This is a genomic window from Thalassotalea ganghwensis (genome assembly GCF_053485795.1).
In genome coordinates this window covers 57,672-159,340 of the sequence record NZ_JBQRUM010000010.1, presented here as the reverse complement: position 1 = coordinate 159,340, position 101,669 = coordinate 57,672, and the positions used below count along the sequence as shown (strand labels likewise).

Annotated in this window: 97 protein-coding genes (1 of these 97 only partly in view); 53 read left to right on the top strand and 44 right to left on the bottom strand. The window is 40.6% G+C overall.

The window, feature by feature from the left end:
* Window positions 1-107: 107 nt before the first annotated feature.
* The gene (locus tag ACSLUH_RS12050; RefSeq protein ID WP_448567291.1) at window positions 108-617 is read right to left on the bottom strand and encodes an HNH endonuclease; all 510 of its coding nucleotides are present in this window, start codon (window positions 615-617) and stop codon (window positions 108-110) included.
* A gap of 123 nt (window positions 618-740) precedes the next feature.
* Complete coding sequence (locus tag ACSLUH_RS12045) at window positions 741-1,193, bottom strand: DUF6985 domain-containing protein (RefSeq protein WP_448567289.1); 453 nt, start codon at window positions 1,191-1,193, stop codon at window positions 741-743.
* 243 nt (window positions 1,194-1,436) lie between these two features.
* On the opposite strand from ACSLUH_RS12045, the gene ACSLUH_RS12040 reads away from it, so the two are divergent.
* A complete protein-coding gene (locus ACSLUH_RS12040) occupies window positions 1,437-2,408 on the top strand; it encodes an integron integrase (RefSeq protein ID WP_448567287.1) in 972 nt (323 codons plus the stop codon).
* A gap of 210 nt (window positions 2,409-2,618) precedes the next feature.
* Here the strand turns inward: ACSLUH_RS12040 and ACSLUH_RS12035 are convergent, their stop codons facing one another.
* From ACSLUH_RS12035 to hutC, 8 genes are all read right to left on the bottom strand, one after another.
* The gene (locus ACSLUH_RS12035; RefSeq protein WP_448567285.1) at window positions 2,619-3,554 is read right to left on the bottom strand and encodes an SPFH domain-containing protein; all 936 of its coding nucleotides are present in this window, start codon (window positions 3,552-3,554) and stop codon (window positions 2,619-2,621) included.
* Window positions 3,551-4,471 (bottom strand): SPFH domain-containing protein, encoded by a 921-nt coding sequence (locus ACSLUH_RS12030; protein ID WP_448567283.1) that lies wholly within the window; start codon window positions 4,469-4,471, stop codon window positions 3,551-3,553. Before ACSLUH_RS12030 ends, ACSLUH_RS12035 begins: the two co-directional genes overlap by 4 nt.
* Before the next feature lie 23 nt (window positions 4,472-4,494).
* The gene (locus tag ACSLUH_RS12025) at window positions 4,495-4,956 is read right to left on the bottom strand and encodes an NfeD family protein (protein WP_448567281.1); all 462 of its coding nucleotides are present in this window, start codon (window positions 4,954-4,956) and stop codon (window positions 4,495-4,497) included.
* Between the two features lie 40 nt (window positions 4,957-4,996).
* On the bottom strand, window positions 4,997-5,200 hold the full coding sequence (locus ACSLUH_RS12020) for a hypothetical protein (RefSeq protein ID WP_448567279.1): 204 nt from the start codon (window positions 5,198-5,200) through the stop codon (window positions 4,997-4,999).
* A 65-nt stretch (window positions 5,201-5,265) separates the two neighbouring features.
* The gene (locus ACSLUH_RS12015; RefSeq protein WP_448567277.1) at window positions 5,266-5,979 is read right to left on the bottom strand and encodes a helix-turn-helix domain-containing protein; all 714 of its coding nucleotides are present in this window, start codon (window positions 5,977-5,979) and stop codon (window positions 5,266-5,268) included.
* Window positions 5,980-6,226: 247 nt separating this feature from the next.
* On the bottom strand, window positions 6,227-8,227 hold the full coding sequence (hutU, locus tag ACSLUH_RS12010; protein WP_448567275.1) for a urocanate hydratase: 2,001 nt from the start codon (window positions 8,225-8,227) through the stop codon (window positions 6,227-6,229).
* 12 nt (window positions 8,228-8,239) lie between these two features.
* Window positions 8,240-9,742, bottom strand: coding sequence for a histidine ammonia-lyase (gene hutH / locus ACSLUH_RS12005; RefSeq protein WP_448567273.1), 1,503 nt, complete (start codon window positions 9,740-9,742; stop codon window positions 8,240-8,242).
* Between the two features lie 15 nt (window positions 9,743-9,757).
* Window positions 9,758-10,468: a histidine utilization transcriptional repressor HutC gene (gene hutC, locus ACSLUH_RS12000; protein WP_448567271.1), complete on the bottom strand. Its 711-nt coding sequence runs from the start codon at window positions 10,466-10,468 to the stop codon at window positions 9,758-9,760.
* A 140-nt stretch (window positions 10,469-10,608) separates the two neighbouring features.
* On the opposite strand from hutC, the gene hutI reads away from it, so the two are divergent.
* Together hutI and ACSLUH_RS11990 are read left to right on the top strand one after the other, a co-directional pair.
* Window positions 10,609-11,841 (top strand): imidazolonepropionase, encoded by a 1,233-nt coding sequence (gene hutI / locus ACSLUH_RS11995; RefSeq protein WP_448567269.1) that lies wholly within the window; start codon window positions 10,609-10,611, stop codon window positions 11,839-11,841.
* A 178-nt stretch (window positions 11,842-12,019) separates the two neighbouring features.
* Window positions 12,020-14,143, top strand: coding sequence for an EAL domain-containing protein (locus tag ACSLUH_RS11990; RefSeq protein WP_448567267.1), 2,124 nt, complete (start codon window positions 12,020-12,022; stop codon window positions 14,141-14,143).
* 80 nt (window positions 14,144-14,223) lie between these two features.
* On the opposite strand, the gene rraA is transcribed toward ACSLUH_RS11990, so the two are convergent.
* Window positions 14,224-14,709, bottom strand: a complete 486-nt coding sequence (gene rraA, locus ACSLUH_RS11985; RefSeq protein ID WP_448567265.1) for a ribonuclease E activity regulator RraA — start codon at window positions 14,707-14,709, stop codon at window positions 14,224-14,226.
* 295 nt (window positions 14,710-15,004) lie between these two features.
* Here rraA and ACSLUH_RS11980 point away from each other — a divergent pair, with 295 nt between their 5' ends.
* Window positions 15,005-16,864, top strand: coding sequence for a methyl-accepting chemotaxis protein (locus tag ACSLUH_RS11980; protein ID WP_448567263.1), 1,860 nt, complete (start codon window positions 15,005-15,007; stop codon window positions 16,862-16,864).
* Window positions 16,865-16,930: 66 nt separating this feature from the next.
* Here ACSLUH_RS11980 and hslU read toward each other — a convergent pair whose 3' ends face one another.
* From hslU to priA, 4 genes are all read right to left on the bottom strand, one after another.
* Window positions 16,931-18,259: an ATP-dependent protease ATPase subunit HslU gene (gene hslU / locus ACSLUH_RS11975; RefSeq protein ID WP_448567261.1), complete on the bottom strand. Its 1,329-nt coding sequence runs from the start codon at window positions 18,257-18,259 to the stop codon at window positions 16,931-16,933.
* Between the two features lie 23 nt (window positions 18,260-18,282).
* The gene (gene hslV, locus ACSLUH_RS11970) at window positions 18,283-18,801 is read right to left on the bottom strand and encodes an ATP-dependent protease subunit HslV (RefSeq protein WP_448567259.1); all 519 of its coding nucleotides are present in this window, start codon (window positions 18,799-18,801) and stop codon (window positions 18,283-18,285) included.
* Window positions 18,802-18,889: 88 nt separating this feature from the next.
* Window positions 18,890-19,450, bottom strand: a complete 561-nt coding sequence (locus tag ACSLUH_RS11965) for an SPOR domain-containing protein (protein ID WP_448567257.1) — start codon at window positions 19,448-19,450, stop codon at window positions 18,890-18,892.
* Between the two features lie 486 nt (window positions 19,451-19,936).
* Window positions 19,937-22,147 (bottom strand): primosomal protein N', encoded by a 2,211-nt coding sequence (gene priA, locus ACSLUH_RS11960; protein WP_448567255.1) that lies wholly within the window; start codon window positions 22,145-22,147, stop codon window positions 19,937-19,939.
* A gap of 250 nt (window positions 22,148-22,397) precedes the next feature.
* Here priA and rpmE point away from each other — a divergent pair, with 250 nt between their 5' ends.
* The 6 genes from rpmE to alr all read left to right on the top strand — a co-directional run bounded on the left by rpmE (window position 22,398) and on the right by alr (window position 27,607).
* Window positions 22,398-22,610, top strand: coding sequence for a 50S ribosomal protein L31 (gene rpmE, locus ACSLUH_RS11955; RefSeq protein WP_448567253.1), 213 nt, complete (start codon window positions 22,398-22,400; stop codon window positions 22,608-22,610).
* 202 nt (window positions 22,611-22,812) lie between these two features.
* Window positions 22,813-23,370, top strand: a complete 558-nt coding sequence (locus ACSLUH_RS11950) for an RNA polymerase sigma factor (protein ID WP_448567251.1) — start codon at window positions 22,813-22,815, stop codon at window positions 23,368-23,370.
* A gap of 2 nt (window positions 23,371-23,372) precedes the next feature.
* Window positions 23,373-23,879 (top strand): hypothetical protein, encoded by a 507-nt coding sequence (locus ACSLUH_RS11945; RefSeq protein WP_448567249.1) that lies wholly within the window; start codon window positions 23,373-23,375, stop codon window positions 23,877-23,879.
* Between the two features lie 15 nt (window positions 23,880-23,894).
* A complete protein-coding gene (locus tag ACSLUH_RS11940; RefSeq protein WP_448567247.1) occupies window positions 23,895-24,851 on the top strand; it encodes a DUF4097 family beta strand repeat-containing protein in 957 nt (318 codons plus the stop codon).
* A 249-nt stretch (window positions 24,852-25,100) separates the two neighbouring features.
* Window positions 25,101-26,519, top strand: coding sequence for a replicative DNA helicase (gene dnaB / locus ACSLUH_RS11935; protein ID WP_448567245.1), 1,419 nt, complete (start codon window positions 25,101-25,103; stop codon window positions 26,517-26,519).
* 14 nt (window positions 26,520-26,533) lie between these two features.
* Window positions 26,534-27,607, top strand: coding sequence for an alanine racemase (gene alr, locus ACSLUH_RS11930; protein WP_448567303.1), 1,074 nt, complete (start codon window positions 26,534-26,536; stop codon window positions 27,605-27,607).
* 68 nt (window positions 27,608-27,675) lie between these two features.
* Here the strand turns inward: alr and ACSLUH_RS11925 are convergent, their stop codons facing one another.
* From ACSLUH_RS11925 to ACSLUH_RS11910, 4 genes are read right to left on the bottom strand one after another with little or no spacing between them, the layout of a single operon-like run.
* Complete coding sequence (locus ACSLUH_RS11925) at window positions 27,676-28,824, bottom strand: hypothetical protein (RefSeq protein WP_448567243.1); 1,149 nt, start codon at window positions 28,822-28,824, stop codon at window positions 27,676-27,678.
* A gap of 23 nt (window positions 28,825-28,847) precedes the next feature.
* Window positions 28,848-29,717, bottom strand: coding sequence for a DsbA family protein (locus tag ACSLUH_RS11920; protein ID WP_448567241.1), 870 nt, complete (start codon window positions 29,715-29,717; stop codon window positions 28,848-28,850).
* On the bottom strand, window positions 29,704-30,906 hold the full coding sequence (locus ACSLUH_RS11915; RefSeq protein WP_448567239.1) for a pyridoxal phosphate-dependent aminotransferase: 1,203 nt from the start codon (window positions 30,904-30,906) through the stop codon (window positions 29,704-29,706). The genes ACSLUH_RS11920 and ACSLUH_RS11915 overlap by 14 nt, the downstream gene beginning before the upstream one ends.
* Before the next feature lie 29 nt (window positions 30,907-30,935).
* A complete protein-coding gene (locus tag ACSLUH_RS11910) occupies window positions 30,936-32,024 on the bottom strand; it encodes an FAD-dependent oxidoreductase (RefSeq protein WP_448567237.1) in 1,089 nt (362 codons plus the stop codon).
* A 132-nt stretch (window positions 32,025-32,156) separates the two neighbouring features.
* On the opposite strand from ACSLUH_RS11910, the gene ACSLUH_RS11905 reads away from it, so the two are divergent.
* Window positions 32,157-33,062 (top strand): LysR family transcriptional regulator, encoded by a 906-nt coding sequence (locus ACSLUH_RS11905; protein WP_448567235.1) that lies wholly within the window; start codon window positions 32,157-32,159, stop codon window positions 33,060-33,062.
* A gap of 18 nt (window positions 33,063-33,080) precedes the next feature.
* On the opposite strand, the gene ACSLUH_RS11900 is transcribed toward ACSLUH_RS11905, so the two are convergent.
* From ACSLUH_RS11900 to fusA, 4 genes are all read right to left on the bottom strand, one after another.
* Window positions 33,081-33,506 carry a secondary thiamine-phosphate synthase enzyme YjbQ gene (locus ACSLUH_RS11900; RefSeq protein WP_448567301.1) on the bottom strand — a complete coding sequence of 142 codons (426 nt, stop codon included), beginning with the start codon at window positions 33,504-33,506 and terminating at the stop codon, window positions 33,081-33,083.
* A gap of 29 nt (window positions 33,507-33,535) precedes the next feature.
* Window positions 33,536-34,000 (bottom strand): chemotaxis protein CheX, encoded by a 465-nt coding sequence (locus ACSLUH_RS11895; RefSeq protein WP_448567233.1) that lies wholly within the window; start codon window positions 33,998-34,000, stop codon window positions 33,536-33,538.
* Between the two features lie 442 nt (window positions 34,001-34,442).
* Window positions 34,443-34,883 carry a zinc uptake transcriptional repressor Zur gene (gene zur, locus ACSLUH_RS11890; protein WP_448567231.1) on the bottom strand — a complete coding sequence of 147 codons (441 nt, stop codon included), beginning with the start codon at window positions 34,881-34,883 and terminating at the stop codon, window positions 34,443-34,445.
* Between the two features lie 136 nt (window positions 34,884-35,019).
* Window positions 35,020-37,107: an elongation factor G gene (gene fusA, locus ACSLUH_RS11885; protein WP_448567229.1), complete on the bottom strand. Its 2,088-nt coding sequence runs from the start codon at window positions 37,105-37,107 to the stop codon at window positions 35,020-35,022.
* A 521-nt stretch (window positions 37,108-37,628) separates the two neighbouring features.
* Here fusA and rpsJ point away from each other — a divergent pair.
* Genes rpsJ through rpsQ form a run of 11 tightly spaced genes read left to right on the top strand, consistent with a single transcriptional unit; the run spans window position 37,629 to window position 42,580 of the window.
* The gene (rpsJ, locus tag ACSLUH_RS11880) at window positions 37,629-37,940 is read left to right on the top strand and encodes a 30S ribosomal protein S10 (RefSeq protein ID WP_115998799.1); all 312 of its coding nucleotides are present in this window, start codon (window positions 37,629-37,631) and stop codon (window positions 37,938-37,940) included.
* 15 nt (window positions 37,941-37,955) lie between these two features.
* Window positions 37,956-38,594, top strand: coding sequence for a 50S ribosomal protein L3 (gene rplC / locus ACSLUH_RS11875; protein WP_448567227.1), 639 nt, complete (start codon window positions 37,956-37,958; stop codon window positions 38,592-38,594).
* A gap of 18 nt (window positions 38,595-38,612) precedes the next feature.
* Window positions 38,613-39,218 carry a 50S ribosomal protein L4 gene (rplD, locus tag ACSLUH_RS11870; RefSeq protein ID WP_448567225.1) on the top strand — a complete coding sequence of 202 codons (606 nt, stop codon included), beginning with the start codon at window positions 38,613-38,615 and terminating at the stop codon, window positions 39,216-39,218.
* Complete coding sequence (gene rplW, locus ACSLUH_RS11865) at window positions 39,215-39,517, top strand: 50S ribosomal protein L23 (protein WP_184425251.1); 303 nt, start codon at window positions 39,215-39,217, stop codon at window positions 39,515-39,517. The genes rplD and rplW overlap by 4 nt, the downstream gene beginning before the upstream one ends.
* Before the next feature lie 11 nt (window positions 39,518-39,528).
* Window positions 39,529-40,353 carry a 50S ribosomal protein L2 gene (rplB, locus tag ACSLUH_RS11860; RefSeq protein ID WP_448567223.1) on the top strand — a complete coding sequence of 275 codons (825 nt, stop codon included), beginning with the start codon at window positions 39,529-39,531 and terminating at the stop codon, window positions 40,351-40,353.
* Between the two features lie 28 nt (window positions 40,354-40,381).
* A complete protein-coding gene (gene rpsS / locus ACSLUH_RS11855; protein ID WP_448567221.1) occupies window positions 40,382-40,657 on the top strand; it encodes a 30S ribosomal protein S19 in 276 nt (91 codons plus the stop codon).
* Between the two features lie 11 nt (window positions 40,658-40,668).
* Complete coding sequence (gene rplV, locus ACSLUH_RS11850; protein ID WP_206483182.1) at window positions 40,669-41,001, top strand: 50S ribosomal protein L22; 333 nt, start codon at window positions 40,669-40,671, stop codon at window positions 40,999-41,001.
* A gap of 11 nt (window positions 41,002-41,012) precedes the next feature.
* Window positions 41,013-41,708, top strand: coding sequence for a 30S ribosomal protein S3 (rpsC, locus tag ACSLUH_RS11845; protein ID WP_448567219.1), 696 nt, complete (start codon window positions 41,013-41,015; stop codon window positions 41,706-41,708).
* A gap of 10 nt (window positions 41,709-41,718) precedes the next feature.
* The gene (gene rplP, locus ACSLUH_RS11840; protein ID WP_448567217.1) at window positions 41,719-42,132 is read left to right on the top strand and encodes a 50S ribosomal protein L16; all 414 of its coding nucleotides are present in this window, start codon (window positions 41,719-41,721) and stop codon (window positions 42,130-42,132) included.
* Window positions 42,132-42,323, top strand: a complete 192-nt coding sequence (gene rpmC / locus ACSLUH_RS11835) for a 50S ribosomal protein L29 (RefSeq protein ID WP_448567215.1) — start codon at window positions 42,132-42,134, stop codon at window positions 42,321-42,323. Before rplP ends, rpmC begins: the two co-directional genes overlap by 1 nt.
* Complete coding sequence (gene rpsQ / locus ACSLUH_RS11830; protein WP_448567213.1) at window positions 42,323-42,580, top strand: 30S ribosomal protein S17; 258 nt, start codon at window positions 42,323-42,325, stop codon at window positions 42,578-42,580. Before rpmC ends, rpsQ begins: the two co-directional genes overlap by 1 nt.
* A gap of 308 nt (window positions 42,581-42,888) precedes the next feature.
* Here the strand turns inward: rpsQ and ACSLUH_RS11825 are convergent, their stop codons facing one another.
* Together ACSLUH_RS11825 and ACSLUH_RS11820 are read right to left on the bottom strand one after the other, a co-directional pair.
* The gene (locus ACSLUH_RS11825; protein WP_448567211.1) at window positions 42,889-47,052 is read right to left on the bottom strand and encodes a hybrid sensor histidine kinase/response regulator transcription factor; all 4,164 of its coding nucleotides are present in this window, start codon (window positions 47,050-47,052) and stop codon (window positions 42,889-42,891) included.
* A gap of 64 nt (window positions 47,053-47,116) precedes the next feature.
* Window positions 47,117-48,448, bottom strand: coding sequence for a S8 family peptidase (locus ACSLUH_RS11820; protein ID WP_448567209.1), 1,332 nt, complete (start codon window positions 48,446-48,448; stop codon window positions 47,117-47,119).
* Between the two features lie 496 nt (window positions 48,449-48,944).
* Between ACSLUH_RS11820 and rplN the strand changes: the two genes are divergently transcribed.
* The 18 genes from rplN (at window position 48,945) to ACSLUH_RS11730 (ending at window position 58,487) form a co-directional block, all read left to right on the top strand.
* The gene (gene rplN, locus ACSLUH_RS11815) at window positions 48,945-49,313 is read left to right on the top strand and encodes a 50S ribosomal protein L14 (protein ID WP_448567207.1); all 369 of its coding nucleotides are present in this window, start codon (window positions 48,945-48,947) and stop codon (window positions 49,311-49,313) included.
* A gap of 12 nt (window positions 49,314-49,325) precedes the next feature.
* Window positions 49,326-49,640 carry a 50S ribosomal protein L24 gene (rplX, locus tag ACSLUH_RS11810; RefSeq protein WP_448567205.1) on the top strand — a complete coding sequence of 105 codons (315 nt, stop codon included), beginning with the start codon at window positions 49,326-49,328 and terminating at the stop codon, window positions 49,638-49,640.
* 15 nt (window positions 49,641-49,655) lie between these two features.
* Window positions 49,656-50,195, top strand: a complete 540-nt coding sequence (gene rplE, locus ACSLUH_RS11805; protein WP_448567203.1) for a 50S ribosomal protein L5 — start codon at window positions 49,656-49,658, stop codon at window positions 50,193-50,195.
* A gap of 11 nt (window positions 50,196-50,206) precedes the next feature.
* A complete protein-coding gene (rpsN, locus tag ACSLUH_RS11800; RefSeq protein WP_448567202.1) occupies window positions 50,207-50,512 on the top strand; it encodes a 30S ribosomal protein S14 in 306 nt (101 codons plus the stop codon).
* A 19-nt stretch (window positions 50,513-50,531) separates the two neighbouring features.
* Window positions 50,532-50,921: a 30S ribosomal protein S8 gene (gene rpsH, locus ACSLUH_RS11795; RefSeq protein ID WP_448567200.1), complete on the top strand. Its 390-nt coding sequence runs from the start codon at window positions 50,532-50,534 to the stop codon at window positions 50,919-50,921.
* Between the two features lie 10 nt (window positions 50,922-50,931).
* Window positions 50,932-51,465 carry a 50S ribosomal protein L6 gene (gene rplF / locus ACSLUH_RS11790; RefSeq protein ID WP_448567198.1) on the top strand — a complete coding sequence of 178 codons (534 nt, stop codon included), beginning with the start codon at window positions 50,932-50,934 and terminating at the stop codon, window positions 51,463-51,465.
* A 9-nt stretch (window positions 51,466-51,474) separates the two neighbouring features.
* Entirely contained in the window at window positions 51,475-51,828 is a 354-nt protein-coding gene (gene rplR / locus ACSLUH_RS11785; protein ID WP_448567196.1) for a 50S ribosomal protein L18, read from the top strand.
* Between the two features lie 9 nt (window positions 51,829-51,837).
* Window positions 51,838-52,344, top strand: coding sequence for a 30S ribosomal protein S5 (rpsE, locus tag ACSLUH_RS11780; protein WP_184425359.1), 507 nt, complete (start codon window positions 51,838-51,840; stop codon window positions 52,342-52,344).
* Window positions 52,345-52,350: 6 nt separating this feature from the next.
* Window positions 52,351-52,530, top strand: a complete 180-nt coding sequence (rpmD, locus tag ACSLUH_RS11775; RefSeq protein WP_448567194.1) for a 50S ribosomal protein L30 — start codon at window positions 52,351-52,353, stop codon at window positions 52,528-52,530.
* A gap of 2 nt (window positions 52,531-52,532) precedes the next feature.
* Window positions 52,533-52,967, top strand: a complete 435-nt coding sequence (rplO, locus tag ACSLUH_RS11770) for a 50S ribosomal protein L15 (protein ID WP_448567192.1) — start codon at window positions 52,533-52,535, stop codon at window positions 52,965-52,967.
* An 8-nt stretch (window positions 52,968-52,975) separates the two neighbouring features.
* Window positions 52,976-54,301, top strand: a complete 1,326-nt coding sequence (gene secY, locus ACSLUH_RS11765) for a preprotein translocase subunit SecY (protein ID WP_448567190.1) — start codon at window positions 52,976-52,978, stop codon at window positions 54,299-54,301.
* 17 nt (window positions 54,302-54,318) lie between these two features.
* Window positions 54,319-54,432, top strand: coding sequence for a 50S ribosomal protein L36 (gene rpmJ / locus ACSLUH_RS11760; protein WP_009839384.1), 114 nt, complete (start codon window positions 54,319-54,321; stop codon window positions 54,430-54,432).
* A 150-nt stretch (window positions 54,433-54,582) separates the two neighbouring features.
* Entirely contained in the window at window positions 54,583-54,939 is a 357-nt protein-coding gene (rpsM, locus tag ACSLUH_RS11755) for a 30S ribosomal protein S13 (RefSeq protein WP_284244777.1), read from the top strand.
* Window positions 54,940-54,953: 14 nt separating this feature from the next.
* Window positions 54,954-55,343, top strand: a complete 390-nt coding sequence (rpsK, locus tag ACSLUH_RS11750) for a 30S ribosomal protein S11 (protein ID WP_076420861.1) — start codon at window positions 54,954-54,956, stop codon at window positions 55,341-55,343.
* Between the two features lie 32 nt (window positions 55,344-55,375).
* Window positions 55,376-55,996, top strand: a complete 621-nt coding sequence (rpsD, locus tag ACSLUH_RS11745; protein ID WP_448567187.1) for a 30S ribosomal protein S4 — start codon at window positions 55,376-55,378, stop codon at window positions 55,994-55,996.
* A 25-nt stretch (window positions 55,997-56,021) separates the two neighbouring features.
* Window positions 56,022-57,011 (top strand): DNA-directed RNA polymerase subunit alpha, encoded by a 990-nt coding sequence (locus ACSLUH_RS11740; protein WP_448567185.1) that lies wholly within the window; start codon window positions 56,022-56,024, stop codon window positions 57,009-57,011.
* A 41-nt stretch (window positions 57,012-57,052) separates the two neighbouring features.
* Entirely contained in the window at window positions 57,053-57,460 is a 408-nt protein-coding gene (rplQ, locus tag ACSLUH_RS11735) for a 50S ribosomal protein L17 (protein ID WP_448567183.1), read from the top strand.
* Window positions 57,461-57,587: 127 nt separating this feature from the next.
* Window positions 57,588-58,487: a phosphoribulokinase gene (locus ACSLUH_RS11730; RefSeq protein ID WP_448567182.1), complete on the top strand. Its 900-nt coding sequence runs from the start codon at window positions 57,588-57,590 to the stop codon at window positions 58,485-58,487.
* Window positions 58,488-58,494: 7 nt separating this feature from the next.
* Here the strand turns inward: ACSLUH_RS11730 and ACSLUH_RS11725 are convergent, their stop codons facing one another.
* Together ACSLUH_RS11725 and ACSLUH_RS11720 are read right to left on the bottom strand one after the other, a co-directional pair.
* On the bottom strand, window positions 58,495-58,899 hold the full coding sequence (locus ACSLUH_RS11725; protein ID WP_448567180.1) for an OsmC family protein: 405 nt from the start codon (window positions 58,897-58,899) through the stop codon (window positions 58,495-58,497).
* 40 nt (window positions 58,900-58,939) lie between these two features.
* Window positions 58,940-59,293, bottom strand: a complete 354-nt coding sequence (locus tag ACSLUH_RS11720) for a DUF3802 family protein (RefSeq protein WP_448567178.1) — start codon at window positions 59,291-59,293, stop codon at window positions 58,940-58,942.
* 512 nt (window positions 59,294-59,805) lie between these two features.
* Between ACSLUH_RS11720 and ACSLUH_RS11715 the strand changes: the two genes are divergently transcribed.
* Complete coding sequence (locus ACSLUH_RS11715; RefSeq protein WP_448567176.1) at window positions 59,806-62,814, top strand: TonB-dependent receptor; 3,009 nt, start codon at window positions 59,806-59,808, stop codon at window positions 62,812-62,814.
* Between the two features lie 1,123 nt (window positions 62,815-63,937).
* Complete coding sequence (locus ACSLUH_RS11710; protein WP_448567174.1) at window positions 63,938-66,937, top strand: TonB-dependent receptor; 3,000 nt, start codon at window positions 63,938-63,940, stop codon at window positions 66,935-66,937.
* Window positions 66,938-67,183: 246 nt separating this feature from the next.
* Here the strand turns inward: ACSLUH_RS11710 and ACSLUH_RS11705 are convergent, their stop codons facing one another.
* The 8 genes from ACSLUH_RS11705 to ACSLUH_RS11670 all read right to left on the bottom strand — a co-directional run bounded on the left by ACSLUH_RS11705 (window position 67,184) and on the right by ACSLUH_RS11670 (window position 76,922).
* A complete protein-coding gene (locus ACSLUH_RS11705) occupies window positions 67,184-68,623 on the bottom strand; it encodes a tetratricopeptide repeat-containing sulfotransferase family protein (protein ID WP_448567172.1) in 1,440 nt (479 codons plus the stop codon).
* 135 nt (window positions 68,624-68,758) lie between these two features.
* The gene (locus ACSLUH_RS11700) at window positions 68,759-69,559 is read right to left on the bottom strand and encodes a DUF1338 domain-containing protein (RefSeq protein ID WP_448567170.1); all 801 of its coding nucleotides are present in this window, start codon (window positions 69,557-69,559) and stop codon (window positions 68,759-68,761) included.
* 192 nt (window positions 69,560-69,751) lie between these two features.
* Window positions 69,752-71,224, bottom strand: a complete 1,473-nt coding sequence (gene astD / locus ACSLUH_RS11695) for a succinylglutamate-semialdehyde dehydrogenase (protein WP_448567168.1) — start codon at window positions 71,222-71,224, stop codon at window positions 69,752-69,754.
* Window positions 71,225-71,254: 30 nt separating this feature from the next.
* On the bottom strand, window positions 71,255-72,271 hold the full coding sequence (gene astA / locus ACSLUH_RS11690) for an arginine N-succinyltransferase (RefSeq protein WP_448567166.1): 1,017 nt from the start codon (window positions 72,269-72,271) through the stop codon (window positions 71,255-71,257).
* A 62-nt stretch (window positions 72,272-72,333) separates the two neighbouring features.
* The gene (locus ACSLUH_RS11685) at window positions 72,334-73,551 is read right to left on the bottom strand and encodes an aspartate aminotransferase family protein (RefSeq protein WP_448567165.1); all 1,218 of its coding nucleotides are present in this window, start codon (window positions 73,549-73,551) and stop codon (window positions 72,334-72,336) included.
* A gap of 333 nt (window positions 73,552-73,884) precedes the next feature.
* Complete coding sequence (locus ACSLUH_RS11680) at window positions 73,885-75,030, bottom strand: HDOD domain-containing protein (protein WP_448567163.1); 1,146 nt, start codon at window positions 75,028-75,030, stop codon at window positions 73,885-73,887.
* 74 nt (window positions 75,031-75,104) lie between these two features.
* A complete protein-coding gene (locus ACSLUH_RS11675) occupies window positions 75,105-75,695 on the bottom strand; it encodes an anthranilate synthase component II (RefSeq protein ID WP_448567161.1) in 591 nt (196 codons plus the stop codon).
* Window positions 75,696-75,770: 75 nt separating this feature from the next.
* Entirely contained in the window at window positions 75,771-76,922 is a 1,152-nt protein-coding gene (locus tag ACSLUH_RS11670) for a YcbX family protein (protein WP_448567159.1), read from the bottom strand.
* A 208-nt stretch (window positions 76,923-77,130) separates the two neighbouring features.
* Here ACSLUH_RS11670 and mpl point away from each other — a divergent pair, with 208 nt between their 5' ends.
* The 4 genes from mpl to rluF all read left to right on the top strand — a co-directional run bounded on the left by mpl (window position 77,131) and on the right by rluF (window position 83,545).
* Window positions 77,131-78,516, top strand: coding sequence for a UDP-N-acetylmuramate:L-alanyl-gamma-D-glutamyl-meso-diaminopimelate ligase (gene mpl, locus ACSLUH_RS11665; protein ID WP_448567157.1), 1,386 nt, complete (start codon window positions 77,131-77,133; stop codon window positions 78,514-78,516).
* 4 nt (window positions 78,517-78,520) lie between these two features.
* Window positions 78,521-79,141 (top strand): flavin prenyltransferase UbiX, encoded by a 621-nt coding sequence (locus ACSLUH_RS11660; RefSeq protein WP_448567155.1) that lies wholly within the window; start codon window positions 78,521-78,523, stop codon window positions 79,139-79,141.
* Between the two features lie 174 nt (window positions 79,142-79,315).
* Window positions 79,316-82,549, top strand: coding sequence for an amidohydrolase family protein (locus ACSLUH_RS11655; RefSeq protein WP_448567153.1), 3,234 nt, complete (start codon window positions 79,316-79,318; stop codon window positions 82,547-82,549).
* A 150-nt stretch (window positions 82,550-82,699) separates the two neighbouring features.
* Entirely contained in the window at window positions 82,700-83,545 is an 846-nt protein-coding gene (rluF, locus tag ACSLUH_RS11650) for a 23S rRNA pseudouridine(2604) synthase RluF (RefSeq protein ID WP_448567299.1), read from the top strand.
* Window positions 83,546-83,647: 102 nt separating this feature from the next.
* On the opposite strand, the gene ACSLUH_RS11645 is transcribed toward rluF, so the two are convergent.
* The 3 genes from ACSLUH_RS11645 to ACSLUH_RS11635 all read right to left on the bottom strand — a co-directional run bounded on the left by ACSLUH_RS11645 (window position 83,648) and on the right by ACSLUH_RS11635 (window position 87,277).
* On the bottom strand, window positions 83,648-85,525 hold the full coding sequence (locus ACSLUH_RS11645; RefSeq protein WP_448567151.1) for an SUMF1/EgtB/PvdO family nonheme iron enzyme: 1,878 nt from the start codon (window positions 85,523-85,525) through the stop codon (window positions 83,648-83,650).
* Between the two features lie 196 nt (window positions 85,526-85,721).
* Window positions 85,722-86,609: a spermidine synthase gene (locus tag ACSLUH_RS11640; protein ID WP_448567297.1), complete on the bottom strand. Its 888-nt coding sequence runs from the start codon at window positions 86,607-86,609 to the stop codon at window positions 85,722-85,724.
* An 8-nt stretch (window positions 86,610-86,617) separates the two neighbouring features.
* The gene (locus ACSLUH_RS11635) at window positions 86,618-87,277 is read right to left on the bottom strand and encodes a fused MFS/spermidine synthase (protein WP_448567149.1); all 660 of its coding nucleotides are present in this window, start codon (window positions 87,275-87,277) and stop codon (window positions 86,618-86,620) included.
* Between the two features lie 193 nt (window positions 87,278-87,470).
* Here ACSLUH_RS11635 and ACSLUH_RS11630 point away from each other — a divergent pair, with 193 nt between their 5' ends.
* A complete protein-coding gene (locus tag ACSLUH_RS11630) occupies window positions 87,471-87,992 on the top strand; it encodes a peroxiredoxin family protein (RefSeq protein ID WP_448567147.1) in 522 nt (173 codons plus the stop codon).
* Window positions 87,993-88,044: 52 nt separating this feature from the next.
* Here the strand turns inward: ACSLUH_RS11630 and uvrA are convergent, their stop codons facing one another.
* Window positions 88,045-90,867: an excinuclease ABC subunit UvrA gene (gene uvrA / locus ACSLUH_RS11625; protein ID WP_448567145.1), complete on the bottom strand. Its 2,823-nt coding sequence runs from the start codon at window positions 90,865-90,867 to the stop codon at window positions 88,045-88,047.
* A gap of 136 nt (window positions 90,868-91,003) precedes the next feature.
* Here uvrA and ACSLUH_RS11620 point away from each other — a divergent pair, with 136 nt between their 5' ends.
* On the top strand, window positions 91,004-92,377 hold the full coding sequence (locus ACSLUH_RS11620; protein WP_448567143.1) for an MFS transporter: 1,374 nt from the start codon (window positions 91,004-91,006) through the stop codon (window positions 92,375-92,377).
* A gap of 16 nt (window positions 92,378-92,393) precedes the next feature.
* On the opposite strand, the gene ACSLUH_RS11615 is transcribed toward ACSLUH_RS11620, so the two are convergent.
* On the bottom strand, window positions 92,394-92,876 hold the full coding sequence (locus tag ACSLUH_RS11615; RefSeq protein WP_448567141.1) for a hypothetical protein: 483 nt from the start codon (window positions 92,874-92,876) through the stop codon (window positions 92,394-92,396).
* Window positions 92,877-93,068: 192 nt separating this feature from the next.
* Here ACSLUH_RS11615 and ACSLUH_RS11610 point away from each other — a divergent pair, with 192 nt between their 5' ends.
* Window positions 93,069-95,090: an oxidoreductase gene (locus tag ACSLUH_RS11610; protein ID WP_448567139.1), complete on the top strand. Its 2,022-nt coding sequence runs from the start codon at window positions 93,069-93,071 to the stop codon at window positions 95,088-95,090.
* A 33-nt stretch (window positions 95,091-95,123) separates the two neighbouring features.
* Here ACSLUH_RS11610 and ACSLUH_RS11605 read toward each other — a convergent pair whose 3' ends face one another.
* On the bottom strand, window positions 95,124-95,474 hold the full coding sequence (locus ACSLUH_RS11605; protein ID WP_448567137.1) for a hypothetical protein: 351 nt from the start codon (window positions 95,472-95,474) through the stop codon (window positions 95,124-95,126).
* 168 nt (window positions 95,475-95,642) lie between these two features.
* Here ACSLUH_RS11605 and ACSLUH_RS11600 point away from each other — a divergent pair, with 168 nt between their 5' ends.
* Window positions 95,643-95,834, top strand: a complete 192-nt coding sequence (locus tag ACSLUH_RS11600) for a hypothetical protein (RefSeq protein ID WP_448567136.1) — start codon at window positions 95,643-95,645, stop codon at window positions 95,832-95,834.
* Between the two features lie 90 nt (window positions 95,835-95,924).
* Here ACSLUH_RS11600 and ACSLUH_RS11595 read toward each other — a convergent pair whose 3' ends face one another.
* From ACSLUH_RS11595 to ACSLUH_RS11585, 3 genes are read right to left on the bottom strand one after another with little or no spacing between them, the layout of a single operon-like run.
* The gene (locus tag ACSLUH_RS11595) at window positions 95,925-97,103 is read right to left on the bottom strand and encodes a DUF418 domain-containing protein (RefSeq protein WP_448567134.1); all 1,179 of its coding nucleotides are present in this window, start codon (window positions 97,101-97,103) and stop codon (window positions 95,925-95,927) included.
* 8 nt (window positions 97,104-97,111) lie between these two features.
* Window positions 97,112-98,155 (bottom strand): pyridoxal-phosphate dependent enzyme, encoded by a 1,044-nt coding sequence (locus ACSLUH_RS11590; protein ID WP_448567132.1) that lies wholly within the window; start codon window positions 98,153-98,155, stop codon window positions 97,112-97,114.
* A complete protein-coding gene (locus ACSLUH_RS11585; RefSeq protein WP_448567130.1) occupies window positions 98,152-99,063 on the bottom strand; it encodes a PduX family protein in 912 nt (303 codons plus the stop codon). Before ACSLUH_RS11585 ends, ACSLUH_RS11590 begins: the two co-directional genes overlap by 4 nt.
* 275 nt (window positions 99,064-99,338) lie before the next feature.
* Between ACSLUH_RS11585 and ACSLUH_RS11580 the strand changes: the two genes are divergently transcribed.
* The 3 genes in view from ACSLUH_RS11580 to ACSLUH_RS11570 are tightly spaced (at most 15 nt apart) and all read left to right on the top strand, a layout consistent with a single transcriptional unit that may run on beyond the window.
* Complete coding sequence (locus tag ACSLUH_RS11580) at window positions 99,339-100,607, top strand: ATP-grasp domain-containing protein (protein ID WP_448567128.1); 1,269 nt, start codon at window positions 99,339-99,341, stop codon at window positions 100,605-100,607.
* A gap of 3 nt (window positions 100,608-100,610) precedes the next feature.
* Window positions 100,611-101,438 (top strand): Rossmann-like domain-containing protein, encoded by an 828-nt coding sequence (locus ACSLUH_RS11575; RefSeq protein WP_448567126.1) that lies wholly within the window; start codon window positions 100,611-100,613, stop codon window positions 101,436-101,438.
* 15 nt (window positions 101,439-101,453) lie between these two features.
* Window positions 101,454-101,669 carry the start of an MFS transporter gene (locus tag ACSLUH_RS11570; RefSeq protein ID WP_448567124.1) on the top strand. The gene runs 1,014 nt beyond the window's last position, so only the first 216 of its 1,230 coding nucleotides appear in the window; the start codon lies at window positions 101,454-101,456; its stop codon lies beyond the right edge, outside the window.

Sequence of the window (101,669 nt, the reverse complement as noted above, 5' to 3'; positions counted from 1 at the left end):
AGAAAGATGGTGGTCATACTAAATTCGATGCTCAGAGATGGTGTGATGTGGGAAGCGCCAAAAGTGTAAAATTAGCTATTGACGCCATAGTCTCTTGTTATGTGCCTTTACCCAATTAGTTTCTTAATTCCTTCTTGGGCTTGTTTATAGCGTAAATTTATTAACGTCATTGCTACTTGCCCCACATCTTCATAAAGGTTGTCAGCAAATTCGTGTAAGTTGAGACTTGGATCATAATTTTTTGAAGCGACAAAATCATTGATTTTCTTCTCTCTCGCAGGTGCGTCAGCACCTGCTTTTGAAATAATAAACTGCTGCCATGGTTTTTGTTGTTTTTCATTATTACAAGATTGACAGCATGGAACTACATTACCCCAGGCATGAAGACCTAAAGCTGTTTTGTTCATTGGGATTAAGTGATCTTGAGACAGTGATTTACGAGTGATTTCTACACCACAAAAGCAACATGCATGATTAAAGAATTCTAATAACTCTTCTTTCTGCTTCACCTTTGGGCCAAAAGGCTCAAATCCTCTAGCTTCATCGTAGTATTTTCCAACATCTTGCAAAAAGATTCTGATTGCACTGTTAGAAATATCAGATTTACTCCGGGCCATGATTCTCCTTGGCACATAACGCCGCCATATGGGGCGCACAAATGCTTGGCTAAACTTAGCGAAGAATGAGCGCAAGCCAAGCATTTTGCGTCCAATTGCCATTATGGCCTTGTTATAAATCGATTACTCTAAGCCAACTCTTAATATTTTTCCGTTTTTAATTACCACTCTCAAACCATGTTCTACATCGAAGGTACACTCATATTCTAAATGAATTTCTCCACCTTCATCTTCGGGAAAAATGAACACTCCCGGTTCAGTGACATGGTTCCACACTTCATTAGGTAGGGATAATTTTGGCATTAGCTTGTTAGCATACTCCCCTAAACCAAGATGATAATCGGGTAAGACTCTCTGGTAATATTGGAAAATTGCTTCCTCAATTTTAGGGAACTTAAGTTCGATATTATTGTAAAGCCAGTTGATAGAATCTCTATGCGACTGCTCTATTTCACCTGAACCAGATAATCCTATAGTAAACAAAACACTTTCACCGAAAACAGGGAAAGATATTTTACCCTCTAAGTCGTGTCCCGTTAATTCTAATTGATTAATTATTTTGTCGGCTACTTCCATATTTACCTAGATTTATAACAATTTAATAGTGCGCAAATCGCGCATATTTCTGATTTGTAATCGCGCACTTTTCTGAATGGGTTATTTTTAACAAAGTTGATAACTAGTTGCCAGCATTATTAAAAATAATATGCTGTTAATTTCTTGAAAAAGATAAAAATGCGCAATTTGCGCATTTTCTTGAATATGGGGGAAACTTCACTATAACTGTATTTATATACAGCAATCTTGAAAGGGTTTTTTATGAAAACACGTTCGCCGTTTTTGAACTCTATTGCGGATTACATGTTAAGTCGGCATTATTCTCTTAGAACCGTTGAAACCTATTTAAAATGGATGAGTTCTTATATTCATTTTCACGATAAACGTCATCCTGCGTCAATGGGAAATAATGAGGTGACATCTTATCTGGATCATATAGTCCTCAAAGGTAATGTATCACCTCGGACTCAAGCAACTGCATTGAATGCATTAGTCTTTCTATACAAACACATCATTAAAAATGAACTTTCTTTAAATTTGGATTTTGTTCGGTCTAAAAAACAGCCCAAATTACCCGTGGTGATGACACCAGATGAAGTAAAACAACTGATGAGTCATTTATCCAAACGATATTACCTAATTGCAGGGTTAATGTACGGTAGTGGTTTGAGGGTTATGGAAGCTGTGCAACTTAGGGCAAAGGACATTGATTTTGACTATAAATGTATTCAAGTCTGGAATGGAAAAGGCAATAAGCATAGAATTGTTACACTAGCTACTGAGTTGATCCCATTACTTAGGAATCAAATTATGCAGGTGGAAGAGTATCTAGAATTGGATTTACAGAATGAGAAATATGCAGGTGTTTGGATGCCAAACGCATTAGCTCGTAAATATCCATCGGCGAACAAGTCACTGGCTTGGCAATATTTATTCCCATCTTATAAATTAAGCGGCGATCCAGAGACAGGCGAGATACGACGTCATCATTTTCATCATACTTGTGTTAGAAAGGCGGTAAAAAAGGCACTTAAGCAGACTAATATTACGAAGCTTATAACGCCTCATACCTTTCGCCATTCTTTTGCTACACACTTGTTACAAAGTGGGGCGGATATAAGAACTGTGCAAGCTCAGTTAGGTCATTCAGACGTTAAAACTACTCAGATTTATACTCATGTTTTACAGCAAGGCGCAAACGGTGTTGTTAGCCCTTTGAGCAAAATTTTCTAGTTTGTTTTGGGGCAGAAGTGAGTTTGCTGAATGTCTGCTGTGAAGAAATATAAATAAAAGTCAGAAGTATCGTGACCGTCCGTTGTTCCTAGCTGTCTGTCAGATGAAGTCTAAGCCTATCCGCCTGAGCTGTAAGATCAGATATGAGCTACTACACATTAAAGCAGGTTTTATTAGAGCTGTGGCGCTATACCACAGCTCTAGAAATTGTTATTTGCTTTCTAAACCAACGCTGGCTAACCACTGCTGATAATCTAACAAATTATTGGGAAGGATAACTTTCCGTGTTTGCTTATTTAAGCCTTTCAATTTGTCTAGGTATTGCTCGGTGAGTTGCATATTAAGCGCTTGTTCACCACCCGGTTGCTCTATGGCTTGAGCAACTATTTTTATCGATTCGCCAGTAGCTTTGGCTATGGCCAGAATTTCCTCTGCTTTACCTTCTGCGGAATTTATTCTTCGCTGCTTCTCACCTTCAGAAATATTGATCATTTCGCGCATTAGACCTTCAGAGCGATTGATACGGCTTGCCTTATCACCTAAGCTCTTCGCCAAAATAGCGCGTCTTTCGCGCTCGGCGTTGACTTGCATTTCCATCGCATTCTTAACGGTTTCTGGTGGTGAAATATTTTTTATTTCATAGCGATGAACACGAACCCCCCAAGCTGCACCAACCTTATCAAGCACTTCAACAACCTTTGCACTGATAATATCGCGCTCTTCGAAGGTGCGGTCCAACTCGAGCGTCCCGATGACTGAACGCGTTGTTGTTTGTGCAAGTTGCATTGCTGCAAATCGATAGTCGGTGATACCGTAGCTTGCTTTTATCGGATCAATGACTTGTAAATAGATCACGCCATCAACTTCAACATTAACTTCATCCATAGAGAAACAAAGCTGTGGTGGCACATCAATGGTTTCTTCTTTGAGATCTTGAATAAATGCAACGCGGTCTATAAAAGGTAACAACAAATGAAACCCTGCTTCTAATGTACAGCGATACTTGCCAAGACGTTCAACAACATATGCTGATTGCGTTGGGACTAAACAAATTGCTTGAATAAACTTAAACGCAAGATAGAGAAATATAATCCCCCAAATTACTAACACGGCGATATCCATTGGTTGTGCAGATATTAAGTTCATGCTTGGCCTCCTTTTATTTGTTCAGTGACGTTTTCCATGCCTTTAAAGAAACCTTCAAGCTTGGCAACTTCTGTCGGCATTACCGAGATATCTGCAGAATCTAAAATATCACCCGTTTGCTTAATAAATTGCTCCATAAGTCTCATTTTAATCGCTTTGTCACCACCAGGAGCGGATGCAGCCTCAGCAATAATATTCATCCCTTGGGCGGTAGCTTGCGTGATAATTTCAATTTCTCGCGCTTTGCCATGTGCTTCATTAATTTGGCGCTGTTTGTCACCTTCAGACAAATTAATGGCCTCTTGGCGTTCACCTTCAGATAAATTAATCGTTGATTCTTTTTCGGCTTGCGCGAGGGTTATTTCAGCTCTTTTTTCTCGCTCAGCTTCCATTTGTTTTTCTAAGGTGTGAATCACATTGGCTGATGGGGTAATATTTCTTACTTCATAGCGAAGTACCTTTATTCCCCAAGGATCGGACGCTTTATCTATTTCTCTAACGATAATTTCATTTAGCGTATCTCGTTCGGAAAACGTTTGGCTTAAATCAAGTTTGCCAATTTCAGAGCGCATTGTCGTTTGTGCTAAATTAATACTCGCGCGACGATAGTCTTCAATACCATAACTGGCCTTAGCGCCGTCCATTACTTTTATATAGACAAGCCCATCAACGTCAATTTGGATATTATCTTTTGAAATACAACTTTGTGATGGAATATCCAATACTTGTTCTCGTATCTCATGTCGATAAGCAACACGATCAATGAAAGGTATCAGAAAATGAAGCCCTGGTTGCATAACTTGGCGGAATTTCCCCAAGCGCTCTATTACACAAACTTCGCGCATTGGGACGATAAGTACGAGCTTCAAAATAATAAAAAGAAGCCCGAGAAAAATAAACGTAAAAGTTGCTAGCACAAAATCACTCCTTGTAATGCTGATTATTGTTTAGGGATTGGTTCTACGATTAACGATATATTATCTTTGCACACCACTGTGACGAAAGCGCCTTTGGGGATTTGAGAACCGTCACCTAAGGCTGACCAACTTGCTCCTTGGAAGTGTACCCGACCAGCATGTGTTCCTGGCCCTATATCTTCGGTCACCTCAACTTGCTGACCAAAAATATCTAGGTCTTCATCGGTATTATCAATGGTTTTATCACCTGGGAATAGCTGCTCGGTGACAAAATACAGCAAAAATAATAGAACGCTGGCGCAGATAAACCAAGTGGTTAATGCGATTACCCAAGTGTCTAACCATTGTTGATGAACCCCTAATGCGACAATGATAGAAGCAATAGCAAGGTTCAACAGGATTCCACCAGGGATAACAATTTCTAAAATTCCTAAGATAGCAGCGGCTATCAACCAGGTTTGGTAGGCTAAGAGTAAGTCCATCATTGCTCCTTAAGGTTAAGCGTCGTTTTAAGGCAAATTGAGCTTAGCGTTGATTCTTTTGGCTGCGCTGACTCAGCGCCACACCGAGTGCGATGCCGACAGCAATGCCAGCAGCTGCGCTTCCTGAACCACTGCCGATTGCCAGCCCACAACCGATAGCAATTAACATGGCAGCGTTCCATTTCTTATTGTCTTTATTTTTATTCGTCAACATCACTATCCATGATAAAAGTGTGGTTAATGACAAATGAAATTAGCAAGCTTGACATAATATGTCAAGCTTGCTTTTGCTAAGAATAATAAGTTTATTAACTAAGAAAATCGTTCAATCAAATCTGTGCTGGCAAGTTTGGTTGCTAATGGACGGAAGATAACTTCAGCAAGAATTGCTGCATATAGTAAGACAATAAGGCAAACGGCATAAGCTGCACTTAGGCCATATTTATCATCTATTTGTGGCAAGTTACTGTTAATAGCAATGACACCAATGAGCACGCCAATGAAGGCTCCACCATATAAAAAGGTGATTTGTTTTTGATAAATCGTAGATAAATACTCTGTTGCTGGCGAGTGTGCAATATCATTGGCAAATAAATAAGAAAGCCCTGATAACGACTTAACTAGACCATGAGTGCCAAACGCGATAGCGGTACCCGAATACATCATTAATAGTAAAAACAGTGCGCTTGCCCAATCAGCAAACATACGAAATTCACCACCTAACATAAATAGCATCGCGATGGCGGCGCTCATGATCACTAATGCGATAAAACTTTGCATAATATTCTTCCTTTTCCAATTAACATCTGGGTTAGATGAAGCAATGAATAGAGCTTTGGGAGAGATGTCGAATGCCGCTGCTAACGCCAATTGTGTTTCTGCAGAGCTATTGCCATTTTTTTCAGCTCTTTGAACTGTTCTAAGGCTTAGCCCAGAAGCTTTTGCTAACACTTCCTGTGACCAACCTTTATCGGTTCTAAACTTTTTAATGCGCTCTGGTGATAAATTATTAGGCGAAAACTGCACAAGGACTCCAATGATTCATTCATACTTCGGTTGGAAATATGCTTAGGTTACCACAAATATGCGATAAATTTGTTACGTCATTCTTATGACAGACACATGCCAAGCCTTATCCTATCTGGGAAGTAGCGTGTTTGGTCATCTAGTCGAATAGCATGGCTAACGGCTAGTGAAGTTTAGCAAATACTGTTGTTGGTCACCTCTATTTCAAAAAAAAGCCGACTTTCGTCAGCTTTTTTCAATTTACTATTTACAGAGGTAAATTATCTAAAAGGTTGTCATCGACTAAATTAGCAAGCGTCACCTTCAGTTTTGGTGTGCGCTCCATCTCACGCTTTATCGCAAAAATGGCTTCTTCATTTCGCGCCCAGCTGCGTCTAGCAATACCATTATTTACATCAAATAATAGCATCGACTTTAATCGGCGTTCTGCGGATGCTGAACCATCGAGTAGCATTCCAAAACCACCATTGATAACTTCTCCCCAGCCAACGCCACCGCCATTGTGAATAGATACCCAAGTAGCGCCTCTAAAGCTATCGCCGATGACATTGTGAATGGCCATATCAGCAGTAAAGCGACTGCCATCATAAATGTTTGAAGTCTCTCTAAATGGAGAGTCCGTGCCACTGACATCGTGATGATCTCGCCCTAAAACTACCTGTCCTATTTCGCCTGCGTTGATTGCATCATTAAATGCTTTAGCGATCTCCATTCGTCCTTGGGCATCAGCATAAAGAATGCGAGCTTGCGATCCGACGACCAATTTGTTTTGCTTAGCATCATTAATCCAAGTGATGTTATCTTGCATCTGTTGTTGGATTTCTTCGGGAGATTCTGACATGATTTTATTTAAAACTCGCGCAGCAATCGCGTCGGTTTTATCTAAATCCTCAGGGTTTCCGGAAGTACAAACCCAACGGAATGGACCAAAACCATAATCAAAACACATCGGCCCTAATATATCTTGGACATATGAAGGGTACTTAAAGTCAATACCATTTTCGGCCATGACATCACCACCGGCGCGTGAGGCTTCAAGAAGAAAAGCATTCCCATAATCAAAGAAATAGGTGCCACGGGCAGCGTGCTTGTTAACCGACTCTGCATGGCGTCGAAGGGTCGATTGAACTTTTTCTTTAAAAACTTCGGGCTCTTCTCTGATCAAACGATTTGATTCTTCGTAGCTAATATCTACGGGATAATAACCGCCAGACCATGGGTTATGCAGAGATGTTTGGTCTGAGCCTAAGTGAACAAAAATATCGTGCTGATAAAACGTTTCCCAGACATCAACAACGTTGCCGATAAAGGCTATTGAAACCACTTCTTCATTTGCTTGTGCAGTTTTAACACGAGTAATGAGTTCATCCATGTTATCAATTAGCTCATCAACCCAACCTTGTTGATGACGTTTGGTCGCTGCCTTGGGATTGACTTCGGCACAAACGGTAATGCAGTTGGCGATATTACCAGCTTTAGGTTGAGCGCCACTCATACCACCAAGTCCTGCAGTTAGGAATATCTTACCTTTCGGTGATTCTCCTTTGTTAAGTACCTTTCTAAAGGCATTCATTACCGTAATGGTGGTACCATGAACAATCCCCTGAGGACCTATATACATAAAAGAGCCCGCCGTCATTTGACCGTATTGAGTTACGCCAAGTGCATTGAACTTTTCCCAGTCATCTGGCTGAGAGTAGTTAGGGATCATCATGCCGTTAGTGACAACGACACGAGGTGCATCCTCGCTCGATGGAAACAATCCCATAGGATGTCCTGAGTAAATATGTAAGGTTTGATCGCTCTCCATTTCACTGAGGTACTTCATTGCCAGTAAATATTGTGCCCAATTTTGAAAAACAGCACCGTTACCACCGTAGGTGATTAATTCTTCCGGATGTTGCGCAACCGCAGGATCTAGGTTGTTATCAATCATTAACATGATGGCAGCTGCTTGCTGGCATCTTGCTGGATAATCGTTAATAGATCTCGCTTTCAAGTCATAGTTTGGCTTAAAGCGGTACATGTAAATACGGCCAAAATCTTTTAGCTCTTGGGCAAATTCATTGGCGAGCTCTTGATGCCATTCTTTAGGAAAATATCTTAACGCATTTCTTACGGCTAATTGTTTTTCTTCAATTGAGAGAATATCTTTGCGTTTCGGGGCACGGTTTGCATCCGCAGGGTAAGGCTTCGCTGCTGGCAATTCGTTTGGGATCCCTTGTTTTATCATTGCTTGAAACGTCATTGGTCGCTCCCCTTAATTGTCAAAGTCAACGGTAAATGCCTGTGATTTAACCATGTTAATCATGGCATCAATATCAGGTTTTAACAGGCGATCTTCTTCAAGTTTTGCTACTTTGGCGCGAATTACTTGAAAGTTATGTTCAATAACATCTGAACATTTATTAGGTCGTCTAAAATCAATGGCTTGCGCTGCATACATCAACTCAATGGCGAGAATTTTTTCTAAGTTACCCAATATTTGATTAAACTTGCGACTGGATATGCTGCCCATTGAGACATGATCTTCTTGCCCCATTGAAGTTGGCACACTGTCAGCAGACGGAGGGAAACATAACGATTTATTTTCTGTCACTAACGCTGCGGTTGCATATTGAGGGATCATCATCCCTGAGTTCAAGCCACCTGAGGTCGTTAGTAAACGCGGTAAACCATGTAAGCCTTCTAACAAGAGGTAACAACGGCGATCGGAAATATTACCCAACTCTGCCACTGCAATAGAAGCATAGTCGAGCACCATTGCTAATGGTTGACCATGAAAGCTGCCTCCTGAGATGGCTTCCTCATCACTGATAATAATGGGGTTATCGGTAACTGAGTTCATTTCAATTTCAGCAAGCTCTTTTAAATGATTGTAGGCGTTGCGAGAGGCGCCGTGAACTTGCGGTATACACCTTAATGAGTAAGGGTCTTGTACGCGGTCGCAGTTAATATGAGATGACATATTTTCTGAACCTTCAAAAAACTTTCTCATGCGTGAAGCCACTTCAATGCAGCCTGCGAATGGGCGTGTGGCATGCAGTGCTTCTTTAAATGGCGAGCTGCTGCCTTGCATACCTTCAATACTCATTGCACCAGCAAGATCGGCTAAGTCGAGTAAGTAACGCATTTTGCTTAAGCCGGTGATTGCGTGAGATAGTATAAACTGTGTGCCATTGATAAGCGCGAGGCCTTCTTTAGCTTGAAGCTCCATGGGCGCTAAGCCATGTTGCTTTAGTGCCTGTGAGGCCGCCACGGTTTCTTTACCCTGCCAGAATTCACCTTCGCCTAGCAGGGGTAAGAATAGATGTGATAATGGTGCTAAATCGCCTGATGCACCTACAGAGCCTTGTTCGGGAACAACAGGAATTAGGTCTAACTCAATAAAGGTTAACATTCTTTCGACGGTTTCTAAGCGAATGCCTGAGAAGCCTTGGCTTAATGCATGCACTTTGGTGATCAGCATTAACTTTGAAATGTCTTTTGCGATAGGCTCGCCAACCCCTACTGCATGAGTGATCAGTAAGTTTTTCTGTAAGAGGTTGGTTTCTTTGGGGGTGATTTGCGTATCACATAAAGGACCAAAACCCGTATTTATGCCGTAAACTGCTTTGTCTGAAGCCGCCATTTTTTCTACTCTTTGGCGACTTGTGTTTATCTTATCAATGGCTTCTTGGCACAGTTCAGCTTTCATCGCTCCACTAGCGATAGCGTTCACCTTATCTAAATCAAGGTGGTCAATACCATATTTAAACGTCATCTTAACGCTCCTACTTTAAAAAACTAAATGGCTACCGAGGCGGTATTTATTACCTGGCGCCGTCAATATTGCTAAGCTAACTATTCCTTGGCTTGACCAAGTGCGTCGTTTAACTTGTAAGCATGGTTGTTTGGTTTCTATTTCTAATAATTGGCAGATTTCATTACTGGCAAGTATAGCTTCAACTTCGTGAGTTGCTTCGGTAAGCGGTGCCTCTTGAGACAGGTACTCATGTGGGGTAATTTGAGCGAAGTTTTGCTTTAAGTAGTCAGGAACGAGCTTACTATTAACGTACCGTTGTTCTAACTGAATCGGTTCGTTATTTTCAAAGTGAAGTAATTCAGAATAATAGACGTCTTGATTAGGCTTTATCCCCAACAATATCGCAAGTTTTTCATCTACTGCTGTTTTTTCGAGTTGTATCTGAATAGCATGATGCAGATGCCCTCGCTCTTTAATTTCGTCAGCGATATTACGAATTTCAAGGAGAGATGATTGTGATTTTAAAGAGGCAACAAAGGTTCCTGCACCTTGGGCTCGCACCAAAATCCCTTGTTCTGTGAGCTCTTGCAGCGCTCGTCGAGCAGTCATACGACTTACCGAAAAAAGCTCTGCAAGTTCGTTTTCAGAAGGAACTTTAGTATTTTCTAACCATTGACCTGATTCAATATTATCAACGATATATTGTTTAATGATGGTAAATTTACTGGCTTTCTTTGTGCTCATCTAAGAAGGTTCAATCATTGTCGTCTTAAGTTGTATATACAATCTCATGAACATTGCTAAAGGTCAACAGTTGTATATACAACTGTTGAAAAATTTGTTATTTTGACTACAGTTATTTTATTTACTCGGGCAAAGTTAAAATGCATTCATCGGAACAATGGCAAACTCTTTTCGTTAACGTTAACTTGGCGACGATGTCATCAAGCGATAATTCATATGGCGTGATAGAAAACGGCGCTTTGGCAATAGCACAAGGAAAAATAGCCTGGTTAGGTGCAGCTAGTGACTTACCTGAGTATGACCCAACTGTTGTTGACGTTGTTGATGGACAAGGTAAATGGTTAACACCCGGCCTAATTGATTGCCATACCCATATTATCTATGGTGGCAATCGTGCTAATGAGTTTGAAATGCGCCTGATGGGAAAAAGCTATGAAGAAATCGCGAAAGCAGGAGGCGGTATACTTTCTACCGTGGCAGCAACACGCTCAGCTAGCGAAATGGACCTATTTAATAGTGCGTTAAAACGGCTTAAGGCTTTGCATGAACAAGGTGTAACCACAATTGAGATCAAATCAGGTTATGGCCTAGATACGGATAACGAAATTAAAATGCTAAAAGTTGCAGGGCAGTTAGCAACAGCAATGCCGATAACTGTTTCGCGGACCTTCTTAGGAGCTCATGCCTTGCCTGCTGAGTATAAAGAAAATAGCCAAGCTTATATTGAGATGGTGTGCAACGAGATGATACCTAAAGTGGCATCAATGCAGCTTGCAGATGCTGTTGATGTTTTCTGTGAGGGTATCGGCTTTTCTTTAGAGGAAACTGAACAAGTGTTTGTTGCGGCTAAAAAGCAGCAATTAGCGATCAAAGTGCACGCTGAACAGCTATCCAATTTAGGTGGCAGTGCGTTAGCCGCTAAACATCAAGCGTTATCATCTGATCATGTTGAATACTTGGATGAAGCTGGCGTAGAGGCCATGGCCAATGCGGGAATGTGTGCCGTATTATTACCCGGTGCATATTACTTTTTACGCGAAACTCAATTACCGCCAATTGAGTTATTGAGAAAATACCGAGTGCCTTTGGCGATTGCAACCGATGCCAATCCAGGCTCTTCACCGCTCAACTCAATTCAGCTTATGTTAAACATGGCATGTACGTTATTTCGACTAACGCCTGCAGAAGCGTTATCAGGTGTTACTCGCCATGCAGCAAAAGCGTTAGGGCTAGCCGATCAGAAAGGGCAATTGCAGGTCGGTTTTGATGCTGATATTGCTTTGTGGGATATTTCTCAACCTGCAGAGCTATGTTATCAATTTGGTGTTAATCCTTTAGTGGCGTTATATCACCAAGGGAGTAAAGCCATATAAGGGCAGGGCTTTTTAATCGCACTAACCGATGGGCAAACTCATGTTTATTGACCGAAAATAAATTGATTACAAAATGTCAGATACGAGATAAGTTGACCTATCTGATCAGGCTTACTGTACAAGCGTTTAATTGTTGATTAATCTTAATCATTAATCTTGGTGAAGTATTAGGCTGTATATGGATAGTTGTCAAATCAAAGTGTGGGCTCCTCGTGGTTGTGCCACATGGCTTTTCGGCTTGTTTAGTTTTTTTATCGCTTCACCAAGCGTTGCTCAAAGTTTAACGAGTACCGCTGTTCATCGCTTGTTTATTGACCAATACTTTAGCTTTGTGCTTGGTATGACGCTACCAGTGCTTGTCATCTTTGCTTTATTAAAACCGATAACGGGTATGCGCTTAAGATACCCTTTCATCATTTCCGCTTCGATCTTGAATTATTTATATGCACTCAATTATTCATCCGAGTTTCAACAAACGATTTTGCTTATCAGTGCTGCCACACTGGTTTGTGCGCTGACCTTTGGAACGTTAATTGAAAGGGTCACTAATAAATCTCAATCACTAACCGCGATTTTAACGGGTGGATTATATCTCACATTTATCGGGCTGGTGATAATGGCTAATACCTTAAATATGCACCTGATATGGTTAGCATATAATGTGGTAAACCTAATTTTGGTTGCTGTATTGATGTGGTTCCTCCAACGACAAGCTTTGATAAAAGTTTTCCATGAAAGCTTAATCTGGGTAGTGGTTACTGGCTTTGCTGTCGTCAATTATTTGTGGTTAACGGCCTCAGTGTCCGACAGTATCTTAATCGTAGCTATCGTTGTCGTTTATTTATTGTACATGATTAATTACTGCTGGCGTTTAAGTCAACGAGGCTTAGTGAATTATCAGCAAGAATCAGATAGGGCAATTGCTGCGACTAAACATAATGAGATTAATAGTGGATTTGATCCGATAACTAACCTGCCGGGCTACAATCAAGCGTTATCTGCGTTGAAACGAGCACTACCTAATCAGCAAAACGCTTTAGCGATTATTGTTTTTAAACCCGTAAATTTTGCGCAGGTTAACCGAGTTTTAGGTCATCATAATTCTGATATATTACTATTGCAGTTTGCTTATAGCTTGCAAAAATCGATTGCAGAAGACCCAATGTTAATTAACTTTCATCATGGCGAAATGCCCGTCAAAATTGCTCGGCTGCAAGGCTTAGATTTTATGGTAGCGTTAGATACCTCGGCAAGCACACACCCTGAAACGATTTTAATTGAGCAGTTATGTCAGAAATTAAAAAAATCTGTGCCTAATGCTATGAGTTTTAAAAGCTTTTCGCTGAATTTTGAACTGCACTTTGGCGTAGCTATTAGCAGCGAACATACTCGTATAGAACAAACGATATCTTGTGCTGGGGATGCGTTGTTGTCAGGAGAGCATAGCGAAGTTGCCATCCATTATTATCAACAATCGTCTGCTTTATATACAGAGCAAAGATTGCGTCAAATGGAAGCACTAAAACAGGATATCGTTGGCGGGAAACTCACTTGGAATATAAAACCACAAGTGTCATTTATTAAAAATCAACTTATTGGTTTTGAGGTGGTATCTAATTGGCGCTTTCAGGAGCAAAACCGACTGAACAACCAAGAATTTATTCAGGTGGCCGAATACAGTGGTGAAATTTACCGCTTGACCTGTCAGCTAATAGAACAGGCGTGCCAATTGATCAATGTCTTACATAAGGATAACTTTGCCGTTCAAATTTGTATTAACTTGTCTAGCAAAGATGTGTTAGAGCATGATTTAGTTGATTTTATCGAAAAAACAATTGATAAGCATGACGCGCCAATACGTTATCTCGTTGTTGAAATAGATGAACATTTAGTTTTTGAAGCAAGTGACAAAACCAAGCGGATTATTGCTCAGCTCAAAGCGATTGGTGCTAAAGTGGCAATTAATAAATTTTCTGGGAGTTATGAGGCGCTTAGGTACTTACGCAGAATGTCGATTGATTATGTCAAGATCGACTGTAGTCATCTCATTGGCTCATTAGAGGGTAGTACCTCAGAAAAAACCATTATTAATGCACTTATTAACTTGATCCGTAAAATGAAATTGCCATTAATCGCGACGGGGATTGATAATAGTGAAATTAAAAACACTTATACCAATATTGGGGGCGATATTGGACAAGGTCAGCTTATCGCTAAAAATATTCCGATTGAAGATGCCGAAAATTGGACATCGCAATGGTTTCTTAAGGCACTTGAAGGTAAGGACAATATTATTGAGTAGTGTTCACTTAAGACAGTCGCTACCCCGACTGTCTGGTGACATCACGTTTAATATTAATGAGTTTGTATTGCGGAGTTTGCTTAGTCGATATCCAGTGGGTCAGGAGATAAGATAATCCCGGTATTGTCGACATAAATATGATCATCGGGTAAAAACGACACACCACCAAAATTGACGGCAATATCGGTTTCACCGACGTTTTCATCTGGAGCACCCACGGGAATTGACACTAATGCTTGAATGCCTAGCTCTATTTCTTCAAGCACGTCGACGTCTCTGACGCTACCGTAACATACAATACCTTCCCAGCCATTTTGTGCTGCGGCTTGGGCGATGTAGCCATCGATCAATGCGCGACGTGTCGAGCCGCCACCATCAATCACCATCACTTTGCCTGTGCCATCTGTTTCAGCAAGTTGGGTAATGAGACCATTATTTTCGAAGCACTTTATCGTGACGACTTGGCCACCAAAAGAACTTCTGCCGCCATAATTACAAAAAATAGGTTCGACGACGTCTACTGAGTCGGCGTAAATATTACATAACTCTGAGGTATTGTATTCCATTTAAACCCTACTTTTTATCAATGTATTAAACTGTAGCTGAGTATAACCTGTTAGTTATTGAATTAAAACTTTTCTACGACCAGAGAGGTTTTACCCGTTAATTAATCTATAAAGCTTTGCTAAGTTGCGCCGATAAATGCAAGTTATTATTTTTGTTAATCATCTCAAAGTGCTGCCAAAAAAAGCGATGCAGCATTATCCCTAAGTAAAACATTGAAGATTTTTTAGATATTCAGTCAATAGTGACTATACTTCTAAGGTGCTGTGTTATGTCTAAAACTTTAAGGATTGTAATATGTTAATTAAACACAAGCTGATAGCCAATACATCGATTTTAGTCGTTGCGTTGTTATTAATGCTTGGCTTGCTCAGTTATTCGGTTAGTTCATTGCAAGGTGACACCCAAGTTGCTCGCTTAATCGGTAGTATTGAATCACAAGTGCTTCAGCTTAGGCGAAATGAAAAGGATTTTATCGCCCGTAAAGATCCTAAATATCACGACAAATTTGAGAGCAACTATCAAGTGCTGTTAAAAGAAGTCACCGAGTTGCAGCAAATATTCGGTGGTTTGGAGCCTCAGGCAAGTGATCTAAAAACGATGCGTAAAGTGGTTGCCGATTATGAAAAGAGTTTTTCTATGTTGGTAGAAAAACAAAAGCTCATTGGTTTGCACCCCAAAGATGGCTTATACGGTAAGCTGCGCAGTGCCGTTCATGCGGTAGAAGAGCAGCTGGGTGATAACGATTACCAGTTACTCAGTAATATGTTGCAGCTACGTCGTAATGAAAAAGATTTTATGTTGCGTTTAGACGATAAATATTGGCAAAAGTGGCAAGATAATTCGGCTAACTTTATCGAAGATGTCAAGGCAAGTGATTTAAATGACCAAATTAAAACCAATGTTATCACCAATATTAATATTTATGCATCAGCATTTGGTGAGTTAGTTAATGCTCAACGAGAATTCGGTTTTGCATCAGATCAAGGCCTTTTAGGAGATATGCGTGCTACCATTCATCAAGTAGATAAGGTACTTGATAGTTTACTTAAATCGAGCAGAGAAGCGGTTATAGCCCATGGTAATTTTGTTCATCGCGCGTCATATATTATTTTCACGCTGGTGTTAATTATTTCTATCACATTTGCAGTTTATATGAGCCGCAGTATTTTGCAGGGGGTTAACAAGCTGCGTTTGACAATGAATGAGGTTTCGACAAGCAAAGATTTATCGATTCGCGTTGATGACAGTGGTAAAGACGAACTTGCAGAAATGGCAAAAGTATTTAATAGCATGATCACTAGCTTTAGAAACCTGATCGTTGAGGTTAATCAGTCAGTTGATACGGTTAATATTGCTACGCAAAATTTATCTGCCAATATTCACAAAGCCAATGAAGGCGTTGATTCTCAAATTCAGCAAACCGATATGGTTGCGACAGCGGTGACAGAAATGGTTGCAACCGTTAATGAAATTGCCAGTAATACCCATGCCGCAGCAGATAAAGCTAATACAACCAATCAAAACGCGATTCGAGGTAAAGACGGTGTTGATGCAACCATTAGTCAAATCGATAATTTATCAAATCGGTTGTTGGAATCTGAGCATGTTGTCCAAGAGTTAGCAAAAGACTCAGACACCATAGGCTCAGTACTCGATGTTATTCGAGGTATTGCTGAACAAACGAATCTATTAGCGCTTAATGCAGCGATTGAAGCGGCTCGCGCTGGTGAGCAAGGGCGAGGCTTCGCGGTTGTTGCTGATGAAGTAAGAACCTTAGCCAGTCGTACGCAAGATTCCACCCAAGAAATTGAAGGTATCATCAGTTCATTGCAATCTCGTACTAAAGAAATTGTCTCTCACATGGCAGGTTGCCGTACTCAAGGTCAGGAAAGTGCTGATCAAGCAGCGACTGCTGGAGCAATGTTAGAGGAAATAACCCAAGATGTCTCCACGATTATGGAAATGAATACCGCAATTGCAGCGGCTATTCAGCAACAAAGTAACGTTGCTTCAGAAGTTAATGAACATGTCGTGCTTATTCGTGACGTTGCCGAAGAGGCTGGACGTTCTGCTGAGCAAAATTCGCAGATGAGCGAAGAGCTAGCACAGCAAGCTGACGTGTTAAATAAAGAAGTTAATCAGTTTAAAGTTTAGCGGGTTACAATAAAAAGAGCGCGATGGTTTGAAAGCCATTGCGCTCTTTTTTATGGGCTTACTTTTTTATAAAATAAAGCGCGAAAGATCTTCGTCTTGAACGACTTCACTAAGCGTGCTGTTGACAAAAGACTCATCTATCGTGACCGTTTCACCACTGCGATCATTGGCGGTGAACGAGATTTCTTCGATTAATCGTTCCATCATCGTATGCAGTCGACGAGCACCGATGTTTTCGGTAGTTTCATTGACACGCCAGGCCGCATTAGCGATGGCTTTAATGCCGTCATCACTAAAACGTAATTCAACACCTTCGGTTGCCATTAACGCGATGTATTGTTCAGTTAACGAAGCATTAGGCTCGGTGAGTATGCGAACAAAATCTTCTGTCGTTAGTGCTTGTAGCTCGACACGAATCGGTAAACGCCCTTGTAACTCTGGAATTAAATCCGAAGGTTTTGCCATTTGGAAAGCACCCGATGCGATAAATAAAATGTGATCAGTTTTTACCATGCCATGCTTAGTGCTAACGGTAGAACCTTCGACTAATGGCAGCAAGTCTCGCTGTACGCCTTCACGGGAGACATCAGGGCCTGAGGTGTCTCCGCGTTTACAAATTTTATCGATTTCATCAATAAAAACGATTCCGTTTTGTTCGACCGCTTCAAGCGCCTTTATTTTGACATCTTCGTTGTTGACAATTTTGCTCGCCTCTTCTTCTTGCAAGGCTTTAAAGGCATCTTTTATTTTCAGTTTTCGTTTACTGGTTTTATCATTTGATAAACTTTGGAACATATTCTGTAATTGTGACGTCATATCTTCCATACCAGGAGGTGCCATGATTTCTACCCCTACCTGAGGAGCGGCTAAATCAACCTCGATTTCCTTATCATCGAGTTGTCCTTCACGCAGTTTTTTTCTAAAGACTTGGCGCGTGGTGGTGTTTTCTGAAGGCTGCTCTTCACCAAAAGTTGTTCTAGCTGGCGGTAATAAAATATCCAAGATGCGCTCTTCTGCTGCCTCTTCAGCAAGATGTTTTACACGCGCCATCTCTTGCTCTTTCGTCATTTTAATCGCCATATCCGTTAGATCACGAATAATGGTTTCTACCTCTTTACCAACATAACCCACTTCGGTGAATTTTGTTGCTTCAACTTTTATAAAAGGCGCGTTTGCCAGCTTTGCAAGTCGGCGAGCGATTTCTGTTTTACCAACCCCTGTTGGGCCAATCATTAGAATATTTTTTGGTGTTACTTCTGCACGCAGCTCATCATTGAGTTGCATACGACGCCAGCGGTTTCTTAATGCAATGGCTACAGCTCGCTTAGCATTACTTTGACCAACAATGTGGCTATCAAGTTCATGAACGATTTCACGAGGAGTCATATTCGACATGGTTGTTTCCTTATTGTTGGTGCTTATAGTTCGTCAATAACATGGGTGTGATTAGTGAAAACACAAATATCACCGGCTATTTTGAGTGACTTTTCAACAATTTCTTTTGCACTCAGTTCGGTATTTTCAAGCAGGGCAGTCGCTGCCGCTTGGGCAAAATTACCACCACTACCTATCGCGATAAGGTCATGTTCTGGCTGAACAACATCACCGTTGCCGGTGATGATAAATGAAGCCGTTTCATCGGCCACGGCCAATAAAGCTTCGAGCTTACGTAACGCGCGATCACTGCGCCAATCTTTGGCGAGTTCAACTGCTGCCTTGGTTAGGTTACCTTGATGTTGCTCAAGCTTACTTTCAAAACGTTCAAATAAGGTAAACGCATCCGCTGTACCACCGGCAAATCCAGCTAATACCTTGTCATGATATAGGCGACGAACTTTACGAGCATTACCTTTCATCACGGTATTACCCAGAGAAACTTGGCCATCGCCACCGATTGCAACTTTACCGTTGCGTCTTACTGATACTATCGTAGTCACTATTAACCTCTAATGTTTATCGACGTGTCGATATCATGCTAATGTTAACTAGATAGGGGGGATTCTGCCTTTTTCAAGGGTGGTGTTGTTATTTCCACAATAAGATTTGGCAATAGTTGATTCGATTACTGCGTAATCTGTGTTTATCTTTTTCGGCTGCACGCTTACGAGAATAAGGGCCCAAGTAGACTTGGTGCCAAGTTGAGCTAGTGCCTTGGACTACTTTAATACTTGATTCTAAACCGGCGAACGCAATGTTTGCTTTAAGCACTTCGGCTTGCTTCATCGTTTTAAACGAGCCACATTGCAATTTATAGGGGCCTTTTGTTTCAACTTCGTATTGGCCTTCTTCGACCTCTTTCGTTTTAAGCTGCTCTAGGTATTCCCACTTTTCTTTCGGTGGTTCAGGTAATTGAGTCTTAGTGGCCGTTGTTACGGTTTTATTTTCGGCTTGCGATGGTTGAACTCCTTGTTCACTCTTGTCGTTAAGTTTCCATAATCCGTAAGCAAAAGCCAAAATAGCGCATAACGTAATAGTGATGACGGCTTTTAATTTAAGCGAAAGCACAGGCGAGCTGGGCTCGTTTTTGGCCTTATAAGGGTTGTGCTTTTTATTTGCTTTGCGCGAGACATAGTCTTGATGAGCCATGAAGTTTAAATCACTTATTAACTAATAATTGGGTGTCGTCATAATGCTTGCATTGTAACGATAACAAAAAAAAATGCTACGGCTTTAGGTTTAATTTTCTAGGCAAGGTAAAAGTAGACTTTGTTTGACTAGAGCGTGTTGAACTTTACTGTTTGTTTTTGCAGCGATTTAGACGCCATTTATACAAGACAGAGTCAATGTTTCATAGTTATTCTATTCGAATTGACGATAACACAGTAGAAATGGCGTTTAAACGCTGTCCTATGGATTCGTTTAAATGTGCTTTGCTCTTTGTTGCCTACAGGACGTAGGTACTTAGCGTGAGCAGGACGCGGAAGCTGTGCCTACAGGACGTAGGTACTTAGCGTGAGCAAGGCGCGAAAGCCGTACAAGAATTTAACATAGAATAACTATGCTACACTCCTTGCGCCGTGGTCAAAACACAGTTAACTCGAACAAAAATTAAACATGAGAGTTCAACACGCTCTACCAACTAAGGTCAATCGGATCAATGTCTAATGACCACCTCACCTTATTATGCCATTCGTTTTTCGGAATATGTTGCAATACGATTTGAATTGCCTGATGAAGGTCAGAGCGTTGCTTAGCTTGTAACAGGAGATGAAATCGATATTTACCCGCACGTTTTTCTGCCGGCGCAGGCATAGGTCCGGCAAAATCACAACTTGAAGGTAGACCCTGACTGATAGCGCGAAGAAAATGCTCTGGATACGACGGGAAATTTGCCTCTGCGCGAAACAACGCTTGAAAACCATAAGGAGGTAAATGGGCGTACTGCCTCTCTAACATTGCCTGAGAAGCAAAGTGCTGATAGCCATTGTGGACTAAGTCTTGTAGTAATGGGTGTTGAGGATATTGTGTTTGCACTAACACTTTACCAGGTTTACTCGCCCTTCCTGCTCGACCAGCAACTTGCGTCAGTAGTTGGGCCATGTGTTCGCTTGCACGGTAATCATAACTAAATAACGCACCATCGATATCTAACATGACAACTAAAGTAACATCAGGAAAGTGATGACCTTTAGCGAGCATTTGCGTGCCAACCAAAATATGATGCTCTTTATTGCTTACTTGAGTTAAAACTTTGGATAACTCTCCTTTACGTCTTGTGGTATCCCTATCTATTCTCACCACAGAGTATTGCGGAAATAATTGTTGAACAACTTGCTCTATTTGTTCTGTACCTTGCCCTAACGGTGTTACACGTATACTGCCACAATCAGGACATTGTGGTGGAACCCGTTTTTGACCTGCACAATGATGACAAATCAGTAAACCTTGCTGTTTGTGAAAGGTATAAGGTCTATTGCAGCGCTGGCAATGCGCAAGCCAATGACATTCCTGACAATTAATTGCTGGTGCAAAACCTCGTCTATTAAGAAAAACAAGGACTTGTTCATTTCGCTTTAGCGTTGTAGCGATAGCATCTATTAGTGGCTTCGATAAACCTTGATTGAGCTTTAACGTACTGGTGTCGATAAGTGATATCGACGATTTGACACTGTTACCTGCTCGCTTTTTAAGTTGATGGTAATGGTACTTTCCTACCTTAGCATTATGCAAACTTTCAAAACTTGGTGTTGCTGAGCCAAGGACAATAGGTATATTTAGCTGCCTAGCTCGTAGTATTGCAACATCTCGCGCATTATAACGAAAACTATCTTGCTGTTTAAATGAAGCATCATGCTCTTCATCTACGACGATTAAGGCAAGCTTTTGCAGCGGAGAAAAAATTGCAGAACGCGTACCAATAACTATCGCGGCTTGTCCATCATTGGATTGCTGCCAAGTTAGCAACCTTTCTTTATCGTTAAGCCCTGAGTGATGAAGAAAAATTGGCACGTTAAAGCGCTGCTCGAAGCGTTGCAATGTTTGCGGAGTTAAACCAATCTCTGGCACCAACACTAATACTTGCTGGTTATTGAGCAACGCCGATTCCATTGCTTGTAAATAAACTTCTGTCTTACCACTTCCAGTGACGCCATCGATCAAATGACAAGCAAATTGTCCTAATGTCTGATTGATTGCTGAGACAATGATCGCCTGCTCTGTTGACAAGTTGTGTTTGTCTCGCTCGTTGAGCCCATGACTCCAAAGGTATGGTTGGCTTTTACTTTCCTTTTCTTGCGCTAACCGTTTTTTAGCCAGACTGTTCAATTGTTGCTTGCTATAGCCCAATGCACGAAGTTCGCACCAAGTGATGCCGTGATCTAGGTCTAGTTGCTGATAAAGCTGTAACTGCTTGGGAGCTTTTTTTGCCAGTTGCTCTAAAGTGGAATCTTGATCCGCTTTTAAGGCAAACCATTTGGTGATAGCAGGAAGTTCGGTGGCTTGAAGTTGGCGTAGTAATACCGGAAGCGCTATTTGAAAAACTTCGCCAATAGGGTGTTGATAATAATTTGCTGCTGTTTTTAATAGCTTAACGAGATCATCAGGTAGTCGGCTCCCAGATGTATCGACAGATATAATGGCTTTTATTTTATTTTTATCGACGTTCTCAGGCAGCACATTGGTGATTGATAGAATAACCCCAACTACGGTTCGGTGTGAAAAAGGTACGGTGACTCGTTGCCCTGAAGTAAGGAGGTTTTCGTCGATACCAGCAGGGAGTAAGTAGGTGAATATCTGCCTCATCGGAACTGGTATTGCGACCTGTATATATAATTCCCGCACCATGATAGAAATACAGCCACCTATTGATTGTTTATGATTATCTAGCTAAATAAGTTGCTATTTTGACTGGAATGATCAGCAAAACCAAGTTAATCATTTCGAAATTTTTATTTTGCGGTTATTTTTTCATCTTTCATCATTAACTTTGCTTGCGATCTTTTAGGGGATCATTTATTATGCGCCCCCATTAATTTTACTTCGTATGGTGCTTAGCAAAGACTAAGTGGCGATACGGCCTATTTAGAGGTAACCCATGAAAGAAGGTATTCACCCTAATTACACTGAGATCAAGGCAACTTGTTCTTGTGGTAACGTGATTGTAACTCGCTCTACGCGCGCAAAAGATATTCACTTAGACGTATGTTCAGAATGTCACCCATTCTACACTGGTAAGCAAAAAGCTGCTGAAACTGGTGGTCGTGTTGACAAGTTCAACAAGCGTTTTGGTGCTCTTGGTAAAAAATAAGTCTATTTTATACCTAGATAAAAAAGCGCTTATTATAGCGCTTTTTTATTGTCCAAAATTTACTAACGTCTACCCATTCACTAATTCCTGCCGCTTTACTACTCATATATTTACAGATAAAGAAAAAACTTTTTCTTTTATTTAAACCCTTTTTAGGGATACTACATCTAACCTTTTAAACATTGCTTAAAGAGAGAACATTTTGGATAACGTTAGTGTGATAAACGCGCAACGCCGATTTGCCGAAGACAGCGAGCAGCAATGGATCACGCTTGCTAAAGGTGGCGATCAAAACGCTTTTTATCATTTATATCAAAGTTACCATAAGCGGATTTATGCACTGTGCTGGCGAATGCTTGCTGATAAAGACAGCGCAGAAGACGTTTGTCAGGAAGTGTTTGTTCAGCTTTGGCAAAAAATTTGCGATTTTCGTGGAGAAAGTAAGTTTTCTACTTGGTTGCACAGCGTCGCAACGAATATCGTACTTGGTCATTTAAGAAAACAAAAAAATTGGCTGCAACGGGTTTTTAGTATTGAAGAACAAGGCGTAAGCATTGAAGAAACTAAAACTGATGTCCACGAATTATCGGATCTCGATAAGCACATTATGCGCTTACCAGAACGAGCAAGATTAGTATTTGTACTTTTTGCCGTAGAAGGTTATCGCCATGAAGAGATTGCTAACATGTTAGGAATGGCGGTTGGTTCAAGTAAAGCTCAATATCATCGTGCACGTAGTTTGTTAAGAGAGTGGGTTTAGAGATGAAAGAACATATTTCAGAGCAAGCATTAGATCAGCAAGTTCAGCAACTCGATAAAGAAATGAGTCCTAGTAGAGATTTATGGCCAGGTATCGAAAAAGCGCTTGCTCGCCAGCAACATCAGCGCGATACCACTAATAAAGCCACTTCATTTCCAGGGGTTGCCTGGGCAGCGTCAGTTGTTGCCGCGGTATTGTTAACCTGGGGAGTGATTAATTCTAACCCAGTGGGTGATAACCAGTCTCCTACGCTCGCGGTCAAAATGGAGCAAGACTTCGAAAAAACCAAACAGCTTTTACTAACCAGCTATGGTCAAGAGGTTAATACGCCACTCACTCCAGAGTTAGAAAAACAGTTTGAAGAGCTTGCTAAAGCGCGCGCTGCGTTGGCTAAATCTCTAGAAAAAGATCCTAATAATAGTGACTTACTCAATTTATTACGCTGGACGCAGCAACAAGAGTTATCGTTATTGCAAACAATTTATAGTCCTAAGTGGCAAAGTATTTAAGTAATCGAGGTGAGTATGCGTAATTTTATAGTATCAACTATGGTGGGCACTTTGCTCTGTTCAGTTTCAGCCGTTGCTGGTGAAAAGGTTAACAAAACATTGGCGCTTGAAAGTGCTAGTTCGATAACGATAGAGAATCAAAGAGGGCAAGTGAGTGTTGTTGGTGGCTCAGGGGATGAAGTAACAATCCAAGGAGAGTTGGACGAGAAAGCTGAAGGCTTAACTTTTGAACATGATGGCTCAACGATTATTGTCAAAGTTGAAATGCCTGAACATCAAGGCAATTGGCGCGGAATGAGCAATGAAAAAGGTTCAGACCTGACAATTTCAGTACCTAGTCAACTTAAGGTTTCTTTTAGTGGTATTTCTAGCGATATTTCGGCGTCCAATTTACTCAATGGAGCCGAGATCCGAACGGTAAGTGGTGAAATCAAACTTGATAACCTCAAAACAATTGTTGAAGTCAACTCGGTCAGTGGAAACATCCATACCCAAGATATACATGGTAAGTTAATCGCCGCGGCAGTGAGTGGGGATATCATTGATAAAAACTCCAGTGGTCGTATTGAACTAAACGCCGTTAGTGGTGAAATTGAATCAACAAGTGCAGCAGAGGAAGTTGTCATTGAAGTGGTTAGTGGTGATGTTTCTTTAGCATTGCAAAAAGTTGATGAGCTAACGGTAAGCGCCGTTAGTGGGGAAACTAAAGCTCAGTTGCATTTAAATGAAAATGGCACGGTTAAGTTATCGAGCGTTAGTGGTGATTTTGACATGCACTTTCAATCAGGTATTGAAGCAAGCTTTCGATTAAAAACTAACGCTGGTGGCGATATTGTTAATCGTATTACTAGTGATAAAGCAGAGCATGCCAAGTATGTTCCAAGTGAAAAGTTAAGTTTCGTTACTGGCAGCGGAAAAGCGTCAGTGAAAGCGAATACCGTCAGTGGCACAATTCGAGTTGATACTAAATAAACTTAGGCGAAAATAACGGTCAAAACGCAAGGATATTTGTCGAAACACGATGTTTCCTATCTAAACCTGAGGTTAAATAGTTCTCTGAACCCCGCTAACGATTATAATCTACCTTTATCGTTAGCGGGAACCTCTTTGCATACTTTTTCATTGCGCATTTCCTTTTGCATTTAATCAAATTCTGCTACATTAGTCCTCTTCCAATCAACGTATAACGCGCACTATGTGTATCACTTTATAGGTGTATAAATGGCGGATGCAAAGCCTGCTAAGTTTGAAAAGCGATCAAAATTCACTAGAGACCAACAAGTAGACGACTTAAAAGTTCCTCCACATTCACTGGAAGCTGAACAATCGGTACTCGGTGGTTTGTTATTGGATAATGAAGCATGGGATCGTGTTAGTGAAAAAGTGGTTGCACAAGATTTCTACTCTCGTTCTCATCGACTCGTTTATGAAACCATTGGCGCCTTGATTGAGTTAGGTGAACCCGTTGATTTAATTACGCTTTCTGAAGCACTAGAGAATGATCAAAAGCTAGATGATGCAGGCGGATTTGTTTATTTAGCTGAGATGATGAAAAACACGCCAAGTGCAGCGAACATTACCGCTTATGCAGAAATTGTTCGGGAACGAGCGGTAACGAGAGAAATGATCAGTGTGGCTAATGAAATTGCTGACGCAGGTTACGACACTCAGGGGCGAAGCAGTGCTGACTTACTTGATTTTGCTGAAACTAAGGTGTTTCAAATAGCAGAGCAACGAGCTAATAAGTCAGAAGGGCCCGAAAATATTCATTCGGTACTAGAAAAAACCGTTGATAGAATTGAGAAACTCTACCAACAACCGCATGATGGTGTAACCGGAGTTTCTACAGGGTTCGCTGATCTAGATAAGATGACCGCCGGCCTTCAGCCCAGTGATTTAATAATTGTTGCTGCCCGTCCATCAATGGGTAAAACCACGTTTGCGATGAACTTGGCAGAAAATGCGGCGATGACAGAAGATAAACCGGCGCTTATTTTCAGTTTAGAGATGCCTTCAGAGCAGATCATGATGAGGATGCTAGCCTCGTTAGGGCGCATTGATCAAACCAAGATAAGAACCGGACAATTGGGTGATGAAGATTGGGCTCGGTTATCATCAACGATGGGATTACTGATTGAAAAAGGTAAGATGTATATTGATGATGCAGCCGGTCTAACTCCAACCGAAGTTCGTTCTAGAGCCAGACGTATCGCGCGAGACAATGGCGGTATAAGTTTAATTATGATTGACTACTTGCAGTTGATGAGAGCGCCACAATTTGCGGATAATCGAACCTTGGAAATTGCCGAAATATCGCGCAGTTTAAAGGCGCTTGCCAAAGAACTTGAAGTGCCTGTCGTTGCCTTGTCGCAGTTAAACCGTAGTTTGGAGCAGCGAGCAGATAAAAGACCAGTAAACTCTGATTTGCGTGAATCAGGTTCGATAGAGCAGGATGCCGATTTGATTATGTTTATCTATCGTGATGAGGTTTATCATGATGATTCCGAATATAAAGGGATGGCTGAAATTATTATTGGTAAGCAGCGTAACGGTCCTATTGGTCGTGTACCATTAACATTCCAAGGGCAGTACTCGCGATTTGATAATTATGCCGGCTCTCATGTATTAGATGAAGACTAGTTAACACGATGACCATTCGCAGTGCGACAGCTGTTATCAATTTAGATGCGCTGAACCGTAATTTTACTTTTATTCGCGATTTAGCGCCAAATGCTAAAATATTGGCTGTTTTAAAGGCTAATGCGTATGGTCATGGACTTGAGCGAATTGCCAAAGCCTTGCCACAGGCAGACGCTTTTGGGGTCGCAAGAATAGGAGAGGCGTTAGCGTTACGAGCAGGTGGCGTGGTGAAACCTATCGTCTTACTTGAGGGCTTTTTCGAGCCGCAAGATCTCGATATATTAGCGGTCAATAACCTTCAGACTATTGTTCATAATCAACAACAACTCGAGGCAATTTGTCAGGCTAAGTTAGATAAGCCGCTAAAAGTTTGGTTAAAAATAGATACTGGTATGCATCGTCTTGGCATAGATCCGCAAGATTTTGAAAAATACTATCACGCACTTTCAATGAGCCCTAATGTTCAGCAACCAATTGTATTAATGAGTCACTTAGGGTGCGCTGATGATACTGATAACCCGAAAACAAGGTCACAAATCGCATTATTTGAAACAGTTACTGCAGGATTATCTAATGAACGTAGTCTGGCTAATTCTGCCGGTACGTTTGTTTGGCCGCAGAGTCATTACCAATGGGTACGTCCTGGTTTGATGTTGTATGGTGTTTCTCCACTGGCGAAAGCTAATGAAAAAGCTAAAGCATTAGCGCCAGTGATGACCTTACAAGCAAGTGTTATCGCGATACGCCAGCTGCCAGCTGGGGAGACAGTTGGTTACGGTGGAACGTGGCAGAGCGAAAAAGATACCAAAATTGGGGTGATCGCCATTGGCTACGGCGATGGTTATCCAAGACATGCACAAACGGGAACACCAGTATTAGTGAATGGGCGGATCGTCCCATTGGTTGGTCGCGTTTCTATGGACATGATCACCGTCGATCTTGGTGCTAACGCTAATGAAAAAATTGGAGATGTCGCTACATTATGGGGAGATGGCTTACCTGTAGAAGAGGTGGCGAAATGGTCAACGACGATACCCTATGAGCTATTGTGTAACATTAGCCGAAGGGTGGAGATATCATTAAAATAAAAGGTGCTTAATCGCACCTTTTATCTAACCACTTAACCAGTAGTTTTTACTGTCAATTTAATCAAATCTTATTGCTCTCGCTGAGCATGACGAAGCGCCCAAACATAGTCTAAACCGATAAATTGTTGCCCTTCAAATAAGCTAGGATCTACGGGGCCTATGTGTCCAAGAGGACGCCCCTGGTCATTTACCTCTGCTTGTACCGGTGGAATGGGCATAGCCGGACCAGTTTCCCCTTTCACTGCTAGAGCATGACAGGTTAGGCATGACATGGTTTCTTGGTCAAATGGTCCTTCAATTTGAGAGTTAGTGAGCACCGTAGCTCGACCGCGGTTATCTACCCAATCTGTTTGTGTGCCACGTAAGCGGTAGTTTTCCCACTTGGTACCTTCTAAACCAAAACCAGAGGGGAGCTCGTTACAATCTAATTGGCTTGCTGGGCATGCGACACTGTCTTTGGAAGCGACTACCCAACCACGAAATGATTCGGGATAAATGGTTGGCCAATAATTCTCGTTATCGACATGTTCGAAAGTAGACCAAAACCACGTGGGCATGTCCTTTGATATGATATGTAAAGCCGATAAGCCAAACAGCATTAATTGTTCATCTCGCTCAACCTCTATCCAGTGATATCTGGGTTTATCGGTTTCTTCAATCTTCACCCAATGCGCTTTAATCTCTTTTGCTCCGATCGGAAAATCAATATCAGTAACCCCTTGTGCAGCAAGGCGTTCTTGTTCATCTAAACTATAAAGCTTGTTATCACGAATGAAGTGATAGGCTGACTTATTCATCCGCACTTCTTCGTCAAATATATTACTGGTATCACCAGCTGGAGGAGTATAAAAAGCGCCGTCTGCACAGGCTTTCTTCCATGATTTAGGCTTGATGGCGTTTTCTAAGAATGTTTCTTCTCGCGAACGCCACATTTGCCATGTGGTAAGTCCGTTGTCCCCAAGTACTTTGTTTTTATCCGGCCGACAATTCTTATCATTGCCTGGCCAATTTAAAGAAACAAAGAGTTGCCAGGCGTAACGATCAGGGTCGTTCATGGCTAAAAATGTATCTTGGAGATCTTTCCAAGGTTTATGTTGATTGAATGACTTGGCTCGAGTATCACCGGTTAACTCTTGCAGAGAAAGCGAGTCATTGGCTTGCCCTAAGCCGCTAAAGCTGATCGCCAGCACAAATATGGCACTTGCTGTCTTTTTCATTGTATTTTCCTGAAATCTTAAAATTAATTTTTTTGCCAAAATTCGCTACCAGCAATGTTGGTTTTGTCAAAACCATGTTCAATTAGCAATTGTTTCGCTTTGCTTTCGCTTATTTGCAGAGCTTCACATGCTTCTCTTAGTGTCCACGAAGGATATGCGTTAATTTTTTCATTATCGGTCAGCTCTTTAAGCTTGATATCATCACCAAAGCAATGGTGCAGCGCCTGTTCAAGGTGCAGATAAGATTGAGAACCTGCAATAACAGCTTTGTTGACGCCGTTAAAGATCAATGACGGAAAACCACGTGCCCCCATTGCAACCATCTCTTGCTGCTCATTTTTAAATATTTGCGCAACTTCTTTTGATGCCAAGGTAGCGAGGAACGCTTTAGTATCGATATTAAATGCGTTTACACAGGCTAATAGGTCTGATTCTTTGGCAACATTCTGAGCATAAAGAAAAATTCTTTCTCGTAAATACCGAACAAATGCAGACTCCAAAGCTGGTACCAATAGCCTAACGGCAATTGCCGCTTTACAAAGAATATAAGAATTATCGATAGGGTCGTTTTTCCAAACGCTTGGGTCGATGGGTTGTTTGTAATATTCCGCCACATGGATCCAGTGAGGAATAACATCGGTTGGCTTGCTGATACCATTACCTGCATCGCCAAACCCTTCCCATCCTGGCAGCAAGCCACCGTGAATATAGCTAACCTTGATATGGTAATTTAACGTCAATCTTCGCCACATTGGCTCGATAGCCCAGCAGTGAGAGCAGATCGGATCGGTGACAAAGATGATGTCAGCTATCTTATTTTGTGTTGTGCTTGTAGAGCTTGTATTTACAATGTTTGGAATTACACAGCCGAGTTCATCGTTACATAGCGTCATTTTCATTGCTTCCTAATTGATTGAGAGCTTGCTCCATTCTATCAAGGCCTTCTGTGAGAATTTCTTGGCTGGTGGCAAAGCAGATACGGATATGTCCAGAGGCCCCTGGACCAAAAAACTTTTCATTACCGGGCACAACTGCAACGTTATATTTGAGTAAATGAGCGACGATTTCGTCAGCTGAAAAGCCGGTAAGTTCAATATTTGGAAATAACAAATAAGTTGCTTCTGGTGTATGGCAGGTAACGCCTGGCATTTGATTTAGGCGTTTAACTGCATAATCACGCAGTTGAGTCAGATGAGCGGTAAATTCATCAACCCAATACCAACATTCTTTCAAGGCGGTGATCGCCGCTATTTGTGATATTGTCGCGACACCACCTGCAGTCGTCATAACATTTGAAGCCTCAACAATGCTTTGATATGACGCTTGAGTTGGACAAATAATGGCGCCAACTCTCAAGCCGGCGAGTCCAAATGCTTTTGAAAAGCCATAACAAGTAATAACGCGTTGTGTCAGTTCGCTTGGTAAATGGTGGAAGCTAGTGAAACGTTTTTCTGGAAAAACAATATCCGACCAAATTTCATCATTCATTATCCAAAGGTCATGTTTATTAGCAAACTCAGCAATTAGCACTAACTCTTTCTTTGTCATTAGGCGACCAAGTGGGTTGTGAGGGTTGCAAACACCAATGACTTTGGTTTTTGGTGTCAGTAATTGCTCAAGCATATCGAGACGAAACTCTCCAAGCTCATGATCATAAGGACAACGAATGGCATTGCCTTTTGCTGCTAGTACCGATTGTTCAAATAGGAAATCGACGGGATCAAAGATAATCGCTTCGTCCCCTTCATTAATGAATGCTTGAATGACGCTGTACATCCCACTGGCGACACTGTCGATAGGCAAGATATAATCAGCATTGAGTTGATAGTCACGACGATTAGCCATTGATTGGACTAAAGCCTGTTTGAACTCACTAAGCCCTTGGTGCGGACCATATGAAAAGACTCCTCCTAAAGCATAATCAACAATAGCATGTCGAATTTCTTTCGCGACGGCAAAATCCGGGTCGGCAGCAGTTAATGGGATAATGTCTGGTTCAGTTTCTGCCCATCGGTAGTTATAGGCGCGTTGTTTTAGTAATTGGTGAGGAACATTCTCTGAAGAGAAAAGTGATTGTGTCATGAGGGCCTCTAATTAGAAGTGCAAATGAATTAAAAAGCAAATGGAATTTTTTGCTGTTGATGGTGGGGCTGCAGAAACTCTTCTTGCAGTGCGATGCCTTGCTCAAGGTACTTGTTAACTACCTTGCTTCTACTCGCACTAAAGTGCTCCAATGCCGTAACGGTAAACCCATGTTGACTATTGATTAAAAGCTCTGAGAGCATCATAGCATCGACGATTGCAGAGTTAACCCCTTGACTAGTAAATGGAAGTAACGCGTGCGCGGCATCGCCCAGTAATACGATATTTTGATAGTAAAACTTTTCTAATGGAATCAAGTAGCTCGTTTTCCAAATATGAGAATTATTGAAATCGGTTAAGTTGATTAAATTACCAATAATACTCGGCCAATTACCAACCGTTTCCAGTGCAAATTGGCGTTTTGCTTGGTGTGTTTCTGCCTTGATTTGGTATTTGTGTGAATCATATTGAATAAACCAAACGATATGCTCTTGGTCTGCAGGCATAACGCCAGCTGCTAAACCACCCTCAAGCTGTTTGTACTTGATAAACTGGTGTTTTAAACTAGACACTAAGGTTGGGCTTTTAATAATTGAAACGAGCTCTTTTACTCGAATATCAGAGCGCTGCGCATGTGGGAATATTTGTTGTCTAACTAGCGAGCGACCACCATCACAACCTAAGAATATATCGGCCTCAACACGTTGACTATCTTCAAAAATTGCCGCTTTTGCATTGCCATCTTCTCCCCATTCAAAGTGGGAAAATTTGTGATCAAAATGCAACCAGTCTTCTGGTATTTCGGCCAATATACTGTCAATAAAAGCTTTCCGGGTAACGCCAAAGCTACCTTTCAGTGGTTCGCTGATTAATATATTACTGTCAGTATCAAGGATTTGGCAGTGGTTAATTGGATGACCACCTTCTACCATGCTTTGATAGAGCCCTAATTGAGTTAATGCTTCGATACCGTTTTCTAGCATCATAAAGCCTAAACCTTCACGACCTGACTGATGGCTGCGTTCATAAATATCGGCTCTACCGCCAAGTTTTTTGTAGTGAACAGCAAAAGCCAATCCAGCAATACCACCACCGATTATTGCAATACGTTTAATCATTAATCTCTCCGTGATTACTGTTCTATTTGTTACTGATATGTAAATATTTAATATGATAACCAATTGAATGCGGTTGCTTAATGCAATAAAATGCAGAATTAAAGTGTAAATATGCAGAACCGAAGGATACGGATGCCTGAATTAAATTGGGATGATTTAAAAATTGCACATAAGGTTGCCAAGCTAGGTTCGGTTTCTAAGGCAGCAGAGCAACTTAATATCAATTACACAACCGTACTTCGTCGTATCGGTCAGCTTGAACAAGCGCTGGCGACAAAACTGTTTATCCGCCACCAAAGAGGTATAAAATTAAGTGATAGCGGTTATCAATTTCTTAGCTCGATGCCAGATATTGAATTTAAAGTAAAATCGTTACAAACACAGCTTTCACTGCAAAATCATAAGGTAGCGGGTCGATTAAAAATAACCACACTTTCTGAGTATTCATCATTTTTACACCCCGTTTTAAAACAGAGTCAACGATTGTACCCAGAACTTACGGTTCAAGTTGATGTTAATGATGAGATCGTGCCTTTAGAAAGTGGCGAAGCTCATATTTCAATTAGAGCAGGTCAAGAGTGCAAAATGCAGGGAGATTTGATCGCTAAGAAAATATGTGATTTGGTCTATTCTTATTATGCAGCCCCTTGTTATATCTCAGCAAAAGGTTTACCCCAATCACCAGAAGAGTTTAAGCAGCACCAATGGGTAATGCCCAGTGGTAAAAAGCGTTCGCTTTCTTTTGTTAAGGATGTTTTATCAAGACTCACCAAAGAAAATATAAGTTATCAGAGCAATGAATTGGTTGATATTCAATCTGCCATCGAACACGGTATGGGAATTGGACCAATTGATGAAAAAAAAATTAATCCAAGTTCATCATTGGTAAAAGTGTCGAGTATTAATGTTGAAAATGAGAATAGCCTGTGGTTTGTTTATCATAAAGACGTCAAAGAAGATGCTAAGATCAAAGCAATGTTAAAACTACTTTATCAGAGAAAAAATGATGTTGAGCAAGCAAGGATTAATCGCAGGTAACGCTTTTATAAAGAAGGATTAATTCGTCTCTCCAAACATTGTCGCGATAACCTTTCTTGAACCACCTTGGTTGCGGTGCTCTCCTAAGTATACCCCTTGCCATACACCGAGATTGAGTTTGCCTTGCGTAATCGGTACGGTGATACTTGTGCCTAAAGTACTTGCTTTAAGATGGGCTGGCATATCATCACTACCTTCATAAGTATGTTGATAATAAGCTGCATTCTCTGGAATGGCATGATTAAAGTGAGCTTCAAAGTCTGATCTTACCGTTGGGTCAGCGTTTTCATTTATCGTCAATGATGCTGAAGTATGCTGAATAAAAAGGGTCAGTAAGCCACATTTGACCTGACAAAGTTGTGGCAAGCTATCGATAACTTCATCGGTGATCAAATGAAAACCGCGTTGCCGCGGTTTTAGAATAATTGTTTTTTGAATCCACATAGACAAGGACAATATGAAACGTTAGAAAATTACTTGTCGAAGCTGAACTCGATGTAGGCTTTGCCATGAGGTGAATTCAATGGAATGATCACAATAGGACCATCTGCTTTATGCTTTATAGTATGGTTTTTGCCTGAAACGACCATAGGAGTTGCCATATCAAACTCGAAGCCCTTTTCACTGAGCATTCTTTTGGCACCACCAGTGACCATATTGGTTATCTCACCAACGAGATCGGTGATTTCATCATTAATTTCATCTGGACTTTCGCCAACCATACCTTTCATTGTTGCTATTGCTAAAGGGGCATCAAAGGTGATGGATAGAGAGCCTTTTGTTTGATCACTGACCATGCCAATTAAGCCTGAAACATCGCCCGCTGCGACTTCATCTTTCTTTAATTTTGGCTTTTCCGGTGTAAGTTCCATTTGAGCCATGGTAGACATGACGTTTAACATTGATGATAAAAACGGGTTTATAAACTCTACATTCATGAAGTTTCCCAAGGCCTTAGTTAATACTAGAGTACTGATTTTGCATACTTATTTTGCAAATGTAAATCTTAGTACCCCAATTTAATGTTATTAAAGTCTATAAGACTATTGGTTTAGCTACAAACTAAAATAAATTACCGAGAGTCTTATTTTAGTATCTTGATTATTCACACTATTTACTTATTCGTTTTAAGTATTGGTGAGTAATTCATTTTTTACCAATAATCTTTATAAAAAAGTTTTATATTTGCTTTGCAATAAACATATGCTATTCGCGCTCTATTGGCAAGTTAAGCGCATAAAAATCAAAAACTAAGACCATAAATCTGATAGCCGCCTTATTATTTGTAGAATTAAAATAACGTTGCTGAAAGTTTTTCTTCGCTCCAGGTAATGCTTACAGTGTTTATTTATTGGATATATTAATCAGAAAGGATTCTGATTATCGTTGACAGTCGCTGCACATACCATGAGCTTCGACAATTTGATGTGATATTGAAAAGCCACTTGCATCAGCCATTGTTTTAAGTGCTAAATCAAGGTGATTTGACTGAATTTCTTCTACGTGCCCACATTGGTCACAGATCAAGAGCTGGACAGGGTGATGACATTCATCAAAATGATGGCAAAGTAAAAATGCGTTAATTGATTCTATTTTATGAACAAATCCTTGTTTGCTTAAAAAGTCTAACGCTCGATATACCGTCGCTGGTTTAGCGGCAGGATCTAAAGCCTTTAGTTTCTCAAGTAACTCATAGGCACCCAAAGCACCTTGGTGTTCAGCTAAAAGCCTAAAAACTTGCTCTCTAGTAACCGTTAGTCGGGCACCACGAGAAAGGCAAACCTGTTTTGCTTGTGCAAGTAGTTTTTGAGCGTTAGACATAATGAATCAATGTTGTTTTTTTTAAAGTCTACCATATCAATTAGAAGGACTAAAACACACTTTAGTCGATTGCACAATAAAAAAGCCCTGCTTGATTAACAAGCAGGGCTTTTATTAAGTTTATCACTATTAAAATTTATTTTTTCTCGTTACGCGCTTTAACTTCTGCGATAACTTCTTCAGCTACGTTTTGAGGCGCTGCAGAATAGTGACTGAATTCCATTGAGAATTGACCACGACCTGATGTCATCGTACGTAAGTGACCGATGTAACCAAACATTTCTGATAAAGGAACGTCTGCTTTAATACGAACACCAGTAGTACCAGCTTCTTGGTCTTTGATCATACCGCGACGACGGTTCAAGTCACCAATAACATCACCAACGTGATCTTCCGGGGTGAATACGTCAACTTTCATGATAGGTTCTAAAAGTTGAGCACCCGCTTTTGGCATTGATTGACGGAATGCACCACGTGCTGCAATTTCGAACGCTACAGCTGATGAGTCAACTGCGTGGTAACCACCGTCGAATAATTCAACTTCAACGTCTAACACTGGGAAGCCCGCAACTGGACCTGATTCCATCATGCTAGCAAAACCTTTTTCGATAGCAGGGAAGAATTCTTTAGGAACGTTACCACCAACAACTGTTGATTTGAAGGTAAAGCCAGAGTTAGTTTCGCCTGGCTTGATGCGGTAATCGATCTTACCAAATTGACCAGAACCACCTGATTGTTTCTTATGCGTGTATGAATCTTCAATCTCTTGTGTGATCGTTTCACGGTATGCTACTTGTGGCTTACCTACTTCTAACTCAACGCCGTAAGTACGTTTTAGGATGTCTACTTTGATATCTAAGTGTAATTCACCCATACCTTTAAGGATGGTTTCACCTGAATCTTCATCAGTTTCAACTTGGAACGTAGGATCTTCAGCAACCATTTTCCCGATAGCGATACCCATTTTCTCTGTAGAACCTTTATCTTTAGGCGCAACAGCGATAGAGATTACTGGTTCAGGGAAAACCATTGCTTCAAGTGTACAAGGGTTCTTAACATCACATAATGTGTGACCAGTTTGAACATTCTTCATACCAACGATGGCTAAGATGTCACCTGCTTGTGCTTCAGTTAACTCAGTACGGTCTTCTGCTTGCATCTCAACCATACGGCCGATACGTTCAGTTTTACCAGTGAAAGAGTTAAGAACAGTATCACCTTTCTTAAGGCGACCTGAGTAGATACGTACGAAAGTAAGCGCACCAAAACGGTCATCCATAATTTTAAATGCCAAGGCACGGAATGGCTCTTCAGCGTCAACAAGTGCATATTGACCAGTCGGTTCACCTTCTTCATCAGTTAATGGCTGAGGTGGAACTTCTGTTGGAGATGGTAAGTAGTCAACAACAGCGTCGAGAAGTAATTGCATACCTTTGTTTTTGAACGCGGAACCACAGTATGTAGGGAAGAACAATAATTCGTTTGTGCCCTTACGAATACATGCTTTGATTTGTTCTTCTGTTGGATCTAACTCACCTTCTAAGTATTCCATTAACATATCTTCATCAGCTTCTAAAGCTGTTTCGATCAATTCTTCGCGATATGCTGCTGCATCATCAACCATGTCTGCTGGAATATCTTCTATTGAATAGTTTTCTGGTTGACCAGAGTCATCCCACACGTAAGCTTTTTGTGTTAATACATCAACAACACCAACAAAGTTATCTTCTTCACCAATCGGTAATGTCATTACTAATGGGCGTGCACCAAGGACATTTTGTACTTGGTCTTTAACACGATAAAAGTTTGCACCTAAACGGTCTAATTTGTTGACGAAGATCAAACGAGCTACTTTTGAGTCGTTTGCATAACGCCAGTTTGTTTCAGACTGAGGCTCTACACCGCCTGAACCACAGAATACACCGATACCGCCGTCAAGTACTTTTAATGAACGATAAACTTCAACGGTGAAGTCAACGTGGCCTGGGGTGTCGATAACGTTAAAACGGTGCTTTTTCCATTCACACGTAACGGCTGCAGATTGGATAGTAATACCACGCTCCGCTTCTTGTTCCATAAAGTCAGTTGTTGATTCACCATCATGAACCTCACCAATTTTATGGATCATACCTGTAAGTTTCAAAATTCGTTCGGTTGTGGTGGTTTTACCCGCATCAACGTGAGCGAAAATACCAATATTTCTGTATTTTGATAAATCTGCCATTACTTTACTCTATATAATGTGTGACTAAATTCCACACCAGTGTATGGAATTGACGAAAATTTGCGCGGGAGTATAGCAGAACTTAAATCAAACCAAAATAACTAAAAGAAAATAAAATCGTTTTATTAGTCTGTTTGGTTTAAATAGTCAAATGACAATCTTCCAATATAGAAACACCTTCTATGCAATGGATATAGCTCTGCTTATATATACAAACTAAAAATTCTGTTAATCAAATATCATGTTCATGCTAAATAATTTACAAGGTATCGCTATTTTATGTGTTTTAAATTTTGTCTTGCCTAAAAAACATATTTATGTATAATACGCGTCCACGTTTGACTAACGTCACGTGATTTAAAAGGTTGATTAGCCAAAAAACGTATGGTTTATAAGCAAATCAACCTCACTACAGCAACCCCGATAGGGGGTTGAATGTTATTAGCGATACTCCCCCCTTTTCATTAAGTAAAAGGTGATGGGCAGTATTTTGTTCGTTCTTTAAATTGGGGATTTGATAAATGTCAAATCAAAGAATTCGCATTCGTTTGAAAGCGTTTGATCATCGTTTGATTGATCAATCTACAGCGGAAATCGTTGACACTGCTAAACGCACTGGTGCACAGGTTCGTGGTCCTATTCCATTACCTACGCGCAAAGAGCGTTTCACTGTTTTGATTTCTCCACACGTTAACAAAGATGCGCGTGATCAGTACGAAATTCGTACGCACAAGCGTTTAATTGATATCGTAGAACCTACTGAAAAGACTGTTGATGCATTAATGCGTTTAGATCTTGCAGCAGGTGTCGACGTTCAAATTAGCTTGGGTTAATAGGGGGTTTTTGACATGACTATAGGTCTAGTCGGACGTAAAGTTGGTATGACTCGCATCTTCACTGAAGATGGTGTTTCTACTCCTGTTACAGTCCTAGAAGTTGAAGCCAACCGTGTTGCTCAGGTAAAAACTGTAGACAACGATGGCTATTCAGCGATTCAAGTAACTACTGGTTCAAGAAAAGCAAACCGAGTAAACAAGCCAGCAGCTGGTCACTTTGCAAAAGCAGGTGTTGAAGCTGGTCGTGGTTTATGGGAATTCCGTTTAGCGGAAGGTGAAGGTGCTGACTTAGCTGCTGGTAGCGAAATTACTGTTGAAGTTTTTAACGATACTAAATTAGTAGACGTAACCGGTACTTCGAAAGGTAAAGGTTTCCAAGGTGGTATCAAGCGCTGGAATTTCCGCACGCAAGATATGACTCACGGTAACTCATTATCTCACCGTTCAAACGGTTCAATCGGCCAGTGTCAAACACCAGGTCGTGTATTTAAAGGCAAAAAGATGTCTGGTCACATGGGTGCTGTGCGTGTAACGACACAAAACCTTGAATTGGTTCGCGTTGATGCAGAACGTAACTTGCTCCTTATTAAAGGTGCAGTTCCGGGTGCTGTTAATGGCAACGTAATCATCAAGCCAGCTGTTAAAGCCTAACGTCTGAGGAGAATTTTGATGGAATTAGCATTAAAAGACGCATCGGGCGCTCTTGAAGTTTCTGAAGCAACCTTCGGACGTGAGTTTAACGAAGCTTTAGTACACCAAGTAGTTGTTGCTTATGCAGCAGGTGCTCGTCAAGGTACTGTTAAGCAAAAAACCCGTTCTGAAGTAAGTGGCGGTGGCAAGAAGCCATGGCGTCAAAAAGGTACTGGCCGCGCTCGTGCTGGTACAACTCGTGGTCCAATTTGGAGATCTGGTGGTGTTACATTCGCTGCTCGTCCTCAAGATCACAGCCAAAAAGTAAACCGTAAAATGTACCGTGGTGCGATTCAAAGCATCCTTTCTGAGTTAGTTCGTCAAGAACGCTTAGTTGTGGTAAATGATTTTGCAGTTGAAACGCCAAAAACAAAAGAACTCGTTTCTAAGTTAAAAGGTTTAGAGTTAAAAGACGTTTTAATCGTCACTCCAGAAGTTGATGAGAACTTGTTCTTATCTGCTCGCAACCTATACAAAGTTGATGTTCGCGATGTAGCAGGCATTGATCCAGTTAGCTTAGTTGGTTTTGAAAAAGTATTGATGACTGCTTCTGCAGTTAAGCAAATTGAGGAGATGTTAGCATGATAAGCGAAGAACGTTTGTTAAAAGTGCTTTTGGCACCGAACATTTCTGAGAAAAGCACAATGGCTGCTGAAGCAAACAACACAGTTGTTTTTAAAGTAGCAACTGATGCTAAAAAAGCTGAAATCAAAGCTGCTGTTGAAAAACTTTTTGAAGTTAAAGTTGAAGGTGTTCGTACCTTAAATGTTAAGGGTAAAACAAAGCGTACAGGCGCTCGTTTTGGTCGCAGAAGCGATTGGAAAAAAGCCTACGTTACTCTTGCTGAAGGTTCTGACATCGACTTCGTTGGCGCAGAAGCATAGGAGAGGGTTAAATGGCTATTGTAAAATGTAAACCAACTTCTCCGGGTCGTCGCCACGTAGTAAAAGTGGTTAACCCTGAGTTGCACAAAGGTAAGCCTTACGCACCTTTATTAGATACTAAATCTAAATCAGGTGGTCGTAACAACACAGGTCGTATTACCGTTCGTCACGTAGGTGGTGGTCATAAGCATCACTATCGTATGATTGACTTTAAACGAAATAAAGATGGTATCCCTGCTAAAGTAGAACGTTTGGAATATGATCCAAACCGTACTGCTAACATCGCATTAGTATTATATGCAGATGGTGAGCGCCGCTACATCTTAGCCCCTAAAGGCTTAACTGCTGGTGACATGATCCAGTCAGGTGTTGATGCGCCAATTAAAGTAGGTAACACATTACCATTGCGTAACGCTCCTTTAGGTAGTGTTATTCACGCAATCGAACTTAAACCAGGCAAAGGTGCTCAAATCGCTCGTGCGGCAGGTGCTTATGCTCAATTAGTTGCTAAAGACGGTGCTTACGTTACTGTGCGTTTACGCTCAGGCGAAATGCGTAAAATCGAAGCAGATTGTCGCGCAACTCTAGGTGAAATCGGTAACGCTGAACACATGCTTCGCTCATTAGGTAAAGCAGGTGCTTCACGCTGGCGCGGTGTTCGTCCAACTGTTCGTGGTGTTGCCATGAACCCAGTTGACCATCCACACGGTGGTGGTGAAGGTAGAACTTCAGGCGGTCGTCATCCGGTATCTCCATGGGGTGTACCAACTAAGGGTTATAAGACTCGTAGCAACAAGCGTACTGATAAGTTCATCGTACGTCGTCGTACTAAATAATAGTACTTATTAATTAAGAGGAATCACCATGCCACGTTCTCTCAAGAAAGGTCCATTTATCGACCTACACTTGTTGACGAAGGTAGAGAAAGCTCTGGAAAGCGGGAATAAAAAGCCAATTAAAACTTGGTCCCGTCGTTCAATGATCATCCCAAATATGATCGGATTGACCATAGCTGTCCATAATGGCCGTCAACACGTTCCTGTATTTGTTACCGAAGAAATGATCGGTCACAAATTGGGTGAATTTGCACCAACTCGTACTTATCGCGGTCATATCGCAGATAAGAAAGCTAAAAGATAAGGGGAAGTTAAATGGAAGCTATTGCTAAACATAAATTTGCCCGCGGTTCTGCGCAAAAAGCGCGTTTAGTTGTGGATCAAATCCGTGGCTTAAACGTTGAGAAAGCTTTAGAAATCTTAGAATACAGCAACAAGTCTGCTGCGGTTCTAGTTAAGAAAGTTTTAAACTCAGCTATTGCTAACGCAGAGCACAACGAAGGTGCAGACATTGATGAATTATTCGTTAAAACTATTATGGTTGACGATGGTCCTACAATGAAACGTATCAAACCTCGTGCGAAAGGTCGTGCGGATCGTATCCTTAAGCGTACTAGTCACATCACTGTGATTGTCGCAGATAGCTAGGAGATATTAGAATGGGTCAAAAAGTCCATCCAAATGGTATTCGCTTAGGTATCACTAAACCTTTCGCGTCTACTTGGTTTGCAAGTAGCAAAGATTTTGCAGATAACCTACACGGCGACCATTTAGTTCGTGCATACTTATCTGAAAAACTTAAGCGTGCATCATTATCAAAAATCGTAATTGAGCGTCCAGCTAAATCTATCCGCGTAACTATTCACACGGCTCGTCCTGGTGTAGTTATCGGTAAGAAAGGCGAAGACGTAGAAAAATTACGTTTAAAAGTATCTAAAATTGCAGGCGTACCAGCGCAAATTAACATCGCTGAAGTACGTAAGCCAGAAATGGACGCACAATTAGTTGCTGACAGCATCGCGAGCCAATTAGAGCGTCGTGTTATGTTCCGTCGTGCAATGAAGCGTGCTGTTCAAAACGCTATGCGTTTAGGTGCTAAAGGTATCAAAGTTGAAGTTAGCGGTCGTTTAGGCGGTGCTGATATCGCTCGTTCTGAGTGGTATCGTGAAGGTCGTGTACCTTTGCACACTTTACGTGCTGATATTGACTACGCTACAGCGCGTGGTGAAACAACGTATGGTACTATCGGTATTAAAGTTTGGATCTTTAAAGGTGAAGTGATTGGTGGTATGCCTCTTCAGGCAGAGCAACCTGCAGCTAAACCTAAGAAAAGAAACAACCGCAAGAGCAAGTAGGGGATAAGTAATGTTACAACCAAAACGTACTAAATTCCGTAAGCAATTTAAATTGCGTAACCGTGGTCTTGCACAGGTAGGTAGTTCAGTTAGCTTCGGTACTTACGGGTTAAAATCAGTTGAACGTGGTCGTATGACTGCACGTCAAATTGAATCAGCTCGTCGTGCGATGACTCGTCACGTTAAGCGTCAAGGTAAAATTTGGATCCGTGTATTCCCAGACAAGCCAATTACCAAGAAGCCTCTAGAGGTTCGTATGGGTAAAGGTAAAGGTTCTGTAGAATATTGGGTATGTCAAATTCTACCGGGTCGTGTTCTTTATGAAATGGAAGGTGTATCAGAAGAATTGGCACGTGAAGCATTTGCATTAGCAGCTGCTAAATTGCCATTCAAAACAACCTTCGTAACTAGAACGGTGATGTAATGAAAGCAAGCGAACTTAAAGATAAAAGCATTGAAGAGTTAAATGCTGAATTGCTTGAGCTTTTACGCGAACAGTTTAACTATCGCATGCAAGCTAGCACAGGTCAGTTAGCACAGACTCATTTGCTAAGAACGGTACGTCGCAATATCGCGCGTGTTAAGACTATCATAACTGAAAAGGCTGGTAAGTAATGAGCGAAAAAATTCGTACACTACAAGGTCGCGTTGTCAGTGACAAAATGGATAAGTCTATCACTGTCCTGATTGAGCGTCGTGTTAAGCACCCTATTTACGGTAAGTTCATTACGCGTTCAACTAAGTTGAAAGCACATGATGAAACAAACCAGTGTAAGCAAGGTGACGTAGTAACTATTCGTGAATGTGCACCAATTTCTAAGACAAAGTCTTGGACATTAGTTGACGTTATCGAAAAAGCTAAAGTACTTTAATTTAACTTAAAGTTACTCATATCGAAACGGCTCCCTTGTGGAGCCGTTTTTATTACTAGTGCTTCATCACCTTTGGTCATTATCGTTTTTGCATTAAGTGTTGAATACATTCAAATTGACTGATGTTTTTCTGTTGTTTAAATGGAAAACGAAAAGGCAGCAAATAAAAGATTGATATTCATTAATATATACAACAGCTCAGAAAAGTTGTGGTTAGTAGTCACAGCCTTTCATATTTTACTCAATCGTCGTGTCGCTATTTTTCTTGCTCATGCTCGGCGATGCTTTGTTAAGAATCGTGTAATAACTTAAACTTTCTCGATTTGCATTTGCTGAAATTGCTTTGGCGTTAATCCTGTTTCCGCTTTAAAACAGGCACCAAAGTACGAAAGGGATGAAAAACCAACCTTATCCGCAACATCAGAAATTCTGTCACCTGACTTCAAATGAGATTTTGCTCGGTTCAACCTTGCAACCCTTAAGTACTCACTAAATGTAATATCAGCTAAAGCACTTAACTTTCTTTGCAATTGACGCTCACTAACAGCAAGCATTGAAGCAGCTTTTTTTCGATCAAAATCTTCACGTGAAAGATTTTCCCCGACTAACATTTTAAAATTTTCTAGAAAATAGTCGTCCTTGTTATCTTCAAATTTAATCGCTTGGTTTTTGGAAGCAAGCGACATACTATTTTTTCGGGTAAGCAGTTTTCTTATAGAGTATAAATTTTTCAGTTGTGTTATGAGTTCTTCTTCACTAAAAGGTTTACTCATAAAACCATCGATTAGATTATTCCATCCTTCGGTGCGAACTTTATGCTCTTCATTGGCGGTTAAAATTAATAATGGAATGTGTGCGGTCCAATCGCTTGTTCGTAGTTGATTGCAAACTTCATAACCAGAAATGCCTGGCATCATTAAATCACATAGAATGATATCAGGGATCTTTTCTCTTGCTAGTTTAACGCCAGTTTCTCCGTCTTTGGCCGTTATGCACAAGAAATCATTATTCAGTGATTCAAAAAGATAATTCCTCATATCACCATTATCTTCAATAATTAGCAGTAAAGGTTTCTGTTCAAACGATTCACTCTCTACATTTAAACCAAATCGCTTTTGCTCAGGAGGCAAACTTTTACTGTCTTTAGATAAAGCGATCATTTCTGTATCTTTGACGATAAACGGTGCTGTTCTATGTGTCGCTAATCCATCTGCTGGCATTTCATTGGATTTCCAAAATTCTAGTTCAACGCGAGTACCTATTTTGGTTTTACTTTGAATAGTAATACGGCCTTCGTTTATGTCGACTAACTCTTTAACTACTGTTAAACCAATGCCAGAGCCCTCAACGTGCTGATTGGTAGCGCTATGAATTCGGAAAAATGGTGTAAATACTTTTTCTAAATTACCTTTGTCAATACCTATACCGCTATCTTCAATTATGATGATAACGGTATCTTTGCATTCTACATGTATATAAATTTCCCCACCGGGTTGGGTATATTTAACTGCATTAGAAAGAACATTGATAAAAATCATTTCGAAAGAATCTTCAACAAGATCAACAATAGCGCCTTCAGCAAGGGAAAGCTTTAATGAAAGATTCTTTTCAAGAAATGCATATTCAAAAGAAGACACAATGCTTTTTATTATTGAAGAGATATCATAAGGCTTTCTTTCTAAATGTTTAGTAGTTTCAACTTTCGAAATATTTACAAATTGCTCTATAAGTCTTTGCAATTTTTTTGTGTTTTTGCTTACCAATTGTAAAAGTCTAATATCTTGTTGATCATTACTTTTTTTTATTAGTCGTTCAATTGGCGATCGAATTAACGTTAATGGTGTTTTTAATTCATGAGTAATACGGGTAAATAGGCGTAGCTTTTCTGAAAGTAACGCTTCTATTTTTTGTTGCTTTAAATTTATCGCTGCATTTTGTTCTCGCAAACTCTTAGTTTGACGTTTGATAGCTTCGCTAAGCTCTTGATTTCTAGCTTGTAACTGATAAGTTCTCAAGTGAAAAAGACCCCAAATAATGGTAATTAAAGTCAATCCACATAACGATATAAACAAGGAACCTTTCCACCAAGGTGTTGGTACCTTTATTGAAATACTTTTTGAAGACACCTTTTTACTTGTTTGATCAACAGATTTGATAGTTAACTTATAATCTCCATCAACAAGGTTAGTAAACGTTGCGGTTGGATTGCGCTTATCTGCTGCGATCCATTGTTTACCCGTGTTAGTAAATTGATAGTAATATTGAAAGTCACCTCGTGTTGGGCTAGATACCGTAGAAAACTCAAAAGAAAACATTGGTAAATTATAGGGTATCTCTATTTGTTGTAAGTCATTAATCGCCACTTCAAGATTAACAGGAGAGTTATCATCAGAAGCTTTAATATTTTTGTTTAGTACCTTTAAATTTCGCACATATACTTGATGTAACGCGCTTTGTGTTTTCAAATCATTCAGATTAGCTTTAAAAAGTAAGTCTTTGCCACCTACAAATAGTTGTTTTGAAAAAATGCCAATATCACCTAAATACAAGCTATTTAAAATGCCTCGTTCAAGCGGGCAAGTTAAGCAGCGGTTAGTGAGTGTTTGTTTTGAATAATGATAAATATCATTATTGTATTGATAGTATGCACCACCATTATTATCTGAGGTTAAGTCAAATGCTGCTGTTGCTGTCGGTACTATATTGACGATCGAATTTGGTTCTATTACACCCCTTTTAAATTCAACCTCAATAAGTCCTAAGGTACTAGTTCCCAACCATATCGATTCACCCTGTTTTAAGGCAGAGTATATTTGACCTACCCCTAACGTTAATTCTGAGTATGTGCCATTATCGGTATTAAATATAATCGGTCCCTCAGTGTGCATAAACCCAGTAAGTAGAAGGTGAGTTGAATCTATTGTTAAGATATTGGTCACATTTAGTGGGGTTATAAACTTTTCTAACAGTTTTCCATCTAAATCAAGATGCAATAAATATCTATTCTCAGTACCACTAAAATCAAATGTTGCCGCCCAAACGTTGCCAGCATTAAGTTCAAGGCTATAAATAGATTTATCAGTTAATAATATGTCCGAACGACTCAGTGGTTTTAACTGCTGATTACTAAGTTGATATTGAAACAGTCCGTTAGCAACGGTTCCTAACCAAAAAATTCCTTCCTGCAATTTTGCGGATAAAACTTTAAATGGTAGCGTTTTTTCAATGGTTATTTGATTGTCTTGTGTTTGACGGAAAATAACATTGCCACAAACAAATAAGCTATCATTCTGGAATTGCCCAAAGCCAATCGGATTACAATTAGTATTTTCAGCTTGCCAAATATCAGCGCTCTGAAATTGCTGTCGAAGAAAACTTAGGCCCGTTTCAGTTGCTAACCATAAGTTCTGATCTTTATCGACAAAAAGTCCATTTATTTCTTGGCTATTTAAAGAGAATTGTTTTTTTGATGATACCGTAGTGAGCTTTTGAGAGGAGATATCAAATTTAAGCAAACCTTTGGTATAGCTTCCCACCCAAATGTCATCTCTCAATTGCACTAAACTCGTAACCAGTTGAGCATAACTTTTATTTTCATCGGAGTTAGATGTTGAACTTTCTTGTTGGCTAATCGAAATCAATTCAAATTGACTATGATCAGACGCCAATCTTTCCAATCCTGCGGTTGTACCCAGAAAAATTGACCCGTCAGTTGCCTCAATAAAGCTCATGATGCCATTACTATGCAAGCTTCCAAATTCCGCAGAGTAACGGGTAATTTTCCCTGCAGTGGTAATTTTAACAACTCCGCTTTTTAATGTTGTAAGCCACAGGTTATCTTCACCGTCAAAAAACAAGTTTTTAATAGAGAACTTATCGTAATCTTCAAAAGAGTATAATTCTGTTACCGAGAGCCAGCGTTGCTCGTTATTTTGCCACCGCCACAATTGATGAGTGGTTGCGAGCCACAGCTCACCATTTGAACGTTTAGCCATTCCTTTTATTGTTAGATTGGGTTGGTTATTATCGAGTGCAAATTGGTGAGTAGTTTGTTTTGAAGGGTTGTATCGTAAAAGTTGATTGCTGCTGCTTCTTAACCAGAGGTTTTGCTCACTTGAAATTATTAGCTGCTCAATATTTGTTATTTTAGTTTCTTCTTTAACGTTAACGTTTTTAGAACTACTTCTTTCAAGCGTTAAGCTGCGCTGTTCTGCAACATTCAACTTTATTTTATCAATATGCGAACCATCAAAACGTAGTAGTCCGTGCTCATCACTGATTAACCATAAAAAACCTGAGTCATCCTGTACAACCTGTCTAACTCGATTTAATTGAACATCATCAATAACCATATAATTACTAAAGATCTTGCCACTTTGTTTAAAGTGAGATGTTGAAAAGGCGTTATGCGATATAACTGCGAATAGAAATAGGATAATGATATTAAAAGTCAGTTTGATATTTAGTTGCATAGTGATTTCATTGTTATAATTAGAATTAATCCCAGCATTGAGGCTAAACGCTGGGATTAGGTGTTTACTTAACCGAACGATAGGCGTTGAGTCGACCATATCCAAAATGGGTAGGATCGTATTCTTCCATGTTATCTTCAGCTCCGATAATCATCTTCTTTATGACTTTTCGTGGTTTATTTTTACCAATCTTACTGATAATCAGAGCTGCTACGCCTGAAGCTTGTGCAGCGGCGATACTGGTACCTCGGGTCGTCATGACTTGTCCATTATTATCAATTGCGACAACTTCATCAAACATAAAGCAAGGAGCTTCAAACCAACTTACGATACAGTTTTCAAAATGACCGTTTAGAAAGCTTTTATCATTACCTCCTGGCGCAGCGAAATCAACCAAACGTCTTCCATAATTTGAGTAGGAAGAAATAGAATCTAGACTAACAGTTTGGTCGTACCCACGACCAACTGGTCCCGTTCCAGAGATAGCAACTACATTTTTGAGCTCTGCAGGCAAGTGTAATCCTTTTGTATCATGATTCAAATCAAGACCATCGTTACCTAAGGCTGCTATTACCACAGCCCCTTGACGCCATGCATACCTAGTTGCACGCTTAAACGCTTTCTTTATTGGTTTACTCTCTAGTTGAGCTTTTGAAATATGTGCACCTAAGCTCATATTTATTATATCGGCTTGAATTTCAGTTGCATAATAGATTCCAGAAAGCATATTTGATAATGAACCACGGCTACCATCATCTGAAACAATTTTTACTGGAACAATTTCAGCATCGGGCGCAACACCAATAATACCAACGCCATTATCTTTGGCAGCTAATGCCGTTGTGATAATCGTTCCATGATGGAAAACTGCGCTGGGTGAAGCGTCCCAAGATTCACCTTCAATAAATGATTTAGCAAGTTCAGTATTAATATTTTCGACTAATTCAATGTTATCTGCATCAACTCCTGTATCTAATACAGCAATTCTTACTCCTGCGCCTCGATAGCCAAGAGCCCAAGTTTCTGGTGCTTGCAAAGCTTGCAAGTTCCACTGAAATTCGGAAAACATATCGCCGTAAAAGCTATTAGGTGCCGATGAATTTTGCGCATTATTTGCGTCACTAAATAAATCTTCTTGATTAAGTTCAATATCTTTAAAGACATATTGAACATTGTATATAGAGGCTGAATCTCTCTCAAAATCCTTTGAATCAGAATCGACAACGAGCATATCAATGTGCTGCATATTGTCAATGACAACGCCTCCTATCGCTTCAACTTGCGAGACTAAATAATTACTGAGCTGGTTTTTATGTGCCATTAAGACGTACCGTTCAGCATAAGTATTTGATACGCCAAGAACGCTCAATATGGTTATTGCTATGATTTTTTTCATTATAATTTCCTTGTTTTATGGTTAACGAACCCCGATATAGAGCTCTATTAGGTGTATTCGTCTTGTTAAATGAATGTTTGCCAAGCAAGAATGCTTAAAAAATTGAACCAAGCGTTATCAAAATACGACCTAATTTTCTCAAAAAAGAGACGTTAAACACTGCAACGTAATTTTTTCATGCCATTCAGTTGGATATACTTTGTGTGCAAAGTAGTGCTTGTGAAATATGTCAAATACCTTTCTTGAGAAAGCTGTTGAGTATCAGGCTGAATTATAGAATTATCTTTTATGCCTATCTTGTTTATATAGATTGCTGACTTCTTGTTTCTAGCGCGAACGCGAAATAGAAGTGGGTAAAATAAAAATTGTTCAAATAAAGTACCACTTTTTTATTAGTGGTGTTATAATCTCGCGCCCACTTGAATTGGGTGGGATTTAAAAGGCAGTGACGGGTCGAATTTTTGGCCTTGAATTTTATAACAGCGGAGCACAAATAATGATCCAAATGCAAACACAGCTAGACGTTGCTGATAACAGTGGCGCTCGACGCGTGCAATGTATTAAGGTCCTTGGTGGCTCGCACCGTCGCTATGCACGCATAGGGGACATCATTAAAGTTGCCGTTAAGGAAGCAATTCCTCGCGGTAAAGTTAAGAAAGGTGATGTTCTTACAGCGGTAGTGGTGCGCACTAAAAAGGGCGTACGTCGTTCAGATGGCTCAGCCATTCGTTTCGACGGCAACGCGGCAGTAATGTTAAATGCTAACTTACAGCCAATTGGTACTCGTATTTTCGGGCCAGTGACACGTGAATTAAGAACTGAAAAGTTCATGAAGATCGTTTCTCTAGCTCCAGAAGTACTATAAGGAGTCACGATAATGGCATCTAAAATTCGTCGTGATGATGAAGTAATCGTACTTGCAGGAAAAGACAAGGGCAAAACTGGTAAAGTTACTAAAGTTCTTGTAGAAGAAAGCAAAGTATTTGTTGAAGGCGTTAACTTAATCAAGAAACACCAAAAACCTGTACCTCAATTACAGCAAGCTGGTGGTATCGTTGAGAAAGAAGCACCTTTACATGTTTCAAACGTAGCGATCCTTAACCCTAAGACGGGTAAAGCTGATCGTGTAGGTTTTAGAGTTGAAGACGGCAAAAAAGTTCGTTTCTTCAAATCTAATAACGAATTAGTTTAATTATTGGAGTAAACGATGGCGAAACTGCATGATTTTTACAAAGATACCGTTGTAGCTGAGCTTCAAAAGAAGTTTGGTTATAAAAGTGTCATGCAAGTCCCTCGGATTGAAAAGATCACCCTTAACATGGGTGTTGGCGAAGCGATTTCTGATAAGAAAGTGCTTGAGCATGCCACGAATGATCTTACTGCAATCTCTGGTCAAAAGCCTGTTACGACTGTTGCGCGCAAATCTGTTGCGGGCTTCAAGATTCGTGAAGGTTACCCTATTGGCACAAAAGTAACTCTACGCGGCGAGCGTATGTGGGAATTCTTAGAGCGTTTAATCTCTATTTCTGTTCCACGTATTCGCGATTTCCGTGGCTTGAACCCTAAGTCGTTCGATGGCCGTGGTAATTACAGCATGGGCGTGAAAGAGCAAATCATCTTCCCAGAAATCGATTACGATAAAATCGATAAGATTCGTGGTATGGATATTACTATCACTACTACTGCGAATACTAACGAAGAAGGTCATGCTTTGCTTACTGCCTTTAACTTTCCGTTCAAGAAATAAGGTGTAGAGTTATGGCTAAATCGTCAATGAAAGCTCGTGAAGCAAAACGTGCAAAACTAGTCGCTCAGTATGCTGAAAAGCGTCGTGCGTTAAAAGAAATCATCTCTAATGTTAATTCTTCTGAAGAAGAGCGTTGGGATGCGGTATTAAAACTTCAAACTTTACCTCGTGATTCGAGTGCTTCACGTCAACGTAACCGTTGTAACGTGACAGGTCGTCCACATGGTTATTTACGCAAATTCGGTTTAAGCCGTATTAAATTGCGTGAGACTATGATGCGCGGTGAAGTTCCTGGTCTTAAGAAAGCTAGTTGGTAATTCACGGGAGTAAATGGTTATGATGACTGATCCTATCGCGGACATGTTTACACGCATCCGCAACGGTCAATCTGCAGCTAAAACTGCAGTAACAATGCCATCTTCTAAGGTTAAAGTTGCAATTGCTAACTTGCTTAAAGAAGAAGGTTATATTTCAGATTTTTCAGTTTCAGGTGATGCAAAGCCTGAGTTAACTGTTGCTTTGAAATATTTTGAAGGTAAAGAAGTAATTGAATCAATCAAACGTGTTTCACGTCCAGGTTTACGTGTATACAAAGGTCGCGATGAGCTTCCTCAAGTATTAGCGGGCATGGGTATTGCGATTGTTTCTACTTCTAAAGGTATGATGACGGATCGCGCCGCTCGCTCTGCGGGTCTTGGTGGCGAAATCATCGGTTTCGTAGCGTAAGGAGCTTAATATGTCTCGTGTTGCAAAAGCACCCGTAACTGTTCCTGCTGGCGTTACCGTTACGTTGTCAGGTCAAGACTTAACAGTTAAAGGTCCAATTGGCGAACTTTCTCACACTGTTCACAGCTTAGTTTCAGTTTCTCAAGAAGAAAACGAAATTAAAACAACAGTAGCTGAAGAAAGCAAAGCAGCTTGGGCACAAGCCGGTACTGCACGCGCTTTAATCAATAACATGATTCAAGGTGTTAGCACTGGTTTCACAAAAACATTAGTTTTAAACGGTGTTGGTTACCGTGCAAAAGCTGCGGGTAAATCTTTAGATTTATCTTTAGGTTTTTCACACCCTATTAGCCACGCAATTCCTGATGGAATTACTGTTGAAACTCCGAGCCAAACTGAAGTTGTACTTAAAGGTGCTGACAAGCAGTTGGTTGGTCAAGTAGCAGCGAACATTCGCGCTTACCGTAAGCCTGAGCCATACAAAGGTAAAGGTATTCGTTATAGCGATGAATATGTACGCCGTAAAGAAGCTAAGAAGAAGTAGGGTAATACGATGGATAAGAAAACATCTCGTTTACGCCGTGCAAAGCGTGCACGTGCTAAAATCAGCGAGCTGGGTGCGAATCGTTTAGTCGTTCACCGTACTCCTCGCCACATTTACGCGCAATTGATCGCACCGACTGGTTCTGAAGTAATCGCAGCAGCGTCTACTTTAGACAAAGAAGTTCGTGCTCAAGTAGAAAAAACAGGTAACGTAGCTGCAGCATCTGCTGTAGGTAAAGCGATTGCAGAACGTGCAAAAGCGAAAGGCATTGAGTCTGTAGCATTTGACCGCTCTGGTTTCCGTTATCATGGACGCGTAAAAGCGTTAGCAGAAGCAGCTCGTGAAGCTGGTCTTCAGTTCTAGGAGTTGATGATGGCTAATGTAGAAAATACACAACAACAAACTGATATGGCTGAAAAGCTAATCGCCGTTAACCGCGTATCAAAAGTGGTTAAAGGTGGTCGTATCTTCAGTTTTACGGCACTAACAGTAGTTGGTGACGGTAACGGCCGCGTTGGTTTTGGTTACGGTAAGGCACGTGAAGTACCTGCTGCTATCCAAAAGGCAATGGAAAAGGCTCGTCGTAACTTAGTAACGATTGACTTGAAGGGTACTACTCTTCAACACCCTATCAAGGGTCGTCATTCAGGTTCTAAAGTTTACATGCAACCAGCTTCAGAAGGTACAGGTATCATCGCCGGTGGCGCGATGCGTGCAGTACTAGAAGTGGCTGGCGTACAGAACGTATTGTCAAAAGCATACGGTTCTACTAACCCAATCAACGTAGTACGCGCTACAGTATCTGCTCTTGCGAACATGAAATCGCCTGAAGCTGTTGCTGCTAAGCGTGGTAAAAGCGTTGCAGATATCTTGGGGTAATTGAACATGGCTAAAACAGTAAAAGTAACTCAAGTTAAAAGCTCTATCGGTCGTTTACCGAAGCATAAAGCAACTTTGAGAGGTCTTGGTTTACGTCGTATCAATCATACAGTTGAGTTAGAAGATACTCCTTCTGTACGTGGTATGATTAATCAAGTATCTTACATGATCAAGGTGGAGGATTAATAATGCATTTAAATACTTTATCTCCTGCACCAGGCGCTAAGACAGCCAAGAAACGCGTAGGTCGTGGTATTGGTTCTGGCTTAGGTAAAACTGGTGGTCGTGGTCACAAAGGTCAGAAGTCTCGTTCTGGTGGTGGCGTACGTCCAGGTTTCGAAGGTGGTCAAATGCCATTGAAACAACGTTTACCTAAATTCGGTTTCACGTCGCGTAAAGCTTTAGTTCACGCTGAAGTACGTTTACATGAATTGAATAGCATTGAAGGTGATGTTGTCGATATTCATGCGCTTAAAAACGCTAACCTAGTGTCACGTAACATTGAGACAGCAAAAATCATGTTGTCTGGCGAAATTACTCGTCCTTTGACCGTTCGTGGCTTAGGTGTTACTAAAGGTGCTCGTGCAGCTATTGAAGCTGCCGGTGGCAAGATCGAGGAATAATACAGGTTATGGCTACACCAGGAATGGATAACAAAGGCGCAGGCGGTTTGTCTGAGCTAAAACAAAGATTATGGTTCGTATTCGTCGCGTTAATCGTGTTTCGTTTAGGTTCATTTGTGCCAATCCCTGGTATTGACGCCGCTGTATTAGCTCAGTTGTTTGAACAACAAAAGGGTACCCTAGTAGAAATGTTTAACATGTTCTCTGGTGGTGCTCTTGAGCGTGCCTCTGTATTGGCACTTGGTATTATGCCGTACATTTCAGCTTCAATTATTATGCAATTGCTTACTGTAGTTCATCCTGCAATGGCAGAGCTTAAAAAAGAAGGTGAAGCTGGACGTCGTAAAATCAGCCAATACACTCGCTACGGTACTTTGGTACTAGCGACAGTACAATCAATTGCAATCGCAAGAAGTTTACCTGGAATGATGCCTGGTCTAGTAATGGATGCAGGTTTCGGGTTCTATTTTGCAGCAGTTGTATCGCTAGTCACTGGAACAATGTTCTTAATGTGGTTAGGAGAGCAGATTACGGAACGAGGTATTGGTAACGGTATCTCAATCATAATTTTTGCTGGTATTGTTGCCGGTATGCCTTCTGCAATCGGTCAAACTGCAGAACAGGCACGTCAAGGTGAAATAAACGTATTAGTTCTATTGCTTATTGGAGCAATTGTGTTTGCCGTCACTTATTTTGTTGTATTTGTTGAGCGTGGTCAGCGTCGTATCGTTGTTAACTATGCAAAACGTCAACAAGGTCGTAAGGTTTTTGCTGCTCAGAGTACGCATTTACCGTTAAAGGTAAACATGGCGGGTGTAATCCCTCCAATTTTTGCTTCAAGTATCTTGCTATTCCCTGGCTCTATTGCTAGTTGGTTTGGACAGGGTGATGGTGTTGTTGCAGATGTATTACAGGAAATGTCTCTATTGATATCTCCAGGTCAACCTCTGTATGCAATGTTATTAGCAGTAGCGATAATATTCTTCTGTTTCTTTTATACCGCGTTGGTTTTTAACCCTCGTGAAACAGCAGATAACCTGAAAAAATCTGGCGCGTTTATTCCTGGGATTCGTCCTGGTGAGCAAACGTCTAAATACATTGACAAGGTAATGACTCGTTTAACCTTAGCGGGTGCGATGTATATTACATTTGTCTGTTTAGTTCCTGAGTTCATGAGACTCGCATGGGATGTACAGTTCTACTTTGGTGGAACATCGTTACTGATCATTGTTGTGGTTATTATGGACTTTATGGCACAAGTACAAACGCATTTGATGTCACATCAATATGACAATGTGCTTAAGAAAGCAAACCTTAAGGGCTATGGCCGCTAGGTTTAACGGAGTATAAAATGAAAGTTCGTGCATCCGTAAAAAAGATTTGCCGTAACTGTAAAGTTGTTAAGCGTGCTGGTGTTGTTCGTGTAATTTGTAGCGAACCTAAGCATAAGCAACGCCAAGGTTAATTATTAACCGAACAGCAAAATCTTTTAGATGTGGCATTATGTAGATTTTTCTGTATAATGCCGCTTCGCTTTGCAAAAAGAAGACAGGTTGAGTATCCTAACGGGCTTTTCAACCTGATGTAATTTTAATCTAGAATAGGAGATGTGTTAGTGGCCCGTATCGCTGGCATTAACATCCCTGATCGTAAGCATGCAGTAATTGCCATTACTGCCATCTACGGTATCGGTGCAACTCGTGCAAAAGCAATTTGCGCAGCTGCTGGTATCGCAGAAACTACTAAGATCAGTGAATTAGACGAAGCTCAAATTGATTTGCTTCGTGCTGAAGTGGATAAGTACACTGTTGAAGGTGACTTACGCCGTGAAGTTTCAATGAACATCAAGCGTCTTATGGACCTTGGCTGTTTTCGTGGCATTCGCCATCGTCGCAGTCTTCCTCTACGTGGTCAACGCACTAAAACAAATGCGCGTACCCGTAAGGGTCCTCGTAAGCCAATTAAGAAGTAACGAGGGGATAGACAATGGCTAAAACACCAGTTCGTACGCGTAAGCGCGTAAAAAAACAAGTTGCTGATGGCATGGCGCATATCCATGCATCTTTCAACAACACAATCGTAACTCTTACCGACCGTCAAGGTAATGCGTTATCTTGGGCAACTGCCGGTGGTTCAGGTTTCCGTGGTTCACGTAAATCTACTCCATTTGCTGCTCAAGTTGCAGCAGACCGTGCTGGTAAAGCTGCGCAAGAGTTTGGTTTGAAGAATATTGAAGTGTTCGTTAAAGGTCCAGGTCCAGGTCGTGAATCTGCAATCCGTGCCTTAAATGCTGCTGGTTTTAAAATCACCAACATTACTGACGTAACACCTATTCCTCATAATGGTTGTCGTCCGCCTAAAAAGCGTCGCGTTTAATTGGCACTTTATAGGATAGTTGGAGAAAGAACATGGCAAGATATTTAGGTCCTAAACTAAAGCTTAGCCGCCGCGAAGGAACAGATTTGTTCCTTAAAAGTGGTGTACGAGCGATAGACACTAAATGTAAATTCGAAATGATTCCAGGTCAGCACGGCGCGCGTCGCGGTCGTTTATCTGACTACGGTATTCAACTTCGTGAAAAACAAAAAGTTCGTCGTATTTACGGCGTGCTAGAGAAGCAATTCCGTAACTACTACAAAGAAGCTGCACGTTTAAAAGGCAATACAGGTGAAAACTTGTTGCAACTTTTAGAAAAACGTTTAGATAATGTAGTTTATCGTATGGGTTTTGCTAGTACACGTGCAGAAGCTCGTCAGCTAGTTAGCCATAAAGCGATTTTAGTTAACGGTAAAGTTGTAAATATTCCATCTTTCACTGTTAAAGCTGAAGATGTTGTTTCTATTCGTGAGAAATCTAAGACTCAAGCGCGTATTATCGCTGCTTTAGAATTAGCTGAGCAACGTGAGAAACCAGTCTGGGTTGAAGTAGATAATAAGAAAATGGAAGGCGTTTTCAAACGTATTCCAGAGCGTTCAGATTTATCTGCTGAGATTAATGAACAGTTGATTGTTGAACTTTACTCTAAGTAAAGTAGCATTTTAAAGAGAGGACATAATGCAGGGTTCCGTAACCGAATTCCTAAGACCACGATTGGTTGATATTGACACCGTTAGCCCAACTCGTTCTAGAGTTACTTTAGAGCCATTGGAGCGTGGTTTTGGTCACACTTTAGGTAATGCCTTACGTCGCATTTTACTATCTTCTATGCCAGGTTGTGCTGTAACGGAAGTAGAAATAGACGGCGTATTACATGAGTACAGTAGTAAAGAAGGTGTTCAAGAAGACATCATTGAAATACTGTTAAACCTTAAAGGACTTGCTATTGGTTTAGAAGGCAAAAATGAAGCAGTTCTTACCTTAACTAAGTCAGGTGAAGGCCCTGTTACGGCAGCTGATATCCAGCATGATGGTGATGTGACTATCGCAAATCCAGAGCATGTTATCTGTCACTTAACTGGTGATGGTTCTATCAGCATGCGCATTAAAGCTGAAATGGGTCGTGGTTACGTTCCTGCGTCAGCTCGTCGCGAAGCCGAAGAAGAAGATCGTGCAATTGGACGTTTGTTGGTTGACGCTTCATTTAGTCCTGTTGTTCGAATTGCTTATGATGTCGATTCTGCGCGTGTTGAACAACGCACAGATTTAGATAAATTAGTTTTAGATATGGAAACCAATGGTACATTGGATCCGGAAGAAGCTATTCGTCGCGCTTCTACGATACTAGCAGAACAGCTAGATGCTTTCGTAGAACTACGTGATGTGACTGAAGTTGAGCAAAAAGAGGAAAAACCTCTATTTGATCCAATTTTATTACGTCCAGTTGACGATCTAGAACTAACTGTTCGTTCGGCTAACTGTTTAAAAGCAGAAGCAATTCAGTATATTGGTGATTTAGTACAGCGTGCTGAAGTAGAACTTCTTAAAACACCTAACTTAGGTAAGAAGTCTCTCACTGAAATTAAAGACGTGTTAGCGTCTCGTGGCTTATCTTTAGGTATGCGCCTAGAGAACTGGCCACCAGAAAGCATTGCTGATAACGACTAAGTCGGTCATCATTTTTTAATAGTTGAGATAAGGATTAACTTATGCGTCATCGTAAAAGCGGTCGCCAGTTAAACCGTAATAGCAGTCATCGCCAGGCGATGTTCCGCAATATGGCAAGCTCTTTAGTTAAGCACGGTGTTATTAAAACAACGGTAGCTAAAGCTAAAGAACTACGTCGCGTTGTTGAGCCATTAATTACATTGGCCAAAACCGACAGTGTAGCAAATCGTCGTTTAGCGTTTGCTCGTACCCGTGATCAAGAAGTTGTTGGTATTTTATTTAACGAACTTGGTGAGCGTTACCAAGAACGTCCAGGTGGTTATACGCGTATTTTAAAATGCGGTTACCGTACTGGTGATAAAGCACCTATGGCTTACATTGAACTTGTTGACCGTCCAGCGGTTGAAGAAACTACTGAAGTAGTTGAAGAAGCAAGTGCAGAAGCTTAATTAAGCTATGTAATCACTTAAAAACGGAGCTAAGGCTCCGTTTTTTTTTGTCAAAATACGTTATCGACTTGACCTTTTAACGCGTAACTCGTATAAAAAAAGGCCTACTAATTTAAGGCAACGCTATATGTCTTCAAGAAATCCTATCATTGCGGTTACTGGTTCTTCTGGTGCTGGTACTTCTTCGACGATTGAGTCATTCGAGCATATCTTTAGATCCTTAAATATAAATGCAGCAAAAGTTGAAGGCGATAGCTTCCATCGTTATTCACGTCAAGAAATGGATCTTGAAAAACGAAAGGCTAAAACGGGTGGTAAAAGTATTAGCTATTTTGGTGATGTTGCGAATGATTTTGATGCACTGGAGAGACTATTTAGTAGTTACTCTGAAACAGGCCAAGGAAAAATAAGGCGGTATCTACATACGTTTGATGAGGCCGTCCCCTATAACCAAATGCCGGGAACTTTTACCCCTTGGGAGGCATTAGGAGAAGGAACAGATTTACTATTTTATGAAGGCCTTCATGGGGGCGTTGTTACTGAAAAAAATGATGTAGCACGTCATGTAGATTTGTTGATTGGTATGGTGCCGATAGTTAATTTGGAATGGATACAAAAAATTATCCGAGATACTAATAAACGAGGGCATTCTCGAGAAGCGGTAACAATGAGTATTGTTAGGAGCATGGAGGATTACATTTCTTTTATTACGCCACAGTTTTCTAGAACGCATATCAATTTTCAGCGAGTGCCAACGGTTGATACTTCGAATCCATTCAGTGCTAAGGCGATACCGAGTCTTGACGAGAGTTTTGTCGTAATAAGATGTCGAGATGGCATTCAAGTAGACTTCCCATATTACCTGAGAATGATCCAGGGCTCATTTATGTCAAGAGTCAATACTTTAGTGGTACCAGGTGGTAAAATGGGATTAGCAATGGAACTGATGCTAACCCCTATGATCCAAGATTTAATGGATAAAAAGAGAGCGGCAGATCAACAAATTGATTGGATGAGCGATCTCTAAAAGTTGGTTATTGCTGTTTAATCTCAAAGTCATGGCTAATATTAACGGCTTTGTTTAACATCATTGCCACTGAACAATATTTATCAGCTGACATTTTAACTGCTTTGTCCACTTGTTTTGGATTTACCTCATTGCCAATAACAATAAAATGTAGGTGGATATCAGAAAATACTCTGGGAACAGTATCGACTCTCGTTGAAGTGATTTCAACAATGCAATCTTTTACCTCTTGCCTTGTTTTTTTTAGGATACTCACCACATCAACTGAAGAACAGCAGCCAAGTGACAAAAGAATATTTTCCAATGGGCTTGGTGCTTCTTTACCTCCATTGGCATCAAAAACTACACTATGACCACTTTCAGAGGTACCAAGAAACTTTTCGTCGGATATCCAGCGAACTTCTGCTTTCATAATTGCTCTCGTAGTAAAACGTTAAAATATTAAGGTTGGGTTATGATAAAAATTGATGGTGAATTTCAGTATCGAATAAGTTTTTTATTAATAATGCGAATTCTTTTATGAATTCTTTTTGCTGTGGTGTTACTTTGTTATTAACGACACCGGATAGAATTTCTTCGAGATCATAAACAATAGCATCAACTTCTCGAATAATGGTATTTCTTTGATTAAATGATAACGCTTCATTTTGACTACATACCAAAATGATTTGGTTACTAAGCTCTTCTTCAATCGTTGCCATAACGGTATCAGTCACACTAACATCGCTATTAACGTTTTCGAACAAACTGAGGTGTTCAGTTAAGTATTCGATAATATGTACGTAGCCTTCTGTGTCAGTAACCATAATATAACTATCTAAAGAATCATAAACCCTACTCTACCTTCAACTATGTCTAGTAATCAAGTAGAAGCTTTTAAACAGTAGTAACTTTTAAGATTATCGCATAGCAACACATTCTTTGAAGAAGTTTAGCTGCGCTGCAGTAAATTAATGCTATGTAAGTTGTAAAACAACTTATCACGTAATAGTTATTTCATGATAGTTACATTCTTTTCAATTTTTAAAATTAAACATAGGTGCATTTTTAGCTTATTTTCCAAAAAAATCGTAAAGAAAAATATCCAAAATTAGCTCGTTATTTTTCAAATCTTTAAAATATGCTTTATTTTCAAAGGTTAATCTTTTGTCAAACTGTGAAAGGACATGAATATTGAATATAAGATGATATACATTTACATGTTGATCTTTTTAAGAACTCAGGCAGAATGTAAAACTGTTGTTACCGGATGTAACAATTCTTAATATTTATTTAACCAAATAATAAAAACATCCAATAGTTCAGAGGGAAACATAATATGAAACATAATCTAACTAAGACTTTTAGAACCTCAATAACCGCTGCAGCAGTAGCGATGTCGTTGAGTGCAGCAATGCCAGCGATGGCCAATGATGGCTTTATCGTTGGTAAATCTGTTACTCAAGAGGGTACTGTTTTAGGTAATGTAACGGTTACAATCACAAATTTAACAACAGGGTTAACTCGTACTGTTGTGACAGATGCGCAAGGTAAATATAGATTTCCGTTACTACCAGCGGGTAGTTATACCCTAGAGGCTAAGAAAGACGGCTTTTTAGTTCTTAAAGAAGAAAATTTACAAGTTAAACCAGTTGGTTCGACCACCGTAGATCTAACACTTGAAAGTGGCGATGTTGAGCGCATTACCGTATCGGGCGCGGTTGTTTCGACGATTGATGTAGCATCTAGTGAATCTCAGTTGGTTGTTGACGTAGAATATTTAAATAAAGTGCCTGTTTCGCGAGACGTAACATCTGTTGCTTTACTAGCGCCTGGCACTGTCGCTGGTGACGAAGATTTCGGTAACTTTGCATCTTTTGGTGGTTCATCGGTTGGTGAAAATACATATTACGTTAATGGTATCAACACAACTAACTTCCGTAACGGTTTAGGTGGCTCTGAGTTGCCATTTGAAATGTATAAATCTTTTGAAGTTAAAACTGGTGGTTATTCGGCTGAGTTTGGTCGTTCAACGGGCGGTGTTGTCAATGCTGTAACCAAAAGCGGTAGTAATGAGTTTAAATTTGGAGCTAGCGCATATTTTGAGCCAGAAGGCCTTCGTGCACATCAACCAGATGTCTTCCGCACTTCTGCTGAAAATGTTGAAGAAGCAGGGACAGAATACTATATCGTAAATAATCGTGATAAAGTAGGTTCTACTAACTTCAATATATGGGCGAGTGGTGCCTTAATTGAAGATGAATTATTCTTCTTTGGCCTAGTAAACCAAGAAAATCGAGATTCTGACTACGCTACTACTGCTGTTTTCTATGATAGAGAAGCAAGTGATACCTTATATGCGTTGAAGCTAGATTGGTATATCACCGACGATCATATTTTAGAATTCACAGGTTGGGATAATGGTTCAGACTTGGAAGGTACTAAATGGGAGTATAACGCAGGTCTGGATAGCACTTACGAAAACTGGGGTGATTTTATCCAAGAGCGTGGTGGTAAAACTTATGGTTTAAAGTATACCGGTATCCTAACCGATGACTTAACAATTAGCGCTCAATACTCTATAAATGAGGCAAGTTATAGTAACTTGAATGCTGGCCCTAACCCATTAGGTGATAAACCAGCAGTTTACGAGTTATACACGCTTAAAGAGTTCGGTGCATACGGTTTAAATACACCAACTGTTCAAAGAGACAAGAGAACAGCTTTCCGCTTCGATGTTGATTGGTATGTTCACGATGATCATACCTTACGTTTCGGTATTGATTATGAAGACATGGACGCAGAAGAAGATACCTCTCGCTCTGGTGGTGTAGCGTATCAATACGAAGATTGTGATACAGATCTTTTAGCTCAAAATATCCTAGATTGTGATACCGTACAGCAAGAGTTTTATATCAATAATGGTGACTTTAATACCAAGTCTTCAGCGTTTTACATTGAAGATCTATGGCAGGTAACTGACGACGTCGTTGCTCGAATCGGTTTACGTAATGAGTCATTTGAAAACTATAATAAAGCAGGTGAAAAGTTTGTTGATGTTTCTGATCAGTGGGCACCTCGCTTAGGATTAAGTTGGGACGTCGATGGTGACGGAAACAGTAAGTTTTTTGCTAACTATGGCCGATACTTCCTACCTGTCGCAACGAACACTAACGTACGTTTAGCGGGTGATGAGTTGTATACACGTCAATACTTTTCTGTAGAAAGTATTAATGATGATTACACGCCAAATTTCGTTCCAGGCAGCGGCCAAACTAAGTCAGTATTCTCTTATGGTACGCTTAAAAACACCGCAGAAACTGTTAACGCAGACCTTGACCCTATGTATCAAGATGAGGTTATCTTGGGTTATGAAGGTGCAATTAATGATTCTTGGAGTTTTGGCATCAAAGGGACATGGCGTAAACTCGGTAGTTCACTTGAAGATGTGGCAATCGACGCTGGCTTTAACTCAATGCTTGAGAGAGAGTTTGGGTCTTCTTGTACTGTTTGTTCAGGCTTCCATTACTATGTGCTTACTAACCCAGGTCAAGACATCACAATTACAACTGACCCGGATAAAAAACGTAATGATGATGGAACATATACAAATGGCCCATTACCATTAGATACATACACTATTACAGCTGATGATCTAGGCTACCCAGAAGCAAAACGTAAATATGTTTCATGGGATCTAACCATAGATCGTGCTTGGGACGATAAGTGGATGTATAGCTTTACCTATACATGGTCACATACTTGGGGTAACAATGAAGGTTTTGTTCGTTCAGATAATGACCAAACTGACTCTGGTTTAACCACTAACTTTGACCAACCAGGCCTAGTAGATGGTGCTTATGGTAACTTACCAAACGATCGTCGTCATGCGGTTAAAATGAATGGTGCATACAGCGTTACAGAAGACTTCCGTTTAGGTTTTAATTTCAATTGGACACAGGGTCGCCCACTAAACGCTTTTGGTTACCATCCAACAGATGCATTTGCTTCTGCATATGATGCTGCATCGTTTGTTAAAGATGGTCAGTTAGTAACTCGTGGCTCTGAAGGTCGTACGCCAAACACGTGGAGCTTGGATTTATCAGCAAACTACGATTTATACTTTAGTGATACTAAAGTGACGTTACGTGCTGATATCTTTAATGTCACTAATAATGACAAACCAGTTCAAGTTGACGAGTTGAATGAACGTAATGCAGGTTGGGTACCTTATGCTGATAGTCCATTTGATTATATTAAAAGTGGTGAACCTAACCCTACTTATGGCCTACCAACAGCGTTCCAACGTCCACGCTATGTACGTTTCAGTGTATCAGCTGAGTTCTAGTTAGTCTGACACAACGCCTATTTATTTGGACTTTTTAAACGCATAAATAGGTTATAATATATTTAAACCCCATCACATGTGATGGGGTTTTTCTATTGCTCAGGCTAAAACTATCTACTGTTATTTTGAGCGTATTTATACAGTTTAATAACGCGTAATCCGAAAATCAGCTGGTGCTAAATACTCACTTTTCACAGACTGGGGGTTAGCGCACTTAAAAGTGCAATCATGTGACTTTTATATAGATAAATCCACTTGTAAATAACAGCCTGATAATGCGGTAGAAAGCAAAGGTCTCAATACAAAACGAGGTTACATCAAAAGATCAAAATGTGGAGTTTCAATATAAGTTACCATATTTTATGAAGGCATATAAAGTCGGCACTACACCGAAACAAAAGTCATACATGGTTTAATTATTTAATTGCTAAGTTGTGCAAATGTACCTTAATTAACTTTTTAATAACATGAATTATTCCCCTAAGGTGATTTAAATTAAAATCAACTTCAGTTAAAGATATAAGAGTTAGCTATAAGCATTGTTATGAACAGAACGTTTATATTCTAAACATGAAAAAAAGAATGTTTACACAAAAAGGCCTTTTACCCCTTGTCAGCTTATAATTCGCTTTCTTACCTAAAGAATCTGCTCATTGATAGTCAATATTATTAACAATTTAGTTAGTCTTGCCGACACTCCATTTTTGAGTAATCCTTCAGTTTATATTTGTAAATCTAATTTCTGACGATTACGACAATGTGCTATTAATAAATTTAAATGTAAATATTTTTTACAGATTTTCATTATTTTTTTTACATCCTATAAACAAAATTATCGGTTTGTCCAAAAATATAATTCATTAGTTTGTAAATTTTAATATACAAAAACATTTAAAACTTATTTTAATTGTTGTTTTTATTGGTTATTTTTATTTTATTTTGTTCTGCTCTATAAAGGTTTTACTGATCGTGAATTGTTGATATTTTTTCTTTTATGTGCGAGATTGAAGAATGTTGTAGCACATTGATACAAATTTTTACTTTTTTGTAAACGGTCTGCAATATTTTTTAGTTTAAACCTTATAAAAAAAACAACACCCAATAGTTCAGAGAGAAACATAATATGAAACATAATCTAACTAAAACGTTCAAACATTCTGTTACTGCTGCTGCAGTGGCTATGTCTTTGAGCGCTGCCATGCCAGCGATGGCAAACGATGGTTATATTGTCGGTAAGTCTATTTCGGCTGAAGGCACAACACTAGGTAATGTAACCGTTACTATTACTAACAAAACAACTGGTTTGACTCGTACTGTTGTTACAGATGCTCAAGGTAACTACCGATTCCCGTTGTTACCTGCTGGTAATTATTCATTAGAAGCAAAGAAAGATGGCTTCTTAGTATTAAAGCAAGAAAACTTAAAAGTTAAGCCAGTAGGTTCTACTACTGTTGACATTACAATGGAAAGCGGCGACGTTGAGCGCATCACCGTTACAGGTGCGGTTGTTTCTACTATTGACGTAGCATCAAGTGAATCACAATTAGTGGTTGATGTTGAGTACTTAAACAAAGTTCCAGTTTCTCGTGATGTAACTTCTGTTGCTCTTTTAGCGCCAGGTACAATCTCAGGTGATGATGACTTTGGTAACTTAGCCTCTTTCGGTGGCTCTTCAGTTGGTGAGAATACTTACTATGTGAATGGTATTAACACAACTAACTTCCGTAACGGTTTAGGTGGTTCTGAATTACCATTTGAGATGTACAAGTCTTTCGAAGTTAAAACTGGTGGTTACTCAGCTGAATTTGGTCGTTCAACTGGTGGTGTTGTTAATGCTGTAACTAAGAGTGGTACTAATGAATTCAAATGGGGTGTAAGTGCATATTTCGAACCTGATTCAATGCGTGCTAAGTCTCCTGATACTTTCCGTACAGACCCTGACAACATTGAAGAAGCTGGTTCAGAATATTACATCGTTAACAAAAAAGACAACTACGGTGAGTCTGATATTAACTTATGGGCTAGTGGTGCATTAATTGAAGATAAACTCTTTTTCTTTGGTTTATTAAACCAAAACATGCGTGACCGTGATTACGCTACTAGTAGTGCAATCTATGATCGTGAAGCTAACGATACGCTATATGCGTTAAAATTAGACTGGTACATCACTGATGACCATATCTTAGAATTTACAGGTTGGGACAATAGTTCTGATTTAGAAACGACTAAGAACCTTTATAACCCAGATACAGACACAACAGGTGAGTGGTATGGTGATTATATCCTTGCTCGCGGTGGCAAAACATGGGGCTTAAAATATACGGGTATTTTAACTGATGACTTGACAGTTAGTGCTCAGTATTCAATTAACGAAGCAAGCTACTCAAACTTAAACCAAGGTGCTAACCCAATTGGTGATAAGGCAGCTATTTATGAGCGCTTCTCCCTACGTGAGTTTGGCTCATTTGGTTTATTCACGCCATCAGTTCAAGAAGATAAGCGTACGGCATTCCGTGTAGACGTTGATTGGTATGTTCACGATGACCACACATTACGTTTTGGTATCGACTATGAAGATATGGACGCTTCAGAAAACACTTCTCGTGCAGGTGGTGTAGCGTGGCGTTATCAAGGTTGTGATACTGACTTGTTAGAACAGGGTACTCTAGATTGTACTCAAGTTCGTCAAGAGTTTTATGTGAACAATGGTGACTTCACAACTAAATCAAACGCGTTTTATATTGAAGATACATGGCAAGTAACTGATAACTTGGTAGCTCGTCTTGGTTTACGTAACGAGTCATTCGAAAACTACAACAAAGCTGGTGACAAGTTTGTAGATGTTACTGATCAGTGGGCGCCACGAGTTGGCCTTTCTTGGGATATCGCAGGTGACGGTGAAAGTAAAGTTTACGCTAACTATGGTCGTTATTTCTTACCTGTTGCCACTAACACAAATGTGCGTTTAGCAGGTGATGAATTATATACACGCCAATTATTCGACGTAGAAAGCATTAACGCTGACTTTACACCTAATGTTGTTCCAGGCAGCGGTGGACAGATGACAGTATACGGTGATGGTACGTTGAAAAATACTGCCGAAACTGTTAATGCTGATCTTGATCCTATGTATCAAGATGAATACATCTTAGGTTTTGAGCAAGTACTAGCTGACAACTGGAGCTGGGGTATTAAGGGTACTTACCGTAACTTAGGTAGCTCTTTGGAAGATATCGCGATTGATGCTGGCTTTAACTCAATGATTGAGAGAGAGTTTGGGTCTTCTTGTACTGCTTGTTCAGGATTCCACTACTATGTATTAACTAACCCAGGACAAGATGTAACCATCACAACTGATCCGGATAATAAACGTAATGATGACGGTACATATACAAACGGCCCATTACCGTTAGATACTTACACTATTACCGCTGATGAGCTAGGTTATCCAGAAGCTGAGCGTCAATACGCAGCTGTTGATGTAACGTTAGGCCGTGCTTGGAATGATGATTGGATGTACAGCTTTACTTACACTTGGTCACATTCTTGGGGTAACAACGAAGGCTTCGTACGCTCTGATAACGACCAAGACGATTCTGGCTTAACCACGAACTTTGACCAACCGGGCTTAGTTGATGGTGCATCTGGTAACTTACCAAATGACCGTCGTCATGCGGTTAAAATGACAGGTGCTTACCAAGTCATGGAAAACTTCACTGTTGGTGCTAACTTCCGTTGGATCCAAGGTCGTCCACTTAATGCGTTTGGTGTTCACCCAACAGATATATTCGCATCTTGGTATGGCGTAGCTTCATTCGTTAAAGATGGTGAAATCGTTAAGCGTGGTTCACAAGGTCGTACGCCGAATGAGTGGACATTAGACTTATCAGCGTCTTATGACTACTACTTGAACGACAACAAAATCACGTTCAGAGCAGACGTCTATAATGTATTCAATAACGATTCTGCGACCCAGTTGAATGAAGAGAACGAGCGTTGGGCTGGTTATGCAGGTGCTGACCGTGGTTACATCGGTACAGGTGAACCAAACCCAACTTATAACTTAGCAACGTCGTACCAAACGCCACGTTATGTACGTTTCAGTGTTTCTGCTGAATTCTAATAACCGGTATGGTTTGACCTAAGAAGTTAGGTTACTATCAATATGAAAAAGCCTCGTAAGAGGCTTTTTTTATGCTTAAATTTAACTGCAATACATAATTTTTTTAAGAGTTAGTCTCTATTTTTTAGGGAAGATTTCTTTAAAGTAATAGAAGATGTAAGCCAAAATAGGGGTTAATTATTGATTTGAGCAAAAAAACGCCCATCAAGAGATGAGCGCTACTCGTGCTAAAAAGCATAAAATCTGTTATGTGCTATGAGTAGTAAAGTGCTGTGATATCGCTTCAGGTAAGCCGATAGAGTTAGTGTGGAAGTCGTTTCTAACTTGGCCAACACTTGAGGTTTGTACCGGATGCTTATTCTTGTAAAACGAGAGCATACTGTCCTCGTATTCAAGGTTTAATGCTTTGCAAAGTTTTTCAACCGTCTCTTTTGGTGTCGTTACTAAGGCTTCGTAAGTGACGGGTACAAATGGTGTCTCAAATACTTTTTGCCAATGTGTGATCAGCTTTTCATCTTGTTCAAAGTAAAAGGCAATATCGGTTAAATCATACGACCACTGAAGTCCTTGGTTAAAAAAGGCTCTAAAACACGACCAAGCATTATCAGCCTTATTTCGACTAATATGGATAAGCTTAGCGTTAGGAAAACAGTGTTTTATCATGCCTACAAATAAGTTCAAATTAAGTGATTTATCGATCACACACGTGGAGTCGGGGAAGCGTTGTTTTACTAGGTGCAAATATTTATCATGCACTTTTTGCAAGTTCTCAAGTACCTTCTCTTGGTTAAGCGTAGGTAACGTTGGCAGATTTTGGACGCCAATTTCACTCATCGCGGTAGACAAACTAGGGTGTTCTCCGCCTGCATCGATGGCTGAGTGACTGGTCAATATCTGCTGTAAGAGGGTCGTCCCACTTCGCGGAAGACCTATGATAAATATCGGTTCAATATTCTCTTCAATCTCTAATGTAGGTAACTGTTCAAAGAATACTTGGGTTTGGTGAGCAATGATATTGTCAACAAAAGCCTGGTATTGCGCCCTATTGAATGGGCTTTTATTCTTCATTAGTTGATTACCAATGTTAAATTTAGCAAAAGCGCTTTCTTCTTCACCTATATCTAGTAACGCTTTACCATAGGCAAACCAATAAGGAATTTGGTTTTGGATATCAGTACCTTTTAACATTGATGATTCTAGGCTGCTTAGCGTTGTTAAATCGTTGTCTTCTCTATCGAATGTTTTAATGGCAGACAAGGTTAACCAGGTAATGCCAATCTTAGGGTTACTATTAATCGCTTTATACAGGTGTTTTTTAGCTAGCTCTAGTTCACCAACTTGGCTGTATGCTGTACCGAGGAAATGATCTATGCCAATATAATCAACCTTTCCTAACATTGGAGTAACTAAATCGATAGCTTGCTGTATTTTCCCTGTTTCTGCGGTTAGGCCAGCAACTTGTAGAATAAGTTTAGGGTTATTAGGCGCCAACTTTAAATAATTGTTGGCAGCATCGATGGCGAGTTGTACTTCACCTATGGTTAAGGCTAATCGGGCAATCGCACCCCATTTATCCGCTAAGTTAGCATTGTTTTCTATTAGTTTTTTTATAGTAGCCGCGGCTTGTTCTGTCTTATTATTCTTTATATCTTCAAGAACTTGATTTGCTGTTTCTATGTCGCTCAAAATATTTGCTCTAAAATTCTAACTTGAGCCTATAGAGTATAATATTCGAGACCTTTTGTGGAGGGATTGTCTCATATAATTCGTATGACGATTATCAGAAGTATAATCGTCATACGAGAGACTTAAAAGCGCAAACTAGGCTGCTGCGTTAGTGCTTTCAAAAATTTTATCTGCAGAAGCTGCAACAAAGCCAGTATATAGCTCTCCTGAGGCTAATGGATAACGTTTAGCAAACTCATAAAAGCATGATGGAATTTCTACCGCTTGATCGCTAAATTGCACCAGTGCTTTATCTGCCATAGTTGATGACTGCTCTAACTTAACGCTTTCATCACCTTTAACTTCACCACCGGTCGCATTAAGGTCAAAGCCACCGTTTTTAACCGCGTCATTAACGGCATTGATACAATCGAATCCAGATAGGTGATTGATGCTTACTGTAAAGTGGTTTGCGCGATAACCCCACGCTGATAACCATGCAGCATATTCACTTTCCGCTAATAGTGTTTGGTACTCAGCATAGCTTATGTCCCAAGTTTTGCCTGAATATAAAAAGCTTTGCTGATTGATAATACTTTCATCGATATCCGCAACGATTCGTTTAATGATTTCTTGTGCTTTTGGTGAGAATTCTTCAACTAAAAGTTCACTGATAAACACTTTAGGCATGGTCGTATCTTCATGCTCGTAATGTTTTGCGTAAAGCTTTTTAGCTTCAAAGTGATACTCGCCACATTCCTTATAACCAAGTGCTAAAAGGTGTTGAGCCAATTTCGCAATTCCTACTTTTTCAAGGTTAAAAGTACGGTATGCTACGTGATCATTAACGACGTCGTTCCCAGAGCCTAATAGCTGATGAATCTTTTCAGCTGAAGGGGTAACTTCTAGGTAGTTTGCCCAAATGTTGTTAAATAGTTCTGTTACTTGTGCAGTCATTTTGATACTCCTAATGCTTGCAGCGGATAAAATAAAAATCGGTGTATTATATGGTTAGAAATTAAGCAATCAAGCAAAATTTTGCAGAAATGAAAATAACTAACCACAGAAACGGGTTAGTTTATATTTGGTCAATACTCTTAAAAAAGCTGGGTTTGCACCCAGCTATCTGTAATTGGTACTGTTTGGTCATTATTTAATGGTTAATCCAGGGCTTAACGTTGCTGGTAGCGCTACTTTGTCAGCTTCAACTGATGCTACCGGATAGGCACAGTAATCAGCAGCATAATAGGCACTTGCTCTATGGTTACCACTTTCACCAATACCACCAAATGGCGCCGCGCTGCTTGCACCCGTAATAGGCTTATTCCAATTAACGATACCTGCACGAATATTGGTAAAGAAGTGCTCATAGTCATCAGCACTATCTGCGAGTAAGCCAGCAGATAGACCAAAAGAGGTGTTATTTGCTTCGCTTATTGCAGCATCAAAGTCGGTGTAACGATACACTTTTAATAATGGACCAAAATGCTCTTCATCAGGCATTTTTTCGATATTGGTAACATCAATGATACCTGGGGTTACAAAGCCTGTTCCTGCTGTTTTCTGGGTCAACGTTAATAATGGTTGTCCACCTAAAGCAATTAATTGTTCTTGGGCTGCAACCAATCCTAACGCCGCTTTTTCAGAAATCATCGAACCAATAAATGGTTGATCTTCATCATCGTAATAACCGATGGTTAATGCTTGGGTTGAAGCAATCAACTTTTCTAAAATTGCATCACCTTGGGAATTCGCTTGGATAAATAAACGACGTGCACAAGTACAACGTTGGCCTGTGGTGATAAACGCTGATTGAATAATGTCATGAACAACAGCATCAATATCACTCACATCTTTAACAATTAATGGATTATTACCACCCATTTCCAAAGCTAAGATTTTTCCAGGTTGACCACCGAATTGTTCGTGAAGTAATTTACCTGTGGTTGAGCTGCCAGTAAAAAACAAACCGTCGATTTGAGGATGACTCGCCAGTGCTTTACCCGTTTCTACTTCCCCTTGAACAAGGTTAATTACACCATCGGGTAGGCCAGCTGCTTGCCAATATTTTAATGTTAGTTCAGCGACTTTTGGTGTTAATTCACTTGGTTTAAATATAATCGTATTACCAGCGATTAAGGCTGGAACAATATGACCATTAGGCAAGTGTCCCGGAAAGTTGTACGGACCGAATACGGCAACAACGCCGTGAGGCTTATGACGAATAAAAGCTTTAGCGCCAGGCATTGGGTTCTCAACTGTACCAGTGCGCTCGTTATATGCCTTGACAGAGATTGCTACCTTACCAATCATTGCGCCAACTTCAGTACGTGTTTCCCACAATGGCTTACCAGTTTCTTGTGCAATAGTTATTGCTAACTCTTCCTTGTTGTCACTAAGTACTTCAGCAAATTTAGTTGCTAAAGCAATACGCTCTTCCAATGGGGTTCTAGACCAAGAGGTGAACGCCTGACGAGCAGCTAATATTGCTTGCTCTACCTGCTCTTTACTTGCGCTTTTACCTTGCCAAATAATGTCATTAGTCGCTGGATTTTTAGAGCTTACGTCATGACCTTGGCCTTCGAGCCATTGACCATTAATGAGTTGTATAGGGTGCGTCATGTGTTATTCCTCAATATATTTTATATTGAATTAATTTTTAATTAAGCGGATCCAATCGCCATCTTTTACTTTCAAAGCTTCGGCGACCTTTGCTGAAATTACCGCTTGCTTAGCAGTCTCTCTTAGCGCCAAAGGTGCTTGCACTGCTCGAAAATCGGCAACGTTGGTATTACAGATAATGAATTTTTCAGAAGCGGTAACATCGCCAATAATTACCTGACATTTCTGACTATTTTTAACCGCTTTAATCGATTTCGTTTGAGCTTCTACCGTTGGACCTGCATCAAAAATATCAACATAGCCACGGCGAGCAAAGCCTTCTGCTTCAAGTAATCTCAGGGCAGGAACCGTTTTAGTGTGTACCTTATTAATCACTTGTTGTGCGTCGTGACTCAATAAACTCACGTAAATTGGGTATTTGGGCATGAGTTCAGCGATGAACTCTTTTTTACCAATACCGGTTAAATAATCTACGGTTGGAAAGTCCATCGAGAAAAAGTGCTCTTCTAACCAACTCCAAAACGGTGAGCGACCTTCTTCGTCAGAAACGCCACGCATTTCGGCGATAACGGTTTGAGCGAATCGTTCCTGATGCTCAGCAATAAATAGAAAGCGCATGCGAGAAAGGAGACGGCCATTGTTATTTTTTCTGTGAGATTCACTTAAAAATAACGTACAAATTTCAGTAGTGCCGGTGTAGTCGTTGCATAAGGTTAAGGTGTCAACGGTATTGTAGACGTTGAGCTCACGTGAATGATGAACCACCTTCCCTAAATGATAATGGTAAAACGCATCATCTAAACCAACGGCAGCCTCTATACCACTAGTACCGACTACTTGGCCTGTTTCCGTGTCTTCCATAACAAATAAATAGCCTTCATCGCCAGGCTGAGTCACTTTTTTATTGAATGACTCTTGCGCACGATTTATGCGCTTTTGTAATAACTCTTCATTGACCGGAAGTGATGTAAAACCGTGTCCTGATTCGATAGCAATTCGATGTAACGCATCATAATCACTGTGTTGAATAGGGCGTATAATAATCATAATTAATTCTCAATGATGGATAGAAGCGGGCATCCTAAGGTTACCCGCGGCTATATTGCTGATTAAGCGTTTGCCATTTTGGCGACGGCACGCTCAAAGCGAGCTAAGCCTTCTTTGATATCTTCATCAGGAATGACTAATGAAGGAGCAAAGCGAATAATACTAGCACCAGCGACTAAAGTCATAACGCCTTCGTCCATTGCCGCGTTTAAGAACGCTTTTGCTTGGCCTTGATATTCGTCAGTTAATACCGCGCCAATTAATAGACCTTTACCACGAATTTCTTTAAAGACGTTGTATTTTTCATTAATAGCATTAAGGCCGGCAACATAAATAGCGGCTTTTTCTTTAACGCCATTTAATACTGCAGGGTCGTTAACCGTATCAAACGCAGCTTCAGCAACAGCACATGCTAATGGATTGCCACCGTATGTACTGCCGTGCGTACCAATTTTTAAGTGTTGAGCTATTTCTGTTGTCGTGATCATCGCGCCAATTGGGAAACCACCACCTAATGCTTTAGCGGTTGTCAAAATGTCTGGCGTGATACCTAATCCCATATAGGCATATAAATCACCAGTACGGCCAACGCCTGTTTGTACTTCATCGTAAATTAACAAAGCGTTGTGTTGGTCACATAATTCACGAACACCTTTGGCAAACTCATTTGTCGGAGAAACGATACCGCCTTCACCTTGTAATGGTTCCATTACTACGGCACAGGTTTTGTCTGAAATTAAAGCCTTTAAGCTCTCTAAGTTGTTGTATTCGGCGTGAACAATATCGCCAGGTTTAGGACCAAAACCGTCAGAGTATGCAGCCTGACCACCTACGGTAACGGTAAAAAATGTACGGCCATGAAAGCCTTGCTTAAATGCGATGATCTGGGTTTTGTCTTCGCCGTGAACATCTAATGCCCAGCGACGTGCTAGTTTTAGCGCCGCTTCATTAGATTCTGCACCAGAGTTTGCAAAGTAAACTTTGTCGGCAAACGTATTATCGGTGAGTTTTTTAGCCAAACGCAATGCTGGTTCGTTGGTCATTACGTTCGATAAATGCCAAATTTTATCGGCTTGTTCTTTTAAAGCGCTAACCAATGCAGGGTGACAATGACCTAAACAGTTTACTGCAATGCCGCCAGCGAAATCGATATACTCTCTATCTTGCTGATCCCAAACTTTAGAACCTTGACCACGCACAGGAATAACAGCTGATGGTGAATAATTTGGCACCATTACTTCATCAAATAATTCGCGATTAACAGGGAAATGATTGGTCATTACTAACTCCTCTACTAAGGGATGTTTACTGTGTCTTACCATCGAACTTATTATTTTGATGGTCTTTTGAGTTAATTTCAGGCTGAGTTAATTCTTTTAAGTTGATTCAGTATAGCTGAAATTTCGAAGGGCATTATGACAGAAAACAACCTATTTGTCTCTCTTTAAAAGCTCGCAAGCCCTTTTAAAACAAGGGATTGCGAGTTTTATTCAGTTATCTTGCATAACTATATTTGTCGGTTAAATGACCGTGCTTATCCCTAACGGCTTAGCTGTCGAGTAAATTCAAACGCATATTTGAATAATCTATAATTCATAAATAATCAAAAAAAATTATTCGAAATTGAGCTTAATATGGTCAATATCGCTGCGTTTTAGTAGGGAAATGTCGTTAGGTTGTAATTTTACTGAACCTAAAAGTAATTTAGCTTCTTGTGAAGAAATTAGCTCTTCTTTCGCTAATGAGCGAAACATGACATAAGCGGTCGCTTTAGCAACAAGTTGCGCTATGGGATGCATTTGAGCAATATCGTCCATGATGGCTAAATCAAACAGCGGCTCGGTGATAGCTAAGCGATCAAGTCGCATCAACTCGACAATATCTGCCGATAACTGCGTGCTGCGATTGGTTAATTGCTCGAGCAGCAAATCAGGTGACATCGAAAATTCAAGCAAGATATCATGCAAACGTTTATCGCGAGTATCGTACGCCTCTTTGATTTCTGCTTTTAAGCTATCGTTATAAGTAGTGATCACACCACGAGAAATAATAAAGTGGCCGATGTTAGAAAAAAGTCCTGCGGAAAAAGCGTTAAACTCATTAAGTTGTGATTCTTTTGCTAAAACCTTTGCCGTTAATCCAATCGATAATGCGTTATTCCACAGTTTTCGTTTAAGCAAACTAAATGGAGAGGTAGTTGTTGGTAGCCAATGCTTTAGGACGAAAGTCGGGATCACTTGCTTTAGGTTCTCTAACCCAATGTAACTGAGCGCTAAATGAGCATCTGCAACTTGAACATCGGCACGTTTACGATATTGTGGCTTATTGACTAAGTTGATTAATTCATTAGTTAGCCATGGTAGCGAGTCTACATGCGCATTAATTTTGTTGATTGATGCGGCTTTAACTGCCAATACTTCAAGGATGTTGGTTGTTGCGTTTTCAACACGTAGTTCATTAACAAAGAGTCGTTCTTTATTATCGAAAAGGTTGTTAACCTTCGCAAGTACTTGCTGGTTAAACTTAGCCATCACTTGTTGTTTAAAGTGGCTTTTACCATGTTGTTCAATGATTTTTTCTTGCTGAGCTTGTTGCTCTATTTCAAGCAGTTCACGCCTTGAATGTTGTTGCTCACTGTGTTGACGCGCGGATAAGGTAATTTTTCCACTCTGCAGTTCGGCAAACTCTTTGCTGATCATCAGACTTAGCGCGCGATGATATATTTCGTTAATGTTATGATTATTTTCAAATATCAGCATAGGGTTGTTTTTAATGTTACGTAAGTTAATGTTATCCCAACTATGTTGAGATAGCTATTGGGCTTAAATTTTTATTACTTGGTTGCATAAATATTGATGAAGTTATTGAGTAAGGCTAGCCCTTGTGCTGTTAATACGGATTCTGGATGAAACTGTACGCTGGCAATCGGCAAGCTTTTGTGACTCAGCGCCATAATTTCATCGATGTCACCGTTTTCGTCCACTGTCCAAGCGTTTACGGTAAAACAATCCGGTAAACTTTCTTTTTCGACAATTAACGAATGATAACGAGTTACCTCAAGCGGTATTGATAGCTGCTCAAATATACCAGTTTGTCGATGAAGAATCTTGCTAGTTTTGCCATGCATCACTTGGCGAGCTTTAACGACTTTTCCACCAAAGTGTTGTGCAATACACTGATGGCCTAAACATACGCCTAATATGGGTATCACTCCTGAAAAATGTTTAACAACATCGAGAGAAATGCCGGCGCTATTTGGGTCACATGGGCCAGGAGAAATCACGAGATACTGTGGCGCAAGCTGCTTAATCTCATCAATAGTTATTTCATTATTGCGATAAACAACGACCTCTTGCCCTAATTCAGTGAAATAGTGCACTAAATTAAACGTAAAGGAGTCATAATTATCAATCATTAACAGCACAGCAAAACCTTAGTGTCTTTTGTTGGCAAGGCGCGACATTTTATCCGGTCATCAATGACAATTCATTATTTATTTTTACGGCTTTTCAACGGTAATGTCACTCAAAGGGATTGAGCTACATGCCAATATATAACCTTGGCGCTGTTCTTCGTCACTTAGTCCATCTTGTGCAAGTTGATTGACGAGACCTTTTGTCAATTTCAATTTGCAGCGCCCGCACATACCTCCACGGCAAGAGTAAGGTAAAAGCAGACCGTTTTCTTCCCCTTGTTCAAGTACCGTGTCTTGATTATTGCCTTTTATTACCTTTTGCCAACTATGGTAATTAATCGTTAATGGCGATTTTATTTGGGATGTTGCTGTTATATCAATATCGGAGACAGCTTGGTTGTCTTCTTGAGGTGTCATCAGCGAAGGCTTGCTTTGTCTTTCTAGTACCGTAACGCTATCACCTGCTTTTACTTGCCCTTGGTTAAGTGCAATAACATTTTGCCCAAAGATCACCTCACCATTTTCTAACTGGCGAAAGCGCTTTAAGGTCATTAGTGGTTCTTGCTCAGGGTTTTTAGTACCCGTTTGTGGATTAACCGTGGTCATAATACAACGTGTACAAGGTTTAACCACTTCAAACTCCACTTCACCAATCTTAAAGCGTTTCCATGAATCTTCATCAAATGCTTCTGTACCTTGTACCACGATATTGGGGCGAAAATGAGCCATGGTAACCGTATTTTTATTTAACTTATGGTTTAGCGCAGACAAAGACGCTTGAGAAATAATCAATAATGGATAGCCATCGGCAAAGCCTACCTTTTTTGCGCTATTTGCTACGGTTCGCTCAGAGCGTTCGCCAAAATAAAATAATTGACAAGAACGCCCTAAAAAGCCGCTAAACCATTGGTCAATTTCATGATGACAATGCAAGCCTTGAATCTCATCTTTCCAAACAGAAACACTCATATACTGACTCGAAAATGAATGATAATTGATTGCCAGGTCGGGCATGCCTGGAGCACTAAGCACTAAGCCAGAGGATGTTAAACTAGGTTGTACTAAGCATAAAAGATGCTCTGTGCGTGCGGTGATAAATCTTCCTTGTTCGTCGGTCAGCACAAAGCGACGATCAAAGCTCAGGCCTAACTCGTCGATAGTGCTTACTGAAAGGTTGATCCCCGCAGCAGATTTTATTGGATAAATATGAAGAGAGGATAATGTTATAGCGCTCATTATTGTCCTTTAGCGGGCTATTTTTTAAGTGGCTATCTTCGCCAAAAACTAGCGACTTTTCAATCAGCATCGGGAGACTTGTGACCCTAAAAAGTTAATTTACGCTATTAACCGCTCAAGGCTTTAGGTAAGATGCAAAAATAAGAAGGTTTTAGGCCGTGTCGCGATTTCACTACGAGCATCTGAAAATAATAGTTACAGGAGCAATATGCATATTCATATTCTTGGTATTTGTGGTACGTTTATGGGAGGAATTGCTGCAATTGCTAAACAATTAGGTCACCGAGTTTCAGGGTGTGACGCCAATGTTTACCCACCAATGAGCACCCAATTAACCGACCTCGGTATTGAATTGAAACAAGGGTATTTAATCGAGCATTTAGTAGATGAGCCTGACTTGGTGATTGTAGGTAATGCGATGAGTCGTGGTAACCCTATGGTCGAGCACGTGTTGGCAAGAAACATCCCTTATACCTCTGGACCACAATGGTTACTTGATAATGTTTTGTCAAATCGTTGGGTTTTAGCGGTGTCTGGAACACATGGTAAAACAACGACAAGTTCGATGTTAGCGTGGATTTTGGAATATGCGAAGCTGTCTCCAGGTTATTTAATTGGTGGTGTGCCTCAAAATTTTGGTTGTTCAGCTCGACTAGGTGAAAGCCCATTCTTTGTTATTGAAGCCGATGAATACGATACCGCTTTTTTTGATAAGCGTTCGAAGTTTGTTCACTATCGTCCAAGAACACTCGTGATTAACAACTTAGAGTTTGATCATGCTGATATTTTTGCTGACCTTTCAGACATCCAAAAGCAGTTTCACCATCTCATTAGAATGGTACCCAGCAACGGTCTAATTTTATCCCCTAAACACGAACCTGCGATAGAACAAACGTTGGCCATGGGGTGTTGGAGTGAAACTGAATTTAGCGTTGCGCCAAGCGATGCAAGTAAAGGTTGGTCAGTGAATAAACTGCAACCTGATGGTGGTCAGTTTGAGGTCTACTTCAAAGGGGAGATTCAAGGTGTGGTTAATTGGTCACTGATTGGTGATTTTAATATTGATAATGCCTTGATGGCGATAGCTGCAGCTCGTCATGCTGGTGTGCCCAGCAAAGTGGCTATTGAAGCACTTGCTGAGTTTATTAATACCAAACGTCGTTTAGAGCTAAAGGGAGAGGTGAACCGCATAAAAGTTTATGATGATTTCGCCCATCACCCAACAGCTATTTCCCGAACACTCGCTGGAGTCAAAGCTCATATCGGTGATGGTAACGGTAAACTCATCGCCGTGTTAGAGCCTCGTTCTAATACGATGAAGTCTGGGGTTCATAAAGACAGTTTGCCTCATTCACTTTCACTGGCAGATGAAGTGTTTATCTATCAAGGTGAGCAGGTCAAATGGTCAGTGTCTGCGCTGATTAAACAGTGTCAGCAACCATGCTATGTCCATGCAGATTTGGAGGCATTGATCAGCGAGATTACGCGCTTAGCTCAGCCTGGCGATACGATAGTGGTAATGAGTAATGGCGGTTTTGGTGGCATTCATCAAAAATTACTCGATAATTTAGCAACTGAAAAATTAAAGGGATAATGAGATGAGTAACGCGTTTGACCGAGTGATAACGGTAGCAATTACCGGCGCCTCTGGCGCAGGATATGCGATGCGATTAATCGAATGTTTGGTGGCTGCTAATTGTCGTGTTTATTTATTATGCTCGAGCGCGGCGAGAGTGGTTTTGGATACTGAACTTGGCCTTAAAGTGCCTGCCTCGCCTGATGCAGCAAGTGAGTTCTTTACCAAAAAGTTTTTAGCGAAACCTGAGCAAATTACCGTTTTCGGTAAAGAGCAGTGGTTTTCTCCTGTGGCTTCTGGATCGGCAGCACCTAAAACCATGATTGTTTGCCCATGCTCTACAGGCACCTTAGCTGCGATTAGTCATGGTATCAGTGATAACCTCATTGAACGTGCAGCAGATGTGGTACTAAAAGAACGTGGTCAGTTAATACTTGTACCTAGAGAAACACCGTTTTCAACCTTACATTTACAAAATATGTTAACGCTTTCGCAAATGGGAGCGACTATCATGCCGGCAGCGCCAGGCTTTTATCATAAGCCACAATCCATCGAAGATTTAATTGATTTTATCGTCGGTAGAATGCTTGATCATCTCGCCATAGAGCAAAAAATAATGCCAAGATGGGGTTATCAATTATAGATCACCACGGCATAGGTCTATCACCGTTGTCGACTGTGGATTTCTAACTGCAGAAAGCGGTCATGCGGTTTTTTCACGATTCAAACTATAAATATTGGCGAGAATATGTTCTAGTATTGTGCTGATATTATTGTCTTCTCTGGTTAACGATAAAAAAAACAATAGGTAGATAAAATGTTTACTTCAAAAAGAAACCGCATCAGTGTTGCGTTATCAATGACATGTGCACTGATATTTAGTTCGCCTAACTCGGCGAATGATGAAAGTACTGCAGTAAAAGACACCACGGCTAAAGAATGGTCAGTAAACAACCCACAAGGGGAGTTCAAGACTGCGGCGATTGATGTTCGTCAAGGCACATGGATGAATATCGACATCAGCCCTGACGGTAAAACGCTTGTTTTTGATTTGCTAGGTGACATATACACGCTTCCGATAGAAGGGGGCGAAGCCAAACCTTTAATGACCGATATTGCATGGCAAATGCAGCCAAAATATAGCCCTGACGGAAAGTATATTGCGTTTACATCTGATGAGGACGGTGGCGATAATTTATGGATTATGAAAGCAGATGGCAGTGAAGCTAAAGCGGTGACCTCAGAAACCTTTAGATTGTTAAATAGCCCTGCATGGTCACCAGATGGTGAGTATTTGGTCGGGCGTAAACACTTTACCAGTGGCCGTTCTCTAGGTGCAGGTGAAGTGTGGTTATACCATAAAACCGGAGGCTCAGGCGTTAAATTAACTAAGCGCCCTAATGATCAGAAAGATTTAGGCGAACCAGCGTTTTCACCGGATGGTAAATATGTTTATTTTTCACAAGATGCCACACCGGGTAAAACCTTTCATTACAGCAAAGATTCAATACAGGGGATCTATAAAATTAAACGCCTAGAGCTAGAAACAGGTGAAATCGAGACAATTGTCTCTGGCATGGGGGGGGCGATCAGACCTACGCCATCACCAGATGGTAAAGTGCTAGCCTACATTAGCCGTAATGACTTTCAGTCAAATTTATATTTATATGATTTAGAAAGTGGTAAGAAAACACTTGTTTATCAGGGGTTAGAACGTGATATGCAAGAAACTTGGGCAATCCATGGGGTTTACCCCACTATTGCTTGGACTCCTGATGGTAGTGGTATGGTTTTCTGGGCACAGGGCAAAATTCATCATCTTGATTTAGCCTCCAAACAAGCAAAAGAAATTCCGTTCCACGTTAAAACTGAAAAGAAAATACAAACAGCATTGCGCTTTGAGCAAAATATTGATCAGCCAAACTTTGATGTAAAAATGCTTCGTGATGTTGAAGTATCGTCAGATGGGAAACGAGCAATATTTGAAGCGATGGGCCATATTTATGTACAAGAATTGCCTGATGGTAAAGCAAAGCGATTAACCTCGGCTAAAGATCATTTTGAATTTAACCCCAGTTTTTCACGTGATGGCAAACGCGTTGTCTATGTCACTTGGAATGATCAAAGCTTTGGTCAAGTAATGGTAGTTTCAGCCAAAGGTGGTAAAGGTAAAGCAATTACCACAGAGAAAGGCAAGTACGTAGAGCCGAGTTTTTCACCTGATGGTCATAAAGTGGTTTATCGTAAAGTTCGGGGTGGTTCAATTTTGGATCCGCAGTGGGGCTTAGATACTGGCGTTTATGTGGTTGAAAGCAAGGGAGGGAAACCTGAGTTGGTCACTGACTATGGGGTACAGCCACATTTTGGCGCTCGTTCAGATCGTATTTACTTCACCCGTGATGATGAAACACCGAATTTATCGCGTATCGACCTCGATGGTCAAAATGAACAAAAGCTTTATCAAGGTAAATTTGCTACTGAATACAAAGTTTCGCCTGATGGAAAATATTTAGCTTTTGCTGAACGTTTCAAGGTGTTTGTTACACCAATGGTTGAGCGTGGTGAGGTCATCGATATTGGTCCAGACGCGAAAAACTTGCCAGTTGAAAAGCTGTCTATGCGCGCCGGTGAAGGTATTAACTGGAACGGTAAAGGCAATGAAATCTATTGGAGTTTGGGTAACGAGTTATTTCAAGCCCAAGTTGACGCGCCTTTTTCATTAAGCAAAACAAGTGAAGAAAAAGCTGATGCTAAGCAAGAATCTGCAAAAGCGAAAGTCACTAAACTTGGCTTCAATCAAAAAACAGATCGACCAGCCGGTAAGGTAGCATTTATTGGTGGTAAAGTGATCACCATGCAAGGAAACAAGGTCATCGATAATGGTGTCGTTGTTGTCGATGGCAATAAAATTATCGCGGTTGGTACAGCCGAAGATATTAAAATTCCAAGCAACGCTAAGATTATAGATATCAAGGGCAAAAGTATTATGCCGGGACTTATTGATGCCCATGCTCATGGTGCTCAAGGTAGTGAAGAAATTATTCCTCAGCAAAACTGGGAAAATTACGCAGGGCTTGCATTAGGTGTGACAAGTATTCATGACCCTTCAAATGATACCACCGAGTTTTTCGCCGCCAGTGAAATGCAAAAAGCCGGCAAGATTGTTGCGCCACGATTATTTTCAACCGGTGCCATTTTATACGGTGCGACTATCCCAGGATTAACGTCACATGTTGATAGCTTAGATGATGCTAAATTTCATATTGAACGACTGCAAAAAGCGGGCGCATTTAGTGTTAAAAGCTATAACCAACCACGCCGAAATCAACGTCAGATGTTTATTCAAGCGGCTCGTGAAGCTAATGTGATGGTAATGCCAGAAGGGGGGTCATTGTTGCAGCATAACCTCACCATGGTAGTTGACGGTCATACAACCCTTGAGCACTCGATACCAACAGCAGCCGTTTATGATGATGTAAAACAATTGTGGTCTCAATCTGCTATGGCTTACACACCAACACTAGGTGTTGCTTATGGTGGCATCTGGGGAGAAAACTATTGGTATGATAAAACCCAAGTGTGGCGTCATCCTCGTTTAAGCCAATACGTTCCTGAGAATGTTTTAGCGCCGAGGGCAATGCGTCGAACTAAAGCGCCAGAAAATCACTACAATCACTTTAACGTTGCTAAAACAGCCAAAGCATTAAATGATGTTGGGGTATTAGTTAATGCGGGGGCTCATGGGCAACGTGAAGGCCTTGGTATGCATTGGGAAATTTGGATGATGGCGCAAGGCGGTATGACGCCAATAGAAGCATTAGCGACCGCTACGATTAATCCGGCAAAAACCATCGGCATTGATAAGTATGTTGGTACAGTAGAAACAGGTAAGTTAGCTGATTTAATCGTTATTGATGGGGATGTCAGCAAAAATATTCGCGTAAGTGATAAAGTGATTTACACCATGATTAACGGCCGACTATATAATGCTGAATCGATGAATGAAATTGGTAACTATGATCGTAAACGTGCACCATTTTATTTTCAGTAGTTTCTTGCAAAGATCAGCACGCTCTAAAGACCAAACCTGAGTTTGGTCTTTTTTTTGTCCGCGAAGTGGTTTCTCAGTTACAATAGCAACACCAAATAGTTATTAGTTGAAATTGCAGTGTCCGACTCAGGTAAACGCTTAAACAAATACATTAGTGATTCAGGCTATTGTTCACGCCGAGAAGCAGATAAGCTCATTGAAGCTAATCAAGTGACGATTAATGGCAAGGTACCTGAGCTGGGGACAAAAGTGCTACCAGGCGATATCGTTTGTGTAAAAGGGCAAACTATTAGCGCAGCGCAAAGTAACAAGGCTAAGCGCGTTTACATCGCTTATCACAAGCCCGTAGGGATAACCTGCACTACTGAGCGCCATGTCAAAGGTAATATCATTGACGCTATCGGTCATAAAGAACGAATATTTCCCATTGGCCGCTTAGATAAACCATCAGAAGGGTTAATATTTCTCACCAGCGATGGTGACATTGTTAATAAGATTTTGCGTGCCGAAAATGCACATGACAAGGAATATATTGTCACGGTTGATAAACCGATCAGTGAACGATTTGTTGAACGTATGGCAAGAGGCGTCCCTATATTAGGGACCATTACTAAACCTTGTATCGTTAAGCCACAAAGTAAGTTTGTCTTTCGCATTATTTTAACGCAAGGGCTTAATCGTCAAATTCGCAGAATGTGTGAGTATTTGGGCTATGAAGTTAAAAAGCTTAAACGTTCACGGATTATGAATGTTCAATTGGGTAACCTAAAAGCAGGACAATGGCGAGATTTAACCGAGCAAGAAATGAAAGAAATTAACCAAGCCGTTGCCCACTCGCGTAAAACGTCAGAAAAAGCTGAACGAACTAAACAAAGCGATTGTACTAAATCGGTTTCGGTTAAGCGTCCTATAAAAAAAATGTTTAATAAAAGTGTCGACAAGGACAAAACAAAGGCTCGCTCAACACTATCAGTGAAATCCTACAATAAAGATTAGTTTTTTGCTTTTTTATAGTAAGAAGCAATTATTGAAGCTAACAATAAGTATTAAAAAAGGAGCTGTAAGCTCCTTTTTTAGTAACTGAACACCTGGCTAAGATTAGTTTTCTCTTAGCGCTCTAAAGCCTAAATAGTTAGAACGAAAACCTGATGATAACTCTAAGCGAACCGATGTACGGGCAAGTTTAGGCGCAAAATTCCATGCACCGCCTCTAGCAACAACTTTTTCACCGTTAGTCAGTTCCCAAACATTACCTACCGTATCGTATAAACCAAATTTGTTCGGTCTAAATGATGCCACGGGTGCTGTGCTGATATTTGACCATTTGCTACCGCAATAGGCACAGTTTGCTTTACCATTACCGATGTCATTCCCCCACCAGTAATTGTCGGCACTACCTGCACGTGCGACATATTCCCACTCTAATTCAGTCGGTAAGCGATATTTACGCTCTGTTTGACGAGAAAGCCATTTTAAATAGGCTTTGCTATCTTTATCGCTAACACACACTACCGGATGTTCATCGGTTTGTTGAAATCCTGGGTTGCGCCAGTTTAAAACACTGTTATAGCGCGGTTGACCATCGACATAAGCCGCACAACCATTGTCGCTTTCTGCTTCTGTAACATAGTTGGTCGCTTTAACAAATTTTTTAAAGTCACCGACGGTAATTTGGCTTTGCCCAATGGCAAATGCCTTAAGAATTTCTTCGCCTCTGGCAGGTTTTTCATTGGTTAATCCTGCGCCTTTCATATCTCCCATTTGAAAACGACCAGCAGGAACGCCAATCAACTCAGGTCCTAGCTCTTCACTGGAAAGAATATCTTGGATTTTTTCACCGTTAGCAAAGTTAATTGATGCCTTAACTAATTCCGCCTTAATCGTGGTATTTTTGGTTAGGCGAACTTGCTGCTCAAAGTCGAGGTAGCCAGGCTTGGTAATGACAATGTCGTGTAACCCTGCACTTAACATGACAGATAATTTTGTTGAGCCGTAGCTGACGCCATCAATAAAAACTTCATCATCATATTGATCAGAACGAATGGTTAATTCATAAAGGACCGAGTCATCATTTAGGCTAACGCTGTTTTCTGGATCAAAACTCACTTCAGCGGTTGACGCGTGTTTTTCACTATATGTACAGTAACGTGCTGAAAGGTCGAGTAATTTACAAGCTTCGGTGTTTGGCAAAGAGCCTTGCAATTCAACCGTAACTGATGTGGTGTAATTACCTTGACCACTAAATTCACCACTCATCACTTTGTGTTTTAATACGCGTACATGAGCCGCTGAGTCATCTTTATTTTGATTAATCAATTTTGACTCTGTTGCCGAGGCATACAAACTATCGACAAATTCTTTAGAAGCTTTTTGCTTTGCTAACTGGTTGCTGCGGGTGATACATTGCTTTAAAGTTTCCTGTGCATCACAGGTGACCATTTGTTTAGCTTGCAATTCGCTCTGCTTTTCAAACTCTCTGCGCAACCTGTCTACGCGAGCAATACGAATTTCTTCAATTAACGCTTCACGAGCGTTTGCTAAAGTGAAACGGTCAATATTTGCTTGGGCAAGTTTTGCTTTTAATTCTTCTAAAAGTTGTACGCTGGCTTTAATATCTTCTTTATTACGCTTTTGATTGATAATGGCTTGTCGGTAGGCATTTTGTGCTTCAGCGATATCTTGTTCTGGATTATCAACCATTGCTTCATATTGTTCGTTCATGTTCAACAACGCCTGCGCTCTAGCATTTTGAAGTTCTGAACCTTGGTTTCTTAGCAGGGTTAGTCGTTCCTGCTCACCAGCAATTTGTGAATTTAAATCATCAAGTGAAGAGATAAAGGCCTTATATTCTGCCTCTTTGGTTTCTAACTGCAGTTCTAAACTTTCAACTGAAGAACTTTGTGTCGAAGTAGCCGCCCAACTGGGAGTGCTAAGTGAAAGACAACCAACTGTAATAGCAAGTAAAGCCAAGCGCATGTTTTATATTTCCCGAACAATTTAGAATTTACTTCAAGTGTGATGAGATATTCTCGTTACCCAACTTAAAGATTTCTTTCAATTTATCATTGATATAGTTTTAATTCTCTCAATCATATTTCCTCAACGGCGAAATCGCAAGTGATAATCAGACAAACCTTGCAATTGTTGAAAGGTTTCGCTCTCCAGTCGGGCTTTATTCTTGATTTAACAAGTTTGCAGGCGAAAACTGATCCGTTAATAATCGTGTGTCTTTTGGCCAGTCTTGTTCGTCAGCGGTTGAGGTTAGCCACGTTAGTAGCTCTACACTGTTAATATTGTATGGGGCTAACTTTTTCTCTAGTTTTAATGCGTTATCTGCCAGTGTTTTGTAGTTTGGTAAAGCCTGTTTACTGGTGAGAATAACGCGATTGGCGTTTTTGTTGCTGCGCACGTTAAAAAAATCACCAAATACCGCGTGGTACGTGGCAGACTCATAATCATAGAGCTTACTGATTGAAAACGTATTAGCAGTTAATAAACCATCATCGGTTAGTAACTGCTTACTTTCTTCTAGAAATTCTTTGGTTAACAAGTGCTCTGGAATATAGTCACCATTAAATGCATCTAAAATAATCCAGTCATATTGTTGTTGCTTAAGTTTGGCTCGTTTAATAAAAATGCGACCATCAGCGATATGGGTTTTTATTCGTTCATTTTCAATAAAGCCAAAGTATTGTCGGGCGACATTAACGACTACGGGATCTATTTCAACATTGTCAATATAGGCTTCGGGATAGAGCATATGAATGGTGTTGGACATAGTACCACCGCCTAAACCGATAATAAGCACTTTACTTGGCGTTGTTTCGCGCATTATTAATGCTGAAAAGAGTTGTTTAGTATAAGCAAAGACCAACCGTTGAGGATCGTTTTTGATAAAGCAGCTTTGATTTGATTCAGTGCTTTTACCGTCAAATTTTAAGCAGCGAAGTTGATGTTTGTCTTCGACAATAATATTGCGATAAAGGGAGCGCTCTTTGTGGATGATTTGGGCATTTAGTTTGGGTAAAAACATGCCTAACGCTATTGCGATTAAAAACATTATTCTTATCACTGTGCCCCTCCAAGTTGTGTTTCTTTTACTTCGAGTTGACGAGGTGAAATAACAATAGCACTAATACCCAGCAGTACTAGCGTTGCACTGAATGCAAAGATGATGTCATTGACTTCAAATAATAAGACAAAGTAAAAAGAGGTAATGATTGTCCCTAACGCACTTCCTAATGTCGATACGAAATAGAGTACTCCTGCAACTTGACCGCTGTGTTCTTTATCTTTAACCAGCAGTCTTACTGAATAGGGGGAAATCATCCCAAGTATAATCGTAGGAATAAAGAATAATGTCATTGCTGCGACAAATGAGCCGTAGCGACTATCTTCTATGCGAATGAAAATAAATTCCATCAACTGTGAAGCCCACAAAGCGATAGGTAACACGGTAATTCCTGCAATAAGAAAAATACAGCCAAAACGTGTTAAAGACGCAGAACGGGTAGAAAGCTTACCGCCTAACAAATAACCCAAAGATAAGCTCAACATAAAAACGGTAATGATACTGCCCCAAATATGGATACTACTGCCAAAATAGGGTGCTAAAATGCGCCCCCCTAACAGTTCGATGCCCATGATACAAAAGCCACTGCAAAAGGCTAAAAAATAGATATATACATTACGCCAAGAAAACGCGGCATTAAGACTAGGTTTGAACATTTCTTCCAACAAAATAAATATTTGTAACCATCATAGCGTTTATTAATTAGCTTGTGCCAATAAATTTGGAGAATTTTTGTGGTAACGGCATCGGTTATGGTTAAAACCTTGAACGACTGTCAGCGAAAGTGTTTTTTTGTTTATCTGGTCTTATCGGTTAGCACTTATCAATATCTTCTTATTAAGGAAACTAATGACAGGCTCTTATCGCAATAAAAGCTATCCATTATTTGTTACCGCAATGTTTACCCTAATTTTGCTTGGTTTGAGTTTTCTCATGTTGCCAGCAACGGCAGCAAATCAAACTAATAATACTCTGCAAAATTGGACGTTAAAAAATACCCAAGATGAAATCGTTGCCCTAGCAGACTATCAGGGTAAACCGGTAATTCTGGTATTTTGGGCAACTTGGTGCCCTTACTGCAAAAAGCTGCTGCCGGGGCTCGAACAATTGCATCAACAATATGCGGACAAAGGGTTAACGATTTTAGCGCTTAACATTAAAGAAGACTGGAAACCTAAGGTTTATTGGCGCAATCATGAGTACAGTTTCCCTGCATTATTGGAAGGCGACAAGGTTGCGCAGCTATACGGCATTATGGGAACACCAGGCGTGGTTTTTATTAGTCCCGAAGGAAAAGTACTTAAAGCAACGTACTTTTCTGATCCAAAACATCCGTTGTTGACTAAGTTTGTTGAAGCCTATATTCACTAGGCTGGTGATAGCGAAAACGGTCGAGTGCCGTTTTCGCCAGTGAGATAACATACTAAAGCAGAGGTTTAAGGAATCTCGCGGTGTGAGAGTTTTTGTGTTTAGCCACTTGTTCAGGTGTGCCAGTTACTAAAATTTCACCACCGCCTGAGCCGCCTTCAGGGCCTAAATCGACAATCCAGTCAGCTGTTTTAATGACATCAAGGTTGTGTTCAATAACGACGACCGTGTTGCCATGATCACGTAAGCGATGAATAACGTGTAACAACTGCTTGATGTCATGAAAATGCAAGCCAGTGGTTGGTTCGTCAAGAATGTACAAGGTTTTGCCCGTATCACGCTTTGATAGCTCTTTTGATAATTTAACTCGCTGCGCTTCACCACCTGAAAGGGTGGTCGCCGACTGGCCGAGTTTTATGTAACTCAAACCGACATCAATCAGCGTTTTTAATTTACGTTTAACTGCTGGAATCGCACTAAAAAATTCATAGGCATCTTCAATGGTCATATCTAAGACTTCATGAATATTCTTACCTTTGTATTTCACTTCTAGTGTTTCACGGTTATAGCGTTTGCCGTGACAAACATCACAGGGTACATAAACATCAGGTAAAAAGTGCATTTCAACTTTAATGACGCCATCCCCTTGACATGCCTCACAGCGACCACCTTTTACATTAAAGCTAAATCGACCCGCCTTATAACCACGTGAACGCGCTTCTTGGGTACCAGTGAAAATATCACGAACATTGGTGAAAATACCAGTGTACGTCGCTGGGTTAGAGCGAGGGGTTCGACCAATCGGGCTTTGATCAATATCGATAACCTTATCAAGTTTTTCTAAGCCCTCAATTGCTTTATGCGGCGCTGGTTCTTGTGTGGTTGCTCCGTTGAGCTCGATGTGAGCAAGTTTATATAAGGTATCATTGATTAACGTTGATTTCCCCGAGCCAGAAACACCAGTAATACAGGTCATCAAGCCAATTGGGATAGTTAAATCAACGTTTTTGAGATTATTACCGCTAGCACCTATAAGTTTCACGATATTGTCTTTGTCAAATGGGGTTCGCTTTTTCGGAACGATAATGCCTTCTCTACCGGACAAATACTTTCCGGTAAGTGAGTGCTCGCAATTCATAATGGTGTTTACATCACCTTCGGCGATAATTTCACCGCCATGAACTCCCGCACCTGGGCCGATATCAATAACATGATCGGCTTCGCGGATGGCGTCTTCATCATGTTCAACCACAATGACGGTATTGCCAAGGTCACGTAAATGGATCAGGGTCTTGAGTAAGCGTTCATTATCGCGCTGATGTAAACCGATAGAAGGTTCATCTAGCACGTACATCACGCCAACGAGACCAGCACCAATTTGACTTGCTAAACGAATGCGTTGCGCTTCTCCACCAGACAAGGTATCAGCACTGCGAGAGAGGTTGAGGTAATTTAAACCAACGTTGACCAAAAAGCCTAATCTGTCATTAATTTCTTTTAAAATTTTCTCGGCGATTTTGCCTCGTTGCCCTGTTAGGTTTAGGCCTTGGAAAAATGCTAATGCATCTGCAATCGCGAGTTCGGCAATGTGATGAAGCGGTGTTTCATTGATAAAAACATTTCGAGCTTCTAAACGTAACCGTGAACCACCGCAGTCAGGACAATGCTGACTATTGAGATATTTAGATAATTCTTCACGCACAGCATTGGATTCGGTTTCTCGGTAACGCCTATCCATATTATTGAGGATCCCTTCAAAAGGGTGTTTTCGAATGACAACATCACCACGGTCATTCATATATTTAAACTCAATCTCTTGTTTACCACTGCCGTGTAAGACGACTTTTTGGTGTGCTTCATTTAATTGGTTAAATGGCTTATCAACAGCAAAGCCAAAATGCTCTGCGAGCGCCTGTAACATTTGAAAATAATAGAAATTTCGTTTATCCCAACCGCGAATCGCGCCGCCGGATAAACTAAGCTCTGGGTTAGCAATAACGCGATTTGGATCGAAAAATTGTTGAATGCCTAAGCCATCACAGGTTTGACAAGCACCTGCTGGATTATTGAACGAGAATAACCGCGGTTCTAGTTCTTGCATGCTGTATCCACAGTGTGGACAAGCAAAATTAGCAGAGAACACTAACTCTTCGCGATCTGGTTCGTCCATAAAGGCAACTTTCGCGGTACCCGAGGTTAAGGTAAGTGTTGTTTCAAACGATTCCGATAAACGAAGTTGAATATCTTCGCGCACCTTTAAGCGATCGACAATCACTTCGATAGTATGTTTTTTATGAAGCTCTAACGTTGGTGGATCAGAAAGGTCGCAAACTTCGCCATCGATTCGCGCACGAATATAACCTTGGGCGGCTAGATTATCGAGTAATTTTACGTGTTCCCCTTTTCTGTCTTGTAATACTGGGGCAAGGATCATTACCTTGGTGCCTTCTTCTAAGGCAAGCACGCGATCAACCATTTGTGAAACTGTTTGGGCGGCAAGTGGCGTGTCATGAGTTGGGCACCGAGGCTCACCAACACGGGCATACAACAAACGCAGATAGTCGTAAATTTCTGTAATGGTACCTACGGTTGAGCGAGGGTTATGGGATGTTGATTTTTGTTCAATTGAAATAGCCGGTGATAAACCTTCGATGTGATCAACATCGGGTTTTTCCATTAATGATAAAAATTGACGAGCATAAGCAGACAATGATTCAACATAACGCCTTTGACCCTCAGCATATAAAGTATCAAAAGCAAGAGATGATTTCCCTGAACCAGAAAGGCCAGTAATAACAATGAGTTTGTCGCGAGGAATGTCTAAACTAATGTTCTTGAGGTTGTGTGTTCTAGCACCTCTAACTTCTATCTGTCTCATAATGTTCCCATGATAAATCTTAGCCGGCTATTATTGCATAAAAACCGTTCTCGAATATATGATTTTGTTCAATCAATTGCCGTGCTAAACTAGCGCGAAAATTTCTCCCGTAAATGAGTGTTTAAAGTACGTAGTCATGAGTATCTCTGGATTAAATCGTATCGAAAAAAAGGCCGCTTTTTCACTAGCCGCAGTGTTTGGATTGAGAATGTTAGGCTTGTTTATGATCTTGCCGGTCTTCGCTATTTATGGACAGCAACTTATTGGTTACAGCCCAATATGGATTGGCCTTGCGATCGGCGCTTACGGTTTAACGCAAGCGTTATTGCAAATACCTATGGGGATTCTATCCGATAAGTTTGGCCGAAAGCCGGTGATCTTATTTGGTTTATTGGTATTTCTTATCGGTAGCATCGTGGCTGCACTTTCTGAGTCTATTTATGGTGTTGTGATTGGTCGGGCGTTGCAAGGGATGGGAGCAATTGCCAGTGCCGTATTAGCGTTGGCAGCCGATTTAAGTCGGGAAGAACAACGACCAAAAGTGATGGCGACGATCGGCATGTTTATTGGGCTTTCTTTTACCTTTGCTATGGTTTTAGGGCCCATTGTTGCAGAATCTTTTGGATTACATGGTTTATTTTGGTTTACGGCCGCACTCACAATCGGCGCCATGTTACTGATTCAGTTCATGGTTCCTTATTCGGTTAACAAAGCACCTAAAGGTGACAATGTTGCCTTACCTGAACAAATCAGTACCTTGATTCGAGATCCACAACTATTTCGTTTAAACCTTGGCGTTTTTGTTTTGCATATGGCACTCACCGCAAGCTTTGTGACCTTGCCTAAACAATTCGTTAACGCTGGACTTGCGTTAGAATCACATTGGCAGCTTTATTTACCTACCCTGATTGGTTCGTTTATTTTGATGGTGCCATTTATGATCATGGCAATTAAAAAGCAAAAAGAAAAACAATTCTTTAGCGCAGCGGTATTATTATTGTCTGCGGCCTTATTTCTCTTGTGGTATTTACCGACAACGATTACCAGCTTAGTGATTTTAGTTGTGATGTTTTTTACCGCTTTTAATTATCTCGAAGCGACCATGCCATCAATTCTTTCACGTCTTGCCCCTGCCGGCGTTAAAGGCAGTGTTATGGGCATTTACTCAAGTAGCCAATTTATGGGAGCGTTTTGTGGTGGTTTAATCGGCGGTGCGATTGCCAGCCATGCTGATGAGCATGTCATTTTCTTAGTCATGGCTTGCAGTTGTCTATTATGGTTTGGCGCAGCTACTGGTTTAAAACCGTTGAAAAAATCAAAAAGCTTTAGTTTTAAAACGAACATCACTTGTGAGCAACAAGCCGATGAAGTTGCCGAGCAATTGATTAATATGCCAGGGGTGATTGAAGCCACGTTAGTGCATACTGAAGCGGTAGCTTACCTCAAGGTAGACGATAAAGTCGCAGATTTAGCTAAAATTAAAAGCGTACTAAAACCTCGAGTCTGTTGACCCACCAAAGTTGACATTAAATGATGTTGCTGATTTCAAAGCTTAGCTGTTGATGTCCGGCAACTAGCTGAACTTCATCTCCTAAGTATGCGTCGACAAGTTGCTGACCCAAAGGAGATTTTGGGGTAATAAAGGTTATTTGATCATCGCCCAACATCGTCGAATAACCAGCACCAGCCGGCGCAATTAAATACCAGAGATAATTGTTGGCGTCGTTGTGAAGTTGAACTAAAGCACCAAGAGTAATTGCTTCATCCTCCGATAAGGCTCTCGTCGGTAAGCTTTTGATGGCCTCAATATCTATTTTCAATTGTTGTGCTCGTTTTGCTTGACCTTCAGCTAAGTAACCCGCTTCTATCGCTAAGGTATCATATTGGGTTTCGGCGACTGACTGCTCGTCGGTTGATGCTGCTCTTGCATCGTTAGCAGCCTGAATAGCTACTGCTAATTCTTCTTCTAAGTGTTTTATGAGTTGATTAACTAAAGCTTGCTTATCCATCGGTTTTATAGCGAAAAAAATCTTAATGACATCTTGTCTTGTTTCACACGGGTATTCAATCAGTTATTTCGGTTAGTTGGTCAATTTTTACCACCAATCTGACAGGTGTCAAAATTAAAGCTTGTCTTTCAGTTAAAGTGAAACTATTTTATAGAGACTGGTTAGACCTTATTAGATTTTTGAGTAGAGACAATGACAACATCTTATCCCCATTTATTAGCGCCCTTAGATTTAGGGTTTACGACGCTTAAAAACCGTGTGTTGATGGGCTCTATGCACACAGGGCTTGAAGAGGAAAAAGGTGGCTTTGATAAATTAGCTGCTTTTTATCAAGCCAGAGCAAAAGGCGGGGTTGGACTGATTGTCACTGGGGGGATTAGCCCAAATACTCGAGGAAGGTTAGCCCCCTTTGGTTGTGAGTTAAGCCATTTTTGGCAAGTAGGAAAGCATAAAAAAATTACGGAAGCCGTTCACCAGTATCCAACAAAAATTTGTTTACAGTTGCTGCATGCTGGGCGATACAGTTATCACCCACTTAATGTGTCGGCGAGTAAGAAAAAATCCCCCATTAATCCGTTTACCCCCAAGGCGATGTCAGTTAGGCAAATCAAGTCAACGATAAAAGACTTTGCTTATTCTGCGCACTTAGCTAACAAGGCAGGCTATGACGGTGTTGAAATTATGGGTTCAGAAGGCTATCTCATTAATCAGTTTAGTTGTGTTCGTGTTAATGATCGCACTGACGAGTGGGGGGGCAGTATTGAAAATCGTATGCGCCTGGGCTGTGAAATAGTCAAAGCGGTGCGTGAGAAAGTCGGTAAAGAATTTATAATTATTTTTAGGCTATCGATGCTGGATCTTGTCGAAGGTGGCAACAGTTGGCAAGACGTTGTTACTATGGCGAAAGCGATTGAAGCTGCCGGTGCAACCATCATCAATACAGGGATTGGCTGGCACGAAGCGCGTATTCCAACTATTGCCACTTCCGTCCCAAGAGCGGCATTTACTTGGATCACTGAGCGAATGAGAAAGGAAGTATCGATACCGTTAGTAACCACCAATCGCATCAATACACCTGAAATAGCTGAACAAGTTTTGGCGAATGGTCACGCTGACATGGTATCAATGGCGCGACCATTTTTAGCGGATGCTGAATTTGTTAATAAAGCAGAGCAGAATAAAAGTGAAGAGATTAACACCTGTATTGGCTGTAATCAGGCTTGCTTAGATCATGTTTTTGAGCAAAAACGGGCGTCTTGTTTAGTTAACCCTCAGGCATGTTATGAAACCGAATTGGTGTTCAAACCTTCTTCCGCTAGTAAGCGTTTAGCGGTCATCGGAGCAGGTCCTGCAGGTATGGCGTTTAGTGTTTATGCGGCTCAAAAAGGCCATAAAGTTACCTTGTTTGATCGAGCCAATGAAATTGGTGGTCAGTTTAATATCGCGAAACAAGTGCCCGGCAAAGAAGAGTTCTATGAAACGTTGCGTTATTTTGATGTTCAATTGAAAAAGCATCAGGTCGAGTTAACGCTTGATACTGAGGTCACCTCACAAATGTTAATAGACGGCGAGTTTGATGAGGTTATTCTAGCAACTGGCATTATCCCAAGAAAATTAACCATACCTGGGGCTGATCATCCTAAAGTAAAATCTTACTTACAAGTGTTACGAGACAAAGAGCCTGTAGGTGAAAAAGTAGCGATTATTGGTGCAGGCGGGATAGGTTTTGATGTCGGCTGTTATCTTGTTGAAGAAAAAACGGTCGATCAACCGGACAAATGGCTAGCAAGTTGGGGCGTTGATAAAAGTTATCAACACAATGGTGCTTTGCTACCCGATGCTGAGCATCATGCGACAACCAAACAAATCTATTTGTTGCAACGAAAAACCACTAAAGTTGGAAAAGGTCTAGGTAAAACCACTGGCTGGATCCATCGTGCAACACTGCAAAAAAACCACGTAAAAATGATGGCGGGTGTCAGCTACCAATCGATAGATGATCAGGGTTTACATATCGAAGTAGATGGTAAGCCTCAAGTGTTGGATGTTGATACCATTATTGTTTGTGCTGGACAAGAACCTAACCGAGCGTTACAGCAAGCGCTTGTTGATGCTGGTAAATCGGTGCATCTAATTGGTGGTGCGAATGTCGCCGCTGAACTTGATGCCAAGCGCGCGATAAGGCAAGCAGCTGAGCTTGCAATAACAGTTTAGCTAAAGGCAGTAAACAGGAGCTAGGTGTTAATTTTATAGTGAGGTTATGAATTTTATCGTTATCCATGACATAAACAAAGCAGCTAAAGACAGAGCGATTAACTTTAATTTTTGGAATATTTTACTAGATTTTTTAGCTTGTGCTAGTCTGTCTTGATATTCTTTTGGGGTGATACCTAACTTTCTTGCGCTTGAAATTACCTTTAAATGTTGTAGCTGTTCTTCAAAGATAAATTTTTGCTTTTCAAAAGCAGCTCTTTGCTGCTCTTCTGGTGCATTTTTTGGCAAATCGTTTATAAGTTTATCTATTTGTTTGTAATAAGAATCAGCTAACGCAATCTCTTCATTTGATAGGTGTTCATACCAAGGTCTTTTACTTTCCATCAGTTAGCATACTCCATTAACATCCCTTTTGTGCTTGAGTGTAATGATAGATTCACAACCTGGCAAGGTTATTTTCATAGGTTTTATACCTTTCTTAGTTCAAGTAAAAATCGCGGATTAAACCCCGTTAGCTATAGTTCTATTAGCATTTGTATTTTGAAATAGCGAATGTCCTGTATATCTATTGATATCGAAGCAGGGCTAGTCGCTGGTAATGGTAAAGCGTCGCTATTGTTTAAATTAGTGAAAAAGTCTCCTTTAAAAATAGTACATTATAGATCTGCCACTGCCGATATTGTGCTGTTAGATGTCAATATGCCCAAGAAGGATGAGGTGACTGCGTGTAAACACTTTATGTAAATGAATGAAGATTTTGTGGTGTTGCTTATTATAGCCAGAGCAGAAGTTGAAGTGCGGTTAGCTGGATATCAGGTTGGCAGTTATGGTTATCTAAACAAACCTACGCCAAATAAACTCCATTGGTCCGATGGTAAAACGCTTTAACCAATATCTTACTGCAGCGACTTGTACCATTAACATACCTATGCCAAAAAACACTATGGTATAAAAAGGTACTTGCCCCATCAGGCCGACGCCATAGCCATAAAAGAGCAGTACACAAACGCTGGTTTGCATTAAATACCCGGTTAGTGCCATTTTACCTAATCGCGAAAAGTGGTTATCGGCTTTTTGGTTAAGCCATAAGCGATAAAGTAAACCAATATAGGCCAGTGCCATCGTTGTACAGCCAATGTGATAAACAAAACCTTGAACTAGACCTAGTAAATTGATTGAAAATGGGCTGCCAGTGATGGCTTTTATATAAGCATAAACTGCGTTAAGTAATGCGCCAATAAGCAACAAAGAGAATAACTGTTTAGTCGTTGGCAGAGGCGCTTTTGCTAGGATAAAGTGTCTCACCAAATAAACGCCGAGTAAAAACTGCCCAAGTACTTGAAACGGGCGCCCTGTTTTTAAGTACGCCAATGGTCTAGGTATGGCGCTAAAAATATTTCCCCAAAAAACATCATAAAAATTATCTGATGTGCGTAGTGTCAAAAGATCGATATTTGTGTAACCCAATGTTTGTCGAAGGTTGATGACACTATCACTTAGTATTCGCCAAAAACTGTGAGAATGAGAGTGCATCAGAATGAAATGTATTAACAACGGCATAATGAGTAAAGCGATTACCCATTTTAATAAGCTTTTTTGATTCAATGTGATAAAACATAATAAGCAAAGACCTAATAGGCTATATAAAGTGAGAATATCACCATGCCAAATGAAATACATATGGCAGATACCGATAGCAAAAAGAACTGCCATTCTTTTTAGCCAAAATAAGGAGAACGCTTGTTTTTTGCTGTGAAATCTCTCGTACTGTAGCGCAAACCCGGCACCAAATAAGATGGCAAAAATACTATAAAATTTACCCTCAATGAGAAAATCTATAGCGAATAAGACAGCCCTATCCCACCAAGCAAGTTGCGTAACTTGCGAAAACGAGAGCGAGTAAAAACCAGCAAAACTAACTAAATTTGCAAAAATGATCCCGCAAAGCGCAAAACCTCGCAGACCGTCAAGTGCGATAATTCTATCTTTTGTTGGTTTTACAGGCTGGCTCATCGATAAACTCATATTGTTTTTGACTTTTGATTTTTTGCTCGTGATTTTTTGTCGGTAAATGATTTTCGCTGCCAAGGCATCGCACACCAGTTGAGTTGTAATTGTTCAACGTCGTTGACCAAGGTAGGAAATAAGGTCGTTACAGGCTTAGCATCTTGATGTGTTTTAAATACGGGGTCAAAATAGCGGTGTCCCATGTCTGCAGCAATAAAAATACACGGTTGTTTCTTTTCAATGAGAGGGGCACACCAGCTGGCGACGGTATAGCAAGAGCCCGCCGAAAGACCGGCAAATACACCATATTCTTTAAGCATTTCAATTGCGCCATGTCGGCTGTAATCAAACGAAATCCAATGAATATAATCGTAAAACTCTGCCCGAACATTTCGAAATTCAATGGAGCTGCCAATACCTGCGATTATGATATCTGGGTCTTCAACATGCTCAGAATCAAAAGTGACACTGCCAAAGGGCTGAACGCCATGTAAAGTGACATTTCTTCCTAATTTACGTAGAAACTTGGCTGTTGCGCCAGTTGAACAACCCGAGCCGACACCACCTACTAAGGTCAATGCTTGCTGTGGAAAACTTTCAGCAATATAGGTTGAAAACTCTTGATAGCCTAAATAGTGAATATCATCATGGTACTGTTGCATCCAGTGAACATTGCTGCGTTTACTTAAGATTTCTTGGATACGTTTAACGCGGTTTTCTTGATCCATTTTTAAATTGGCCGCTGACTTTGCTGGTTCAACAATAGCGCCAAGCAGCTCAAGCTGTAATTTAAGCACGGGATCCACTGTTTTTGAGGCGATAATATGGCATTTGAGGCCATATTTATTGCAGGCAAGCGCAAGCGCGTAAGCATAAATACCACTAGAGCTATCAAGTAAGGTATCATTTTGACTTATTAAACCACGTTCAAGCAGTGACTTAACTGCTGCCAATGTTGAATAGATTTTCATTGACTCAAACCGAGCAATATATAAGTTGTCGCGTAAATGAATAAAATGGGGCTTTTTTATTGCATCAGCAATGTGCGAATAGATCATGCGCCTATCTCCGTATATTGGCAAAACCCGCCCAGCTCTTTGTAAAATTGGGCAACATTTTCAAGAATTTTTATATTGGGTTTTTGGGCATAAAGTAGTCCGATGACAGAGCCCGTGTGAGCTGTGATCACCCCGTCAGCATCAAATTTCTTTTGTGCCTGCATGATTTGCTCAAAATGTAGCTTCGGTAATATTTGCTGAGATAACTGTGCGCTTAATGTAGCCACTTTGCATATGGCTTGTAGGTCACACTCCTGAAATGCGTGTTGGGCAAAGTGGTTTAATTGAAGGTAATCCCGATAGTGTTGTTGGTAAAAGTCCAACAACATGGTTTTAGTACCGTCGGTTTCGACTTCATCCGCTTCATGCATATACAAGGCGTACAGTGGCGGCATCTTTTTAAACTGATGAATGATTTCATGTTTGGAACTAGAAAACAGCGCGAGTCTATCTAAAAAAACGCTGTCTGAGCGCTCAAGCTTTGATAGGATTGAAAGGATTTCGTTTGTCGTTAGCTTCTTGCCAAAATAGCTAGCGGCACATCGTAACGTTGCAACAATATCAGCGGTCGAGCTTGCCATTCCTCGTGCAACTTGCAAGTCACTGTAAAAGCTCCATCGGCCACTTGGCCATTCAACGCTTTGCTGTTGGCAGTAAATTTTTAATGCGGTAAATGACTTTTCACGTTCGGGAGACGCTAGCTTTTGGTCTTTTAGACTGCTGAAACCGTTGGTGTCAGGCGTAAAATATGTCCAGCTGTATTTTGGAATTAATGAGGAGATGATGACGATTTCGTTGCTACCGTCTGTCGAGATCCCCTGATAAAGCTCACCTAATGCACCTCGACAGACCCCGACGCTTGCTTGGCTTGGCAAAATCTTTCTACGTCCTTTCGGCTCCAATTCCATCAGCATCCTATCGTGCTCCTACTAACGTGTCGTTAATCACTAACGCCAATTCTTCATTAATCAAGTTTAAGAATGTTATGTTATAACATAACATAAAGTAAAGGGTTTGCAGAAAAAACCTAAAATCTTAAGTTTTCTTTGGTTTTTTTAGTCTTGTTTGCTTCTCTTTTCTTTTTTAATAGCGGTGGTTGCTTTAAATTTTGTTATAATATAACATTTTGGTGCTTAAATATAAGACAGAGAATCAGCAACTCTTTCAAAACGGAGAAGGGACTATGGCGCACCTATTAATTATTGAAAATTGGGTTGAAGGAACGGGTAGGTTATTCCCAAAAGCAATTCATGAACTTGGGCACTCTTATACGTTCGTAACGCGGAATCGAAGCCACTACCTTGATGAGAAAACGCAAAAAATTCATCCGGTAATCGCATACGCTGATAATGTGTTGACGACTGAAACGAATGATACACAAGCGTTAATTGCTTTTTTAAAAGCACAACATCACGTGCTGAAATTTGATGGTGTATCAACGGTTTGCGATTATTATGTTGAAACGGTTGCCGATGTTGCTAAGGCGCTTAATCTACCACAAGCATTCTCTTCAAATGTCGGTGTTGAAAGACGCAAGCATTTGGTGCGATTGGCGCTAGATAAAGCGAATTTACCAAACCCTAAATTCGCGATTTGTACCAATTGGCAGGATGCCGTAAATGCGGCAAAAGATATTGGCTATCCGTTAATCATTAAACCGTCCGATCTCGCTTCAAGCGCTCATGTTACGCTTGCCCACGATGAAACAGAACTTAAAGTGGCTTTTGATACGTTGGCTAAGTTTACGCATAACTTTCGAGCGCAAGCGCGCGATGCCTTATGGCTGTTAGAAGAGTATATGGAAGGAGAAGAAGTCAGCGTAGAGGCGGTTACTTTTGAAGGTAAAACACACATTATTGGTATTACCGATAAATCGCTTACTGGCTTCCCCTATTTTATTGAAGACGGACACATGTTCCCTGCTGATCTACCGAGTGAGCAGGTAGATATCATCGTTGACTATGTCACTAAAGCTCTAGCAGCCGTTGGTCATGATAATGGTATTAGCCACACTGAAGTTAAGTTAACAGAGCACGGCCCTCGTCTTGTAGAAATAAATCCTCGCCCTGGTGGTAACTACATTGCTGAACTTATTCAAGCGGTCACTGGGATCGACTTTTTAGATACTCATATCAAATTGGCCTTGGCACAAGCGCCTGATTTATCTGGCCTTGAACAGGCAAAGGGAAGCGCTGCGGTTAAATTTTTGGTGCCACTGCAATCGGGCAAGCTTGTCGCAATTCATGGGCAAGAGCAACTTAGTGCTCACAATCATCTTTTACGATGGGATATCAAAGAGGCGCTTAATCAAGACATTTATCCGCCTATCGATAATGCCTGTTATTTGGGATTTGCTATTAGTCGCGATCAACAAGGACAATCAGCACGAGCTTACGCTGAAGCGGCAATATCGTCATTAATTATCGAAGTTGCAGCGTCTGAAGGAGCATAAGCCGTGTCATCATCAAATCAAATTGAAAATGTCAGTGCGTTGATTAACCAAGTGCTGCAAGGGCAGTATGCACTGTCTCCAAATGATGCCTATGTAGTTGGAGCATTCGCTGTACGTCAAAGTACCCGTTTCCCGGGCAGTGGGGAGACTTATCGTAATCACTATTTACTATTACGAGTAGGCAAAGCATTTGGAGGTTGCTGCCTAGAGCCTAAACAGCTTGATGAAATTGACGCAGAAGCTTTAGCTGGTAGCTCAATTGCCCAATTACTTGAGCATCCATTGTTAGGGGTTCGCATTGCTGCACTTGATGCTTATTTAGGTGAGGTTGCGCCACATCGCATGGCAAATTCTGTGACCCGATTTGAATTACCCTTAGGGACGCCTTATGAGCGGGCAGTGGCTAGAGATCAAGCAATTGTTAGTTTATTAAACATACAACCGGGTGAAAAAGTCGGTTTAATTGGTGTCGTTAATCCAATTGTTGATGAGATAACGCATCATGGCGGTATTTGTTTACCATGTGATTTCAACATGAGTAAAACCGCTTCAGGGATTAAAGTTGAGCAAGATATGTATGCGGTATTGCGCCAAGCCGATCGTATGATAATTACCGGTATGACCTTAACTAATGGCTCATTTGACCAGATTTTGGAAATAGTGCGTAAGCGATGTATTCCTTTGCTGGTTTATGCGCAAACAGGTAGCGCCATTATTCCACAGTTCTTAGGACAAGGAGTGAGTGCGATATGCGCTGAACCATTTCCTTACTCGCAATTTAGTGCTGAGCCAAGTGCGGTTTATCTCTATCAAGCAAGCCAAGCGACGTAAACAAGTTAGGTAATTATGGCGACGATACCATTAAACCCAAGCTTATCTGAACAGCAACGTAAAGTTGGGCTTGCTTCGCTGCTCGTTTATACCTTTTTTATGGTGGCGGGTTTTAGCATGTTAATGCCATTGGTGGCTGTCCATTTTGTTAATAATGTCGGCTTAGCGACAGCTATGGTCGGTTTGGCGTTAGCGGTTAGGCAAACTACCCAGCAAGGTTTAACGGTGCTG

Bases quoted from the DNA above. Each gene is read 5' to 3' on its own strand.
- ACSLUH_RS11600 (WP_448567136.1), top strand. From the start codon at position 95,643: ATGTCCTGTATATCTATTGATATCGAAGCAGGGCTAGTCGCTGGTAAT.
- rplE (WP_448567203.1), top strand. From the start codon at position 49,656: ATGGCGAAACTGCATGATTTTTACAAAGATACCGTTGTAGCTGAGCTT.
- ACSLUH_RS11685 (WP_448567165.1), bottom strand. From the start codon at position 73,551: ATGACCAATCATTTCCCTGTTAATCGCGAATTATTTGATGAAGTAATG.
- ACSLUH_RS11710 (WP_448567174.1), top strand. From the start codon at position 63,938: ATGAAACATAATCTAACTAAAACGTTCAAACATTCTGTTACTGCTGCT.
- ACSLUH_RS11720 (WP_448567178.1), bottom strand. From the start codon at position 59,293: ATGGTTACTGACACAGAAGGCTACGTACATATTATCGAATACTTAACT.
- ACSLUH_RS11595 (WP_448567134.1), bottom strand. From the start codon at position 97,103: ATGAGCCAGCCTGTAAAACCAACAAAAGATAGAATTATCGCACTTGAC.
- ACSLUH_RS11825 (WP_448567211.1), bottom strand. From the start codon at position 47,052: ATGCAACTAAATATCAAACTGACTTTTAATATCATTATCCTATTTCTA.
- ACSLUH_RS12050 (WP_448567291.1), bottom strand. From the start codon at position 617: ATGGCCCGGAGTAAATCTGATATTTCTAACAGTGCAATCAGAATCTTT.
- ACSLUH_RS11605 (WP_448567137.1), bottom strand. From the start codon at position 95,474: ATGGAAAGTAAAAGACCTTGGTATGAACACCTATCAAATGAAGAGATT.
- hutH (WP_448567273.1), bottom strand. From the start codon at position 9,742: ATGACGTTTAAATATGGTATTGACCACCTTGATTTAGATAAGGTGAAC.
- ACSLUH_RS11990 (WP_448567267.1), top strand. From the start codon at position 12,020: ATGGATAGTTGTCAAATCAAAGTGTGGGCTCCTCGTGGTTGTGCCACA.
- rpsQ (WP_448567213.1), top strand. From the start codon at position 42,323: ATGAGCGAAAAAATTCGTACACTACAAGGTCGCGTTGTCAGTGACAAA.
- rplX (WP_448567205.1), top strand. From the start codon at position 49,326: ATGGCATCTAAAATTCGTCGTGATGATGAAGTAATCGTACTTGCAGGA.
- ACSLUH_RS11965 (WP_448567257.1), bottom strand. From the start codon at position 19,450: ATGGCTCATCAAGACTATGTCTCGCGCAAAGCAAATAAAAAGCACAAC.
- ACSLUH_RS11630 (WP_448567147.1), top strand. From the start codon at position 87,471: ATGACAGGCTCTTATCGCAATAAAAGCTATCCATTATTTGTTACCGCA.
- rplV (WP_206483182.1), top strand. From the start codon at position 40,669: ATGGAAGCTATTGCTAAACATAAATTTGCCCGCGGTTCTGCGCAAAAA.
- ACSLUH_RS11730 (WP_448567182.1), top strand. From the start codon at position 57,588: ATGTCTTCAAGAAATCCTATCATTGCGGTTACTGGTTCTTCTGGTGCT.
- rraA (WP_448567265.1), bottom strand. From the start codon at position 14,709: ATGGAATACAATACCTCAGAGTTATGTAATATTTACGCCGACTCAGTA.
- rpsJ (WP_115998799.1), top strand. From the start codon at position 37,629: ATGTCAAATCAAAGAATTCGCATTCGTTTGAAAGCGTTTGATCATCGT.
- rplF (WP_448567198.1), top strand. From the start codon at position 50,932: ATGTCTCGTGTTGCAAAAGCACCCGTAACTGTTCCTGCTGGCGTTACC.
- ACSLUH_RS11635 (WP_448567149.1), bottom strand. From the start codon at position 87,277: ATGTTCAAACCTAGTCTTAATGCCGCGTTTTCTTGGCGTAATGTATAT.
- ACSLUH_RS11590 (WP_448567132.1), bottom strand. From the start codon at position 98,155: ATGATCTATTCGCACATTGCTGATGCAATAAAAAAGCCCCATTTTATT.
- ACSLUH_RS11620 (WP_448567143.1), top strand. From the start codon at position 91,004: ATGAGTATCTCTGGATTAAATCGTATCGAAAAAAAGGCCGCTTTTTCA.
- ACSLUH_RS11610 (WP_448567139.1), top strand. From the start codon at position 93,069: ATGACAACATCTTATCCCCATTTATTAGCGCCCTTAGATTTAGGGTTT.
- astD (WP_448567168.1), bottom strand. From the start codon at position 71,224: ATGACGCACCCTATACAACTCATTAATGGTCAATGGCTCGAAGGCCAA.
- ACSLUH_RS12045 (WP_448567289.1), bottom strand. From the start codon at position 1,193: ATGGAAGTAGCCGACAAAATAATTAATCAATTAGAATTAACGGGACAC.
- hslU (WP_448567261.1), bottom strand. From the start codon at position 18,259: ATGTCGAATATGACTCCTCGTGAAATCGTTCATGAACTTGATAGCCAC.
- priA (WP_448567255.1), bottom strand. From the start codon at position 22,147: ATGGTGCGGGAATTATATATACAGGTCGCAATACCAGTTCCGATGAGG.
- rpsE (WP_184425359.1), top strand. From the start codon at position 51,838: ATGGCTAATGTAGAAAATACACAACAACAAACTGATATGGCTGAAAAG.
- ACSLUH_RS11920 (WP_448567241.1), bottom strand. From the start codon at position 29,717: ATGACGCTATGTAACGATGAACTCGGCTGTGTAATTCCAAACATTGTA.
- ACSLUH_RS11700 (WP_448567170.1), bottom strand. From the start codon at position 69,559: ATGACTGCACAAGTAACAGAACTATTTAACAACATTTGGGCAAACTAC.
- ACSLUH_RS11740 (WP_448567185.1), top strand. From the start codon at position 56,022: ATGCAGGGTTCCGTAACCGAATTCCTAAGACCACGATTGGTTGATATT.
- ACSLUH_RS11715 (WP_448567176.1), top strand. From the start codon at position 59,806: ATGAAACATAATCTAACTAAGACTTTTAGAACCTCAATAACCGCTGCA.
- rpmE (WP_448567253.1), top strand. From the start codon at position 22,398: ATGAAAGAAGGTATTCACCCTAATTACACTGAGATCAAGGCAACTTGT.
- ACSLUH_RS11940 (WP_448567247.1), top strand. From the start codon at position 23,895: ATGCGTAATTTTATAGTATCAACTATGGTGGGCACTTTGCTCTGTTCA.
- hutI (WP_448567269.1), top strand. From the start codon at position 10,609: ATGCATTCATCGGAACAATGGCAAACTCTTTTCGTTAACGTTAACTTG.
- rplW (WP_184425251.1), top strand. From the start codon at position 39,215: ATGATAAGCGAAGAACGTTTGTTAAAAGTGCTTTTGGCACCGAACATT.
- rpsK (WP_076420861.1), top strand. From the start codon at position 54,954: ATGGCTAAAACACCAGTTCGTACGCGTAAGCGCGTAAAAAAACAAGTT.
- ACSLUH_RS11640 (WP_448567297.1), bottom strand. From the start codon at position 86,609: ATGTTTTTAATCGCAATAGCGTTAGGCATGTTTTTACCCAAACTAAAT.
- ACSLUH_RS11820 (WP_448567209.1), bottom strand. From the start codon at position 48,448: ATGAAAAAAATCATAGCAATAACCATATTGAGCGTTCTTGGCGTATCA.
- ACSLUH_RS11900 (WP_448567301.1), bottom strand. From the start codon at position 33,506: ATGTGGATTCAAAAAACAATTATTCTAAAACCGCGGCAACGCGGTTTT.
- dnaB (WP_448567245.1), top strand. From the start codon at position 25,101: ATGGCGGATGCAAAGCCTGCTAAGTTTGAAAAGCGATCAAAATTCACT.
- ACSLUH_RS11915 (WP_448567239.1), bottom strand. From the start codon at position 30,906: ATGACACAATCACTTTTCTCTTCAGAGAATGTTCCTCACCAATTACTA.
- rplC (WP_448567227.1), top strand. From the start codon at position 37,956: ATGACTATAGGTCTAGTCGGACGTAAAGTTGGTATGACTCGCATCTTC.
- rplP (WP_448567217.1), top strand. From the start codon at position 41,719: ATGTTACAACCAAAACGTACTAAATTCCGTAAGCAATTTAAATTGCGT.
- ACSLUH_RS11655 (WP_448567153.1), top strand. From the start codon at position 79,316: ATGTTTACTTCAAAAAGAAACCGCATCAGTGTTGCGTTATCAATGACA.
- rplD (WP_448567225.1), top strand. From the start codon at position 38,613: ATGGAATTAGCATTAAAAGACGCATCGGGCGCTCTTGAAGTTTCTGAA.
- astA (WP_448567166.1), bottom strand. From the start codon at position 72,271: ATGATTATTATACGCCCTATTCAACACAGTGATTATGATGCGTTACAT.
- zur (WP_448567231.1), bottom strand. From the start codon at position 34,883: ATGTCTAACGCTCAAAAACTACTTGCACAAGCAAAACAGGTTTGCCTT.
- rpsN (WP_448567202.1), top strand. From the start codon at position 50,207: ATGGCTAAATCGTCAATGAAAGCTCGTGAAGCAAAACGTGCAAAACTA.
- ACSLUH_RS11680 (WP_448567163.1), bottom strand. From the start codon at position 75,030: ATGCTGATATTTGAAAATAATCATAACATTAACGAAATATATCATCGC.
- ACSLUH_RS11945 (WP_448567249.1), top strand. From the start codon at position 23,373: ATGAAAGAACATATTTCAGAGCAAGCATTAGATCAGCAAGTTCAGCAA.
- ACSLUH_RS11725 (WP_448567180.1), bottom strand. From the start codon at position 58,899: ATGAAAGCAGAAGTTCGCTGGATATCCGACGAAAAGTTTCTTGGTACC.
- uvrA (WP_448567145.1), bottom strand. From the start codon at position 90,867: ATGAGACAGATAGAAGTTAGAGGTGCTAGAACACACAACCTCAAGAAC.
- rplQ (WP_448567183.1), top strand. From the start codon at position 57,053: ATGCGTCATCGTAAAAGCGGTCGCCAGTTAAACCGTAATAGCAGTCAT.
- ACSLUH_RS11670 (WP_448567159.1), bottom strand. From the start codon at position 76,922: ATGAGCGCTATAACATTATCCTCTCTTCATATTTATCCAATAAAATCT.
- rplO (WP_448567192.1), top strand. From the start codon at position 52,533: ATGCATTTAAATACTTTATCTCCTGCACCAGGCGCTAAGACAGCCAAG.
- ACSLUH_RS11660 (WP_448567155.1), top strand. From the start codon at position 78,521: ATGAGTAACGCGTTTGACCGAGTGATAACGGTAGCAATTACCGGCGCC.
- rpsH (WP_448567200.1), top strand. From the start codon at position 50,532: ATGATGACTGATCCTATCGCGGACATGTTTACACGCATCCGCAACGGT.
- fusA (WP_448567229.1), bottom strand. From the start codon at position 37,107: ATGGCAGATTTATCAAAATACAGAAATATTGGTATTTTCGCTCACGTT.
- hutU (WP_448567275.1), bottom strand. From the start codon at position 8,227: ATGACGTTTCAAGCAATGATAAAACAAGGGATCCCAAACGAATTGCCA.
- rpsC (WP_448567219.1), top strand. From the start codon at position 41,013: ATGGGTCAAAAAGTCCATCCAAATGGTATTCGCTTAGGTATCACTAAA.
- ACSLUH_RS11910 (WP_448567237.1), bottom strand. From the start codon at position 32,024: ATGATTAAACGTATTGCAATAATCGGTGGTGGTATTGCTGGATTGGCT.
- ACSLUH_RS11925 (WP_448567243.1), bottom strand. From the start codon at position 28,824: ATGAAAAAGACAGCAAGTGCCATATTTGTGCTGGCGATCAGCTTTAGC.
- rpsS (WP_448567221.1), top strand. From the start codon at position 40,382: ATGCCACGTTCTCTCAAGAAAGGTCCATTTATCGACCTACACTTGTTG.
- rpmD (WP_448567194.1), top strand. From the start codon at position 52,351: ATGGCTAAAACAGTAAAAGTAACTCAAGTTAAAAGCTCTATCGGTCGT.
- ACSLUH_RS12040 (WP_448567287.1), top strand. From the start codon at position 1,437: ATGAAAACACGTTCGCCGTTTTTGAACTCTATTGCGGATTACATGTTA.
- rplR (WP_448567196.1), top strand. From the start codon at position 51,475: ATGGATAAGAAAACATCTCGTTTACGCCGTGCAAAGCGTGCACGTGCT.
- ACSLUH_RS11615 (WP_448567141.1), bottom strand. From the start codon at position 92,876: ATGGATAAGCAAGCTTTAGTTAATCAACTCATAAAACACTTAGAAGAA.
- ACSLUH_RS12025 (WP_448567281.1), bottom strand. From the start codon at position 4,956: ATGATGGACTTACTCTTAGCCTACCAAACCTGGTTGATAGCCGCTGCT.
- rpmC (WP_448567215.1), top strand. From the start codon at position 42,132: ATGAAAGCAAGCGAACTTAAAGATAAAAGCATTGAAGAGTTAAATGCT.
- ACSLUH_RS11585 (WP_448567130.1), bottom strand. From the start codon at position 99,063: ATGGAATTGGAGCCGAAAGGACGTAGAAAGATTTTGCCAAGCCAAGCA.
- rplB (WP_448567223.1), top strand. From the start codon at position 39,529: ATGGCTATTGTAAAATGTAAACCAACTTCTCCGGGTCGTCGCCACGTA.
- rpsD (WP_448567187.1), top strand. From the start codon at position 55,376: ATGGCAAGATATTTAGGTCCTAAACTAAAGCTTAGCCGCCGCGAAGGA.
- ACSLUH_RS11895 (WP_448567233.1), bottom strand. From the start codon at position 34,000: ATGAATGTAGAGTTTATAAACCCGTTTTTATCATCAATGTTAAACGTC.
- ACSLUH_RS11905 (WP_448567235.1), top strand. From the start codon at position 32,157: ATGCCTGAATTAAATTGGGATGATTTAAAAATTGCACATAAGGTTGCC.
- hutC (WP_448567271.1), bottom strand. From the start codon at position 10,468: ATGAGCACAAAGAAAGCCAGTAAATTTACCATCATTAAACAATATATC.
- secY (WP_448567190.1), top strand. From the start codon at position 52,976: ATGGCTACACCAGGAATGGATAACAAAGGCGCAGGCGGTTTGTCTGAG.
- rplN (WP_448567207.1), top strand. From the start codon at position 48,945: ATGATCCAAATGCAAACACAGCTAGACGTTGCTGATAACAGTGGCGCT.
- rpmJ (WP_009839384.1), top strand. From the start codon at position 54,319: ATGAAAGTTCGTGCATCCGTAAAAAAGATTTGCCGTAACTGTAAAGTT.
- mpl (WP_448567157.1), top strand. From the start codon at position 77,131: ATGCATATTCATATTCTTGGTATTTGTGGTACGTTTATGGGAGGAATT.
- ACSLUH_RS11580 (WP_448567128.1), top strand. From the start codon at position 99,339: ATGGCGCACCTATTAATTATTGAAAATTGGGTTGAAGGAACGGGTAGG.
- ACSLUH_RS11980 (WP_448567263.1), top strand. From the start codon at position 15,005: ATGTTAATTAAACACAAGCTGATAGCCAATACATCGATTTTAGTCGTT.
- ACSLUH_RS11645 (WP_448567151.1), bottom strand. From the start codon at position 85,525: ATGCGCTTGGCTTTACTTGCTATTACAGTTGGTTGTCTTTCACTTAGC.
- ACSLUH_RS12035 (WP_448567285.1), bottom strand. From the start codon at position 3,554: ATGAACTTAATATCTGCACAACCAATGGATATCGCCGTGTTAGTAATT.